The organism is Lacinutrix undariae, assembly GCF_052934785.1.
This window is the reverse complement of sequence record NZ_CM128809.1, coordinates 1,797,227-1,912,569: the sequence shown is the minus strand read 5'-3', so window position 1 is coordinate 1,912,569 and position 115,343 is coordinate 1,797,227. Positions and strand designations below refer to the sequence as shown.

Here is a 115,343-nt window from a genome sequence, read left to right as displayed (position 1 = left end):
TTGATATCTGATAAGTCACTTTTAATAAATTTAAGAACATCTATTTGCTCTTTTACTATTGGAGCTTCCATTTGTAATACTTTAGATTGTATGTCGTCAAAATGCTTTAAAAACATCGTGGCTTGCGAATAAAAAGCATTTTCAGTTTCCTCTCTTAATATTTTCACATCTGCACAAACATTGTTTTGCATCCATTGAGAAACGAGAACCAAAAAATTAACGTGCCCCATATATTTCTCTAATAAGAAATCAAATTGAGTTTTTGATAAACGATGTCGCACATCAATCAACTTGAATATATTTTCAGCCAAAGTCATATCCTTAGAAAGGATTTTATAATTAGTCAACTGCTCTTTTAACTCGCTATCATAACCCTCACTATCAATAAAAATAATAAGATTAAAGTATGCCTCATCGTCTGTATCAGGAAACAATTGTTTTGGTATATAAAATATGAAAGGCTTATAAAGAGTTTTCCATAGTTTATCAAATAGTTTTTCTAACTCCATAGTTCTATTTTAATAATTCTGAATAATCCTCTGGAAGCTCCGCATCAATATCTCTAAGGTATTTTTGTAAAGCAGACATTGACGAATGACCTGTTATTAACATTAATTTACTTTTTGCTTCAAAAGGAGAAGATCCTTTTACTAACGCTCTGTAAAGTTTTGTTATATAAGTATGCCTAAAACTGTATAAACCATAATCTGTGCCTAGTTCAAAATGATCTTTAACAACCTTTTTAAAACGTTTTGAAAAATAATCTCGTTTATTATCTACACTCGTAGTCCACTCACCCCCTATTTTATCTGGTGTAAATAAAGAAAGAGAAGCATCCATTTCTGAAAGATCAGGTAAATCGTTTATTAATAAATCGGGTATGATTTTAGTTTTTAAAGGACTGTTCTTCGCTTTAAACTTAATCACTTTATTTTTTAAGTCTATATCACCTACTTTTAATCTACAAACCTCTATTGGTCTTAAAAAGTTGTAGGATATAAACTTAATATACAATAACAACAAAGCATCTTTAGATTCTAGGTATTCGTAAATCTCTTCCTGCTTTTCTTTGGTGTAAGTCTTATTTCTTTGTGGGATAGTTTTTAATACAGGAATTCGTTTTATAAAATTAGTAGGCACAATATCATTATCTTCTAAAACCTGTATAATACTACTTAAATCAACTCTAAAGTTATTTCTATTACGTGCACTTGTATTATCTAGAACATGATTTAAAAAACCTGTTACGAGCTTTCTGTTAAGTTGATCTATATTGGTAACCTCTGGATGAGATTCCTTAATCCATTTCAGAAAATTACTTATTCTATTTTCATAAGATCGTTTAGTCGTCTTACTTAATAATTTCTCTTTTAGCTTCAATCCAAAAGCAAAAGCATCTTTTATAGACATCGACGGTTCTTTTACTTCCGCTACTTCTTTTTCAAGCACCACAACATCTTTCTTAACTTCTAATGTATTTGTTTTTGAGCTTGCTGGTTTTACACTAGTCTCTTTATTTTGCTTTTCGAATAATACTGTATTATCTTCAAAAGGATTATACCCCTCTTTAAGTAACTTCAACAAAACTTTTCGGTAAACGGTTAAAACCTCTAATCGTGCTTCTTTTGTTTTATATGTATTTGCATCTCCATATATAGGAGTGACTCTTTTTAACTTTCCTGTTTTAGGATTTCGATAGGAAAAATAAACATACCAGCGTTTTTTTATATCACCTTTTGCTGTATATATTTTGGGGTCGGAAAAATTTCTTTTTTGTAACAAATCGTATGCACTTTCGTATTCACTATTGTATGCAAAGTTAATTAATTGCTTAAATGTAGGCATAAAAAAAACGGTTTAGTTACCTAAACCGCTTATTCACAAGCTTTAAACTTAGTAGCGGGAACTGGACTCGAACCAGTGACCTTCGGGTTATGAGCCCGACGAGCTACCTACTGCTCTATCCCGCGATGTTAATTTGAAACACAAACCTTAGCTTTTAACTTTCGATTCATAATGTCGATGTTGTTGTTTCGGACTGCAAATATACGACTCTTTTTAAGACTACCAACTATATTTCAAAAAAAAATCAACATTTTTTTGTTGATTTTTTTAAAGCTATATGTTTTTACAACTTAATCCTCTGAATCTAAAGTCACTATGGTTCCTCTAGAATTTGTATGGTCGATATCAAAATCTATAATATTTGGAAATTTTTCTTGTAATGATACTAAATCACCTTTAAAACCATTATTCCCTAGAAGTAAAACTTTCAAATTTGAAAGGTTTGCTAATTCATTTGGAAGGTTTCCGTAAAATGCATTGTTAGATAATACCAACTCTTCTAAATTAGCCAACTCTCCTATTGATGATGGTACAACACCTAATAAATTATTATCAAATACACTTAAAACTTTAAGTTCCTTTAATTTTGAGATGCTTCTAGGTAGTTTCCCTGTAAGTCTATTACTACTTATCATTAACTCGTTTAAGTTTGTTAAAGATGCAATTGAATCGGGAATACCTCCTGTAATATTATTATTGTATAACGACAGTGTTTTTAAGTTTGTTAAGTTTCCAATAGATACCGGAATAATTCCTTCAATTCTATTCATAAATAACTCTAACACTTCTAAAGATTCTAATTGACTAATTGCTTCAGGTAATTCTCCAGTAAGTTTATTGAAAGCAATATTAATTTCTTTTACAGCTTTTAAATTTGAGATTGTATTAGGAAGGTTTCCTGTAATGTTATTTCTGAAGAAATTAATTTTTTCAATATGAACTAGATCTCCTATTTGGATTGGTAAATTTCCCTGTAAGTTATTAAACTCTAAATTTAATTCTACAACGTGATCATTTTTAATAACAACTCCATACCAAGTAGATACTGGAGCATTCAAATCCCAAGCTGTAAACCAAGATTCACCTTCTGTTGCATTATGTAATGCTACTAAAGCTTCTTTTTCTTTTAAAGAAATATTCCCGAAAGAAAGCACTGTCATTAAACAGAATAATAAGGTGATTTTAAATAGTTTCATAATATGTAATATTTGTGAGGGATACATTTATATTACGAATATAGACACATATCGCTAAACTACCAACTTTTTTCGACGAACGGTAACCTTAAAATAAAAAACAAGAATTCAACTAGCTAAAAAACAGGTTTTTAAGATTTCGGTAAAAACAATTAATTGTCAAAAATAAGCAAAAAAATCTATTAGTAATCACCTAAAAACAAGACGAATACAAATTCATGTTTTAACTAAAAGCAGCTATAATTTAGTAATAAAATTAGAAGTTTACATTCAATAATTCACCACTTAATTGCAATACTTCAAGTTCAGATAACTTAGCATCATATTTAGCTTGATTTCTACTAACTTCAGTATTTAGTAGGTTTAACTGGGCTTGACGAAACTCAATAGAAGTAACTTGTCCTAATTTAAAATTCTCATTAGTACGTTCAAAATTATTTTTAGCTGTAACAATATTGCGTTCTTGCACTTGGTAAATGATTAATTTATTTTGATAATCGTCCCAAGCGTTATTAAAATTACGTTCAACATCAATTAAAATTTGTTCTTTTTGAAGTTGCTGACTTTCAAGATTAATCTTTGCGTTCTTTACGTTAGTGATTGTACTTCCGCCATCAAAAATATCCCAACTCAAGCTCAAACCTCCTGTTAAACCTGTATTTGTAGATACAGATACAAATGAAGCGCCATTGTTATTATTTTTATTCCAGCCATAAGATCCAATTAAATCCAAGGTTGGTAAATAAGATGATTTGTTAGATTTGATATCATACTCTCCAATTAAAATATTTTTATCTAACTGTAATAACGAAACATTATTACGTTTCATTTTCTCTAACATATCTGCCTTATCTAATCCAAAAGCAAAAGTAACAAGGGTATCAACCTTAAAGTTAGATTGCAGCACATTACCTAGAACAAAGTTTAAATCACGTTTAGAGTTCTTTAATTCTTGTCGTTCATTAATAATATTAATACTGTCGTTATTAATATCAACTTCAGCATTAAGAACTTCTAATTTTGAACTTTGTCCATATTCAAATTGATAATCGGCACGTGTTAATCTGTTTTTTGAAATCTCAAGAGTTTCCTGTAAGGCATTTGCATTTTCAGTAAGTTTTGCTACGGTATAATAAACAGATAACAACTCAATCATAGTACTTTCAATAGTTTCACGAGCTTCTAATTCAGACAACTGATATTCTTCTTTAAGTTGCTTGTAGTCGTAACGCCTACCTTGTCCATCAAAAAGGGTATAATTTAAATTTAAAGAAGCGTTATAGTTTGAACTTTCAGCTCCATTTAAAGTGGTAACATCACCAGATGAAAATTCAGATTCATTATTATCTAAATTATAATTTGCACCTGCATTTCCTGTTAGCGTTGGCAAATAGCCAGAATTTAAAATACTAGTATTATTTTCGGCAACTTCTACACTTTTGTTAGCAATTTTAATTCCGTAATTATTTTCTAAAGCTAATGAAACCGCTTTTGAAACGGGTAAAGATTCTTGTGCCGATACTGTAATTACAAAAAACAGCGTAAAGGTTTGTATGATGATTTTAATGTTCATTATCTTCTTCGTTTTGCTCTTTAATAGCGCGTTCAACTTCTTCTTTAGTTACTTTATTACCCGTAATTAACCATTTTGTTTTCTGCTTAATAGAATTACTGAATGATAAAAATAAAGGCAATACCAATAATGTTAAAACTGTAGCATAAGCAATTCCAAAAGAGATGGAAATCGCCATTGGTATTAAAAATTGCGCCTGACGACTTTCTTCTAATAATAAAGGAGCTAAACCAGCTATTGTGGTTAATGAGGTTAAAAAGATTGCTCTAAATCTAGATTTACCAGCTTCTTTTAAAGCGTCATCAAATTTTAATCCTTCTTTTAAATTGGTGTTGAATTTACCTATCAATACCAAACCATCATTTACCATAATACCTATTAAAGCAATAATACCTAATAACGACAATACGTTTACTGGAAAACCTAATAACCAATGTCCCCAAGCTACTGCTGTTAAACTGAATGGTATTAATAATAGTAATAATAAAGGCTGACTCAAACTACGGAAAGTAAAAGCAATCGTGATATAAATAAGCAGAATAATTATGGATCCCGCACTTTTTAATGAGCTATTTAGCTTGTCTTTCTCTCTGTTTTGACCTTCATAGGATGCAGAAAGTGTAGGGTATTTTGATTTTAAATCTACCATAACACGAGATTTTATATCATCAATAATATCTGTAGTACTTGTACTTGGATCTTTTAAATCTGCAAATACTTGTATTTCTCTACGTCCTTCAAGGTGATTTATAGCTACATCGCCACGTTCAATAACATAACTCGCAATATCTTTTAATGTAACACGCTCGCCTGATGGTGTTACAATTCGCATATCATCCAAGTCATTTATTGATGCTCTGTTTGCAATGTCGTAACGCACCCAAACTTTAATTTCATCTTGTCCTCTTTGAAAACGTTGTGCTTGTACTCCAAAAAATCCGCCTCTAATTTGACTCATCACATTTTGTAAGTCTAAACCTAATAAATAAGCACTTTCACGAAGTTCTAATCGTATTTCTTTAATTCCGGCAGGATCATTATCGGCAACATCTTTTAATAAAGGATTTGCTTCTAAAACAGATTTCAATTCTATTTTTGCGGCTTTTAATTCTTCAATATTATTACTTAATAGAGAAACAGACACTGGACTTCCACCAAAATTTCCTCCCGAACCAAAAATTAATCGTTCTGTTCCAACAACAGAACCAACTAAATCACTTAACCTGTTAGCCACCATGGCTGAACTAATTTCGTTAGGACGTTCTTCTCCTGGCAACATATTAATTTTTAATGCTGCGCTTGAAGCACTATTTAATGTTTTAATAGTGTTTACAAATAAAACTTTATCAGTACCTTCTAAGTATGTTTCTGTAAATTCTTCATTTACAATATATGCTTTTTCTTCAATCATATTAATAATTGAATCGGTCACTTTTACATTTGTTCCGTTAGGCATTTCCAATTGAATAGACACACTATCACTGGCAACACTAGGGAAAATAGTAACTCCAATAACACCACCACCAATTGCACCGATAGTTAAGATTAATGCACCTACAAAAATTCCCAAGGATAATATTTTAAATTCAAAAACGAAGTCTAAAATTGGCACATATAAACGTTCTCTTAAAAACGTCATTAAGCGATCACCATAAGCATTAATTCCTCGCATTTTGGCAAAAAACTGTTTCATTTTAGATTTTGGAGCATCGTCATTTTCTTTATCACGACGTAAAGCTTTTGAATGGGCTAAATGAGCTGGTAAAATGATGAGTGCTTCAACTAACGACACCACTAATGTTAGAATAACGATCACCGAAACTTCACTAAAAAACTCCCCTATCTTACTTTCTAAAAATAAAAATGTAGAGAATGCTAATAGTGTTGTAATGATTGCTGAAACTACAGGAGGAATAACCTCTAAAGTTCCATCAATAGCGGCATCAACAGGGCTTTTTCCTTTTTCATAATGCTGGTAGATGTTTTCGGCAATAACAATTCCGTCATCCACCAAAATACCAATAACTATAATCATCCCAAAAAGAGATAATACGTTTATGGTGACATCAAATTGACCGGCGAATATGAACATTCCTAAAAATGAAATTGGCAAACCAAAAGCTACCCAAAAGGCTAAACGTGTATTTAAAAATAACGATAAGAAAAGGAGTACCAATAGCATCCCTACAATAGCATTTTCTGTAAGTAATTGTGTACGTTGATTAAGAGTTACCGAGCGATCATCAATCACATCTAATCGCACATTATTATGAACTTGATTATAATTTTCTATATAATCTCTAACTTTTTCTGCGGAAGACACTAAATCCTCATTATCTGTACTAGTAACACTTACATTTACGGATAACTCTTTATTAAAATAGGCAACAGTTGGCGTTTCAGAAAAACGATCTCGTAAAATCGCTACATCTTTTAAGCGTACTGTTTTACCGTCGTTACTTGCACGAACTACAACATTAGATAAATCTTTACTGTAATACGATCTGTTATTGGCACGAATTAAATATTCTTCGGCATCAGTTTTAATATTCCCACCGGTTACCAAAATATTTGAAGCACTTACGGCATCTGCCACTTCATTAAAAGTAATATTATAAGCTAACAAACTATTTTCGTTAACGGCAATTTCAATCTCTTCTTCTGGATACCCAGAAACTTCTACTTGCGAAATCCCTTCAATAGCTCTTAAATCGTTCTCAACTTCTCGTCCAATTTGTTTTAAAGTGACCAACGGAATATTTGTTCCACTAATAGCGAATGAAATAGTTTCTCTTACATTTTCGGTTTTTGCAACCACTAAAGGTTCCATTCCGGTAGGGAAAGATGGCACACGATCAACCGCATTTTTAACTTCTAAAAGCATAAAATCTATGCTTTCGCCTTTTTCAATTTCAACAGTAATGGTTCCACTATTTTCTTTTGAAGTTGACGTAACACGATCTACACCGGTTAATCCTTTTAAATTATCTTCTACCTGAAGTACAATTCCTTCTTCAATTTCTTGAGGAGACGCACCAGGATAAGCTATTTGAATGGTAATTATTTTTGATTCTACTAATGGAAAAAACGAAGACTTTAACGAGTACAATCCAATAATACCGAATACTGTAAATGCTAATATAAAAACAGTAACAGCAACGTGATATTTTATAAAATACGAAATTATTTTTCTCATCTTAGTCGTTTGATTGGGTTGTTGCTGTATCTTCAAAAACTTTCACCAACATACCAGCATACGCTCCTGGAACAGGACTTGATAAAATAACACTTCCGTTTGGCACATCTTTAAGTACCACTTTGGTATCACTAAAATAGATAGGTTTTACAGGAATTACATCCAAAACACTATCTCTAACTACATATATATTTTGAGTTTCTAGAAGTAAGTTTCTATCTATTTCAATAGCATTTTCTTCTTGTTTTGCATTTAATTGTGCTTCTAGATACATTCCTTCTTTTAAGGTATCATCTTTAACTTCAATAAACACCGTTACCGTTTGGGTAGTAGCATCAATACTTCCGTTAACACGAGAAACAATTCCTTTAAATGTTTGCGTGCCTTCAAGATTATTCAGTACTACATTTTCGCCTACTTTTAAAAGTGACACGTAAGATTTACTAATAGAGACTTCCATTTCGTAAACTGCAGGATTAATATATTCTCCTAATTTTTGTCCGCCTCTAATTAAAGTTCCTTCGGTAACTAAAGCTTCGGTAAGAATCCCGTTAAAAGGTGCCGAAATAGTATATTTAGATAAACGTTGCTCTAAAGTTTTCACATTATAATATTGCGACACAATACCACGACCTGTAATAAAATAGTTTTCCTTATCGGAAGTCATCTGTGGAAGTTCTGGCGTGCTTTTGTTTAAATTGAAGCCTTTAAGATAGGTTTCCCATTTAGCAAATACTTCAGGAAAATCTAGTCTTAAATCTGCCATAACCGCAGTGATCGCATTATACAATTCACTTTTTGCAGATTGTACAGTTGCATAATATTCCGAAGCATTAATACGAATTAACGATTGCCCTTTTTTGTATTCTTGTCCTGGTTTAAATAAGGTTGACCCCGAAGAAAACACACCTTCTACTTCAGCATACAACTCTACACGTTGTTTTGCTGTAAGGTTTCCGTTTGCAGGAATTATAATAGGTATTGTTGCATTCTTTACCGTATCAACAAAAACAGTTTTTACTACTTTTTTTGGTACTGGTTTTACCTTATGTTTATTTTGAATTAAAAGGTATGCAATAAAAATTGACGCAACAATAAGCAATACGCCTAAAATTGTAAGTATAAGTTTTCTCATTATGGAGGTTGGTTATATATAACGTTAGACGTAAAAGGAAGCGTTCTGTTTAGTTTTAAGTTGTTAAAGTAAACTTAAATCTGAACTATTAAGATTCTATATTATCAATCTCTTCTTGTATAGCCTCCCAATCTTCCATTAATTGGGTTAAATCATCTTTTTTAGCTTGATACTTATCAAAAAATCCAGGTTTTGCGGCAACTACATCATAATTAGCGGCTAATTCCTGATCTAACTTTTTAATATCTTTTTCTACTTGATTAATTTTTGCTTCAGTATTACTCAATCTGTTACTTAAAGATTTAAGTTTTTTCTGCTCTTTGTACGTATGTTTATTACTTTCTTTAGGTTGTTCTTTAACCACATCGCGTTTTTCAACTTCACGTAAGTTATCTACATTACGTTGCTCTAAATAGTAGTCAATATCTCCTAAATATTCTTTTATTTTTTGATCTTTAAATTCATAAATCGTATCGGTTAATCCTTGTAAGAAATCTCTATCGTGAGATACTAATATTAAAGTTCCTTCAAATTTCCTTAGAGCTTCTTTTAATACGTTTTTAGATTTTATATCCAGGTGATTGGTAGGCTCATCCATTATCAACACATTAAGTGGTTGTAACATTAATTTAGCTAATGCCAAACGGTTACGTTCCCCTCCAGATAATACACGTACATATTTTTCTGCCTCTTCACCTCTAAATAAAAATGACCCTAAAATATCACGTACTTTACTTCGGTTGGTTTCATTGGCTGCATCAATCATGGTATCTAAAACCGTTTTGCTACCATCTAAATATTCGGCTTGATTTTGAGCAAAATATCCAATCTGTACATTATGACCAAGTTTTAAATGTCCGGTATGTTTTAAATCTCCAACAAGAATTTTTGCTAAAGTAGATTTCCCTTGTCCATTTTGACCAACAAAAGCAGTTTTTGTATTACGCTCAATACTTAAATCGATGTCTTTTAAAACTTGTAAGTCACCATATATTTTTGAAATTCCTTCAGCTTCAACAACCACTTTACCTGGTGTAATTGATACTGGAAAATTAAGTGTCATTACACTGTTATCATCTTCATCAACTTCAATACGGTCAATTTTATCTAATTTTTTAATCAGTGATTGCGCCATAGTTGCTTTAGAAGCTTTTGCTCTAAATTTCTCGATCAACTTTTCGGTTTGTTCAATCTGTTTTTGCTGATTTTTTTGAGAAGCTAATTGTTGTGCTTTTAGCTCGTTTCTAAGTACTAAAAACTGAGAGTATGCTTTTGGATAATCGTAAATTCTACCTAATGAAATTTCAATAGTACGATTGGTCACGTTATCTAAAAACATTTTATCGTGCGATACAATAGCTACAGCTCCTGAATATCCTTTTAAGAAATTCTCTAACCAAATGATAGACTCTATATCCAAGTGATTGGTAGGCTCATCCAGTAGTAAGATATCGTTATTTTGTAATAATAGTTTTGCTAATTCAATACGCATACGCCAACCTCCCGAAAAGGTATCGGTAAGTTTATTAAAATCTTCACGTTTAAAACCTAAACCTTGAAGAATTTTTTCGGTTTCACCTTGATAGTTATAACCTCCAATAATTTCGTATTTATGTTGTACATCATTAAGGTCGATCATTAATTGATTATACCCTTCACTTTCGTAATCTGTACGTTCAACCAACTGATGATTAATTTCATCTATTTTAAGTTCTAAAGCTTTAATTTCATGAAAAGCTTGGTATGATTCTTCTAAAACTGTACGTCCTAAAACAAAATCTATATCTTGTTTTAAGAACCCCATACTTAGATTTTTATCAGCAGCTATTTGTCCTGAATCTGGCTCAATTTCTTTAGAAAGAATTTTAAGCATTGTAGATTTTCCTGCTCCATTTTTTCCGATAAGACCAATACGGTCTCCAGGACTTAATTTGAACGTGATATCTTCAAATAGATAGGTCCCTTGAAAAGAAATAGAAAGATTATGAATATTCAGCATTTTGTTACAATTGTTACAATACAGGTTTAAATAAATAGCTACTTTTGTAATAGAATTACAAAGCGCAAAAGTAACTGTTTTATTATGATAAAAAAAGGCTCTAAATTATATAGTATTTTCACAGGAAGTTGTCCTAAATGTCAACACGAATCTATGTATGTAAAGAAAAACCCATACATATTGTCTCACGCTATAAAAATGCATAGTAATTGTTCTAATTGCGGTACGAAATATGAGATGGAACCGTCATTTTTTTACGGATCGATGTACGTGAGTTATGGTGTAGGTATTGCTTTTGCAGTAGCTGCTTTTGTAATTAGTTACTTATTTTTAGGTGGAGGCTTAGTCACTTCTTTCTTTGTTATTGTGGCAACCTTAATTGGCTTTGGGCCAATAATAATGCGTTTATCAAGAAATATATGGATTAACTTTTTTGTGCATTATGATAAGAAGTACTCTAAGAAGTAGTAAACCTATTAATATTTATTTCGGTATCTAAAGGTGTATTATTTTCAATAAAATGAAATAATTGTTCAGCAACATAAGGCGCAATCATTACACCACGTGTTCCTAATCCATTTAATACAAAATAGTTTTTATAAGTATTGTGTTGTCCAATTAAAGGGCGTCTGTCTTTTACTGTTGGTCTTACTCCTGCGACTTGATTGACAACTTCAAAATCACAATTAATGAATGTTTTTAGTTTACGAACAAGCTCATCTTTACCAGATTCTGTAATTTCATTAGTCGTATCTTTCCAATTATATGTTGCACCAACAGCATATAAATCATTTTCTAGAGGCACCACAAATACCGATGATTTTAAAATATAATCAATCTTTAAATCGGGTGCTTTAATAGTTAATATTTCACCTTTAGCAACATTAAGAGGCAGGTGATTAAAGAACGGGTTTTTAACCACGCCAAAACCTTCAGCAAACACAATTTGATTGGCTTCAATGGTTTTATAATTTACTGAGTTTTCATTTTGAATTAGCGCCTCGTAATCAAAACCAATTTCTTGCAAACAATCTTTAGATTTTAAATAATTCTTATATGCAGGAACTAGTGTACTTGTATCTATTCTACCTGTTTGTAATACTTTTCCGAAGCCAAAAGGTGCCTCAACAGAAAGATTATCATTCTTTACCAATTGCGTAGATAAATAAGGTTCTAACGAAGGTTTATCTGCAGCTGTAAACCATTCATTTTGTTCTTCAATAGAATAAAACTTACGATATACCGGTAACTTATAATCTAACTTAACATCTAGTAATTCTTCAAGTAATTTATATTTTGGTAAGGCTAATTGTAATTGCTCATCAGATTTCCAAACTTCTGTAAATCGTTTTAAAACTACAGGGTTATACAATCCTGCTGCAACAACAGACGAATGCTGAGAAGCATTATCAAACACTATAAATGTTTTGTTATTTGCTTTTAAAAGTTCACAAAAAGCAATACCTGCTAAACCACAACCTACAATAATATAATCTACTTTCATAGTGACAAAGATACTAAGGTTTGGGTTCAGTTTTAAACAAAAAAAGCCCACTTTTCAGTGGGCTTTTATATTTTATGGTTTTAACTTAGTAAGACCACATATCTTGTTCGAAATTTCTAATCTTTTCTTTGATTCTATCAGATTCCAACATTTGCATTAAAGCATTATCAGCAACATACTCTTTAACTTCTCTATCACCATATACATTTTCTTCTTTGTACATGTAAGCGTTAAATCGTCTAGCATTTAGCATGTGATCAAAAGATACAGGCATTGCACTATTTTTGTTATTGAATGCTTTAGCTTCATGTAACACTTCTCTTACTTCTGGAAAAAATAACCAGAATAAAGGATTTGGAACTTGATTTTCTGCATCTAAAAAGTTAACATCCGGAGCTGCTGGAGCAATACCAAGAATTCTGTATTTTAATTCACCTTGACGTTTATCAAAATACCATAATCCTTTTAACAAATAAGCACTTACGTGGTAAGCATCTATTGTAGTAGTGGTAATATACTCAGGATCTACATAACCATCTGCATTAAACTGGTCGTAACCAACATCTAATGTATCAATTTTAGTAGTAATATCCTTAATCTCTTTCTCTGTACGCTTAGTAGTAAAATAAGAATCGCTATAAACGTTTTTGATTTTACCTGCTTTAATAGCGTTTAATAACACGTAGTAAAGAGGTCTTCTATTTTTACCAATATTATTAGTATCTGTAGGATAGTATAATGGAAAGTTAACACGTTCATCAAGAACGATTTTTTCCCATGTCATTTTAGAGTATAAAATGTCTCTATCATCTACATAACCATATTCTAACGGCTTGTCATTATCCAAAGCTAACTGAGCTTCTGTTTTAACTCCTATCTCTTCTGCAGCATTTGCGTTTAAAACGTTTGCTTGAGAAAACATGCTAGAGCTAAGACCAACAGTTAGAGCTACTGATAATAAAAATTTATAATTCATCTTCATTCTTTTTTTTATTAATTACTACTAAAAACGTTTGTTGATTTAGTTAGATAATTCAATTACAATAGGTGCAGCTGGTTTAATAACTGGTCCATTACTTCTCGATTTAATTTCGAAAATCTGTACTGCATCACCACGTTTAGCTTGAGATAAAGCAGACTTTGCAGCTCCACTTAATCTATTACCTGAACATGTAATTGATGGTTTTCCTGGTACTTTAATTTTAAATCCTGTAACAGTTAAAGGTAAATCGAAATCAAAGTCTTCTAAAATTGCTTCAACTCTACCAATAGCAACATTGTTTCTTGGTAATTTGAAAGAACCTGTTTTACCAGCCATTCTTCCTGAAGGTTTAGGAATATCTTTAATTCTGAAAGTTGCTTTATCACTTACACGATCACCATTATCTAAAGTAGCAGTTACACTAATTGAAACTTCTCTACCTGATGTTGGCTTCATGTTGTATTTTCCTGATCCTGATGCTCTAGTTAATCCGTTTCCTGATGCAGAAACTTTATTATCTGGTACACCTGCAAAAGAAATTGTCATTGGGTTATTAACACCACGATATACAACGTTCATTTTATCTGCAGAAATAGTAGCAGAGTTTGGTTTTGGTACAACAACATAGTTTCCAATGATATCAATAGGAAGTTCTTTCCCATCTTCCATGAAAGTAAATTTACCTTCAATATCATGTTCTCCTACGTTACCTACGTTGAAATCTAATCTTGCAGCTCCTGTAGAATCAATAGCATTTGATAAATCAATTTCTTGACCTTGTACCATTAATTTTGTAGGTGTTACATTAGAGTATTTACCTAATACAACTTTACCTTGGAATTTCTCACCAGCAAAAAATGCTGATTTATCTGCGATAACAATTGCTTTGTAGTTTTTAAGAGATGTTGCAGAACTTACAAGATTACCTAAGAAACCATTATAAATGTTAGTTTCAGTAGATTTAATATCGTTTTGTAATGCAGTAATCTTAGTATAAGATGCGATAGAAGGGAATCCTTGAAAATGGTAATCTAACCATAATTTCTTAACACCATCTTTATCGGCAACTTTACCAGTATAAAAACGCTCTTCAAAACTTTTAATAACTGGAGCCCATTTAGCTTCGTTACCAACTATTTTTTTCACGTCTGCTTTATACTTGTTGATTGCTCCAACAACTTCTTCACCACGTTTAGTAAGTCCATCACCGTTAAACCAAAGTTCAGTTAACTTATCTCCCTTATCCATTTCTTCGTAAGGTAAACTTCCGTCTTCTTCTCTTTCGTATCCTCCTTTAGTAACAATATCATCTTGCTTTACGTTCTCTAAGAACTTAAATAAATCATCTGATACTTTACTGATTTGTTCAGCTTTTTTAGCAGATTCACCAAAATTTTCTGGTTGATCTTCAGCTTTACTTTTTAATTGATTTAAGATGCCTTCATTTGATGCTGCAGCTAATACGTTAGCTTTATCAAATTTTTCATCCATTAACCCAAATGCAGATAATACCTCTTTTGACATTGTCATTGCGATCATCGCGATGAATACCAAATACATTAAGTTAATCATTTTCTGTCTTGCGGACTGTTTTCCTCCTGCCATGCTAATTAGTTTTTTTAAATATTATTAATAGTAATAATTAGTTACTAATTAGTTTTTGTTCATTGCAGTTAACATTCCACCATATACACCGTTTAAAGATGATAAGTTTGATGCTAAAGATTGCATTTGTTCTTTTAATTTAGTTGCGTTTTCAACAGCTTCTTCATTAATAGATGCTTGACGGCTTGCGCTATCCATTTGTACTTTGTATAAGCTATTTAATGACTCTAATTGTGCAGCAGCTAATGTCATTTGCTCACCGTATTTTTTAGTTGAAGCGATAGAATCTACAGTTGGAGAAATTCCTTTTGCAGCACCTTCAAAGTTTTTAATACTTGTTCCTAAGCTTTCCATTAATGCACCATCAATTTTAGCTTCTTTTAATAAGTTGTCTAATTTTTTAGATAATAATCCATCTGCGTCAGTTGGAGCTTCTACTTTACCTCCTTTTTTAGGTGCAGATTGTCCTCCTGTTAATTCAGGGTAAACTAAAGACCAATCTAATTCATTTCCTTGTTTTTCAAAAGCAGAAATTGCGAATACAACAGCTTCAACAACCATTCCTAATGTTAAAATTTGAGAACCATAAGGCCAGTGTTGAATTTTAAATAGAGCTCCTACGATTACAATTGCAGCTCCTAGTCCATAGACCATGTTCATTGTTGAAAGTTTTCCTTTTTGTGCCATAATACTTTGTGTTTAGTTTTTTAAGTTAATTACTTAAGTTGTTAGTTTGGTTAATAATAGTTGTTAATGTTGTTAGTTAGTTTGTTGCTGCGTTTTTAGTTACTTCTGTTCCCATGTAATCTTGAACAGTTCTAAAACCGATATAACTTCTTGCTGAATCTGCGTACTCATAATCTCTTGAACTCACTTGTAAGAAATAAGCTACATCTTTCCATGATCCACCACGTACAACTTTACGTTGATTGTCTTGGTCATTTACAGAAGGATTAATTGTAGAAGAATATTCGTAAGATCCTGCATCGTAAGACCCATACACCCACTCTGAAACGTTACCTGCCATATTGTATAGGTTAAAATCGTTTGGTTCGTAAGCATCTGCTTCAACAGTATATAATGCTTGATCTGCTGCGTAATCTCCACGTAAAGGTTTAAAATTTGCCATAAAACAACCTCTATCGTTTTTCGCGTAAGGACCACCCCAAGGGTAAGTTGCTCCTTGAAGACCCCCTCTAGCTGCATATTCCCATTCAGCTTCAGATGGTAATCTAAATTTATTCACAAACGCTTTACCTCTTTCTTTTTGGTAACCGTTTTTATTTAATGTTCTCCATTGACAGAATGCATTAGCTTGTTTCCAAGACACACCAACTACAGGATATTCTCCGTAAGCATCGTGCCAGAAATAATCATTATGCATTGGTTCATTATAAGAGTAAGCGAAATCTCTAATCCAAGCAGTAGTATCTGGGTAAACAGTTACTTCTTCAGTAATTAAAACATCACTACGTCTTAAACTACGATCTTTTGCAGCTTTTTGAATGTCCATGTGTGTGTATTGAAATTTAAATTTCTCTACATCCCAAGTACGTTGTCCATTATAAGATTCTTCTAAAGGTAAGTACATTGTATCCATAACCTCAGCATAATACTCATCAGGATATTCATCTGTGTTAAAGATAAGCTCAACGTCATTGTTTAGTTTTCTACCTTCATAACCTGTAGGACCTAAGCCACTATAGTTATCCATCATGTATTTTTCATAAACACTCATGTTAGATGAATCGGCATCTTTAAATGCAAATTCTCCAACACCACCATCAGCTTGTGCAATTCCAAACTCATCTGCAATAATTGCAAGTCTGGTTCTGATAGTTGAGTCTCTTACCCAATTTACAAACTGACGGTACTCTCCGTTTGTAATTTCAGTTTCATCCATATAGAAAGCTCTAACAGTTGCTGTTCTAGTTGGTGCATCTTGTACTCCTGCTAAATCATCATCTGATTTCCCCATAATAAATGCTCCTCCAGGAACAAGTGTCATACCATAAGGCTTTTCTGGGTGCCATTTCTTTCCTTTAACTCCAACTAGTTCTCCTCTGTCTCCAGAGCCACAACTGACCATAAGAGCTAAAATAGCGGTTAATAATGCAAACTTCTTCATATTCATAGAAACTCGTGGTTAAAATTATTTTTAGTTGTTGATTTTTATATATATTCTGTTAAAAATATATGGTATTCAAAATTTAAGGTCGTAAACATATCTATATATTTTTAAAAAAACAATTTTTTTTTTACAATGATTGCATTTCGTCTATTAAAAATGCATTTCATCTATTATGACTGTGTTAAAATTTTAAAGAGCTAAATATACTAAAAACTATTCTTTTTATACGCTTTATACCATCTTTCTGGTATCTTTCCATGACTGGCTTCAACATAATCCTCATGGGTGCAAGGTAATAACGTATGTTTTTTTAATTTATTATTAACATTTGGTAAAAAAGGTATCTCTATCCACCAACGTCCAGTTTTTATACTCTTAAAAAATATAAGTTCTTCATCTTCAATAAGTACATTGTATTTCTGATACTGATCTGTGTCTTTAAAATCGTCATCTTGTACGCGACAATTGATTCCTTCAACAAAATACCAAATCATTTGCGCTATTAAAACAGCGGTCACATCATCGTCATAAGAAGGCTTGTATTCGTAAATCCCAAAGGAGGATACTTTATTACTTATTCCTGCATAACGTGAAATGGCACAAATTTCTTTTCCGTCTAATCCGTTAGGTGAATATTTTTGTCGAGAACCAACATCGGATGCTTTTACACTTTTTAAATCCACACTTACTATATGTGCATCTCTCATTACGGGCTCAACTAAACTAATATTATGAGAAACCTCTCCTAAACGGTAGGCTTCAAAATATAGTTTACCCATTAAATCTATTTGTTCTTGTGAATTAAAATAAGTTTGATAACCAATAGTTGAATAATTAAATAGATTAAAAGGTTCTTCAAGAATAATTTTCCCTAAGAAATCTGTACTATTTATAGAATTTATAGCACCTCCTAAATCAAAATTACTATCCACGTTCACTAAATTTACCATTGGCGAAATAGTGTCGTATGCGCGATAATTAGCATAGGTTAAATCTTGACTTCCTCCTAAAATTACAGGAATAACGTCTAGCTCTAATAATTTTGTAATTGTAATTTTTAGAGCATAATAAGTATCTTCAACACTTGCTCCGGGTTTTATATCACCCAAATCGGCTATGGTAGTGTGCCAATTTCCTGGAAACAGACTATATAACGACTTTCTAACGTCATCAAATTGAATAGCGTCTCCAATGTAATTGGCTTCATTTCTATTATCTAAAACACCTACAATTGCAACTGTTACACCCGTTAAGTCTGGAAACCCATCGTGTTCAGAATGCACTTTCAATTTTCGTCCTAATGCCTGATGAGATAACAACTCATTATGGTCTAAAACAAATTTTGAAACTGGTGAAAGAAAATTAAAATCCATGTATTAGCCTATTTCTTTTTTGCTGTTGTTGCTTTCTTTTTTACAGCTGCTTTTTTCTTCACTGGAGCTTTTTTCTTCGCCGGTGCTTTCTTTTTCGCAACTTTCTTTTTAGGTGACTTTTCTTCAATAAGTGCTTTTGCTTCTTCTAGAGTCATCACTGTTACATCAACAGTTTTAGCTAACTCTACTTTCACTTTCCCCTTAATTACATTATGTCGTCCCCAACGGGCTTTTTCAACACGAATACCTTCGTCTTCCCAATTATGGATTACTTTATCAATTTCTTTTTGAATTTTCTCATCAATAAGAGTTACAATATCTGTATCTGATAAATTATCCCAGTCATATTTTTTATTCACATTGATAAACATATTGTTCCATTTTATAAATGGTCCAAAACGTCCTTTACCTTTTTGTACAGGTAAATCTTTATACATATATATAGGTGCGTCTGCTTTTTGTTTTTCTTTAATTAAAACAATAGCATCATCTAACTCTACACTTAAAGGATCTGTTCCTTTTGGTAAAGACACATAAGCAGTACCAAACTTTACATAAGGTCCAAAACGACCATTATTAACTTCAACAGGTTCATCTTCAAAAACACCTAAAGCTTTTGGGAGTTGAAACAAGTCCATCGCTTCTTCGTAAGTAATTGTGTTTAATTGTTGTTCTGGAGACAAACTAGCAAACTGAGGTTTTTCTTCATCATCAACAGTACCTATTTGTACCATTGGCCCAAATTTACCTAAACGTACACTCACTTGTTTTCCAGATTCTGGATCTGTTCCTAAAATACGTTCTCCAGATTCTCTATCGGCGTTTTCTTGAACATCAACAACTACAGGATGAAAATCTTTATAAAAGGCTTTCATCATTTTTATCCAGTCTTCTTTACCTTCAGCAATTTCATCAAAATCTGCTTCTACTTTTGCGGTAAAGTTGTAATCTAAAATATTTTCAAAATGATTCACTAAAAAGTCAGTTACAATCATTCCAATATCAGTAGGTACTAATTTCCCTTTATCTGATCCTACTTTTTCACTTAATGTTTTATCAGCAATACTGTCGTCTTGCAAGGTGATTTGCGTGTAATTACGCTCTACACCATCTACCGCTCCTTTTTCAACATAATTTCTATTTTGAATTGTTGAAATGGTTGGCGCATAAGTTGACGGACGTCCAATACCAAGTTCCTCAAGTTTCTTCACTAAAGCAGCTTCAGTATATCTTGCTGGTGGTCTTGTGTAACGCTCGGTTGCGGTGATATAACTATTAAGTAATGTTTCATTGGTACGCATTGCAGGTAACATTCCATCTTGCTCGGCATCCTCATCATCTGTACCTTCTAAGTACACTTTTAAGAATCCTTCAAAAGTAATTACCTCACCATTTGCAGTAAATGTTTCTTTGTGCGTTGTTGCACTAATTTTCACGTTAGTACGTTCTAATTGCGCTTCACTCATTTGTGATGCAATGGCGCGTTTCCAGATTAAATCATATAATCTAGCTTGGTCGCGTTCTACATTCACTGTATGCTTTGAAAAATCTGTTGGTCTAATCGCTTCGTGAGCTTCCTGAGCACCTTTAGATTTTCCTTTATAATTTCTTGGCTTACTGTAATCATCACCGTAAGCGTTTTTAATTTCTGTTTCGGCACCTTTTTTAGCTTCGTCAGATAAGTTTACACTATCTGTTCTCATATAGGTAATTAAACCGGCTTCATATAAACGTTGTGCGTTTGACATTGTTCTACTTACAGAATACCCTAATTTTCTAGCGGCTTCTTGTTGTAATGTAGATGTTGTAAATGGAGCTGCTGGAGATTTTTTAGCTGGCTTTTTTTGTAAATCGGCAACTTTAAAGTCTGCTGATAAATTAGCTTCTAAAAATTTTTGTGCTTCGGCTTTTGAAGAGAAGTTTTTTGGAAGTTTCGCCTTAAAGGTTTGGCCATCTTCATTTGAAAATTCAGCATCAATACGATAAGATGCTTGTGCTGTAAATTCTTGTATATCACGTTCGCGTTCTACAATAAGTCTTACCGATACAGATTGTACTCTACCTGCTGATAATCCTCCTTTAACTTTACGCCATAATACTGGAGATAATTCATAACCTACAATTCTATCTAATACACGACGTGCTTGTTGTGCATCTACCAAATCATAATCTATACCTCTAGGGTTTTCAATCGCTTTTTGAATAGCTGTTTTAGTAATTTCATGAAATACAATACGTTTAGTTTTGTCTTTATCTAACTTTAAAGTCTCAGCTAAATGCCAAGCAATAGCTTCTCCCTCGCGATCCTCATCACTAGCTAGCCATACCATTTCTGCTTTCTTTGCTAAATCTTTCAGTTTTTTTACAACTGCTTTTTTATCTTTTGAAACTTCATATTTTGGTTTAAAATCACCTTCCACATCTACACCTAACTCCTTGGATGGTAAGTCGGAAATATGTCCAAAACTAGATTCTACCTTATAATCTTTTCCAAGAAATTTTTCGATAGTTTTTGCTTTAGCAGGTGACTCAACAATTACTAAATTCTTCGCCATATATCATTTTTTTAAGGCTACAAATGTATGTGAAAAAAAGTTTACGAGCCTAATTTTTCAAATTTTCAATTCAATTTTATCTAAATCGGACATAATATCCTCGTTTAAAATGAAGCATTTTCAACAAAACCTTAAGATATTCTTTGAAAATTTGATAATACCTTAATATATATTTAAACCGAAATCACGTTTACCTAACACTTCAACATATAAAAAGATAAAAAAATGAAACTGTCACTTTGTCACAATATCTAAAATAATAGTATCTTTGTATACTTATATAGACTGATTGTAATTTCAGTAAATGCTATGGAAAAAATTATTGACGAAAATAAACAGGGAAACGCTCTTATTGTAGAACAGAAGACCGAAAACACACGCAAACTTTTTATTGAAAGCTACGGCTGCTCAATGAATTTTAGTGATAGTGAGATTGTTGCTTCAATTTTATCTAAAGAAGGTTACAATACCACAACTGTTTTGGAAGATGCCGATTTAGTATTAGTAAACACCTGTTCAATTAGAGATAAAGCCGAACAAACTGTACGTAAACGCCTTCAAAAATACAATGCGGTAAAACGTATTAATCCAAAAATGAAAGTGGGGGTATTAGGTTGTATGGCCGAAAGACTAAAAAGTAAGTTTTTAGAAGAAGAAAAAATTGTAGATCTTGTTGTTGGTCCTGATGCGTATAAAGATTTACCAAATTTACTTGCTGAAGTTGAAGATGGTAGAGATGCTATAAATGTTATTTTATCTAAAGAAGAAACTTACGGTGATGTTTCTCCAGTACGTTTAAATACTAACGGCGTAAGTGCTTTTGTATCTATTACACGTGGTTGCGATAATATGTGTACATTTTGTGTAGTACCTTTTACTAGAGGACGCGAACGCAGTAGAGATCCACAAAGTATTATTGAAGAAATTAACGATTTATGGAGCAAAGGTTATAAAGAAATTACGCTACTTGGTCAAAATGTAGATAGTTACCTTTGGTATGGTGGTGGTATGAAGAAAGATTTTGTAAAAGCTACCGATATGCAAAAAGCAACGGCAGTAGATTTTTCTAGTCTTTTAGCATTATGCGCTAATACACAACCAAAAATGCGTGTGCGTTTCTCAACATCTAACCCACAAGATTTAACGTTAGATGTAATTGAAACTATGGCGAAACACCATAATATCTGTAACCATATTCACTTACCTGTGCAAAGTGGTAGCAACAGGATATTAAAAGAAATGAACCGTTTACATACGCGTGAGGAATATTTTACATTAATAGATAACATTCGTCGTATTATTCCTAATTGCGCAATTAGTCAAGATTTAATTGCAGGATTCCCAACAGAAACCGAGCAAGATCATCAAGACACTTTAAGTTTAATGGACTATGTAAAATACGATTTTGGATACATGTATTCATATTCGGAACGTCCAGGAACACTTGCAGAGCGAAAAATGGAGGATGATGTTCCTGAAGAAGTTAAAAAACGACGTCTTAACGAAATTGTAGCGTTACAGCGTACACATAACGAATTAAGAACTAAACAACACCTTAATACTGTAGTTGAAGTTCTTGTAGAGCGTCAATCTAAAAAATCAGATCAACAATGGTCTGGGCGAACTTCTGAAAATAAAGTGGCTGTATTCCCAAAAGGAAAATATGTAATTGGAGATTTAGTGAATGTAAAAATCACCGATTGTACAAGCTCAACACTTATTGGAGAAATTGTGGAATAAACAACACTAACTAAAATAAAAAAGAACAAAGTTGACCGATTAAAACAGAAGACCTATAAATAGGTATTTTAAAATCCAGATACTTTTATTTACTATATATGGAATCTATACAAGCTATTAAACAACGCTTCGGCATTATTGGTAACGACGACAAACTTAATCGTGCTATTGAAAAAGCGATACAAGTTGCACCAACAGATATTTCGGTTTTAGTTACCGGAGAATCTGGAGTTGGTAAAGAAAGTATTCCTAAAATTATCCATCAATTATCACACAGAAAACACGGTAAATATATTGCTGTAAACTGTGGAGCAATTCCGGAAGGAACTATAGACTCTGAACTTTTTGGTCACGAAAAAGGCGCATTTACAGGAGCTTCTGCAACCAGAAACGGATATTTTGAAGTTGCAGATGGTGGAACTATATTTTTGGATGAAGTTGGAGAATTACCATTAACGACACAAGTACGTTTATTACGTGTGTTAGAAAATGGTGAATTTATAAAAGTAGGATCTAGCAAAGTTCAAAAAACAAACGTACGTATTGTTGCCGCAACAAACGTAAACATGTTTGACGCCATTAAAAAAGAAAAATTCAGAGAAGATTTATACTACAGATTAAGCACTATTGACATCCCTTTACCACCATTACGTGAGCGAAAAGATGATGTGCATTTATTGTTCAGGAAATTTGCGAGCGATTTTGCTTTAAAATATAAAATGCCAACCATAAAACTTACCGACGAGGCTATTGTTTTACTTATAAAATACAGATGGTCTGGTAATATTAGACAATTACGTAATGTTGCTGAGCAAATTTCGGTATTAGAACAACACAGAATTATCAACGCTACAACATTACAAGGATACTTACCTAATATCAACAATAACTTACCCGCAGTTATAAACACCTCAAAATCTGAAAGTGATTTTAGTAGTGAACGAGAAATACTATACAAAGTATTATTTGACATGAAAAGCGATTTAAATGATTTAAAAAAGCTTACTATGGAACTCATGAAACATGATAACGTAAAAGATGTAAAGAAGGATAATGAAAGTTTAATTCAAAAAATTTACGGTGAAGATAATGATAATGAAACACATGATGATGTAACAATTGAAGATCTAAGCGTGTTATCTTTACCTGAAAAAGGTACAGAAACCAACACAATTATTAGCGATGATTTACAAGACAAATATCATTTTGCTGAAGAAATTGAAGAAGAAGAAACCCTTTCATTACACGATAAAGAATTAGAATTGATTAAAAAATCTTTAGAGCGTCATCAAGGAAAACGTAAATTGGCTGCCGCAGAATTAGGTATTAGCGAACGTACCTTATATAGAAAAATTAAACAATACGATTTATAATTTCACGTTAGTATTATTTAATTCCGTTGAAATAAAATAGAATAAATTAGCAACAAATTACACGCATGAAACATATTTTTAAATACACATTACTTATTGTTATCGCACTTACAACCTTTGGATGTAAAGTACAATACGGATTTACAGGAATCTCTATCGGGCCAGAAATAGAAACTTTTCAAGTCAATTATTTTCAAAATAACGCGGCATTAATTGAACCTGGATTAGACAGAGATTTCACACAAGCTTTGCAAGATCTTATACTAAACCAAACCAGTTTAAGTTTAGTTAATTCAAACGGAGATTTAACTTACGAAGGTGAAATAACAGAATATCGCATCTCCCCTACCACTGCAACTGCCGATAATACTGCAGCACAAAACAGACTAACCATTAGTGTGCAAGTACGTTATTATGATAAAACTAATTTTGAAGAAGAGTTTAATCAACGTTTTTCATTCTTTTACGATTATGATGGAGACGAACAACTTACCGGATCAGCAAAAACAACAGCACACGAAGAAATTTTTGACCGCTTAACACAAGATATCATTAACGCTACATTAGCAAAATGGTAATTTAAATTTATGCAGTTACAAGATTTTACAATATTAATACAAAACCCACAAGAGGTGAGCATCACACAAATAAGTGACCTCACAGCACTAATTGCGCGGTATCCGTATTTTCAACCTGCAAGAACGTTATACTTAAAAGGACTTAAAAATAACGGCAGTTTCAAATACAATCAAGAATTAAAAACAACAGCAGCACATACCACAGACCGTAGTGTTTTATTTGATTTTATTACTTCGGAAGCATTTAACCAAAATAAAATATCGCAACAAATAAAAGAGAATCTAGAGCATTTAAAAACATTAGACATTAATGATGCCGATGATCTTTCGGTAAATAAAAATGTAACACTAGATGACATTCTAAAAGAACAAATTGATGCTACCGAAGGTGTTTTAGATCCTAATTTATTTGAAGAAAAAACCGATACTGAATTAGCCCTAAAAATCAACACACCTGATGCTATAGAAAAGCAACTTCAAATTGGAGAACCTCTAGATTTCTCCAAAAATGAAACCCATTCTTTTTCCGAATGGTTAAACATTACACGCTTTAATCCTATTGAAAGAAACCCAGAAATTGAAGAAAAAAAGGCTAAAAAAATAAAAATAAAAGAGATTTCATCACAAAATAATTTCGATCTTATTGATAAATTTTTAATTGCAAATCCTAAAATAAAACCAACCAAAGAAAACAAGCCAACCCCCAATCTCGCTAAGTCTACTGAAGTTCAAAACGATGAACTCATGACCGAAACTTTGGCAAGAATTTACTTGGAACAGAAGAATTATAACAAGGCAATTCAATCTTATAAAATTTTAAGTTTGAAATATCCAGAAAAAAGTGGTTTCTTTGCAGACCAAATTAAGGCAGTAAAACAATTACAAGAAAAAAATAACACATAAATAATGAATACTTTTACAATCTTTTTAATCCTTATAGTGCTAGTTGCATTTTTATTAGTTGTAGTAATAATGGTTCAAAACCCTAAAGGTGGTGGATTATCTTCTTCATTTGGAGGAGGTGGATCTCAACAAATTGGTGGTGTTAAAAAAACCGGAGACTTTTTAGATAAAAGTACTTGGGCTTTAGCAACACTTCTTTTAGCTTTAATCCTTGTGTCTAGTGTGGCAATCAACGGAGGTAATGGCGCTACAGAATCTAAAGCTTTAGATGTAGATGCAGCAACAACTGCTCCTATTGAATTAGCTCCAACAACAGATACTGCAACACCTGCAGCAACAACAGAAAACGATAGCGCTAAATAAAAATTAGCCTTTAACATAAAAAAAAAGCCAACGAAATATCGTTGGCTTTTTTTTGTGACTGAAAGTTTGTCAGTCAGCTTTCATTGGCACATTTTTAGTACTATCACATAGTATAAAACAAAATTTAATTAAAAAAACATATAACAAATGGGCTTAAACATTAAACCACTAGCAGATAGAGTTCTTATTGAACCTGTAGAGGCTGAAACTAAAACAGCATCAGGAATTATAATTCCGGATAACGCAAAAGAAAAACCTCAAAAAGGAAATGTTGTTGCTGTTGGTAAAGGAACAAAAGATGAGCCAATGACTGTTAAAGTTGGTGACACTGTTCTTTACGGAAAATACGCTGGTACTGATCTTAAATTAGAAGGTAAAGACTATTTAATTATGCGTGAAGCAGATATTTTAGCAATTATCTAAAATAAATAACAGCTTGTTTAATTACAAGCAACGTATTATTACAATTAATAAATTATAAAACACAAACGTTTCTATACACAAGTGCTAAAAAACTTTAAATATTGAAACTTTAAATTCATACAAAAATGGCAAAAAACATAAAATTTGATATCGAAGCTCGCGACGGATTAAAACGTGGTGTAGATGCATTAGCAAATGCTGTAAAAGTAACTTTAGGACCAAAAGGTCGTAATGTAATTATAGGAAAAAGCTTTGGAGCTCCACAAGTTACCAAAGATGGTGTTTCTGTTGCAAAAGAAATAGAATTAGAAAACCCATTAGAAAACATGGGTGCTCAAATGGTAAAAGAAGTTGCTTCAAAAACCAATGATTTAGCAGGAGATGGTACAACTACCGCTACTGTTTTAGCTCAAGCAATTGTAAAAGAAGGATTAAAAAATGTTGCCGCTGGTGCAAATCCAATGGATTTAAAACGCGGTATTGATAAAGCGGTTTTAACTATTACTGCAGAACTTGAAAAACAAGCTCAAAAAGTAGGTAGTGATTCAGATAAAATAAAACAAGTAGCTGCTATTTCTGCTAACAATGATGATACTATTGGTGATTTAATTGCCAAAGCATTTGGAAAAGTTGGTAAAGAAGGTGTAATTACTGTTGAAGAAGCTAAAGGAATGGAAACTTATGTTGACGTTGTTGAAGGTATGCAATTTGACAGAGGTTACTTATCTCCATATTTTGTAACAGATGCAGATAAAATGATTGCTGATTTAGAAAATCCATACATTTTATTATTCGATAAAAAGATTTCTAACTTACAAGAAATTCTTCCAATCTTAGAACCAGTTGCACAATCTGGACGTCCGTTATTAATTATCGCTGAAGATGTTGATGGACAAGCTCTAGCAACATTAGTAGTAAACAAATTACGTGGTGGATTAAAAATTGCTGCTGTAAAAGCACCAGGATTTGGAGACCGTCGTAAAGCCATGCTTGAAGATATCGCTATCTTAACAGGTGGAGTTGTAATTTCTGAAGAAAGAGGATTCTCTTTAGAAAACGCTGATTTATCAATGTTAGGAACTGCAGAAACAGTAACTATAGATAAAGACAACACAACAATTGTTAACGGTGCTGGTGATGCTGAAATTATAAAAGGTAGAGTAAACCAAATTAAAGCTCAAATTGAAACTACAACTAGTGATTACGATAAAGAAAAACTACAAGAACGTTTAGCTAAGTTAGCTGGAGGTGTTGCAGTACTTTATGTTGGTGCAGCTAGTGAAGTTGAAATGAAAGAGAAAAAAGATAGAGTTGATGATGCTTTACATGCTACACGCGCAGCTGTTGAAGAAGGTATTGTTGCTGGTGGTGGTGTTGCTTTAGTGAGAGCTAAAAGCTTGCTTGAAAAACTAACTGGTGAAAATCTTGATGAAGTTACAGGAATTCAAATTGTAGCACGTGCTATTGAAGCACCTTTACGTACTATTGTTGAAAATGCAGGTGGTGAAGGTAGTGTTGTTGTATCAAAAGTATTAGAAGGTAAAAAAGACTTTGGTTACGATGCTAAAACAGATCAATATGTTGATATGCTTAAAGCTGGTATTATAGATCCTAAAAAAGTAACACGTATCGCATTAGAAAATGCGGCATCGGTTGCTGGTATGATTTTAACTACAGAATGTGCTTTAATTGATATTAAAGAAGATGCTCCGGCTATGCCTCCAATGGGTGGTGGTATGCCAGGAATGATGTAATCGAAATTATCGAGACACAGCTTCAGTTTATTATAACTAAAAAAAACGCTTCAATTAATTTTGAAGCGTTTTTTTATTCTAAATAAATCATTCTTTTATTCTGTCGACAGTGAACTTAAAACGGCTAGAGTTTTTGTTTCATCTTCAGTATTTACATAAATTTCAATTTCTCCTATAACACCTGCGTAGGAAGAATCCATTTTATTTATTTCAAAAAAAGAAATCCCTTCCTCATTCAATCTGTTTTTTATACCCAGAGCCTCCACCTGTGAAGTTCCTGAAAAAATAAGTGCTCTTGCCATAATTTCATATTATTAGTGATACAGTAATATACATATTTTTTGTGAGAAAAACAAGACAAAAAAAAAGCCTGAATAGATATTCAGGCCTTATAAGCATTTACTCTTTATGATCATCTTTCACAGCTTCATCTCTGTAATAACAACATGGGTGTAATGCGCTGTATGCGTCTTGTGTAGCTTTAACTTTTGGAGTATCATGCCCAACAGCTACTACTTTTTTTTCAATACTATCTAAGTTTGTTTTACGAGCATCAAAAATAACTTTCAGTTCGTGAGTTTTCACGCTCCAAATAGCGCTTTTTACACCTTTAGTTTTAATAGCTGCTTTTTCAATGCGTTCTTTACACATGCCACAAACACCATCAACTTGTAAAGATCCTTTTTCATTTTTGTTTTGTGCAAATGACACGCTCGCTACTAATAGCGTTAATAATACAATTAGTTTTTTCATAATTCTTTGTTTTATTTTTATAATATTTTAAATCTTAAACCTGCATAATACATACTTCCAAAAATTGGACCATATACAAAACTAGTATCAAAGTTAGCTCCAAAAGGATCGTCTGCTCCAATAATAGGATCGCTTTGTCTAACATTAGTTATATTCTCTCCTCCTAAATATACTTCAAATTTAGAAGAAAACACTTTAGTGACTTGCGCATTTAAAGTTCCTATAGTTGGTGTGTATTCATCTCTTTGATATTGAGACGGACTACTTGATGTGTTTGTAAAACGTTGTTGTCCTAACCAATTATATGTTACATCAAACTTCCATTTCTCAATCACACCATGTCCTGCTGTTTGATAAGATGCATTGGCGAAAAAACGGTGTTTTGGAGTTAATGCCTTCTCTAAGGTTTCGGTTTGATACGTTGTTTTTACATCGTATAATTTGTAGGCTAAACGCATATCAAAATTTGTAAAAGCATTGTAGCTTACTTCTGCCTGAAAACTATTAGCATAACTTTCGCCATCTAAATTGTAAAAATTCACTTCTTGAGGATTTTCCCAATCGGCAACAATTTGATTTTGAAAATCGGTACGGTAATAATCTAACGTTATATCTGCTTTTCTTCCTAAGAAGTTAAATCCTTGTAAGAAAGATACGCCATAATTCCAAGCAATTTCTGGATCTAACCCATAAATTTTACCACCTGAATTTAAAATATTAATCTGTCTTGATGTTGAAAATATATTTTGATTTTCAGCAAAAATATTAGCACTACGTTTTCCACGACCAAAAGAGGCTCTGAATGCTGCTTTTTCCCATGGCGTATATCTTGCATGTACACGTGGTGTTACAAAAAAACCTAGTCTATTATGCTGATCTGCTCTTAAACCTACGGTTAAATTTAAACGCTCCAAATTATCAAAAGCATATTCTACATAAGCGCCAACAGAATTATCTGTACGTTCAAAATCTGTTGTACTTAAAGTTTCATCATAATGATCGTAAGTAAAACTAACTCCTGTGTTAAATTTATGTCTAGAATCACTAATAATTGAACTATAATTAACACTAGAATATACGCTATTATGCTTAATATTATAAGTGTTTAATCCAAAATAAGACTCTTGTTTATGATGACTTGCTGCAAATTGTGCACTTAAATTTTGCCAAGGCACTTCTGGGTTTACGTATCCAAATTTACCTGAAAAATCAAAACGTTCAGTATTAATTTCGCTACCCCAAGCATTTGTAGTAAGCTTATCTGTATCTGGGTTAAAATCAATCTCACCTGTTTGTTTTTCGTCATTAAGATATCTCACATTAAGAAAACTGACCAAGCCTTTTTCGTTATTAGTATATTGCCAACGATTCATCACATTTATTTGATTATAGATTGGCATATCCATAAAACCATCATCATTAACATCGTGCTTTTTTTGATGCGAATTCCCATGAATATACAATCCTGTACTCCACTTATCACTTACTTTAGTATTAAAGTGTGTATTTAGCTCTAAACGCTCACTAGTAGCGCCATATAAATTTAAGAAGAAACGATTATCTTTTGATGGTTTTTGAAGTTCGGCATTAATTTGTCCTGCAATACTTTCGTATCCATTAACAACGCTACCTGCTCCTTTAGTAATTTGAATACTTTCAACCCAAGTTCCTGGTGTAAAACTCAACCCATAAGCCTGTGCTGCACCACGAACGGTTGGGATATTTTCCATAGCTATTAAAATATATGGACTCGTTAAACCTAACATACGTATTTGTCGTGTTCCCGAAATAGCATCGGCAAAATTAACATCAATAGACGGGTTGGTTTCAAAACTCTCAGAAAGGTTACAACACGCCGCTTTTAATAACTCATCGCTACTAACTGTCATAATATTTTGAGCAGCTAAATAAGATTTTGAGGTAGATTGTTTTCTTGAGGTAATGGTAATTTCATCTAAATCACTTGTAGGTTGAAGATTATGAGTAATCGATTTTGAATCTCTAACAGTTAAGGTATCGGTTTTGTATCCCACATAACTAATTACGAGTTTTTTATATTCGGGTTTATATGGAATTGAAAATTCACCATCTAACCCCGTCACTACACCAACGGTAGTATGTAACCAATACACATTTGCTCCTGCCAATGGGATTGTTTTTTGGTCTGAATTTGCTTCTAGAATCACACCATCTAGAGTGTTTTGTGCACTCAATATCATGGGGCAAAACAATAGGAAATATAATATTTTATACATTTATTTTTTGTTTTTCATTTTAAATAATTTCAGTAAACGGCTTAATGATTGCTTGATAAAACAATGATTTTATATCAATTACAATCAAAAAAGGGTATAGTCAGGCATATTTCTGCGGAAGCAAAAAAAAGCATAACTTCTAAAAATATCAAATGACAAACACTTGATCGAGCACTTGTATGTCTGCAACCAAGTTGGGTGGGGAATAATCTTTATGAGGTATTACTTGTTGTTGTAAACCTTCAAAAAGGTTAATAAAGGAATAAGCATAACTTGAAATAAATAATTGTTGAAAATCGGCTAAATCGTCAAAATCTCTAAATTTCAACCCGTCCTGACCTTTAACAATTTCAGTTTTATTTGTACAACAATGATCTTCTATATGCGCTTCTTCTACAAAATCATCAACAGCATCACCGCAGTTTTCTGCTTTAGAAAACACTGCAACAGCCATTAAGTTTTCGCCACAATAATGTTTATCTACGGTAAAATATACTGTAGATATAAGCACTAAAATAGCTAATGCGACTGAAAACGTTTTATGTAAAAGTGTTGTTATCACGTTGCAAAAATACATAAAAAGAAAATAGATACTAACACAACGATTAACATTTTATTTATTCAACTTATAATAATAAAATGCTGGTAATAGTAGTAATAGCAGTATAGGTTGAATTAAAAATCGTCTGAAATTAAAAAACAAATAATAAGCTTCTTGTTCTGGATTAATCACAAAATACAAGAAAATTAAAATTAGCACCACAAAAGCGACTACATATATAAGTGTAGAAAACTTTAAAATAGATTTGTCTTTAAAAAACAAATAAATAACACCCAATGAAACCACCGAATTCATCACATATCGCAACGAGGTAAATAGCGTTAGTTTTAAAATTTCTCGTCTTGGAAAATCCATATGGAGATAATCGTTTTTAAAAAACGATAAATATGGGTCATAAAATAATTGATCCTCAAAAGCACGAATAAGCACCAAAATTAGAAACAATAAAAAGATGCAGATATATTTGAGAAGTTTACTCATTTGTTTTTTTTAATTTCGAAAAACGATTAACCCAAAACATCCACAATAAAAATACAATACCGTAAATTATTAATGGAAATATAACGGTGTGTAAAATTTCTTTCCGCCAAGGATAATTGTATAATCCTATTGAGAGGATGGCAATACGTATAATATTTACAGCATAAATAAGCACACTTCCTGCTAGGAGATAAAAAATCGTGCTTTTGAGTTTTCCAGCAAAAGCGATAATAAACGAAATAAATAAAATAATTACGCTTATTGAGTTACATCCTTCCACTACACGCGCTACATATTTCCCATTTAAAATTAATTTAACAGAGGCTTCTTCTGTATGTTGCGACACCGTAGCATCGTAACCAAAAGTATGAATAAGTGATTGACTTTGTTTGGCTACTAAATTGGTTATATAATCTGTTTTAAATTCCCCACCAGTCGAATAACCTAAATACGTATTATACATTACTGTAAGCACTAGATATACCAACAAAAAAGTGATTATAAATTTCACTACAGATTTATATTTTACAAATAAGTGTTTCACTTTAAAAAATTACAGGCGTTAATGAGTGTTAAATTTATACAAATTGAAGTTTTTATGTCTCTGTTTTAAGATACTTTTACAAAAAAAATTAAAAATCATGAATTTCGAGCTCCTAAAAACCGAAATAAAGACTATCATATCTAACACAGAAACTGATACTAACAAAAAGTTAATGACTATTTGTGAAGTTTTAGAAAGCAATGTTTCATATTACAACTGGGTTGGATTTTACTTTAAAAATGGAGATAAAAATGAACTAAAAATTGGTCCATATGTTGGAGAACCTACAGATCATACTATTATCCCTTTTGGAAAAGGTATTTGCGGACAGGTTGCTGTGAGTAATGAGAATTTTGTAGTTGCAGATGTTGCTGCTCAAGACAATTATATTGCCTGTAGCATAACTGTAAAGGCTGAAATTGTAATTCCTATTTTTGTGAATGGTGAAAATTTAGGACAAATTGATATTGACTCAAACACTCCTGATCCTTTTACTGAAGCAGACGAACGTTTTCTAGAATTTGTATGTAGCGAAGTAGCTACAATTATTTAATATTTAGGTTAACCCGAAAATTTACATTCCCGTCCTAATCGCTTCAACAGGATCTAATCTAGATGCTGAAATTGCAGGAATCACTCCCGATATTAATCCAATTAATGTAGAGAGAGAAAATCCTAAAAACATATTTCCGAAAGATAAGATAAACTCAAAATCTCCGGTAAAACTTGAAGCGATTAAGGACACAATCCACACAAATACCAAGCCTATCAATCCGCCAATTACAGCTAAAATAACGGCTTCAAATAAAAACTGAAATAATATAAATCTGTTTTTAGCACCTAGTGATTTTTGTATTCCAATAAGGCTTGTACGTTCTTTAACACTTACAAACATAATATTGGCAATTCCAAAACCTCCAACTAATAATGAGAATCCACTAATAATCCACCCCATTCCATTCATGGTGGCAATAATACCATCAATAGCATCGGTCATTCCTGATAGTTTATTTACAAAAAAGTTATCGGGCTCATCAGCTTTTAAAGCTCTATAGTTTCTGTATTTTTGTTTTAAAACTTGCTCAAAAGCAGCAATATCTACACCTTTTTTAGGTTTTATAATTACAGCTCCCGCAATACCATCACTACCTCCATTTTGAAAACGTCTTACAAAATTAGCTGGTACAAATGCTTTTTCGTCGGGAGAATCTCCTAAACCAGAACCCATTTTTTTAAGCACTCCAATTACAGTTAACTTTCTACCGTAAACACGTATTGTTTTTCCGATAGGGTTAATAGTTTTAAATAAATTTTCGGCAATAGTGTTACCTAAAACAATTACTGGTGCACCAGATACAGATTCAGATTCTGTATAAAAACGGCCATTTTCAACCTTTAAACTTTCAATATCATATATTCCGTTTGAAACCGGCGTTACATTTACACCTGCAATAGTTTCACCTTCATATTTTATAGTTTCCGAACCACCAAAAATCACATAAGCTGAAGCTTCAATATTAGCAATATTACGTTGGATAAATTCAAAATCATCATGTTCAACTTGTTTAAAATTATCACGTTGCCAACGTGGCACATCGGTAGGACCAAAAGAATATTTGGTTAAATAAATAGTATTTTTATCTAAACCACTTAACTGATCTTTAATATTTCTATCTAAAGAATCAACGGCTGCAAGAACTGCAATAATTGAGAAAATCCCAATAGTTACACCCAATAACGACAAAAATGTTCGCAACTTATTATTACGAAGTGCATTGATGGCAAACGTAAAACTTTCTTTAAATAAGCGTAAGTAAACTAGCATGTTATTGAATGGATTATATCGAATTTAAAGATAGGACGTTTTTTAGTAAATTTTGTTACAAAAAACACAAATAAACTCTACGATGTAGTCATTATATATAGGTATAATGTTTATTTTTGCATTTTTAAACCACACAACAACACAATGAACAACAACAAAACTATTAAATCTGCATTAATCTCTGTATTTAGCAAGGATGGATTAGCACCAATTGTAAAAGCATTAGATGCACAAAATGTAACGATTTACTCTACTGGAGGTACTGAAAAATTTATAAAAGACTTAGGTATAAACGTCGTACCAGTTGAAGATGTCACCTCTTACCCTTCAATTTTAGGAGGTCGTGTAAAAACATTACACCCTAAAGTTTTTGGAGGAATTTTAAACCGTCAGAATAACGAAAGTGATGCTGCCGAGTTGGAAGAATTTAATATTCCACAAATTGACTTAGTTATTGTTGATTTATATCCTTTTGAAAACACTGTAGCTTCTGGAGCAAGTAACCAAGATATCATTGAAAAAATTGATATTGGAGGAATTTCTTTAATTAGAGCTGCTGCCAAAAATTATGCAGATGTAATTTGCGTATCTTCTGTTGAAGATTATAATGAGTTCTTAGAACTTTTAACTTCTAAAAACGGAGAAACTTCTGAAGCAGATAGAAAGCGTTTTGCTGCAAAATCTTTCAATGTATCTTCTCATTACGATTCGGCTATTTTCAATTATTTTAATACTGAAGAAGGAATTACATCTTTCAAAATCAGTAAGACTAACGGAAAAGCGTTACGTTACGGAGAGAATCCACACCAAAAAGGATTTTTCTACGGAAACTTTGATGAGATTTTCACAAAGCTTCATGGAAAAGAATTAAGCTACAATAATCTTTTAGATGTAGATGCTGCTGTAAATTTAATGAACGAATTTAAAAACGACGCACCAACATTTGCCATCTTAAAACATAATAACGCTTGTGGATTAGCACAACGCGATACTTTACACCGAGCCTATACCGATGCTTTAGCTGGAGATCCAGTATCTGCTTTTGGAGGGGTTTTAATTTCTAATACTGAAATTGACAAAGCAACAGCAGAAGACATTCACAAATTATTTTGTGAAGTTGTAATTGCACCTTCTTTTTCTGAAGATGCTTTAGAAATCTTAAAAGGAAAGAAAAACAGAATTTTATTAATTCTTAATGATATTGCTTTACCTCAAACTTCTGTTAGAACTTGTTTAAACGGAGTTTTAGTTCAGGATAAAGATAATATCACAGACACTTTAGAAGATTTATCTAATGCGACTAACAATAAACCAACAAATAACGAGTTAGAAGACTTAATATTTGCTTCTAAAATTTGCAAACACACAAAATCTAATACTATCGTATTAGCTAAAAACAAACAATTATGTGCAAGTGGTACAGGACAAACAAGTCGTGTAGATGCTTTAAACCAAGCTATTCATAAAGCACAATCTTTTAAATTTGATTTAGAAGGTGCAGTAATGGCGAGTGATGCATTTTTTCCGTTTCCTGATTGTGTAGAGATTGCAAAAATCGCAGGTATAAGCTCTGTAATTCAACCAGGAGGATCTATAAAAGATCAATTGAGTATTGATTACTGTAATGATAATAACGTTTCAATGGTATTTACGGGTACACGTCATTTTAAACATTAATTTTATTACTTTTACAATCCTCTAAATGAAATAAATAACAATCATACAACAAATAGCATATGGGATTTTTTGACTTCTTAACCGAAGAAATAGCCATAGATTTAGGAACAGCAAATACATTAATTATTCATAACGACAAAGTTGTTGTAGATAGTCCATCAATAGTTGCCAGAGACCGAATTTCAGGAAAAATAATAGCTGTTGGTAAAGAAGCCAACATGATGCAAGGTAAAACTCATGAAAACATTAAAACAATTAGGCCGCTTAAAGATGGTGTAATTGCAGATTTTGATGCTTCTGAGCAAATGATAAGTATGTTTATTAAAAACATACCCGCATTAAAAAAACGATTATTTCCTGCAGCATTACGTATGGTAGTTTGTATTCCATCAGGAATTACAGAAGTAGAAATGCGAGCTGTAAAAGAATCTTGTGAGCGTGTTAACGGTAAAGAAGTATATTTAATACACGAACCTATGGCTGCGGCAATTGGTATTGGTATTGATATTATGCAACCTAAAGGAAATATGATTGTAGATATAGGTGGTGGGACTACAGAAATTGCAGTAATAGCTTTAGGAGGTATTGTTTGTGACAAATCTGTAAAAGTTGCCGGTGATGTATTTACAAATGATATTATTTATTACATGCGTACACAACACAATTTATATATTGGTGAACGTACTGCTGAAAAGATAAAAATTCAAATTGGTGCAGCGACCGAAGATTTAGATTTACCACCAGAAGACATGAGTGTTCAAGGTAGAGATTTATTAACAGGAAAGCCTAAACAAGTTCAAATTTCATATAGAGAGATCGCGAAAGCTTTAGACAAATCTATTTTAAGAATTGAAGATTCTGTAATGGAAACCTTATCGCAAACACCACCAGAATTGGCAGCCGATATTTACAATACAGGAATTTATCTTGCCGGTGGAGGATCAATGCTAAGAGGGCTAGACAAACGTCTTTCTCAAAAAACAGATTTACCAGTTTATATTGCTGAAGACCCATTAAGAGCGGTAGTAAGAGGTACTGGAATTACCCTGAAAAACCTTCCTAAATTTAAAAGTGTATTGATAAAATAAGTAGTTACATATGCAACAAATCATCAACTTTGTTATAAGAAACAAAACATTTCTTTTGTTCTTAATGTTGTTTGGTGTATCACTTGCTTTAACAATTCAATCTAATTCATATCAAAAAAGTAAGTTTATAAATTCTGCCAATTTTTTTACTGGCGGAATTTATAAGCAAGCTAATGGTATTGGTCAGTATTTTGATTTAAAACAAGAAAACGACATCCTTCTCGAAGAAAACAATAGACTAAAATCTTTACTTTTCAACAAAAAATCAATACTAAAAAACACAGATACCCAAGACAGCACATTATACAGCGGTAATTATAATTTAACGCCAGCAAAAGTGTACAAAAACAGCTATTCGTTACCTAAAAATTATATTACTATAAACAAAGGAAGTAATGATAGTATTTTTGAAGACTACGGAGTAATTACCTCAAAAGGGATTGTTGGTATTATTGATAATACGTCTGGAAATTACGCCAGTGTTTTATCTATTTTAAATACTAAAAGCCGAATTAATGCGCAGTTAAAGAAATCAAACCACATAGGATCGTTAGTTTGGAATGCTGAATCATCTCAATTAGCACAACTTATTGATGTTTCTAAATTTGCACCTATTGCCATTGGTGATACAATTATTACAGGTGGGCAATCTACTATTTTCCCTAAAGGAGTTCCTATTGGAACAATAAACACTTTTAATGTGGATAATAATGGAGACACCTATACAATTGATGTGAAATTATTTAACGACATGACGAATATTGGTCATGTATATATCATAAAAAACAAGGATGCTAAAGAAATTAAAAAACTACAAAACGCAGTAGATGAATAATTCTGTAGCCACAAAAACCGCACAATTTATAGCACTTGTACTCATACAAGTTTTGCTACTTAACCATATTAATTTTTTAGGTTACGTTAATCCGTACCTTTATATTATATTTATTTTCTTATTCCCCATAAGAAGTAATAAGTCTATTATTATTGCTTTAAGTTTTTTATTAGGATTAACTATTGATATTTTTTCTGATTCAGGAGGAATTCATGCTGCCGCCTGTGTTACCATAGCATACGTACGTCCTTTTATCTTAAAATTTTCTTTTGGAATGCTTTACGAGCATCAATCTATAAAATTCAGTCAAACTGAATTAGGTAACCGATTGCTTTACTTTTCGCTATTAGCTTTAATTCATAATTTTGTTTTATCATCATTAGAAATATTTAACATATCAAAAATAATTTTAATACTTCAAAAAACGTTATTCTCTAGTATATTCACTATACTCTTATGTTTTTTAATTTCTATTTTATTTAGCAAAAAGCGTCGATGAGAAAACTCTTATTATTATTTACAGTTGTTGTTGTTGGACTAATTTTTATTGCACGATTATTTTATTTACAAGTTTACAATCAAAGTGCCTACAACCCACTTGAAGACAATGCCATTAGAAAAGTATACGATTACCCTAAAAGAGGTTATGTATACGATCGCAACGGTGTACTTTTAGTTGCCAATCAACCATCTTATGATGTGATGATAATTCCCCGTGAAGTAGAACCACTTGACACCATCGAATTTTGTAACTTATTAAAAATTACTAAAGAAAAATTTATAAGTACATATAAAAAAGCAAGACATTACTCGCCCCGGTTACCTTCTGTTTTTGTGCCACAACTCTCAAAAAAAGATTACGCTGTACTTCAAGAGAAAATGCGAAAATTTAAAGGCTTTTATATTCAAAAGAGAACCTTAAGAGATTATCAAACCTCGATTGGAGCTAATGTTTTAGGAGACATTGGAGAAGTTAACCAAGCTATCATCAATAAGAAACCCTATTATAAAATGGGAGATTTAATTGGTAAACAAGGTATTGAAGTTTCTTACGAGGAAACATTAAGAGGTATAAAAGGTATTAAATTTATACAAAAAGACCGCTTTAATAGAGATATTGGCCCATATAAAGATGGAATTTTTGACACCTTACCAGAACCAGGAAAAGATATTAATATCACTATTGACGCACAACTTCAAGCCTATGGCGAAATGCTAATGAAGCATAAACGCGGTGGAATTATAGCTATTGAACCTAGCTCTGGAGAAATTTTAGCAATGGTTTCTGGACCAAGCTACAATCCCAACTTATTAGTAGGTAGAGACCGCTCTAAAAATTACACAAAAATGCATTATGACACCATAGCAAAACCACTTTTTGATCGTAGTTTGATGGCACAATATGCCCCGGGATCACCATTTAAAGTAATCAATGCACTTATTGGATTACAGGAAGGTGTTGTAACAGCTCACGAAAGTTTTGCTTGTAGAATGGGATATTACTACGGAAGTAGAAAACTCACCGGTTGTCACCACCATAAAAGCCCTGTTGATATGAATGCAGGAATCGCACAATCATGTAACGCTTATTTTGTAAATGTATACAGACGTATTGTTGAAAAATATGATGATGCTGGTGAAGGTTTAAATGTGTGGGCAAACCACGCTAAGAGTTTTGGATTGGGCGACTTTTTACACAATGATTTATCGGTAGGAAGACCTGGTAGAATTCCAGATGGTGATTATTACGACAGACAATATGGTGATAACCGTTGGGGATCAACCTATAATGTATCAAATGCCATTGGCCAAGGAGAAGTTGAAGCAACACCAATACAGCTAGCAAATATGGTTGCTGCTATTGCAAATCGCGGCTATTATTACACACCTCACATCATTAAAAGTATTGAGAACGATACCATCCCTAAACAATTTCAAACTAAAAATCACACTACAATAGATAAAAAGAATTTTGATCCTGTAGTAGAAGGAATGTTTGATGTATTTAATAAAGGAACCGCACAATCACTACAAGTTCCAGGTATTGAAATTTGTGGAAAAACAGGAACTGCCGAGAACTTTATGAAAATTGACGGTAAAACTACACAACTTACAGATCACTCTATTTTTGTGGCATTTGCACCTAAAGATAATCCTAAAATTGCAATTGCTGTTTTTGTTGAAAACGGTTATTGGGGAAGTAGATTTGCAGGAAGAATGGCCAGTTTAATGATTGAAAAATTTATTAACGGTAATATTACCCGTACAGATTTAGAAGATTGGATTTTAACCCACAGTTTAGAGGACGAATATAAAAAACCATATTCAGGTGAGCCTTTTAATATCAATAGAGGTTCTCTTTTACAAGTTATTGACAACTATAAAAATGAAGATAATACAGATGACGTAACAATTAGCACGTCTCAAAAACCAAGTTTATAATACATGTTAAGAGAAAATCATAGAGGTTTTAAGTTTGATTGGGTGACTATTGTTTTATTTTTAGCACTAGTTGGCTTTGGGTGGTTAAATATATTATCGGCATCTCATGAAGGTGAAATCATCACGTATTTCAACACCAGTTTACCTTACGGGAAACAACTTTTGTTTATTATGCTAACCATCGTTTTAATAGGGATTATTCTCTCCATTGAAGCCAAGTTTTATGAACGGTTTGCAAGTGTAATTTATATCATTTCCATGCTCTCTCTTGTTGGCTTATTTATCTTCGGAAAAAACGTAAACGGTGCCACATCATGGTACGGAATTGGAGGTATGACCTTCCAACCCAGTGAGTTTGCTAAATTTGCAACATCATTAGCTGTTGCTAAATACATTAGTGATTTACAAACTAACATGAAATCACTAAGCGATCAATTAAAAACCATTGCAATAATTGTAATACCTGCAATACTTATTTTATTACAAAATGATGCCGGTAGTACTGTAGTCTACGCTTCTTTTTTCTTTGTATTTTACAGAGAAGGTTTACAGCAAATCTATCTAATTATTGGTGTAATTATTATGCTCCTTTCTGTAATTTCTTTAAAATTTGGTATTCTTATTTCTGCAGGTGTTTCCTTAATTATCATTGCAGCATTGTACTTTTTCATGAAGAAAAAACGCCCTTCAATAATACAACCTATGATTGTATTTGTGTTGTGTGTGGTGTTTTCTTTTGGAGTAAAAACCTTTTATGATAGTATTTTAAAACCACATCAAAAAGACAGAATTAGTTTGTGGTTACGTCTAGAAAAAGATCCTGTAAAATTACAACAGATGAAAAAAACGATTCTTTATAACTTAAACGAATCGGAAAAAGCAATTAGCTCTGGTGGCCTTAACGGAAAAGGATTTCTTGAAGGCACACGAACTACAGGAAAGTTTGTACCCGAACAACATACAGATTACATTTTTAGTACCGTTGGAGAAGAGTGGGGATTTTTAGGAAGTGCTATGGTAGTGATTTTATTTGTTAGTTTAATTATTAGAATACTTTACCTCGCCGAAGCGCAAAAAAATCAATTTAGTAGGGTTTATGGCTACTGTGTAGCCTCAATACTATTTGTCCATTTTACAATTAACACAGGAATGGTAATGGGCTTAATTCCAACAGTTGGTATTCCTCTACCCTTTTTTAGTTATGGTGGCTCTGGACTTTGGGGATTTGCTATTTTACTGTTTATTTTTGTAAAGTTAGATTCCAACAAAATAAACGAGTGGTAAACAAAAAAAAGAGAACCTTCATTAAGATTCTCTTTTATATATTTTATGTATAACTTCAAGTTAATGAAATTTATATCTTTCCCTAACGCTTCACAAATTTAAGCTTTGTTGTTACGCCATTATCTTGAGTAATTTCAGCAACATAAATACCCGTTTTTAAAACTGAAAGGTTGATTTCATTACTTTCAATAGCATTGAAATTTGCCATATTCTGCCCTAATATATTATTAATATTTAAGCTTTTAATAGCGCTTAAATTTTCTATTCCATCTAAAACTAAAGTATCACTATTCATATTATAAAATACTGAAATTTCATTAGTATTTACATCTTCAATAGATAAAGCTTCGGCATTTTGATATACAACTACAAAACGCGAATTGTAAACCCCTTCTGAAAGATTTAATGTTACACTATCTTGAGATATATCATAAAAAGAATTAGTCACATTATCTTTTAAATAAATAGTTTCACCTTCCGGAAAATTTAAGGTTTCACTAATTGTAAACGTATAATTTCCGGCATCTGTAACATGAACTCCTAGCGGAATTTCATCAGACACCTGAAAATCATGTAGTCCTTGAATACGTAATTCTTCATCAGGAATAGTCCAATATATTTCATTTGATTTCTCATTTAATACTCTAGAGTCATAACCATTATCAAAACCACTAGAAGCATTAATATCATAACCTAAAGCAATTTTATACTCATAGTCTTCACTACTCGTAAAACTTAACCAATATTTAATTCGGGTATCTGTTACCGCTTCTTGTGCTGTTCTATAAAATGTAGCTTCGTTTAAAGATTCTCTAGCAAATATACGCTGAGAGTTTTTAAATATAACATCACCACTAGCAATCACTCTAACAAAAAATCCTTGAGCAACAGAGATATTTCCTGTTGGAGCACCTTTAGAAAAAGCTGTAGATCCTGGTGCTTCAACTGAACTTACTAAATTTAAGGTTGCATAACCACCTTGATATTCTGATAACACGTGTGAATCATTTGTATCAAAATGTTCATAAAAATAAATAGTTCCATCAATTACGGAGGCGTTGTTATCTGAAATAAATTGATGAGCATCTAATGCCGATGGGTATGGATTTCCTACTAAAATTTCATCACCTGCAGATACACTTATAACTATATCTCCATCGTTTGCTGTTCCTTTAAAAACATATTCTTGTTCAGCATCCACTGTATTTCCAGACCCTTTCATTGTGTATCCTAAACCTGGAGCAATTTCAGTAGCAGGAGTAATATAATTCCAATCTGCATAAGCATTGGTAAGTCCGTTAAATGTATATAACCAACGGCTACTTAACATTGTTGAACCTCCTGAAGTGCTCGCATTATTACTTGATGTAAAACTTACTGAACCTGCAGCAGTTTCTAGGTAGTTTATTTTCCAGTTTCCATTTCTTTGTACAGGAGAACTCCAATAATTGTAATTATATAAGTTGCTAGAACCTTGTTGTACACCTGTTAAATTTCCACTTCCACTATTTAAAGAGGTTCCAGTATGATTCTGAATTAATTGTGCTTCGTTTAAAAGATTAATAGTTCCGTTATTAACAATACCATTTTCAACTTCTAATAATATGCCATCAGCAACTTGTAATACTCCTCCTGCTTCAATCTCAATTTCTCTTACATGTGCATCTACATTTAAAATTGCTGTACTTCCGGCTTTTACAGTTAATTTTAAACATTCATCAGTATCATTTGGAGCATTTGAAGCACCAGATCCGTTAAAGAAAGTAGTACCATCCCAAACAATTTGATCGGTGTTACGTACTGTAAAATAATCATTATCTGAAAAAACTACACCTGTAGCAGTTGCGATAGTTCCAGAAACAGTAAGATTATATGTGATTGGACTACTGAAGTCACTATCGTTGTCAACAATCATTTTAAATTGATCACAATGTATAGCTGTTGAAAAATCTGTAATATCAAAAGCGACAGTAACTGTTCCTAAATTTCCTATTTTACTTACTCTCCATTTAGAGTTTAATTGTTCGGTATAATTGGTTGTTTCAGTTACTAAAGCATAAGAAGGTGCTTTTGTTTCTTCTCCCCAAAATAAAAAATCATTATTTGATAAAGCAGAAGGTGTATGGATTCTCACAATACCTGTTCCTTGCGAATCAGTATGACTACTACCATCTGATGCTTGTCCTATTCCTGCAACATTATGATCAAAGTTTCCATTTGCTACATCATCTTGAATATAAAAATCATTAGCTGTTAATGCATTATTATATTTTGAAGACAAATAATTATCAATAATAATACGTTGAGCTGCATTTACTTTTTCTTTATATATAGCTAATTCAGTTATATTCCCTTCAAATCCATTAGTTCCTCCTGTAAAGCCACCAATATTAAATTGCTGAGAAGCGTATGAATTATAGGTTGAACTTCCTCCTCGTGACACTAACAAGTCTTCATTACGATATAATTGCTTTCCAGAAGCAGGATGAGCATCATATGACCAAATTGAATAATCTAACAAGCCTGTTAATCCACCTACTTGTAATCTTGAACTACTACTACAACATTGTCCTATATCGTAATACACAGTACCATTCCAAGGTATATGATTTGAAAAACGTGTAGAACTTTCTAAATTATCAGTAGTATATACACATGATGTTTGTGAGGTCTTATTTGCTTTTGCCATAAGAAACGAAGACGCTTCATTTACAATAAAATTAGTAGCAGTTAAGGTATAACCAGTCCGCATTCTATTACTTCCATTAAAAGCAACTTCTCCGTAACCATTTACAGTTCCAACGTTTAAAGTTGGTCTTAGTGTATTGGTTTCACTCATATTGAATTCGGGAATTCCTGCTGAATTAAGCCAACTATCAATTAATGTTCCTGTAGTAGATAATCCGTTATCTGGACGGTACCACATAATTAAACTAGACCCCCCATTATTAGCACCTACTCCACCAGGTCCTGTTTGTGCAAATACATAAGATGGTATTGCAAAAATGAATAGTATTACCGATAGGATGGTGAAAGTTGTGTGTTTTTTTGACATAAAAGTAAATATAAATAAAAATTTTGAGGAAAAATTTTTATATGAGAAAAATTGTGAGCGTTATTAAATTAACGCTTCACAAATTTAAGCTTCGTTGTTACGCCATTATCTTGAGTGATTTCAGCAACATAAATACCCGTTTTTAAAACTGAAAGGTTGATTTCATTACTTTCAATAGCATTAAAATTTGCCATATTCTGTCCTAATACATTATGAATATTTATACTTTTAATAGCGTTTAAATTCTCAATACCTTTTAACACCAATTCATCTTTATTAAGATTATAAAATACTGAAATATCACTTGTATTTACATCTCCTATAGATAAGCTTTCTTCTATTTGATATACAATAGAAAAACGAGAATCATCAACACCTTCTGTTAAGTTTAAAGTTACAGGATTATCTGTAATATTATAATAACTGTGAGTCTTAGCATCTTTCAAATAAATGGTTTCACTTTCAGGGAAGTTTAAAGTTTCACTAATTTCAAACGTATAATCTCCAGAATTTGTAATACGAAGTCCTAGAGGAATATCTTCTGAGACTTCAAAATTATGTAATCCTTGGATAGCTAATTCTTCATCAGTAATAGTCCAATATATTTCATTTGATAAATCGTTATATGTGCGACTATCATAACCGTAATCAAAATCATCACTAGCATTTGTATCATATCCTAAAGCGATGGTTGATTCGTTTTCATTAGCATCCTTAAACTGAAGCCAAAATTTAATTCGAGTATCGGTTACCGATTCTTGAGCGGTTCTAAAAAAAGTAGATTCACCTGAAGATTCTTTTACAAACACACGTTGGCTGTTAGTAAATGTAATATTACCATTAGTATATGCTCTTACAAAAAAGCCTTGTCCTACTGGAATATTCTTTTTCGGACCTCCTTTTAAAGATACTCCTCCATTTACAGGTGGTGCCGGCGATCCTACTCCTCCTAATAAATTGTATACCCCATAACCACCTTGATATTCAACTAAATTGTGAGTATCGTTAGTTTGAAATTGTTCGTAATAATAAATAGTCCCGTCAATAACACCTATATTATCATGAATAAATTGATCAGCATCTAATGCAGATGTGTATGGATTACCAATTAAAATTTCATCACCTGCAGATACACTTATAACTATATCTCCATCGTTTGCTGTTCCTTTAAAAACATATTCTTGTTCGGCATCCACCGTGTTTCCAGACCCTTTCATTGTGTATCCTAAACCTGGAGCAATTTCAGTAGCAGGAGTAATATAGTTCCAATCTGCATAAGCATTGGTAAGTCCGTTAAATGTATATAACCAACGGCTACTTAATACTGTTGAACCTCCTGAAGTGCTCGCATTATTACTTGATGTAAAACTTACTGAACCTGTAGCAGTTTCTAGGTAGTTTATTTTCCAGTTTCCATTTCTTTGTACAGGAGAACTCCAATAATTGTAGTTATATAAGTTGCTAGAACCTTGTTGTACGACTGTTAAATTTCCACTTCCACTATTTAAAGAGGTTCCTGTATGATTCTGAATTAACTGTGCTTCGTTTAAAAGATTAATAGTTCCGTTATTAACAATACCATTTTCAACTTCTAATAATATGCCATCAGCAACTTGTAATACTCCTCCTGCTTCAACCTCAATTTCTCTTACATGAACATCTGCAGTAACAACAGCTATATCGCCTGATTTTACAGTTAATTTTAAACACTCATCAGTATCATTTGGCGCATTTGAAGCACCAGATCCGTTAAAGAAAGTCGTACCATCCCAAACAATTTGATCCGTATATCTTAAGGTAAAATAATCTCCATCATCAAAACCTAATCCATTTGTATTATAAACAAACTCTGTTGCAGTCTCTGTTAACGGGTATACTCTTAATGATGCTCCAGTAAAACTGGAATTATCAGCAACTATCAATTCCAATTGAGTACAACCAGATATTACAGACAAGTTAAGATCACTCTTTTTAATATTAACCATTAACCTATCATTAATTCCAAAAGGCTCACTAACTCTCCACATAGTATCTATATGATCCTGATAATCTGATGTATTTAAAGAGAAACTATATGTTGCGTTTTTATTATTTTCCCCCCAAAATAAATACTTACCATTTCCCAATCCAGACTTACTAATTCTTATAATCCCTGTTCCTTGAGAATTTAAATGCTGATTTAGATTATCAACTCTTGAAATACCTGCAACATTGTGGTCAAAATCACCATTTGCAGGATTATCCTGTGTATAATAATCTTCAGCAATACTAATATTATACTTAGCTGATAAATAATTATTAACAATAATACGTTGTGCCGAATTTAAAACAGCATCATACATTACAATCTCACCTATTTCTCCTTTAAAAAAATAATTTGGAGTACTTTCATTTCTACCTGCTCCAATCCTAAAAGGTCTAGAAGTATTAGCCACCATATCATGGGTTGATGTCGCATTTAAAGCATTGTCGATAAACAACCTTTTACCATCTACTTCATTTTTATAATACAAATTTTGAACAGACCAATTATTTGTAGTTGATAATGCTCCCCCAGTAGTTTGCCATGAACTATTAGTTCCTGTCCAAAAAGACCAAGTATCTGAACTTGGACTCGCATACAATATAAAACCTTTAGTTACACTTCCTGCTGGATCATCTCTACTTGAAAGAACAGCCTTATAAGAAGATGAGTTAGACACATTACTTACAGAAAACACACTAAACTCCTCTGGATTTAATTTACTTTCGAAAGATTTTTGTAAATACTGATTAACGCCATTAAACCCATATGCATTGTAACCATTAACAGTATTAATATTTAATACTGAACCAGCACCATCAACGAAGCTGAAGTTATTTCCTGATTGATCTTCTAAAACACTAGCTGTATTAGCCCCTTTATCTGGATTAAGCCATAAAACTAACTCTGAAGTTCCATCGGTTGCACCTACCCCACCAGGTCCTGTTTGTGCAAATACATAAGATGGTATTGCAAAAATGAATAGTATTATCGATAGGATGGTGAAAGTTGTGTGTTTTTTTGACATAAAAGTAAATATAAATAAAAATTGTGAGCGTTATTAAATTAACGCTTCACAAATTTAAGCTTTGTTGTTACGCCATTATCTTGAGTGATTTCAGCAATATAAATACCCGTTTTTAAAACTGAAAGGTTGATTTCATTACTTTCAACAGTATTAAATGTCACTATATTCTGTCCTAATATATTATGAATATTTACACTTTTAATAGCATTTAAATTTTCTATTCCATCTAAAACTAGAGTTTCTTTATTCATATTATAGAATACTGAAACCTCATTAGTATTTATATCTCCTATAGATAAGCTTTCTTCTGTTTGATATACAATAGAAAAACGAGAATCATCAACACCTTCTATTAAGTATAACGTTACAGGATTATCTGTAATATTATAATAACTGTTAGTTTGAGCATCTTTTAAATATATAGTTTCACTTTCAGGAAAGTTTAAAGTTTCACTGATTTCAAACGTATAATCTCCAGAATTTGTAATACGAAGTCCTAAAGGAATATTATCTGAGACTTCAAAATTATGTAATCCTTGGATAGCTAATTCTTCATCAGTAATAGTCCAATATATTTCATTTGATAAATCGTTATATGTGCGACTATCATAACCGTAATCAAAATCATCACTAGCATTTGTATCATATCCTAAAGCGATGGTTGATTCGTTTTCATTAGCATCCTTAAACTGAAGCCAAAATTTAATTCGAGTATCGGTTACCGATTCTTGAGCGGTTCTAAAAAAAGTAGATTCACCTGAAGATTCTTTTACAAACACACGTTGGCTGTTAGTAAATGTAATATTACCATTAGTATATGCTCTTACAAAAAAGCCTTGTCCTACTGGAATATTCTTTTTCGGACCTCCTTTTAAAGATACTCCTCCATTTACAGGTGGTGCCGGCGATCCTACTCCTCCTAATAAATTGTATACCCCATAACCACCTTGATATTCAACTAAATTGTGAGTATCGTTAGTTTGAAATTGTTCGTAATAATAAATAGTCCCGTCAATAACACCTATATTATCATGAATAAATTGATCAGCATCTAATGCAGATGTGTATGGATTACCAATTAAAATTTCATCACCTGCAGATACACTTATAACTATATCTCCATCGTTTGCTGTTCCTTTAAAAACATATTCTTGTTCGGCATCCACCGTGTTTCCAGACCCTTTCATTGTGTATCCTAAACCTGGAGCAATTTCAGTAGCAGGAGTAATATAGTTCCAATCTGCATAAGCATTGGTAAGTCCGTTAAATGTATATAACCAACGGCTACTTAATACTGTTGAACCTCCTGAAGTGCTCGCATTATTACTTGATGTAAAACTTACTGAACCTGTAGCAGTTTCTAGGTAGTTTATTTTCCAGTTTCCATTTCTTTGTACAGGAGAACTCCAATAATTGTAGTTATATAAGTTGCTAGAACCTTGTTGTACGACTGTTAAATTTCCACTTCCACTATTTAAAGAGGTTCCTGTATGATTCTGAATTAACTGTGCTTCGTTTAAAAGATTAATAGTTCCGTTATTAACAATACCATTTTCAACTTCTAATAATATGCCATCAGCAACTTGTAATACTCCTCCTGCTTCAACCTCAATTTCTCTTACATGAACATCTGCAGTAACAACAGCTATATCGCCTGATTTTACAGTTAATTTTAAACACTCATCAGTATCATTTGGCGCATTTGAAGCACCAGATCCGTTAAAGAAAGTCGTACCATCCCAAACAATTTGTCCTGGAGTACGCACTGTAAAATAATCATTATCAGAAAAAACTACACCTGTAGCAGTAGCGGTAGTTCCAGAAACTACAAGTTCGTAAGATGTTGGACTTGTAAAGTCACTATCGTTATCCACAACTAATTTTAATTTATCACAATATACAGAAGTTAAAAAATCACTAATATCAAAAGTTACTGTTACTGTATTTATACTTCCTGTTTTACTTACTCTCCATTTTGTATTTAATTGATCACTATAAGTAATTGGATCACTAACTAAAGCGTAAGAAACAGCTTTGGTCTCTTCTCCCCAAAACAAGAAAGTTTCACCTGTTAAATTTGAAGGGTTATTAATTCTAACAATTCCTGAGCCTTGAGAATCTGTATGATTAGTTCCATCTGATGCTTGACCTATTCCTGCAACATTATGATCAAAGTTTCCATTTGCTACATCATCTTGAGTATATAGATCGTTTTCAGTTAAAGCGATATCATATTTTGCAGATAAATAATTATTTACAATAACACTTTCAGCTGCATTCAACTTATAATTAAAATGGATAAGCTCAGACATTTCACCTTTAGCGTATTTATGATAACCAACATTCATCGTCCCAATTGTTAAAGGTTCGTTTGAATTAATAATACTAGTGCTAGTTTCTCCTCCTGTTTTTATTAGCCCACCATTTCTATACATAGAACTTCTAGGACCAGATGGATTATCTCCATCAAAATCAAAACTTAAAATATAGTTTTCATCATTAGAAAAAGATGTAGAATTTGCGCTATAACGATTGTTTTGAGTTACAATATCTGTTGTAAGCTTATTATCATAGAAAAAAAAGTCATAAGCATACTGGTTTGAAGTTGAATAATTAGTTCTTTTACCAACTATCCCATGTACATCATTACTACCATATAGCCCTTTTGGTTTAAATATAGTGAAATAAGTAATTTCACTAGTTCCATCTAAAACATCAGCATCTTCAACTCTTAACCAATCTCTAACACCGTTAAAATCGATACTAGGATAATTATTAAAAGAAGAACTACTAATAAAAGATGGTTTTTCAGTAGCAATGGTTTGATTGGCATCATTATTATTACCAGAAACATCACGCCAAGTAGATACATCATCTCCATTTGAGAGACTTAAATCATCGGCTTTTAGCCATAATCCATTTGTTGTAGAGTTTCCAACACCACCGGGTCCGGTTTGTGCTAAAAGAGTGTAAACAGGTAAAAACAATGCTAAAAGCATTACATTGAAGGTTAATTTATTAATCATGCTATAGTATTAGGGGACAACGAAGATATAGAAAGAAATCTCCTACTTAAAACATTTTAACGAAGACATTTAGACATTTCGATGAACCGATATTTATAACCGATGACGGTAGTAAAAATTAATTTTTAGACGAAAAAATAAAATGAAAATTAATTTTTTGTTAACAAAAAAAAGCCTTTTCATAATTGAAAAGGCTTTTAAATTTAAGTTATTCTATTTTATTTCAAACTAGATAAACTTGCTTTTAGTGTCTCTATTTTAGCTAAAGCATCTGCTTCTTTTTTACGTTCATTTGCAATAACTTGTTCTGGAGCTCCGGCAACAAAACGTTCGTTAGACAACTTCTTTTGTACCGATTTTAAGAAACCTTCCGTATACTTTAATTCTTCAGTAAGTTTTTTAATTTCTGCTTCAATATCAATTGCGCCATCCATTGGAATAAAATACTCGTTAGATTTCACCCTAAAAGTCAAAGCACCTTCTACTGGCTCCGTAACATATTCTATAGTTTCTAGATTTCCTAATTTAGAAATAACCGCATCAAATGCTGTATTAGATTTTTCATTGTTTATTACAGAAAAACCTATAGCATCTTTAAACGCTATATTTTTTTCTTTTCTAACGGTTCTAATTCCAGAAATCACTTCCGAAGCAAATTCAAACTGAGAAATAATCTCCGTATTTATTGGTTTTACTTCTGGCCATTTTGCTACAATTAATGCTTCCTCTGGAGTACGTTCAGCAATATATTGCCAAATATCTTCGGTTAAGAAAGGCATAAATGGGTGTAATATCTTTAAGTTATCCTCAAAAGCAGACATTACTTTATTGTACGTTATAGCATCAATTGGCTGTTGGTATGCTGGTTTTACTATTTCTAATAACCATCCACAAAAATCATCGTAAATTAATTTATAGATAGACATTAAAGCATCACTTAAACGGTATTTACTAAAGTGGTCTTCAATTTCTACTAATACAGTACTAAATTTTGCTTCGTACCAATCTAAAGCTATTTTGCTTGAGTTAGGTTGCTCAATCGTATCGCTAACGTCCCATAAATTGGTTAAGTTAAAAGCATTCCATATTTTGTTTCCAAAACCTTTTCCTTGTTGGCAAAGTGCTTCGTCAAACATTAAATCGTTTCCTGCTGCGCTACTAAATAACATTCCAACACGTACACCATCGGCACTGTATTCTTCAATTAATTTTAGTGCATCTGGTGAGTTCCCTAAAGATTTACTCATTTTACGACGTTGCTTATCACGAACTAAACCTGTTAAATACACATTATTAAAAGGTTTTTCGTCTTTATACTCGTAACCCGCAATAATCATACGTGCTACCCAAAAGAATAAAATATCTGGTCCAGTAACTAAATCGTTAGTTGGGTAATAGTATTTAATTTCTTCGTTTTCAGGGTTTCTTATGCCATCAAAAACAGACATTGGCCATAACCAAGAAGAGAACCATGTATCTAATGCGTCTGTATCTTGTTTTAAGTCTTCGGCTTTTAAATCTGATTTACCTGTTACTTTCTGTGCTTTTTCAAGAGCAGCTTCCATAGTTTCAGCAACTACAAAATCTTCTTTTCCATCGCCATAGAAATAGGCCGGAATTTGTTGTCCCCATAATAACTGTCTAGAAATATTCCAATCGCGAATATTCTCTAACCAGTGACGGTATGTATTTTCAAATTTCTTTGGAAATAATTTTATCTCGGCATCTTCTCCTAAAACAGCTTCGATTGCTGGTTTTACCAACTCTTCCATTTTTAAGAACCATTGGTCGCTTAATCTTGGCTCAATAACTGCTTTGGTACGTTCAGACGTTCCTACTTTATTCATGTGTATTTCAGTTTTCACTAAAACACCTAATGTTTCTAATTCTTTTGCTACATTTTTTCTTGCTACAAACCGATCTTGACCTTCAAATTGTAACCCAAAGCTATTTAAACTAGCATCTTCATGAAAGATATCAATAACTTCTAATTTATGTTTATCTCCAAGATTTTTATCGTTTTCATCGTGTGCAGGTGTTACTTTTAAACAACCTGTACCAAACTCAACATCTACATATTCGTCTTCAATAATAGGAATTACTCGTCCACAAATTGGTACGATGGCTTTTTTTCCACGTAAGTGTGCAAAACGTTCATCTTCTGGATTGATACAAATTGCACTATCTCCAAAAATAGTTTCTGGTCTTGTGGTTGCAATGGTTAATGTATCGTCGCTTCCTTCAATTTTATAATTAATATAATAAAGGTTTCCTTGGCGTTCTTCGTGAATAACTTCTTCATCAGACAAGGTTGTTTTTGCTTCAGGATCCCAGTTTACCATACGGTAACCTCTGTAAATAAGTCCTTTTTCGTGTAAATCAACAAATACTTTTATTACTGCTTCAGACATATCGTCATCCATTGTAAATTTAGTACGTTCCCAATCACAAGAACATCCTAATTTTTTAAGTTGATCTAAAATTACACCACCATATTCTTCGGTCCATTCCCAAGCATGTTCTAAAAACTCTTCTCTTGTTAAGTCGTTTTTATCTATTCCTTGTTCTTTTAATTTCGCCACAACTTTTGCTTCGGTAGCAATAGATGCATGATCTGTACCGGGTACCCAACACGCATTTTTACCTTGCAAACGTGCACGACGAATTAAAACATCTTGAATGGTATTATTAAGCATATGTCCCATGTGCAATACTCCTGTGACGTTTGGTGGAGGAATTACAATAGTATATGGTTCTCTTTCATCTGGTGTAGAATGAAAATAATTATGTTTCATCCAGTAGTCGTACCACTTGCTTTCTACATTTGTTGCATCATATTTTGACGGAATGCTCATACTTTGGAATAGTTTTTGAATATTGAGTTACAAAAGTACTTATATTTCTTTTTTTGTGAAATTATAAAGACGATTAATGACCATTTTTATAATAACAATGTTAAGATTAGAGTCCATGCTCTTTTTTATTTTGCAAAACGGTAAAAAGTAAGTAATTTTGATAGTATCAATTTAAACCTTAAAATGATGAAAAACTTAATACTAATTTTATTTGTTAGCGTAATGAGTTTTGGTGCTTCTGCACAAAACAAAGTCGCTAAAATAGAATTCAAAACAGATGTTATTGATTACGGAACTATAGAAAAAGGATCAAACGGTGTACGTATTTTTGAATTTACAAACACAGGAGATGCCCCTTTAATTATTTCAAATGTAAAATCAACTTGTGGATGTACAGTACCAAAAAAACCAGACGGTCCTATTATGCCTGGTCAAACTGGAGAAATCTCAGTAAAATACGATACTAATAGAGTAAATCCTATTAGAAAAACAATTACTGTAACTTCTAATGCTGAAACACCTACAATAGCTTTAAAAATTAAAGGTCTTATTATAGACTCTAGCAAAACTAGTGTACTAAAAAAGAAAACAACAAGCGTGATGGAGCAATAATCTATGCGTTTAAATAGTATAAAAAAGCCTTCGTAATTGAAGGTTTTTTTTGTTTTAAATGGTGAGCCGTTTTTCGACATAAATAATGAATACTTTAAAATTATTGATGTTAACTAAAATATTTCAACATTAAGAAAACACGCACAAAAACAATCACAAACAACTAAAAAACAAACCTTTAAATTACAAAAAGTTTAACGGTTTTTTTAATACATTTTTATAAAAACTCTGAGATAATTTTCAGAACTTTGCCTTCTAAATTTAATCAAATGCCAGTAATTTCAACTAAAGGGCAATTAATGCCAGAATCTCCAATAAGAAAGTTAGTACCTTATGCTGAACAAGCTTACAAACAAGGGAAAACAGTTTACCATCTTAATATTGGGCAACCCGACATAAAGACACCTCAAGTAGCACTAGATGCAGTAAAAAATAACTCATTAGATATCTTAGCTTATACAAGATCTGAAGGTTCTGATAGTTACAGAACTAAGATTGCCGAGTATTACGCAAAGAATGATATTCATGTTACAAAAGAAGATATTATTGTAACTACTGGTGGTAGTGAAGCTTTATTATTTGCCTTTGGAAGTATTATGGATTCTGATGATGAAATTATTATTCCAGAACCATTTTACGCAAATTACAATGGATTCTCTACAGCATCTGATGTAAAAGTTGTGCCTGTAATTTCTAAAATTGAAAACAACTTTGCTTTACCAGCTGTTGCAGAGTTTGAAAAATTAATTACATCTAAAACTAAAGCTATTCTTATTTGTAACCCAGGAAACCCTACAGGTTACTTATATTCAAAAGAAGAAATCAAACAATTAGCAGCGTTAGTAAAAAAACATGATCTGTTTTTAATTGCCGATGAAGTATACAGAGAATTTGTATATGACGGAATTGATTTTTACTCAATTATGCAAGAAGAAGGCATTGAGGAAAATGCAATTATTATCGATTCGGTTTCTAAACGTTACAGCATGTGTGGTGCAAGAATTGGTTATTTAGTATCTAGAAATAAAACATTTATTAAAACGGCTTTAAAATTTGCACAAGCAAGATTAAGTCCGCCAACATTAGCTCAAATTGCTGGTGAAGCTGCATTAGCAACACCACAAAGTTATTTTGATGAAGTTATTGTTGAATACGTACAAAGACGAAATACTTTAATTACTGAACTTGAAAAAATAGACGGTATAAAAGTAGCAAAACCTAACGGTGCTTTTTATTGTATTGCTGAATTACCTATTAACAATGCCGATAAATTTGCGCAATGGTTATTAGAGGATTTTGATGTTAATGGTGAAACTGTAATGGTTGCTCCTGCTGCTGGTTTTTATTCAACTCCAGGTGTTGGACTTAACCAAATTAGAATTGCTTACGTACTTAATGAAGAAAGTTTAATTAAAGCAGTTAGCATCTTAAAAGCAGCATTAAAAGTGTACAAAGACTAAATGCATATTCAAGAAAACATATCTTTAAAACCGTACAACACTTTTGGTATAGACGCCAAAGCAAGTTATTTTGTAGTGGTAACTAATACGCAACAACTTCAAGACGTTTTAGCCCTTGAGGGATACCCAAAACCTTTTATTTTAGGAGGAGGAAGTAATATGTTACTCACAAAAGATCTTGATGCTTTAGTAATTCATGTAAATATTAAAGGGATTGAAATCATTTCGGAAACCGAAAATGAAGTTATTGTAAAAGCTAGTGCTGGTGAAAACTGGCACGAGTTTGTACAATGGTGTTTAGCTCATAATTTTGGTGGTGTTGAGAATCTTTCTTTAATACCAGGAAATGTTGGTACTGCTCCAATACAAAATATTGGTGCTTACGGCGTGGAATTAAAAGATGTATTTAAATCTTGTGACACTTTACATATTAAAAGTAAAACACTTAAAACGTTCACAAAAGCAGAATGCAATTTTGGATATAGAGAATCTGTTTTTAAACAAGCCGAAAAAGGCAACTATATTATTACCTCTGTTTCTTTTAAACTCACTAAAAACAAACATATCATTCGCACAGGTTACGGTGCTATTTTAGCTGAATTAAAAGATAAAAACATTGAAACACCAACAATTCAGGAGGTTTCAAAAGCTATTATAGCTATTAGAGAAAGTAAACTCCCCGATCCTAAAAAAATAGGAAATAGCGGAAGTTTCTTTAAAAATCCAATTATCAATAAAGCTAAATTTGATATACTTTTAAAGAGTTTTCCTGAAGCACCAAGTTATGTGATTTCAGAAAATGAAATAAAAGTTCCTGCCGGATGGCTTATTGAGACGTCAGGATTTAAAGGAAAAACTTTTAGTAATTATGGTGTACACAAAAAACAAGCTTTGGTACTTGTAAATTATAGTGATGCTAAAGGACAAGATATTTTAAACTTAGCACATTTAATACAAGATACTGTATTACGTCTTTTTGATATTCATATTGAAACTGAAGTTAATATCATATAAATTAGAAAGCCTCAAATGAAAAATGAGGCTTTTATTCTTTATACAAACAATCAAAAACACATTTAAAACTAAAATAACCTAAGTAGTATTTATTTAGTAATTTTACAACCACATTTAGATCCCTACAAAAAAGCCTTTTAAATAAAGTAAAACGTTTTTTTACTAACACTTAAATTTTAAATCTTTGAGCCAGTCAATTGAAGAAAAAATAGTAACGCTCCTTCAAAAAGGAGACAAAGCTGCTTTAAATATACTCTATGAAAATTACTCAAATAGTCTTTATGGTGTTATTTTAAAAATAACAATAAATAAAGAGCTAGCTAAAGATGCTTTACAAGAAACCTTTGTAAAAGTCTGGAAAAATGCTAAAAAATACGACTCAAAAAAAGCTAAGCTATTTACTTGGTTATTTCGTATTGCTCGAAACACAGCTATTGATAAATTAAGAAGTCATAATAATAGATTTGAGAAGGAAGTCCAAATCGATAAATCAAACGTATATATTTTACCAGCAACAAGTATAAATCAAGATACTATAGATTTAAAAAAACATGTTGCAACACTAGATAAAAAATATCAAATTGTACTAAAAGCATTGTTTTTTGAAGGCATGACGCAGCAAGAAGCAAGTGACGAATTAGATATTCCGTTAGGAACTATTAAATCTAGATTAAAAATTGGACTTAGAGAATTAAAAAAAATCTACGTCGATTAAACCTATATATTATGAAAAAAGAATTACAAACTTTCTTAAATGCAGGCCTACTGGATAAATATATTCTAGGAACTGCAACCCCTGAAGAAACACAGGAAACAGAACATTATATTGACACCTACCCTGAAGTTGAAGCTGAATATATTAAATTACAAAACAATTTAGAAACTCTAGCTAACGTACAAGCTGTAGAAGCGCCAGCATTTATATTAGACGCTATACATGAAGAGCTAGATGACACACCTGTAATTGCATTACAAACTGAGACGCCTGTAAGTAAAACACCTTGGTATAGTATTGCTGCGAGTATTGCTGCATTTATTTTTGCTGGTTATTCATTTATGTTATTTCAACAAAACAGATCTTTAACTAGAGAAAACCAAGTGGTAGTTGATGAAATTTTTGATATCAGAAACGACATCAATAGCAATAATGAAAAGTTAGATAATATGATGCGTCAGTTTATGAAACTGAACAATCCTGAAACCGAAAAATATGTATTACGTGGTAATGACAGAGCTAAAGATTTAAAAACTGTAGCATATATTAACGCGGTTGATAAAACCTCTTTAATTGATGTAGTTTCTCTACCTCAATTACCAGAAAATCAAACCTACCAAATTTGGGCAGAATTACAAGATCGTATGGTAAACTTAGGAATTTTAGACACTAAAGATAAGCGTTTTAAAAACATCCCTTATATGGAAGACGCACTTGGCCTAAGTATTACTATTGAACCTAAAGGCACTCCAAACACTAATAGTGCAGATAATGAAGTTGCCGAAATCACTTTAAAAAATATTAAGTAACACAAAATATACCGCATAAAAAAAGGGAGTACTTTAATTAGTATTCCCTTTTTTTTTAGTCTTTCTTAAGATTATTCAGCTTTATCTAAAACTAATTTATAAATAAATCCAGCTACAATTGCCCCAGCAATAGGTGCAACCCAGAACAGCCATAACTGAGGTAAGTACTCTCCTCCAGCAAATAATGCCTGACTTGTAGATCTTGCAGGATTTACAGATGTATTTGTAATAGGGATACTAATTAAATGAATAAGCGTTAAACCTAAACCAATAGCTATAGGTGCAAAACCTTTAGGCGCTCTTTCGCTTGTACTTCCTAAGATAATTAATAAGAAAAATAAGGTTAATAAAAATTCAGCAATAAAAGCCGAAGTCATTGAGTAACCTCCAGGAGATAAAGTATCGTACCCATTAGATGCAAAACCACCAACACCAGTAAAACCATGCTGACCAGAAACAATTACATATAATAATCCTGCTGCAGCAACACCTCCAATAAGTTGTGCTACAATATAACCTGGTAAATCTTTTGCCGAAAATTTCCCTCCAGCCCATAATCCTATAGATACTGCCGGATTAAAATGACCTCCCGAAATATGCCCCACAGCAAAAGCCATAGTTAATACGGTTAAACCAAAAGCTAATGCAACACCAGCAAATCCAATTCCTAACTCTGGGAAAGCTGCTGCAAAAACGGCACTTCCGCAACCTCCAAACACTAACCAAAACGTTCCAAAGAATTCTGCAAATAATTTTTTCATAATATATACATTTTAATAATTATAGTTCTCTCAGTAGTTAAGACCCTATATTTATTAAAAAGTCACAACTAGAGATACAAACACTTTTACATCTTAACAGATTGTTTAGAATTATTATCTGAAAAAACTATATCTTTGTATAAAATTTTACAATGAAACTTTTATTACTCACATTAGCACTTTTAGGTATAGGAGTAGCAGGTATTGCTATTAAACTATGGGCTAAAAAAGACGGGAAATTTGCAGGAACTTGTGCAAGTCAAAATCCAATGCTTAATAAAGACGGAGATGCTTGTGGTTTTTGCGGAAAAACTCCAGATCAATTTGAAAACTGTAACGATACTCAACATTCATAGTTTTTAATGCTTCTACTTACAATTGCATTCTACATTTTTATTGTAGTTATTGCTGTTCAAACTTTTTTTTACGTTGGTATATTTGCTAAATTCTCTAGTACTTCGGCAAAACAAAAAATTAACAGCCAGCAACCTATATCTGTAATTATTTGTGCTAAAAACGAAGAAGAAAACTTAAAAGAATTCCTCCCTTCAATTTTAACTCAAGATTACCCGAATTTTGAAATCATACTTATTAATGATAGCTCTAGTGATGACACCCTAGAAGTTATGGAAGCGTTTAAAGCTAAAGATGATCGCATAAAGATTGTTGACGTAAAAAGCATTGAAGTTTTTTGGGGAAATAAAAAATATGCACTTACACTTGGTATAAAAGCAGCTAAGCATGATACTTTATTATTTACGGATGCCGACTGTAAGCCTGTTTCTACACATTGGATTAGTCAAATGAGTAGCCATTTTTCAGACACTAAATCCTTAGTTATTGGGTATGGAGGTTATGAAAAAATCAAAAATTCGTTTTTAAACAAAGTCATTCGTTTTGAAACACTCTTAACAGCTACTCAATACTTTTCTTACGCAGCAATAGGCATGCCTTACATGGCTGTTGGACGAAACTTAGCATACAAAAGTGACCTGTTTTATGAGGCCAAAGGCTTTATGAGTCATATGGATATACTTTCGGGAGATGATGATTTATTTGTAAACCAAGTCGCTACCAAAAGTAATACAGCGCTTTGTTTTTCAGAAGATAGCTTTACCATTTCAAAACCTAAAACAACCTACCGTAATTGGATACTTCAAAAACGAAGACACGTTAACACAGCAACACGATACAAGTTAAAGCATCAAATTTTATTAGCCTTATTTTATTCTTCGCAAATCTTGTTTTGGGTCTTAGCAATCATACTATTAAGCTTACAATTCAACTGGATTATTGTCGCAGTACTTTCTGGTTTCAGGCTAATAATGCTATACGCTATATTTGGAATGACTGCTAAGAAATTTAATGAAAAAGATCTATTATTATTTCTACCTGTTTTCGAAATATTTTTAATTATAGCGCAATTCTTTATCTTTATAAAAAATATAAGCTCAAAACCAAATCATTGGAAATAAAAGACGCCATTGAAAAAGCAAAAAACAACGACCAAATAGCGTTTAATTTTTTATTAGACACTTATTGGAATGCAGTTTATGGCTTTCAACTTAAACGCACCGAAAACGAAAATGATGCGGAAGACATCACTATACAAACATTTTCAAAAGCTTTTGATAAAATTCAAACTTATAATGATAACTATGTTTTTAAAACATGGCTAATTACTATTTCTAAAAATATTCATATTGATTTAATTAGAAAGCAAAAAGCAACTATTCCTAGTACATCTACAGAAACTGTAAAAGGTAAATTTTACGATATTATTGATGAATCTCTTTCTCCAGAAGATAAATTAATTACTGAGCAAAATTTAGCGAAACTGCTACGTGATATTAAAAAACTTAAACCTAGTTACCAAAAAGTTATCAACTTAAGATACTTTCAGGAATTGAGTTACAAAGAAATTTCGGAAGAACTAAACGACCCTATAAGTAATGTAAAAGTAAAATTACTTAGAGCAAAAAAACTACTTGCCGAGATTATAAAAAAGAAGTAATTCGGCATTAAAAACAAAGTTAATCCCCTACAATTAAATCGTTTATTTTTTACATAAACGGTATTTATTATCTTAACATCTTTTTACAATTATACTTTGTATCTTTGCTACTGCAAATTACAATGTAAATGAATACAGAAATAGCTACAAAAACGCCGTCACAAAGACAACCTAAACCAAAATGGCTACGTGTAAAATTACCAACAGGTAAGAAATACACCGAGCTAAGAGGCTTAGTTGATAAGTATAAATTAAACACAATCTGTACCTCTGGAAGTTGCCCAAACATGGGTGAATGCTGGGGAGAAGGAACTGCTACATTTATGATTTTAGGAAATGTATGTACGCGTTCTTGTGGATTTTGCGGTGTAAAAACGGGGCGTCCAGAAACTTTAGATTGGGATGAACCTGAAAAAGTAGCACGTTCTATAAAAATAATGGACATTAAACACGCAGTATTAACTAGTGTGGATAGAGATGACATTAAAGATATGGGAAGTATTATGTGGGCTGAAACAGTGAAAGCTGTAAGACGAATGAACCCTAATACAACTATTGAAACCCTAATTCCGGATTTTCAAGGTATAGAACATCATATTGATAGAATTATTGAAGTTGCACCAGAAGTTGTATCTCACAATATTGAAACCGTAAGACGTTTAACACGTGATGTACGTATACAAGCTAAATACGATAGAAGTCTTGGTGTTTTAAAATACCTAAAATCTCAAGGACAACGCCGTACAAAATCTGGTATTATGCTAGGTCTTGGAGAAACTAGAGAAGAAGTTATTGCAACACTTCATGACCTTAAAGCTAATGATGTAGATGTGGTTACAATTGGGCAGTATTTACAGCCTAGTAAAAAACATTTACCTGTAAAACAGTTTATCCTTCCCGACCAATTTAAAGAATACGAAGAAATAGGTTTAGAGTTAGGTTTTAGACATGTAGAAAGTAGTGCTTTAGTGAGATCATCATACAAAGCTCAAAAACACATAAACTAATATGATTAGAGTTGCCATTAATGGCTTTGGGCGCATTGGAAGACGTGTGTTTAGACTTATTGAAGATCGCAATGACATAGAAATTGTTGCTATCAATGATTTAGCCGATGCAAGAACCTTATCACATCTTTTAAAATACGATAGTATTCATGGCGTTTTAAAACAAAACGTAACTCATGATGACACACATATTATTGTAAATGAAAGATTAGTGAAATTACTAAACCACAATCACCCTCAAGCAATTGATTGGTCACCTTACAATGTAGATTTTGTTATTGAAGCTACAGGTAAATTTAAAACTAAAACCGAATTACAACATCATATTAACAATGGTGCAAAACGTGTTATTTTATCTGTACCATCAACTCAAGACGATATAAAAACAGTTGTTTTAGGAGTTAATGATCATATTATAGATGGTTCTGAAAGCATAATTTCAAACGCGTCTTGTACCACAAATAATGCTGCACCAATGATTTCGGTTATTGATAAACTTTGCGGGGTAAAACAAGCCTACATTACAACGGTTCACTCCTACACTACAGACCAAAGTTTACACGATCAACCACATCGCGATTTACGAAGAGCTAGAGCTGCAGGACAATCTATTGTACCAACAACTACAGGAGCTGCAAAAGCATTAACAAAGATTTTTCCAAATTTATCTGAAGTTATTGGAGGTTGCGGAATTAGAGTTCCTGTCGCTAACGGATCACTAACAGATATTACTTTTAATGTTGAAAAAACCGTGAGTATTCAAGACATTAATAATGCTTTTAAAACAGCTTCAAAAAATGAACTAAAAGGGATTTTAGAATACACCCAAGACCCCATCGTTTCTATTGATATTGTAGGGAACACACATTCTTGCATTTTTGATTCTCAAATGACATCGGTGATTGGTAATATGATAAAGATTATTGGGTGGTATGACAATGAAACAGGATACTCCTCTCGTATTTTAGACTTAATTTATCATTTAAGTAATTAAGAATTAATTTTATTGACATTAATAAGTATATTTGTTTAAATAAAAATGGTCTAAAAAACATGTCTCAACTGAGGTTTTACATTATTATTTTACTTACATGCCTATCTGTACAGGTGTCTGCACAAGATAATATTACAGATTTAGATTTACTAGAAATGCGTGTAAAAAACTATATCACACAATCATCTTTTGATAGTGATAGAGGAGACTACTATAATGCCAAAGACAACCTAATAAAAGCTTTAGAAATTGCTATCGAAATTAACGATTTAAAAAGCGAAGGTATTATTCATACCAAAATAGCAAAACTTCAATTTATAATAGACGATCCAAAAGAAGCTTTTGTATCACTAACTAAAGCAGCTAAAATTCAACGAGATATTGAAGATTATAAAAATCTAGCAATCACGTTTAATACACGAGGAATTTTACACTATAACAATAAAGAATATCAAACGGCTTTAGATTATTTTAATTCGGCTAAAACTAAATTTGAAGAAGACGATTTAGAAGAATACACTTCTGAAGTTTGCCTTAATGAAGCTAAAGTTTATCTGAAATTAGAAGATTATAAATCTGCTAAATCACTTTTAGATAAATCGATACTGATAGCTAAAAAGTATTCTCAAAAAAACATTTTAAGTAACGCTTTAATAAACAGTGGTAAAGCTTTATATCATTTAGACAACCCTAAGTTAGGTTTAGCTAGAACTTATGAAGGATTAGAAATTGCTAAAGAAAATAGCTTTACCGAAAACATTAACGAAAGCTACCTCACTTTAAGTGACATTTATCAAAACAATAAAGATTACAAACTTGCAAATACGTTTTTAATAAAGCACATTCAGCTATCAGATTCTATATTAAATATTAAACGTGAAAATCTTTCGCCAGAAACAACAAACAACCAATATTTAAACGAATACCGTGAAGCCGAAAACTTGCACCTAAAGGCTCAAATGGAAGAGAAAAACGAAGAAAGTAATCTTACCAAAATCACAACCATTTTAAGTATTGCCTTAATTACAATCTTATCACTATTAACATTATCATTATATAAAAATAATAATATTAGGTTAAAAACTAACAACATGCTTCACAAGAAGAATGATGAGTTAATTAAAGCCAAAGAAAAAGCAGAATTAGCATCTAAAAGTAAAGCCAATTTTTTATCAACCGTTACTCATGAGTTAAGAACACCACTTTACGCTGTTACAGGTTTAACTAATATGCTTTTAGATGAAAGTCCTAAAGAAGAGCAAATTCCGCATTTAAAATCATTAAAATTCTCTGGAGATTACCTATTAACTTTTATAAATGACATCCTTCAGATTAATAAAATAGAAGCCAACAAAGTAGATATAGACCCCGAAGTATTCAACTTAAAGAAAAAGGTAGACAACGTTATTTCGGCACTAACAAATTCGGCTACAGATAATAATGTAAAAATGCATTATGAATATGATAGTAACCTTCCTGAATCCTTTGAAGCTGATCAACTAAAAATATCTCAAATATTAATTAATCTTATTGGTAACGCGATAAAATTCACCAAAGACGGAGATATTTGGGTGAAAATTAAAAACATAGGAGAAGACAATGGTATTTTTAATGTCCGCTTTGAAATTGAAGACAACGGAATAGGGATAACCAAAGAAAAACAAGAACATATGTTTGAAAGTTTTTCTCAAGGATCTATACAAATTAACCGTAAATATGGTGGTACAGGATTGGGATTATCTATTGTAAAAGGGTTAATTGAAATTTTAAAAGGAGATATCTATTTAAAAAGTGAATTAGGAAAAGGATCTTCATTCTTTTTTGAAATCCCATTAAAATATAGTAAAGAAATAGCAGTCGTTAAGAATAATATGTACTCAAAAAACATTAGTAATTTGGATCTAGATAAAATTAAAATCTTAGTTGTAGAAGACAACAAAATTAATCAAATGATTACCAAGAAGATTTTAAACAAAATGCAACTATATTGTGATGTTGTTGATAACGGAGAAGATGCAGTTGACATGGTTAAAGCAGAAACCTATGATGTTGTATTAATGGATATTCATATGCCAGGAATAAGTGGCCTTGAAGCAACTAAAATAATTAGAACCTTTGATAAAGATCTAACTATTTTTGCGCTTACAGCTGTTACTTTAGATGACAAAATGCATGAGTTTGATGAAGCAGGTTTTAATGATATTATCTCAAAACCATTTAAACAAGAGGATTTTGAGAAAAAACTATACACCGCTTTAGAAAGCAATCAAAATGCTAAAAAAAACAGCTAATTCTTAGTTACAAACTTTTTCACAAACGTATTAAATAATTCTGCCTCATCTATTTTCACTTCAATAGGTAAATAAAATAACGGTGTTTTAGCATCTACAAATTCAGTACACAAGCGCATAAAGTCTTTTTCAGTAGTTAAAATAAACGTTTTTTCCTTCAACGAGTTTATTTCTATTTCAGTAAAATCATGATGATCTTTAAAGTTAAGATGCTTAAATTTCAAGCCTTTTTCATTTAAAAAATCAACTAAAGGTTGTGCATTTGCAATTCCGGTTACCAAAGTAAATGGCCTATCTTTTAAATGAGCTAACGGTAATTCGTTTTCAACCGACATAATAGTATTAGCATATACAATTTCACTAAAAACTACTGTTTGATGATTGGCTACGTTCAGTAATTTTCTAATCTTATTTTTTTCGGCTTCCAATATGCCAACAGGACATTTTGTAACCACAATTACATTGGCACGATTAGCACCAGCTCTAGGTTCGCGTAAATCTCCAGTAGGCAATACAAAATCCTTAGCATACAATTTACTATACGCAGTAAGCAATATATAAAATCCTGCTTTTACTTTACGGTGTTGAAAAGCATCATCCAATAAAATAACTTCAGGGGCAGTTGGTAAAGCCTGTAAATTTTCAATTCCTTCCACTCTATTTGCATCAACACTTACAATAACATCTTTAAATTTATTATAAAACTGAAATGGCTCATCGCCAATATCGGCTACAGTTGTTTGATGATCTGCAACAATAAAACCTTCGGTTTTTCTTTTATACCCCCTACTTAAAGTCGCTAATTTATATTCCGAAGACAATAATCGGATCAAATACTCAATCATAGGCGTTTTTCCAGTACCGCCAACACTTAAATTCCCTACACAAATCACAGGAAAATTGTAAGAAGTAGACTTAAAAAGCCCTAAATCATAGCACTTATTTCGCAACCAAGTTACTAAATAGTAGAACGGCACAACCGGGAATAATATGTATCTTAATAATTTCATCGTAACGAATGTATAATATTTTATCTTTGAAGCAAACAAATATACTATGATTGTAAAAGACGTCATTAATTATTTAGAAGAATTAGCACCACTTAACTACGCCGAGGATTTTGATAATGTAGGACTTTTAGTAGGACAATATACACAAGAAGTTACAGGAGTACTCGTTACCTTAGATACGCTTGAAGCTGTGGTAGACGAAGCTATTGAAAAAAACTGCAATATGATTGTGAGTTTTCATCCCATTATTTTTAAAGGTTTAAAAAAACTAAACGGCAGCAATTATGTAGAGCGTGTGGTCATAAAAGCCATACAAAACAACATCGCCATCTATTCAATGCACACCGCATTAGACAATCACATAGAAGGTGTAAACGATATTATTTGCAATCAATTAAACCTTATTAACAAGCAAATATTAATTCCGCAGAAAGAAACCATAAGAAAACTTACCACTTACATTCCAAATGAAAACGTACAAGCAGTAAGAAATGCCTTATTTAATGTTGGCGCAGGAAGTTTAGGAAATTATGACAAGTGTAGTTTTAATATTGAAGGCGTAGGAACTTTTAAAGGAAATGAAAACTCAAATCCTAAAGTTGGTAAAAAAGAAGAAATGCGCTACGAAAATGAAACTATAGTCACCATGACTTTCGTTAAACATTTAGAATCTCAAGTTTTAAATACACTCTTTGAAAATCATCCATATGAAGAAGTCCCTTTTGAAATTATAACACTCAATAATAACAATCAAAACATAGGAATTGGTATGGTTGGAGAGCTTCAAAACGAAATGAACACCAAAGATTTCTTGCAATTTGTAAAAAACAAGATGAATGTCACCGCAATTAGACACTCAAAAATAACAAAAAACACTATAAAAAAAGTAGCAGTTCTTGGTGGTTCTGGTGCCTTTGCTATTAGCGCTGCAAAGTCCGTAAATGCTGACATCTTAATTACTTCCGATTTAAAATACCATGATTTTTTTGCTGCTGAAAACAAAATTATTTTAGCCGATATTGGACATTATGAAAGCGAACAACACACAAAAACGTTTTTAGTCAACTATCTCTCAAAAAAAATCACTAATTTTGCAATCATTTTATCGATGACAAATACCAATCCAGTAAAGTATTTATAATTATGGCAAAGAAAGTTGAAGCTTCTGTTGAAGACCGATTAAGAGCATTATACGATTTACAATTGATCGACTCTAGAGTAGACGAAATCAGAAACATTAGAGGAGAACTTCCTTTAGAAGTTAGAGATTTAGAAGATGAAGTTGAAGGTTTAAACACAAGACTTGAAAAATTAAATTCTAACCTAGCGCTTATTGATGATGATATCAAAAGCAAAAAGAATTTAATTGAAGAGGCAAAAACTTTAATTAAAAAATATAGTGAGCAACAAAAAAATGTTAGAAATAACAGAGAATTTAACTCACTAACTAAAGAAGTTGAATTTCAAGAATTAGAAATTCAATTAGCTGAAAAGCATATCAAAGAATTTAAAGTACAAATAGAGCAGAAAAAAGAAGTTATTTCTGAAACTAAAGGACGTCTTAAAGATCGTCAAGTACATTTAAAGCACAAAAAAGGGGAATTAGATGCTATTTTAGCTGAAACTGAAAAAGAAGAGCAAGCGTTACATCAGAAATCTGAAGACTACCAAAAGCAAATCGAAGAACGTTTAGTTAAAGCATACTTAAGAATCCGTGCTAATGTGAAAAATGGTTTAGCTGTTGTGCCAATCGAAAGAGGAGCATCAGGAGGATCTTTCTTTACAATTCCACCACAAATTCAAGTAGAAATTGCTTCTCGTAAGAAAGTAATTACAGATGAGCACAGTGGTCGTATTTTAGTTGACGCTGAGTTAGCTGAAGAACAAAAAGCTAAAATGGAAAAAATGTTTGCAAAACTATAATTCCATTTCAACATATTTTAAAAAGCCTTCATATTTTATGAAGGCTTTTTTATTTAAGATAACTTTCACACACTACAACTTAAGGTCTCTCCTTATTTTTCGACTATAATAAAAAACACCTTATGAAAACCATATTATCTACACTTGCACTTATGTTCTTATTTAGCTGTCAAAACAATGCACAAAACAATGCACAAACCAATAAAAAACAAAAATCATTAATGGATTTAGATCCTGTTGTAGTGCCATTACAAGATGGTAAAGCAAGAGCCTATTTTGCTAGTGGTTGTTTTTGGTGTGCCGAAGCTATTTTTGAAAGCGTAAAAGGTGTTGAAGAAGCTACTTCAGGATATTCTGGAGGACACTCAAAAAACCCAACTTACGAAGCTAGTAATACAGGACAAACAGGACATGCCGAAGCTATTGAAGTTGTTTACGATCCAAACATTGTAGATTACGCAACACTTATTGATGTGTTTTTCAATTCTCAAGACCCAACACAATTTAACGGTCAAGGCAACGATTATGGTTCACAATATCGCTCAATCATATTTTTTCAAGATGAAGCTCAAAAAGAAATAGCCATTGCAAAAAAAGCAGAATTAACAAAAAAATTAAGCACTAAAGTTGCAGCCGAAATCATGCCTTTTCAAAAATTTTGGGAAGCAGAAGCCTACCACCAGGATTTTGAAAAAAAAAACCCTAACAACCCGTACATTCAAAATGTATCAAAAAAACGTTTAGCAGCTTTCAAAAGAACTTGCCCGCTTTTAATTAAAGATGATCATTAAAACATCTTAAACATAAATCCTACCGCATATATTATATAATATTCCGCTATATGCGCCTATATATATTAAAAGCACTTCTTCCTATGGTTGAAGTGCTTTTTGTTTTTCATAAATTATAACAGGTAAAAATCACCTTTTTTACTAAATTTATAATCCTTATTTTTGTTGGAAACCGAAAAACTAAAGCCATTGTCTAACTACAAACTAGGTCTTGATTATGCCAAAGTGCAAGATCAAAATGACCCAATTTCACAATACAGAGATCAATTTCATATTCCAAAAGATAAAAACGGTAACAACTGGTTATATTTTACAGGAAACTCACTAGGCTTACAACCAAAAAGCACTCAAAAATATATTCAACAAGAATTAGATGATTGGGCTAACTTTGGTGTAGAAGGGCATTTTGAAGCTAAAAACCCTTGGATGCCATATCATGAATTCCTTACCGAATCTATGGCAAAAATTGTAGGTGCAAAACCTATTGAAGTAGTTACAATGAATACGCTTACCACAAATTTACATTTGCTAATGGTATCGTTTTATCAACCTACCAAAAAGAAATTTAAAATTGTAATTGAAAGTGATGCATTTCCTAGCGATAGATATGCAGTACAAACTCAGTTAGAATTTCATGGTTTTGATGCTTCTGAAGGTATTATTGAATGGAAGCCTCGTAAAGGTGAAGAATTACTCAATATTGAAGATCTTGAAACAATTCTTGAAGAACAAGGCGATGAAATAGCTTTATTACTTATTGGAGGTGTTAATTATTACACAGGTCAATATTTAGATATCAAAAAAATAGCACAACTTGGTCATGCACAAAACTGTATGGTTGGGATAGATTTAGCACATGGCGCAGGAAATATCAACCCAGAATTACACGATTCGGGAGTAGATTTTGCAGCTTGGTGTACCTACAAATACTTAAATTCTGGACCAGGAAGTCTAGGTGGACTTTTTGTACACGAAAAACACGCGCACAACAAAGATCTTAAACGTTTTTCGGGATGGTGGAGTCATAATAAATCAACACGATTTAATATGCGTCAACCATTAGACGTTATACCGGGAGCTGAAGGATGGCAACTTAGTAATCCTCCAATTTTATCTATGGCGGCAATAAAAGCATCTCTAGACATGTTTAACGAAGTTGGAATGGATGCTTTACGCGAAAAATCTGAAAAGCTAACAGGTTATTTTGAGTTTTTAATTAACGAATTAAATAACAACAAGATAAAAATTATCACACCTTCAAATCCAAAAGAACGTGGTTGCCAATTATCTATTCAAGTAAAAGATGCCGACAAAAACTTACACAAACAATTAACCGAAGCACATATTATTACAGACTGGAGAGAACCAGACGTTATACGCTGCGCTCCGATACCTCTATACAACACTTTTGAAGATGTATATAGAATGGTTGAAAAATTGAAAGAGATATTAGAATAAAAAGAATGTCACCTTGAGCAGAATCAAGAGGTTTAACAGATCTCGACTCCGCTAGACCAGACAACAACAAATATGAGCAAAAAAGAAAACATACTAATCATTGGAGCCGGACTTTGTGGCTCACTCCTAGCCTTACGTTTAGCACAACGTGGTTACACTGTTAACGTATACGAAAGCAGACCAGATTTACGAACTACAGATATTTCTGCAGGACGATCTATCAACTTAGCATTATCAGATAGAGGTTTAAAAGCCATGAGACTTGTAGGAGTTGAAGATAAAGTAAAACCGTTATGTATTCCAATGTACGGAAGATTGGTTCATGATACCGAAGGCAATACTTTTCCTTCAAATTACTCAGGAAGAGATAACGAATACATCAATTCAATTTCTAGAGGCGATTTAAACGGATTATTACTAACCGAAGCCGATTTATACGATAACCTAACCATTCATTTCAATAAAAAATGTAACGGAGTAGATATCGAAAACAATACAGCTAGTTTTTATGATTACCAAACTAAAGAAGAATTTACAGCCCAAGGTGATGTTGTTTTTGGTACCGATGGTGCGGGTTCTTCACTTAGAAAAAGCTATTATTTAGAACGTAAGTTTTTATTCAGTTACTCACAAAATTATTTAACTCACGGGTATAAGGAGTTAGAAATTTCTGCTTCCGCGGAAGGAAAGCATCTTATAAGTCAAGATTATCTTCATATTTGGCCAAGAGGTGATTATATGTTAATTGCACTTCCAAATTTAGATGGAAGTTTTACAGTAACACTATTTTTAAGTTATGAAGAAGGCGAATACAATTTTAATAATTTAACTACCCAAGCCACTATAAAAGAGTTCTTTGCTACACAATTCCCAGATGCGTTGGCGTTAATCCCAAATATAGCCCAAGAATTTGCTAACAATCCAACAGGTGCTTTAGGAACTGTAAAATGCTCACCTTGGCATTACAAAAATAAAAATGTGATTTTAGGAGATGCCTCACATGCTATTGTTCCGTTTTACGGACAAGGTATGAATGCTTCTTTTGAAGATGTAACCGTTTTTGATGCTATTATAAACCAACACGAAGGCGATTGGGAAACCATTTTTAAAGTCTACGAAAAAACAAGAAAAGCAGATACAGATGCTATCGCAGATTTGGCTATCGATAATTATTACGAAATGCGCGATCACGTTGCAAATCCTATTTTTAAAGAAAAACGCGCTATTGAAATGGCTTTAGAAAAAGAATTTCCAAACGATTATTTTTCAAAATATTCAATGGTAACTTTTAAAGAAGACATTCCGTATTACACAGCAATGACTAAAGGACGCGCACAAGACAAAGCGATTTTGAATTTATTAGTAGATAAAAAAATCACTATTACAGATGATTTAAATAGTACTTTAAAAAAAGTACAACAAGAAACCCAAGCAATTCTTCAAGACGATAAAATTGCAGGATTGAAGTAGTTGGCAATAAATAAAATAGAACAATGAACGAAGGCACAAAAGTAACACCAAGAGGTGCATATCCACATGTAAAACAAGTAGGCGATTTCATTTTCGTTTCCGGAACCAGTTCTCGTAGAGCAGACAACAGTATTGCTGGAGTTGATATTATTGATGAAATGGGCACAAAAAAACTAAACGCTTACACACAAACGCAAGAGGTTTTAAAAAATATAGACACCAATCTTAAAAAAGTAGGTGCAAGTTTAAAAGATGTTGTTGATGTGACTTCATTTTTAGTTAACATGAACGACTTTGCAGACTATAATAAAGCATACGGAGAGTTTTTTGAAAAAGAAACTGGACCAACCAGAACCACAGTAGCCGTACACCAATTACCACATCCAGATTTGGTAGTAGAAATTAAGGTTATGGCTTACAAGAAGCAACAATAACTTACCGACATAAAATAAAGATGAAGAAAATGGAAAACATCAAAAACTACATAAACGGAAAATTTAAATCTCCCATAAATAATGATTGGATAGAAAACTATAATCCAAGTAACGGAGAAGTTTATGGAAAAATTCCAAATTCATCTTCAGAAGATGTAGAAGAAGCATATAATGCTGCAAAATCTGCTTTTCCTAGTTGGTCACAAACTAGTTTAGAAAAGCGTAGCAGAATACTAATAAAGATTGCAGAATTACTAGAAGAACATTTAGATGCTTTTGCGCAAGCTGAAAGTAAAGATAACGGAAAACCAATTAACCTCGCAAAAACAGTAGATATCCCAAGAGCTGCAAGTAATTTTAGATTCTTTGGAAACGCCATTACTCAATTTGCTAGTGAAAGTCATGAAAGCGTAGGACAAGCCATAAATTATACACTACGCCAACCCATAGGTGTTGTTGGTTGTATTTCACCCTGGAACCTTCCACTCTATTTATTTACATGGAAAATTGCTCCTGCCATTGCCGCAGGAAACTGTGTGGTTGCAAAACCAAGTGAAGTCACACCAATGACCGCTTTTCTTTTAGGAGAAATATGTACCGAAGCAGGATTACCAAAAGGTGTACTGAATATTGTTCATGGTCTTGGAGGCTCAACAGGACAAGCCATTATTGAACACAAAAACATAAAAGCTATTTCTTTTACGGGAGGAACAGCAACAGGTGCACATATTGCACGAGTTGCTGCACCAATGTTTAAAAAACTATCCTTAGAATTAGGTGGAAAAAACCCAAATATCATTTTTGCAGATTGCGATTATGAAGATATGTTAAATACTACAGTGCGTTCATCATTTGCAAATCAAGGTCAGATTTGTCTTTGTGGAAGTCGCATTTTTGTAGAAGCTTCAATTTATGAGAAATTCAAAAAAGATTTTGTTGAAAAAGTAAACGCCTTAAAAGTTGGTCACCCATCGGAAAACACAACCAATATTGGCGCTTTAGTTTCTAAATCACATTTAGAAAAGGTCATAGATTTTATAGATATCGCTAAAGCGGAACAAGGCAACATACTTTGTGGCGGACAAAAAGTGACTGTTGAAGGCTTTGAAAATGGTTACTATTTAGAACCAACAGTTATTGAAGTTCCTACAGACGAATGCAGAGTGAATCAGGAAGAGATTTTTGGGCCCGTTGTAACTATCATGCCCTTTACTACAGAAGATGAAGTATTGGAGATGGCAAATAAAGTAAAATACGGACTTTCGGCAACACTTTGGACCAACAATCTAAAACGCACCATGAAAATGAGTAACGAACTACAAGCAGGAATTGTTTGGGTGAACACTTGGATGATGCGTGATTTACGAACGCCTTTTGGTGGTGTAAAAGCATCAGGTGTTGGACGTGAAGGAGGTTTTGAAGCCTTACGCTTTTTTACAGAAGCTAAAAATGTTTGCATAAAGTATTAATTAAATGTCTCCTCGAGCACAGTCTAGAGGTTTCAAAAAAAACATAAAAATGAACTTAGATTTAAATAATAAATACGCATTAGTTTGCGGAAGTACAGCAGGAATAGGTAAAGCAACAGCAATAGCTCTTGCAGAAGAAGGCGTACAAGTGACCTTAATTGCTAGAAATGAAGATAAACTAAAAGCGGTCTTAACTGAATTACCCCAACAAAGAGCACACGATTATATAGTAGCCGATTTTTCTAACCCTAAGGAATTAAAAGAAAAAGTAGCCGCTTATATTTCAAAAAATCATGGATTTCATGTATTAGTTAATAATACTGGAGGCCCAAAAGGAGGTCCTGTTTTTTCTGCTGAAGTTGATGAATTTGAAAGCGCTTTTACTCAACACTTAAAATGTAACCACGTGTTAGCACAAACGGTTGTACCTTTTATGAAAGCTGAAGGTTACGGACGTATTGTGAATGTTATTTCAACGTCTGTAAAACAACCTTTAGATGGACTTGGGGTAAGTAATACTATTCGTGGTGCAGTTGCTAGCTGGAGTAAAACGTTAGCTAATGAGTTGGGTCAATTTGGAATTACAGTAAATAACGTACTTCCTGGAGCTACAGGAACAGATAGATTAGCTGAAATTATTAAAAACAAATCGGCAAAATCAGGACAATCAGAAGAAGCAGCTGCAAATGCCATGAAAAGCGCTGTTCCGGCAAAACGTTTTGCAAAACCCGAAGAGTTAGCAGCAGCTATTACATTTTTAGCGAGTGAACGTGCTGCTTATATTAACGGAATTAATCTTCCTGTTGATGGTGGAAGAACAAAATCTTTATAGTAAGATATTTCGTTTTTTATTGTAATTTTATTGAATTGATGAATTTGCGTTAAGGATTGAAGCGACATCCTTTTTTAAACGTCAGTTTGAGTGTTTTGTGAAGTATGAACAAAATGTATTGAAAACACGTTTAAAAAAGATATAGCGAAAAGCCTGACCCTTTTTAGGGTAACGCCCAAAATAAAACAACATGAGTGATTTAGTTTCGCCTTTAAATTTTAAAGCTTGGATTGAAGAAAACAGACATCTTTTAAAGCCACCTGTTGGAAATAAAGTGGTTTGGAAAGACGGTGATTTTATAGTAATGGTTGTTGGTGGCCCCAATAATCGAAAGGATTATCATTACAATGAAACCCCTGAGTTTTTCTATCAAGTGGAAGGTGATATCGTATTAAAAGTGATTGATAAAGGGACGCCAAAAGACATACACATAAAGGAAGGTGACATCTTTTTATTACCTCCAAAAGTACCGCATTCTCCACAAAGAGGTGCAAATACAGTTGGTTTAGTAATTGAATATAAACGTCCTGAAGGAATGCGAGATGCTTTACTTTGGTTTTGTGAAAGTTGTGTAACCAAATTATATGAAGAGGATTTTACGGTGGAAAATATTGAAACAGATATGCCTAAAATTTTTGATAAATATTATGGAGATTTACACAAACGCTCTTGCCCAAAATGTGGTGAAGTGATGCAGCCTCCAAATAAAGTTAAAGCTTAATAGGCGACTTAAAACAACATTAAAACTGTCAATAAAGACAACCATGGAAAAAAGAAAACTTAGAATAAACGGTCATTCTCACCTATTACCTTACCCGGAAGATATTCCTCAATTCATGAAAGATAAGGGGATTTTTTGGGTGGATAAAGACAGGAAATTTATGCTTCAGAAGGATTGGAATCGCCCAATTACAGATTCTAGTTTTTTCTTAGATGAAAAGTTAGCATGGATGGAACGTTTTAATATTGATCATGCTGTAGTTTTAAATCTGTCGCAATTATACGGTAACGGTTTACGTGTTGAAGAAATGAAACAAGCGCTTCGTTTTCAGAATGATTTTAATGCGAAAGTACAGCGTGATAATCCTAGTAAATTTACGACCGGTTTTGTGGTTCACCCCGGTTTTGTAAGAGGTGCTTGTTGGGAAATTCAGCGTTGTGTTGAAGAACTTGGCATGCAATTATTATGTTTGCCAACGCATTATATGGACACGATTGGGACATGGCGTTGTATTTTTGATGAAGAAAATGAGCCGATTTTTGAATTGGCAAATAAATATAATTTGGCGGTTGAAATTCACCCTTATGATGGTGAAAAATTCATTAAGTTAGAAAACACATCTTGGCGTTTTCACTTGATATGGATGTTGGCGCAATGTGCCGATGCGTATCACTTTTTAACACTTAATGGGTACCAAGATAAATACCCAAATATGCGTACTTGTTTTGCGCACGGAGGACAATTGGCACAGATAAATTTAGGAAGACGTATTCAAGGTTTTGATGGAAGACCAGATTTATTTGAAGGTAAAAGTCACCCAAGGAAAGCGGTTGGTCATAAAAATATATTCTTTGACACCTTGGTACATGATACTGGTGGATTAGAACTTTTAATTAGAAATCAAGGTTCAAAACAGGTATTAATGGGACTTGACGATCCGTATCCTTTAGGGGAAATGGAAAGTGAAAAACAAGCGTCTTATCCTGGTAAAATTTTAGATTTAGCAATGGAACGAGATATTATAACCGAAAACCAACGTGATGCGATTTGGGAAGACAACGTGATACAATGGTTGTGTGGTGATGACCAAGCGGCGAAAGATAAATTAGTGAATAGAATATTAGGAAATTAAAAGAGCTCGACTCTGCTAGAACTGATAATTAAAAATTAAACAAATTACAATACATAGTCATGCATTTTTTACCTGAAAAACTAGACGATTATATTGTTGCACATTCTGAAAACGAACCAGAATTATTGCAACAACTCACACGAGAAACGTATCAAAAAATATTGCAACCTATTATGCTTAGCGGTCCTTACCAGGGTCGTGTATTGAGTATGATTTCAAAATTAACACGTCCGAAAACTATTTTAGAATTAGGAACTTTTACAGGTTATGCAACTTTATGTTTAGCGGAAGGTTTACATCCCGAAGGTGAAGTACACACAATTGATGTGAATGAAGAATTGGAGGATTTTCAGCGTAAATATTTCGATAAATCGGAATACGGACACCAAATTTATCAACATTTAGGAAGTGCTATTGATATTTTACCTCAGCTAGATAAAACTTTTGACTTGGTATTTATTGATGCAGATAAACCTAACTATGTTAATTACTTTCATTTAATTATTGATAAGTTAAATCCGGGTGGGATTATCATTTCGGATAATGTGTTATGGCACGGAAAAGTAATTGAACCACTAAAAGATAAAGACGTTTCTACAAAAGCTGTTTTAGAATTTAATACGCTTTTAAAAGAAGATGATAGAATTGAAACTGTTGTACTGCCTATTAGAGATGGGTTGACGATTAGTAGAAAAAAATAACAACTTATAAAACACAAAAATCCTCTTCAAAACTGAAGAGGATTTTTTATTTATAATAGTTTTCTGTTTTTTATTGAACCGCTTGTAACGCATCAATATTTCCGTAACCAAAACTACTATTTCTACTTGGGTAAAACTCTGAAGATTGTTTTAGCTTATTCAATACTTGTGTACGTGACCAACTTGGGTTTTTAGACCACACTAAAGCTGCAATTCCTGCAGTAGTAGCCGTTGCTGCCGATGAACCTCCTGTATAACGACGCTCGCCATTATTAAATCCTAAAACAGGTGGGGCTTTACTTGTATTATTGTCGCCTTCCATAATAATGGTAAAATCTATTTTACTTCCGCTATGGCATACATCGCAACGCTCATAAGAACTTCCATCATTAACACCTGTTACAGCTAAAGTTTCACTCATAGTTGCAGGAAAAATAACACCATATCCATTAGTAAAACTTGTTGATGTTCCTCCTGCTGCAAAAATTAATTTCTGTTTACTATACGCATACTTTACTGCGTCTTTAATATTTCCTATAGACCATAAATATCCTATAGACATTGAAATGATTTTTACATCACTCCTGTTTCCTAACTGAGTTAAGGCATCAGATACACCTTTACGTTCGTGATAATCGTTTAAAAGCACATCTTCGGTTGCGCGATAAGCTACTAAGTTGGCATTATATGCTACACCTACTGGCATTCCGTTATCATTTCTTGGCGATGCCATAGTTGATGCCATTGCTGTACCGTGTCCGCATAAATCATGTGGCCCATCATAATTACTAGACCACCACCAGTTTGAATCTATGAATGTTCCATATTTTTGAACGGTACGTCCTGTTGATGCACCATCATTAAACCCTGAAGAGTTTAATAAAGATTGAGAGGCAGAAACACCGGTATCAATTAAACCAATTGTTACACCAGATCCTGTACTATAATTCCAAGCTTGTGGAATATTATGTTCATCAAAATGCCAAGATACTTGTGCATTATTTGGAGATATTGTTGAATAATGCGCTGCGTTTATAGCATCTGCACTATTATCACAACCTGAACTTGATCTTGCGTTAGATGCTGTTACAGCAAACTGATTATAACCATTAGGCTCTAAATAACGTACATAAGGATTGTTTTTAAGTGCAATTATGGTTTCAATGTTTATAACTTCAACATCAATAACATTTATGATTTCATGCTCTACAACTTTCAATTTAGAAAGTTCTACACCTTCATTAACGGCAACAACATCAATTAAGTCATTCTTTTTGGCTTCAATTTCGGGAGTCATAATTTCGGTAAAACTCTCACCTGCATTACCATAACCTATGGTTAATACATTTTGACCATGCGTAACTGCACTCCATAAAAAATGAGCATTTTTACTATTCCAATCAAAATCTCCTGTGGTATTTAAGCCTTCGGTAATTACGGCGTTAATTTCTTGAACGGTTAGTGCGTTTTCTGGGAAAACTTCCTGTTCGGGGATTGCTGTTGTGGCATCTTCCTTAGAACAAGATACTGTTACAATAGCAATCAGCAAAAGCGATTTAATGTAATTTTTTTTCATTACTAATATATTTTAGAGGATTATTGTTCTCTAAATATATTAAATAATTACTAAAATGTAGATGTGTTTTTTACGTTTTAGACAAACAACAGGTAAGTTTCTTAATAAATATAAAACTAGAGTTTTCGTCTTACAGATCCTGTAAAGTCTTCAAGATCATCTTTTACTTTGGTTAATTCATTCTGAATATCTTTAGTTATGCTAGTGTCTAGTCCGCTTCTTTCGGCACTTTTAGTAACTTCAGTTTTGATGTCATTTGAGGCATCTTTTAGCATACGCATTCCTTTAGCTAACCCACGGGCTATTTCAGGAATTTTATCGGCACCAAAAACCATAACTACTATTAAAAGTATGAACATGACTTCTGGAGTTCCTATAAATAAAAATGTTGTTCTTAGTATCACGGTGCAAATATAATAACTTGTTTTTTCTTAGTATGAAATAAAGTACAAATTTAACTATTAATCTTCACCTTCGCTACGATTTTCATTATAAGCTAAAAGTTTTTTGGTTAAAAACTCAAACATTTTTAAATCGTTATTTGAATCACAATGAGTTATAAATTCGGGATCTTCGGCTACGTAATAAAAATAATCTTTAATAAGCTCTTCTTCAATGTTTAAACCTCCAAACATCAAGTTTGAAAAATCACCTCTAGCACGTAACATACAGTCATATTGATGATCTAAACTCACAATATACTTCAACTTTTTAGTACGTCCTGAAATTCTATTAAGAATTTTATTCACATTTATAGTTGCGAATAAGCCGTAAAATTTTGCAAACTCCCCGTGGTCTGCATCAAAAACGCGTCGCTCATTTTGCGTTTTAGGTTTCCCTGTATATCCAGGAATTCCTAAGTCGTAAAAATTCATTTCACGCTCAACCTCAGCATTATTGATATCTGAGCTTAAATTTCCTGTAAGCACTTTCCCTACAATAACCTCATCTAACGTATTTATTTGCTCTTCTAAGTGCACAATAATTTGTTTAGCATCAATATGTGTGTGATTTACTATAATTTCTTCTAGTTTATACTGCACACCGGAAACGAGGATAGTATCATTAATTTTTGCAGGAATCACAAAAGCACCGTTTATTAATGACGACGTATAACGCTCACTAGTTTTATTGATAATATGAATACCTTCAACCTCATCATTAGCTATAATTTGCCCTTTTAAATCTACTAATTGACAATAACTAGTAGCATAAAATAAACAACATATATAACATAAAAGATGTTTAATCTTCATTTAGAGCTTCTTTTAAAAACGCTATACTTTTTTGGTATATAAATTCTAAAAACTCCAACTCATTACCGCTAGCTAACATATTTTCTGCCAAACCATGAGTTTCAACATATATTAAAAACTCATCCATACGCTCAGTAGGAATGTTAAAATTTTGATGTAAGAAATCAGTACTATATTTATCTTTTAAAACCTCATAGCTTATACTTTCTTCTGCTTCTAAATTGTTTCCTTTTTTATTCGACTTAAAAATTTCTTTAAATAAAGGTTTCAATAATAGCGCAGCTACATTTACAAAATTCAATCCATTTTCCATGGCTTGACCTTGGGAATGCATCGCTATATTTTCGGTTTTAGATCTAATATCATCAGAAAACTCATATTCAGTAGCATTTGCAACTCCAAAATAAATAGCATCCATATTAGGATTAAAAGTCTGTACACTTTTTAAATCGGTTTCTAAATTTCCGCTAAGATCATAAGGTAAAATTAAAATTTCATCAAGCTTATTAACTTGTTCCACCAGAAACACGGTTAGTTTTTTAGATTCAATTACATTTTTATCAATAGTAATCTTAAAGTCTTTAAATTGAAGTGCGCCAAACTGAATTTCGTCATTAAGAGCCACCTCTATTTTAAACTCCCCTTTCTCGTTAGTTGTTGTACCTTTATTTGAAGACGAATTATAAACGGTAACCCCTTCAATATCGTTTTGCTCTACAACTATTTTACCCAAAACCTCAACACGTTCAACAACTTGAGCAGATATAGCATATGTAGCTAGTAGAAAAAATAAAGCTAGTAATTTTGTTTTCATAATTAAAAAATTTGATAGTTAAAGAAACGATTTGAAATTCAAATTAAATAGCAAACCCTTTATAAACTTTTGTTAAAAGGAATGTTTACTTAAATTTACGACAAATAATTCAATGATGAAACATATAATTATAGCAAGTACATCAACTGTTCATGGTAGTGGGTCTTTAGAATATTTACTAAGCGATCTTGCTGAGTTTTTTAAAGATACAGATGATATTTTATTTATTCCATATGCAAGACCAGGAGGAATTTCGCATGATGAATACACTGCAAAAGTGAGTATCCCGTTTAAGAGCATAGGAAAAAACGTAAAAGGAGTTCATGAATTTGAGAATCCTGTTGAAGCTGTAAAACAAGCTAAAGGTATTTTTGTGGGCGGAGGAAACACTTTTGTTCTGGTAAGTCAACTTTACAGAAATAATCTTATTGAAACCATAAAAGAAGCTGTAAAAAGTGGTACACCATATCTTGGCACAAGTGCTGGAAGTAATATTTGCGGACTTACCGTAAACACGACTAATGATATGCCAATTATGTACCCACCAAGTTTTAAAACCTTTGGATTTGTCCCTTTTAATATCAATCCGCATTATTTAGATCCAGATCCAGATAGTACACACATGGGAGAAACTAGAGAAACTAGAATTAGAGAATTTCATGCCTTTAACACGCAACCTGTTGTAGGAATTAGAGAAGGAAGTTGGCTACAAGTAGAAGGCGATTCTATTATTTTAAAAGGAACGCTTAAAGCGCGAATTTTTGAACACAATAAAGAACCTTTTGAAGTAGAAACTGGTACCGAATTGAATACTTTAAAGTAAATAGTACTTATTTTGAAATAGAATACATCGGGAATTGGTAGAAAAACTATTGATTCTCGATTTTTTTTGCATGAATATGGCTTCAGAAAAGTATAGACATAAAAAAAGCCTCATCAATAAAGATAAGGCTTTTAGAGCGAGAGACCAGGTTCGAACTGGCGACATTCAGCTTGGAAGGCTGACGCTCTACCAACTGAGCTACTCTCGCATAGCGGGTGCAAATATACGCTTACTTTTCGATTTACAAAGAATAATTTGAAATTATTTTTAAATTTGTTTTGCGTAAAATTATAACAAACTAAATATCAGACAAATTGACTTCAGAAAAAAAAATAAAAATTTTAGTAAAACCTATTTCTGCGGAAGAAACGCACACTATAAGACATCCTGTTTTAAGAAAAGGCAAACCAATTACCGATTGCATATTTCCTTTTGATGATGAGAAAAGCAGTATTCATCTTGGTCTTTTTATAAATAATGAACATATTGGTGTAGTTACATACATAAAACAACAAACACCTTTACTTACAAATGAAGGTTCTTATTATCAATTACGAGGTATGGCCATTTTAGAACACTATCAAGGTTTTGGCTACGGGAAAACTTTACTTGATTTTGGTGAAAATTTATTAAAAAAGAAGAACATCAATTATATTTGGTGTAATGCCAGAGAAATAGCGACACCTTTTTATATAAAAAACGGTTTTGAAATTATAGGCGAACCTTTTAACACCCCTAATATAGGAACACATTTTACAATGTATAAACAGATATTATAGTTATGAGAAGTAATAAATTTAAAATCCGATTAGTTATAGGTCTTGCCATTGTAGCATTTGCTTTTATTAAGCGCTGTAGTAGTAAAGAGATAAACCCTTATACACAAAGAGAGCAAACTATAAATATGTCTTCGGATCAAGAAATAGCTATTGGTCTTGAAAGTGCTCCTCAAATGACACAACAACATGGCGGACACCACCCAAACCAAGAATATCAAGCTTTTGTAGATCAGGTAGGAAAAAAATTAATTGATAATAGTATTGCAAGAGAAACGCCTTACAACTATGAGTTTCATTTATTAGCAGACCCTAATACTATTAATGCATTTGCTTTACCTGGAGGTCAGGTTTTTATTACTTATGCCCTATTTTCAAAATTAGATAATGAAGATCAACTAGCTGGAATTTTAGGTCATGAGATTGGGCATGTACTTGGACGGCATTCGGCAGAACGTATTGCAGAATCCGATTTTTGGAGTACGGTAACTACTGGAGCTTCTGTAGGAGCAGATATGGGACAAATGGTGAGTGGTATTGGGCAACAAACCTTATTAACCAATGGTAGAGATGATGAATTGGAAAGTGACGAATTAGGTGTGAAATTTATGATGAAAGCGGGTTACAATCCTGAAGCAATGATTGGCGTTATGGAAATACTTAAAGCTGCAGCTGGTCCAAATAGAGTACCAGAAATGCAAAGTACACATCCTGATCCCGAAAATAGAATTGAAAAAATTAGGGCAGCAATTGAAGCCTATAAAAAAGACGGCTTAACAGTTTAAGACGTCTTTTTTTACTAACCAATCTCAACTAAAAAAGCAATTACGCCTTTCTAGTTTTCTTTTTAGTTTCATAATCGCTAATTGTTTTTAAAACTGCTTTAGCATTAGATAACTCTGCATATTTTTGAGCTGTAAGTCCTTTAGCACTCTTTTTATCTAAATCTGCATCGTTTGCAATAAGTAGTTTTAAGATCTCTACTCTATTAAATTTAGCGGCGTACATTAATGGCGTCATTCCGTTAGATCGCTTATTAACATCCTCCCCTAATTTTATAAGTGTTTTTACGGTATCTATATCTCCTTTAGCAATAGATGCACAAAAAGGATTCACTACAAATTTAGAAACTACATGTGTCGTATTTTCTGAAGATACAATTTGATTTGTTGCTTGAGTAGTACCCATTGAAACTACTAATGCAACTGCGAAAATGATTACTGATTTTTTCATGATGAAAGATTTTAATTAAAATTATTGTTATTTGTTTCTACTATTAAGACTCCACATTTTTCAATCTGTTACACCCGGTTTTCAGTAATAACATAGTTTTAACTATTTACACCTGAATATGTTAAGATTCTATTAAAAACTAAAACCCTCTTTACATAAGCTTTAAATTTTATTTTTTTTGGCTTACATTATTTAATCTTACCCATTTAACTTTTATCTTTGGTATCCTAAAGCACTATTTATTATGAACAAAAAAGTTATTTTAATGATTCTTGATGGTTGGGGAACTTCTCCAGACCCTAAAGTTTCAGCAATAGACAATGCACAGACGCCTTTTATAGATTCTCTATACACAAAATATTCTAACGCAAGTTTAAGAACCGATGGGTTGCATGTTGGTTTACCCGAAGGACAAATGGGAAATAGTGAAGTTGGACACATGAATTTAGGTGCTGGACGTATTGTATATCAAGATTTAGTAAAAATAAATCTAGCTATAGAAAACAAAACTATTGGACAAGAAAAAACTTTAGTAAATGCTTTTAACTATGCAAAAACTAACAATAAGCCTATTCACTTTTTAGGATTAGTAAGTGATGGTGGTGTACATTCTCACATTAACCATTTACTGGGATTAATTGATGCTGCCGAAGATTATGGTGTACAAAACTCTTTTGTACATGCGTTTACAGATGGTAGAGATGTAGATCCAAAATCCGGATTTGGCTTTATTACCGAATTACAAGAATACATTGAAAATAAAAACACCAAACTAGCTACAATTACTGGTCGTTATTACGCCATGGATAGAGATAAACGTTGGGAACGTGTAAAAATAGCTTACGATGGAATGGTACATAATATTGGTGAACATACACAGACACCATTAAAAGCCTTAAATTCTAGCTATGAAAACAACGTTACCGATGAATTTATAAAACCTATTATTGCTGTTGATGAAAATAATCAACCCGTAGCCAAAATACAAGATGGAGATGTAGTAGTCTTTTTTAACTTCAGAACAGATAGAGGTCGAGAACTTACCGAAGCTTTAACACAAAAAGATTTCCATGAAGAAAACATGCATAAGCTAGACTTACATTATGTAACGATGACTAATTATGACGATTCTTTTACTGGAACTCACATTGTTTTTGACAAAGATAATCTTACCGAAACTCTAGGTGAAGTTTTATCAAAAAACAACAAAACACAAATACGAATTGCCGAAACAGAAAAGTATCCTCACGTAACATTTTTCTTTTCAGGAGGACAAGAAACACCTTTTAAAGGCGAACAACGTATTTTACGCAACTCTCCAAAAGTAGCTACTTACGATTTAAAACCAGAAATGAGTGCTTACGAATTAACAGATGCATTAGTACCCGAATTAGAAAAAGGAGAGGTAGATTTTGTATGTCTTAACTTTGCTAACGGAGATATGGTAGGACATACAGGAGATATGGATGCCGCTATAAAAGCTTGTGAAACTGTTGATGTTTGCGTAAAAAAAGTAATAGACGCCGCTTTAGCAAAAGATTATGTAACACTTTTAATTGCAGATCACGGAAATTGCGAAACGATGATTAATCCTGATGGTTCACCAAATACATCACATACCACAAACCCTGTTCCTGTAATTTTAATTGATAACAATCATACCAAAATTAAAGATGGTGTTTTAGGAGATATTGCGCCTACAATTTTAAAACTTATAGGTATTGAACAACCAGAGATAATGACTAGACATCCATTAATAGATTAATTACATCTGTTTTTTATTTCATATACTTGCAACCACAAAAAAAATGAAGAATGAATTTTCAAGATAGATTACTTATTGCAGTTGATTTTGACGGAACCATTGTTGAAGATGCTTACCCTAAAGTAGGGAAAACCAGAATTTTTGCTTTTGAAACTTTAAAAAGACTTCAAGATGATGGGCACCGTTTAATATTATGGACCTACCGCAGTGGTAAAAGATTAGATGAAGCTGTTGAATTCTGTAAAGAAAATGGTATTACATTTTATGCCGTTAACCAAAGTTTTCCTGAAGAACAATATGATGAAAATAAAAGTCGAAAAATTAATGCAGACTTATTTATAGATGATAGAAATATTGGTGGAATTTTAGGATGGGGAGAAGTTTACCAACTCATTACTAACGAAACTCCGCAAATACATCTTCCGAAGAAAAAAGGTTTGTTTTCATTTTTAAAGAAATAAGAATACCGCATTATAAAAATAATAACTATTGCTCATTCAAGATTTCACAACATCTAGATGAGCAATATTTTTTTGCTCTAAAACGACTTAAAAAATCTAATCAATATCTTGTTTCAACACAAAGTATAGGTGGTAATTTTTAAGTATCTTTGTAAATATATTATTACTTATGATTATTGTAAAAACAAGAGAAGAAATAGAATTAATGCGTGAAGCAGCATTAATCGTGTCAAAAACTTTAGGTGAAGTTGCCAAAGCAGTAAAACCAGGAGTAACGACTTTAGAGTTAGATAAAATAGCAGAAACATGTATTAGAGACCAAGGCGCTGTTCCTGGTTTTTTAGGTTTATATGATTTTCCAAATACACTTTGTATGAGTCCGAACTCGCAAGTTGTACACGGAATTCCAAATAACAAACCATTAGTAGAAGGCGATATTATATCTATAGATTGTGGTTCTATAAAAAACGGTTTTTATGGTGATCATGCTTACACATTTGCTGTAGGAGAAATTGATGCCGAAACTAAAAAACTACTAGACGTTACTAAAGCTTCACTATACGCAGGTATAAAAGAACTTAAAGTAGGAAATCGTGTAGGAGATGTTGGTTATGCTATTCAAAAACACTGTGAAGATCAAGGTTACGGAATGGTAAGAGAATTGGTAGGTCATGGATTAGGACGCAAAATGCACGAAGATCCAGAGATGCCAAACTACGGAAGACGTGGTCGTGGTAAGAAATTTATTGAAGGAATGGTTGTAGCCATTGAACCTATGACAAATATGGGTACTCATAAAATTAAACAACATAACGACGGTTGGACAATTACCACTTTAGATGGTAAACCTTCTGCACATTTTGAACATGATGTTGCTATTGTAGACGGAAAACCTGAATTACTTTCTACTTTCGCTTATATTTATGACGCTTTAGGAATTACTAGTAACGAAGAAGACGAATTTAGACAACAACCAATTATACTTTAATCCCTCATCCCGTAGTAACTTTGGATAACATTAAACACATTGAAAACGAGTTAAGCACATTAAGAGCAACACTCAACTCCCACAAATTATATAGTGCGCTATCATCGGTAACAGATATAAAAATCTTTATGGAACAGCATGTTTTTGCAGTTTGGGATTTTATGTCTTTACTAAAAGCGTTACAAAATCATTTAACAACAACATCTGTACCTTGGACACCTGTTGCAAATCCTGCAACGTCTCGTTTTATAAACGAAATTGTTCTTGGAGAAGAAAGTGATGTTAACGAATTAAACGAACCAAAAAGTCATTACGAAATGTATTTGGATGCCATGCACCAAGTAGATGCAAGTACTAAACAAATGGAACGTTTTGTTGATTTTATAAAAGAAGGAGCTACAATTGATGAGGCTGCAAATAAAGTGAGCTTAAATGCCCAAACCTTAAAATTTGTACAACATACATTTAGTGTCATTGCTACAAATGCACCTCATAAAATAGCATCTGCATTTACTTTTGGACGTGAAGATGTGATTCCAGATATGTTTTTCCAAATTATAAACCAATCTAAAACTAGCGACAATACCTATAGTAAATTAACCTACTATTTAAAACGTCATATAGAATTAGATGGTGATGAACACGGACCACTTTCTTTAAAAATGATTGAAGAATTATGTGGTGATGATGCTCAAAAATGGGACGACGTTCTTGAAGTAGCAAAAGAAGCGTTACAATACAGAATTGCTCTTTGGGACGGAATTTATAATTTAATTTCTTCGGAAGAAAACGCTTAAAAACAACCACCAATTATGAAAGTAAAATATCTATTAACATTTATCATTTTTGGATTTATTTTAACCATAATAGGTAGCTTATTTAAAATTCAGCATTGGGCTTTTGCAAGTGAAATTTATATTCTTGGAACATTCTTTAAAGTGATTTTTGGGATACTTTTAATCTATAAAATATTCACTACAGATAAATTTAAAGACTTTTTAAATTGGTAGATTACATTGAAAAAACTATTCAAAATCATATTAAACACCATACCTAGACCTTTATTGATAAGGTTGAGTTATGTGGCACGACCAATTTTAGCTTTCTTTTTAAAAGGGAACACCTTCACAGATCCTATTGATGGTAAAAGCTTTAAAACCTTTTTACCTTACGGATATGGTAACCCAAGAAACAACGTACTATCACCATCTACATTAAGTTTAGAACGTCATAGACTGTTGTGGTTGTATTTAAAAAATGAAACTCCTTTCTTTTCTGCGGAAAAAAAAGTGCTCCATTTTGCTCCCGAACAATGCTTTTTAAACCGTTTTAGACAGCTTAAAAATTTAGAATACACAACCACAGATTTACTATCACCAATTGCAGATGTAAAGGCTGATATTTGCAACCTTCCTTTTGATGATAATAGTTATGATATCATTTTATGTAATCATGTTTTAGAACATATCCCAGACGATACTAAAGCGATGCAAGAACTGTATCGTGTTATGAAACCTGGCGGATATGGTATTTTTCAAATTCCGCAAGAATTAGATCGTGAGATTACTTTTGAAGATGATAGTATTACCGATAAAGCTGAACGCGCAAAAATATTTGGACAATACGATCACGTACGTGTGTATGGTCGTGATTATTTTAATAAACTTCGCAGCATAGGTTTTAAGGTTGAAGAAATTGATTATACCGCTACACTTTCCGCGGAAGCGATAAAAAAATACTGTTTAGCCAAAGGGGAAATTATTCCTGTGGTTTACAAATAGAAAAAGATAACAATGACACAACATATTATAATTGCTACTGGTGCTTTTTTTGGCATGCTATCTGTAATTTTTGGTGCTTTTGGAGCCCATGCATTAAAAAAAATATTATCTACAGATCAATTACATAGTTTTGAAGTTGGCGTGAAATACCAAATGTACCATGCGATTGTTTTATTGGCTTTAGGTGTGAGTTCTTATACTATTACCTCAGCGACATACTGGTGTTTTACTGTAGGAATTGTATTATTTTCTTTTAGTATTTACGGTTTGGTACTTTCTGATGCTAAAGGAAAAAAACTGCGTTTTTTAGGACCTATTACTCCTATTGGCGGTTTATTTTTGGTTGCAGGTTGGTTACTCTTACTTATTAATGCGTTTTAAAAAAAATAGTTCTGTTAGAATATCTTCATTAAAATAAGTGCTAAAAAGCTGTAGAATAACGTTAAAAATAATTCTAATTTATAGTTTTTTAAATTTTTCATATCTAAGTAAATAAGAAAAAGCTGAGCTACATAAGTAACCCAACTTCTTCACCCAATTAATAGTGTTTTTAATATTTTACAAACTTTTGTTTGGGACTAAAAAAGTAATTGATTAAGTTTTTTATACTCTGTATTTATTTTACAGTTACACTACTTCCACAAGCGGTATTAGCGGTATAGCAAGAAACTCCTGCATCTGAACCTTTTTCACTAAAACTATAAACGTAATCTTCGTCACACTCCACTTTTGTTGAACCGTGATTCCAAACTTCGCTTGTCATAAACTTAGTATCTCCTTTTTGATATACATAAATAGTTCTACCAGTTTCATTATTAATAGTTACTTGTTCACCATCCCTACGTTTATGGAAAGCCATCGTTTTTTTATACTCTGGTGTTGCTTTAATAGAGTCGTTATATTTTTTTATATCTGCATCACCTCTTTCTCTGGCAGATATTATGTTTTTATCTCCTTTTAATTCAGCAGATGTTCTGGCATCTTGTTTTGCTTTCATAGCGACTAAGTAAGCAGTGATATTTTTGCGTAAATCTTTTATTTTAATTCCGCCATTACTATTAGCAACACCAGTTGCCTTAGTTTTTAATGCCATTATTCTTTCTTTAAACGACATTTTCTTCTTTTTGGGCGCTTCTACCTTTTCTGCTTCTTCTTCTTTTGCTGGTTTCGCTGCTCCTTTTTTTATGTATATTTTTTCAATTCCTTCAAAAGACGTACCATCTTCTGAGATACCAGAAAGCAAGAATACATAATCACCCATAGATACAAATCCATTTTTTAGATATTTATGTTTTAATATAGATTCGTATGGGTATCCAGAGGCCAAATAATAATTATCAGTGGCATCATACCTGTGTTGTACATTTCCTTTATTAACCCCCTCACTTTCAATAACAGCTTCTATTTTATACCCTTCTCCAGTGGCTAGATATTCTGTTTGAAATGTAACAAGAAAACGCTTTTTGGTTGCTGTATACTCCCCATCTCCATTTTCATCATAAACTGACCAATATTCTTGATATTGCTCTGTAGTAGAAATATTATTAAATAAACTGTTTTGTGCTTGTGAAATGGTTGCTACTAAAAGTAATACAACCGATACTATTATTTTTTTCATAATTGGTTATTTATATTTTTCTTCTGCAAATATCTTACAGAATTAGACCTAAAAACAGAGCTAGTTTCTGAAACCACTTTTTCAACTTCTAAAACAAAAAAAATCCCGTAAGCATAACACTTACGAGATTTCTTAACAACTAAGTCCCTAAAAAAACTTAACTAAATACTTATTGTTTTATAAAACGCTTTGTTGAGATACTTCCGTTTTCGTCTTCTATTTTAATTAAATACAATCCGGTTTTTAAGTTTGAAGTTTGAATAGTTTTTGATGTTGTTTCTAAAACTTTTCTACCTAAAACAGAATAGACAGTGGCTTGTTTTAAGCTACTAGTCATTTTAATATTTAAAACAGTTGTTGTTGGGTTTGGGTATAATTTCACTTCATTTTCTGCTATAGAAAAATCGTTTACTCCTAAAGACACAGTGTCGTACTCATAAGCTCCCATATCAACATTGGCACTATAAACTCTTTGGTTTCCTAATAAATCCATAGCTCCTAAAGTATAGCTATTACCACCTGTATTTACTGCTGGTGAATTTGCTGTTAAGCTATAGTCACCATTTGAAATATCTACAAATAAAGGACTTGTAGTTTCTGTAGCAATTGAGCTAGTGATGCTACCTTCTACAAAATTTAATGGATCTAAAGAATAATAAACCTTAAGTGATGCAATAGGGTTTTCCCAAAGATCTGAAATAGCTCTTGTAAGTCCTGATTCACCTGTATTATTCCAAAAAATACAGTTAGCAACAGAACCAACAATATTATTTGAAAATGTTCCGTTTTTAGCGATTGCTAAAGTTGATCTAAAACTATCATCAGTAGCATACTGAGTACCGTTATCTATATTATTCACATAGGTATTATTATAAATTCTAATGCTTGCATCTGAACCAGCACCTGCTGATCTTAACCACATTGAACTTCCTGAAACAGCTTTTAATGCGCTACTTAAATCACTCGTTATATTTTTATCAAACACACTATTAGTAATAATATAATCTACATATGTATTTCCTCTAATAATACTATACATACCTGAACCTCCACGAGACATATTGTTTACAAACTGACATCTATCTACAACTAAACTACCTCTTGTACTTATTGTATTAGCTAAATCAAATTCTGCAGAAATTCCTGCAGAAAAATTTCTACTTACATTATCTTTTATAATACAATTTACAAGTGTTAAGTTATTAACTGCATCATCTTTATAAATTGCACCTCCTATAGTTGTTCCATCAACATTAGTATGTGCATCACTAATTGTTAAGCCATCTAAAAGTAAATTTTCTCCTGCTGCTTGTATAGCTATAATTCTGTAACTATTATCACCATTTCTGGTTGTATTTCCATAATTATTTACAAAACCTGTAACATTTACATCATTACCTAGTAAATCACCAGATAGTTTTGTTTCATTGGCTCCTAAAACTCTATCTTCAATTGAAGTTTCTGTACCTGCAAAACCTCCATATATACTTAAATTAGGTTGTGTAATATGAAAATATGTAGAACGACTAGCAACTGCTGGTTTATAAGTACCTGAAGCTATCCAAATTTCATCATCACTACCTGCATTAACCAATGCTTGTTGCAAACCTACAAAGGCATTTGCCCAAGACGAACCATCACCAGAACCTGTTGCAGTATGATCTACGTAATAACGGCTAAGGTTACTTCCTGTATTTTCTGATTGATTATAAAGTGCAAAAACTTCGGAAGCAGAAAGTGCTCTACTAAAAATAGAAATATCATCTATAGAATCATAAAACTTAAGAGATGATATTGGTGTGATTTTAAACTGTGCACTAGAATTTATAAAATCCGGTCCTGAAGCTAAATTAAGAGAAGAAGTTGTACTAACCGCTGCACCATCTACATATAAATTAGAGTAATAATATCCATTTAATTGGACTGTTAAAGTAATATTATGCCATTCACCATCATATACATCTGATCTAACGTCTGTAGTTGTTAGCACTGTTGTTCCTATTTCTATATGAATTTTTAAACGGTCACCATTTACGTTTTCTATATAAACGCCACTACCAGAACTATCGATAAGCTGAAGAATTCTTTGAGATGTACCATCAGGACCTCCACCTTTCATCCAGAAGCTAATAGTAAGATTATTGGTTGCTGCTAAAGAACCACCCGAATACTCATCTCCATTTACTCTTATGGCATTATTGTTGGTTCCATAATGATCTGTTTGTGAAATTGTTCCGCTACCGCTTGTTCTTACAAGATTTGCACCTGAAGATCCTAAATTTTGTAGTGATCCTCCTGTAAAATCATATCGTAGTTGGTAATCCCCTGGTACTTGAGCATACGTGATGCTGCTAATAAATAAAATAAGTAATAGTAATTTTGTTTTCATAACTGACTGCTTTTTTAGATTAAAAGACAAATATCTAACATGAAATCGCTTTAAAACTAAGTCACTTTCTGAAATAGCTGTTTCAACTTCTAAAACAAAAAACCCCATAAGCATATAACTTACAAGGTTTTAAATCGATAAAAAAACGTAACTAAATAATTATTGTTTCATAAATCGTTTCGTTGAAACATTTCCGTTTTCGTCTTCTATTTTAATTAAATACAATCCTGTTTTTAAGTTTGAAGTTTCAATTGTTTTTGATGTTGTTTCTAAAACTTTTCTACCTAAAACAGAATAGATAGTGGCCTGTTTTAAATGATTAGTCATTTTAATATTTAAAACTGATGTTGTTGGGTTTGGGTATAATTTCACTTCATTTTCAACTAACCCAAAATTACCTGTGCTTAGTGTAGTAGAACCAAACTCATAAGCTCCCATATCTACGGTTGCATTAAAAATACGCTGGTTTCCAGCCAAATCTGCTGTAATTCCTGCGGGTATTTTAGTATTATCTCCCGTATTTATTGCTGGAGACCCAGCTTGTAAAGTATAATCTGTTGCGCTTGTAAATAATGGGTTTGCAGAAGATGTATCTACTTTATTTGTAATACTATCATCATTAAAATCGAGCTGATCTATAGAATTATTAACGGTTAATGAGTTTGCACTTGCTTTATCCAAGTCTGTAATAGAACGTGTAGTTACACCTCCTACAGTTGTATTGTTCCAAAAAATAGCATTACTAACTACAGCATTAAAAGTACTAGTTATTCCTACACCTTTACTTATTGCCACTGTTGCTCTTGTAAAATTGTTTAAAGAGTTATCTGTACCTAAATCTTTATTATTTACATACGTATTGTTCGTTAAATTTAGATTAACGTCTGAACCATTTGCGATAACTCTAAACCAAGATGCACTTCCACTAACTCCTATTGCCGAGGTTGTATTTAAATCGCTTGCAAGATTACCATCAAACAAGGTATTTGTCACATTTATATCTACCTTGGTATTTCCCCTTACAAAACTGTAAATACCAGACGCCCAGCGAGACATATTATTAATAAACTTACAGTTTTCTACAACTAGCTTACCTCTAGTTCCTGCAACATTATTTAATTCAAACTCAGCAATTAAACCCGCATTATCATTTCTAGATACGTTATCTTTTACAATACAGTTTTTTAATGATAAATGTGAAATTGTTTTCTCCTTAACAATAGCTCCACCTCTTTCCGTAGCACTTAAATTATTATGAGCATCACTTATTGTTAAACCATCTAACACTAAATTATTTCCTGTGGCTGTAATATTAATTATATGATAGCTATTATCACCATTTCGTGTTGTATTACCATAATTATTAATCAAGTCGGTAAAATTTGCATCGTTATTATTTAAATCTCCAGATAGAATAGTTTCATTACTACCCAAAACTCTTTGTGTAATTGCTGTTTCTGTACCTACAAAACCACCATAAATTTTAATATTTTCTTTGTCTACAGTGTAATATGCTGTTCTACTTGTTGGATTATAAACACCACTTGCAATCCAAATTTCATCACCTGGTAATGCATCTGCTAAAGCAGCATCTAAATTCGTAAAGGCATCTGTCCAACTTAAACCATCGGCCGCACCAGAAGCATTAATATCTACATATAATTTTGCTACACCATTAGATCTAGCTGTTCTTGTGGTTCTAGGAGTAGACCAAGGTGTTGTATTTACACATTGTTTTCTTAAATAAACAGCATAATTAGTGTTCGCATTTAAACCATTTAAAGTTACACCTCCAGTAGTATTACTAACATTACTTACTATAGTTGCGTTACTAAAAGCATCTGTACTTTCATGATAAGCAATATCATAAGTATCTGCATCTGGCAAATTAAACGCTATTGAAGTTGATGTAGTTGTAGTTGGATAAGTGACTAAACTACCAAATACTGGCCTTGTGCAATACCCGCCATCTCCAACAATTTGAGAAAGTTCTGCAGCTGTAAGTTCTCTATCATAAACTAACAAGTCATCTATATTATCTGTATAATAATTTGCTGTAGCTGCTGTTGGTTTATTACCAATATGAAAAGTTCCGGTACTATGAATACTATTATTAAAAATATTTGATGCCACTTGAAATGTTGAAGGGGTACTTTGAACAGCTGCTGTTTGACCGTCTATAGCTATTTTTAATACTAAATCAAGAAGATAACCTTGTGGTGATGGCTCAAAATCTTCCTTTATTGTTACAGATACATGGTGCCATTCGCCATCATTTACCAAAGTACTGTTATAGTGAAAAGTTCCTGGAAAATGATAATATTGCGTGGTACTTGCCTGTGCCTTTACCCTAATTAACCCATGTTGGATATAAATCATATAACCACTATCGGAATAATTACCCGAACTTAAATTTGCAAAATGACTAATACTATCATCATTTGTATCGTTAATAATAATTTGGCCATTAAGGCCTAAAGAAGTTGTTTTTATCCAGAAATTAATAGAAATATCTTCTGGTGTTGTTGGCATATCTGCTCTATGTAGTACATCTCCTTTTAGATCTAATGCACTATTTGCATTTCCAAACCTGTCTGTGCTAGTTGTAGCAGCTGTTCCTGTTTGCGTTAAATTACTACCCGCTACTTGATCTAACGTTGTATTAGAATTATTAAATTGATACCAAGCTACTAAGTCGGTTGTTGGTATTTGAGCGAATGATTTTAAGGCTATTACAAGCGTTAAGATTAAAAATATTCTTGTTTTCATTTTTGTTGTTTTTTATTGAATTACCTTGATTTTATAAAAGGGCGTTTCTGTTTAAAAAAATCTCGCAAGCAAAATAACTTGCGAGATTTTAGCAAAAACTAAAATTACTCTAACCTTATTTTTTTATAAATTTTTTGGTTGAAACACTTCCGTTTTCATCTTGAATTTCAATTAAATACATTCCCGTTTTTAGGTTTGATGTATTAATTACAGACGATTGCGTTTGTAACACTTTAGCTCCTAAAATAGAATAAATGGTCGCTTGTTTTAAGCCTGTATTCATTTTAATATTTAAAACAGAAGAGGTTGGGTTTGGATATAGTTTTATATCATTTTCAACTAACCCAAAATTATCTGTGCTTAAAGTAGAAACATATTCGTAAGCCCCCATGTCTACGGTTGAATTGAATATACGTTGATTTCCAGCTAGGTCTAATGTTCCTGTTACATAACTATTATCTCCGGTATTTACTGCTGGTGACGCAGCGGTTAGTGTAAAATCGCCATTTGTTGCATCATTAAATAATGGATTAGCGTCACTTGTATTTGTAGTTGAACTAAGTGATGAATCGTTAAAACTGGCTTCATCTATAGAGTTATATACATTCACAGAAGTTATTGGTAATTCGTAAAAATCTGTAATAGATCGTGTTGCTACATTTCCTGTTGTTTTGTTATCCCAAAATATTGTATTTGCAACTGTTGCATTCATAACTCTGTTAGAACCTGCAGTTTTACTAATACCAACTACACCTCTATTATTAGCTGTCATGCCTTGATCTGTTCCTATATCTATATTATTTACATAGGTGTTATTAAATAGATTCAAATTCATATCCGAGTTATCACCTACTACTTTATACCAAGAAGCACTTCCACTTGTACCCTTAACTGTTGATGTTAAATCTCCTGTTAAATTACCGTTAAATAAGGTGTTTGCTACACTAACATCTACATTAGTACTAGCTCTTACAAAAACATAAATACCTGTAGCCCAACGTGACATATTATTAATGAACTGGCAATTTTCTACAATTAAGCTTCCGCGATCTCCAGTTGTATTATTAAGTTCAAATTCGGCTAATAATGCGGCATTATCATTTCTCCCTACATTATCCTTTATAATACAGTTTCTTAACGTTAAATTTGAAACTGATTTTTCTTTATAAATAGCAGCTCCTCTTGAAGTTGAACCTGAATTGTTATGCGCATCGCTTATGGTTAATCCATCTAATAATAAATTATTTCCTGCTGTAGATACATTTATTATTCTATAAGTGTTATCTGTTTTTCTAGTTATATTATCGTAGTTAGAGTAAAAATCTGTTACATTAGCATCGTTACCTTGTACATCTCCGGAAAGAATGGTTTCATTAGTTCCTAAAACACGCTCACTTAATTGCCCTTCTGTACCAGCAAAACCACCATAAATTTTTAAATCTTCTTTATCTATAACATAATACGTATTTCTAGCTGAAGTACTTGGCTTGTAAACTCCTTTAGCTATCCAAATTTGGCCTCCTGTTACAGCATTTTGTAAGGCGTCTTGTAAATCTGTATAAGCATTTGCCCAATTAGCACCATCATTGTTTCCTGTTGCAGAACTGTTTACATAAATTGGTGATTCAAATGTAGCGGTTAGCACTTTATTACTGTCCATTAAAACTGAAATGGTAGCATTTGTAGATGTAACATCTCCAGACCAACCAACAAATGTTGCACCTAAATTTGATGTTGCAGTTATACTAACTGTAGCATTTGGAGCATAAGTACCTGAACTTTGATTTAAAGTTCCTTGACCTTCAATATTTAGTGTTAAACTTTTATTATTTGGACCAAAAGAAGATTCGTAAGCACCTTTGTCTACTGTACCGTTATAAATTCTATCGTTTTGAAAAATATCTTTTGTACTTGTAATATATGTATTATCTCCAGAATCTATTGCTGGCGAACCTAATTGCAAATTAAAATTAGTAGAGGCGTTAACAAATAAAGGATCTACATTAGTATTATTAGCTAGTACTGCACCTGAGCAAATAGTACTTAAATCGTCTGCAGTAATATTATTTTTAAATGCTATAGCATTCTGACAAGCCGAAAAACCAGTGCTATTATTATTTCTTGCAAAGGTTTTTGTTATAGAATTATTCCAAACAATAGTATTATACAATTTAAAATTTACATTTCCTCCACCAAAAATTAAAGCTGGATTAGTTAAAGCCGGATCTGTACCAGTATCTGAATTATTAGTAATGGTACTGTTAACTAAATAAGCATTTACAACTTTGTTTGCTAAAGATAAACCACTAAAAGCACCTGAACTTGATGAAACACCTTTATAACCATTAATATCTGTGGCGAAATTATTTTCTATAAGACAATCTGTTACATATGCGTTAAAACTACTTGGTGCTGCTGTAGAATAAGCCAAGCCAAGATTAAAAGCGGTTCTTCCTCTTGACAAATTATTTCTTATTGTACACTTATCAATTACTGCTATTTGACCAGACCCAACATCTGGAAATAAAGCAGAAATGGCACCATCTAAATGAGCCACATTGTTTATGATAACGTTGTTTCTAAGCTCCAAAGTATTTACTGAATTATCTTTAAAAACACCTGCACCTCTTGCATACCTGTTAGTGTCAAAATGACCACTAGTTATAGTAAATCCATCTACTAATGTAGCATCTCCAGTAATGGTTATCACATGATAAGAATTATCTAATCGCGAAGGTTCATTCAGACTTAAAGTAGTCGTATCGTTACCTAACAAATCTCCAGATAAAGTAGTAATATTATTTATAAAATCTCTACTTTGTAAATTTGTCTCATTACCAATAAAACCTCCATAAAGCTTTACATCTTCTGAAACAGTAAATGTTTTTCCTCTATCACTTATAGCTGGTGTATATATTCCTTGAGCCACCCAAATTTCTTGACCACTTGCAAGTGTTAATGCTTTATTTAAATCTGTAAATGCATTAGCCCAAGAATCTCCGTATCCAGAACCTGAAGCAGCTTTATTAACATAAAAACGATTTAAATTACCAAAATGTTCTTTATATAACTCATTAACTTCTGTTACAGATAAAACTCTGTTATAAATTCTAATATTATCTATACCATCTGTAAAAGTATCTGTACTATTAGATACTGTAATATAATGAGTATAAGCAGTATTTGTTGTATTAGGATTATTTAGTACTGTAATATAACCATTATTATAATCTACTCCAGTTGCTTCTTGTATACCATCTACATATAATCTATTTAAAAAACCAAACGCTATATAGCCAGGTTGTTGTTTATTTTCTGCTGTAAATGCAATATGGTGCCATGTGTTATCTGCTATTACAGAGGTTTCAATCACGACTTCTTTAAAGTCTGTACCTCCATTAGTAAATTTAGACCTTAATCTAATTTTACCATCTACCAATTGTACTTTCCAACCGTAAGGTCCAAAGTTAGTAATTCCTGATTGTTCTATTACTGATCTTACTGTAGCATCTACAGTCCCTGTTTTAATCCAGAAACTAACACTTAGGTTTTGTCCACTTCCACGAGGACTTCCAACAAATGTATCTGTATTTATATCTAACGCATTATTTGGTTGATTAATAGCATCGTTAATTAAAACCCTTGAGGTCCCTGTTGCTACTAAATCATTTGTACCAGGACTTATTCCATCTGCTAAACTTCCGTTTGTAAATAGATATTCTCTTACTAAATCTGTTGTTGGCACTTGCGCAAAAGCGAAACTACTTACTAGAAGCAGTATTAAAAATAATTTTGTTTTCATAATAGGTTACATTTTATTTATGAAAGCAAAGATCAAACCTAAACCTCCAAAAATATAGACTCACTTTCTGAAACCTATTTTTCAACTTCTAAACAAAAAAATCTCGTAAGCGCTACACTTACGAGATTTAGATATAATGAATTTACAACTTTTAATCTATAGTAAAAGGAATTATAATTTCTACTTGTGTACCGGTTGGTTTTTCACCATCAAACAAATCTATAATGGTAACACCTACCTGTTTTTCTTTTCCGTAGTTCAATAATGTTAAATGATCTTGTGTGGCTTTGGTGGCAAAAGACTCGTGCGTTTTAAGTTTTCTAGAATTTATTTTTTTTGCTTGTTCTCTACCAACACCATTATCTGTAATAATAGTTTTTATGGTTTTACTTTCTAAATTAATATTGAAATTAGCTTCTAAATTCCTATTTGTTTTCCGGTGTAACAAACCGTGTTTTAAAGCATTTTCTACATAAGGTTGAACTAACATTGTAGGGATATATACTTGATCGGCATTTAAATCGCCAGTAACATTTATGGTATAATTTAGTTTGTCTTCAAAACGTAGTTTCTCTAATTCTAGATACATTTCTAAACAATTTATTTCTTCTTGTAATGTGATCTTCCCTTTTGTACTATGGTTTAAATAGGTGCGTATTAAATCGGCAAATTTGCCTAAATACTCACTTGCTAATCTACTTTTATTTAAAACTATATAGTCTTGAATAGAGTTAAGTGCATTGAAAATAAAATGCGGATTCATTTGTGATCGTAAATTTTCAAGTTTTAAAACTATCAATTCGTTATCTAAAGAGAGTTGTTTTATTTCTAACTGTTTGGCCCTTTCTTTTCGTTTTAATTTGCTTTTATAATACAAAATAACAAAACCTATAAGTGATAATGTGCATAATAAAATAAACCACCATTCTTTCCAAAAAGGTAATTTCACATTCAGTTTAATACTTTTTATGGCAATACTATCTGTCTCACTAATTTCGGTTGGTTTTACTTGAAAATCGTAATATCCATCAGGCAAACTATTATATTTTACCGTATTTACATTTAAATCTGTAGTAATCCAATTATTATTATACCCTAATAAACGGTATTGATAAGTTTTGTTTTGATTGTATAAAACACCATTTACATTAAACTCAAACTGTACTGAATTTTGATTATAATTTAAATCGTAAGCGGTCTCTATTGGTACCGTTTTTTCATTAATTTTTATATCATTAAAATAAATTTCGGGACAGGATGTCGTTTTAAAAACTTTAGCCTTATCAAAAGAAAAAATTCCTTTATTTGAAGATAAAACAACTTTATTATTTAAAATTTCAATCCCCGATATTTTATAAGAAAGTATTCCGTCTGTTTTGGTTAAATTCTTAAATGTTTTAAAATCTGTATTAAACACCTGAACACCATTAGGCGTTGTAATCCAAACAGAATTCCCATCGCCTTTTAAGAAACTAACTTGGTTAGACAGCAAGCCTTTTTGGGTTGTATAATGTTCAATAATCTCGTGACCTTTAATAGCAAACATTCCGTTTTTAAAGGTTCCCACCCAAATTATACCATTAGTAGTTTCTGTAATAGAAATCGCTAAAATTTCTTTCCCTTGGTAATGTATTATTGTGGGGTTTAAATCTGAATCTAAAACGGCTAAATTATCAACATATCCTACATAAATGGCATCATTAGACATATTATAATGTGTAACATAAACGCGCTTATCATTAGAGAATATTTTGGATACTCCAGTAGTTTCATTTAAAAAAAACAATCGCAAATAAGTGCCATACAACGACGTATTTTTATCTAAACGGGAAAAACTTTTCACGCCTTTAAAATTTCCTCTTCGTGTTGTTTTCAAGGTCTTATTATCTACAAAATAAGACCCATCATCTGTACTTATATAACTATATGTTTTTTCAGGATTATACTGTATGGCAGATACTTTATTATTTAAAAATGAAGATAATTTATAGGTTGATGTATTTATATTAAGCAAACCTACTTGACCAATTTTAGATCCAAAGAAAACGACTGAATCGTTCACTTTATTAATAGCCATAACATCGTTACTCTTAGTTGGTAATGTATGTTTTACAACTTCTATATTAGGAATTAAATAAATACCATTAGTTAATGTTGTGACCCAATAATTATGATCTTTATCAATAATAACATCGGTAACTATCTCTTCTTTTAAAATTCGTTTTTTTATTTTGAATGCTTTATTTTGATATTCATAAACAAAAATCCCTTTATTAGATAACACCCATAAATTGTTATTAAGAATTTTTACAGCAACAATCCTAATATCTTTTAAAAGTTCTAGGCCTTTAACTAACGCTACTGAACCCCCATTAAGGTTTATACTTTTAAATGTATTTTGATACTTAAATTGTTGCGAAAAAAACAACGTCTCATGTAATTTAAAAACAAGAGTTTGACCTTGCATCGTACTAATTCCCTTAGCATCTCTATTATTTACATTAAATTGAAAACTGTGTTTCTCCTTTAAGTCTTTACCCAAGATTTTCATGGTTTTAAAATCCATAATGAGATACGAATCTTCTAACGAAAACAATCTTACGCCGCCTTCTTTACCTATTTGCTTTAAGAGAATTTTCTTTGAGTGTAAATCTATAACATACAAAGCTCTAGATGTGGTAATTAAAACCTTCCCGTCTTCTATATTAAAGTTTGCAAGTTGCCCTTTTAGTTCTGCTTTTAAATCTATAAAAGTGACTAACTTATTATTTTCAACATAAAAAAATTGTCCTGAAATATTGGTACACCAAACACGTCCTTGAGTATCTTCAAAAAGTTGAAAAACAGATAAACCGCGTTTTTCGGCATTGGTAAACTGTGTGTAAGTTTTACCATCATATCTATACAAACCACTATCTGAAGCCAGCCAAATAAAGCCTTTGCTGTCTTCTAAAATACTGTAAAATTCAATATCTGGTAATCCATCTTTCTCAGTTATATGAATACTCACTGATTCTTGAGCATGTAGTACACATGAAAAAAATAGAAATAATATAAAAAGTAGGGCTTTCTTCAACATCTAAAAATTGTAGCTAAAACTACAATAAAATACAGACTTTTAGCAGATTGTGTTTTAAAACTATCTATCTAATGATTAAAAACACATATTTATACTTTTAAAGCAGATATTTGAGCTAAAAATCTTATCCAATATTCTGAACAATGGTTAAAAATTCTTCTTTTTTATCATTAGAAATAGAAACTGTTTTATCATTTTCCATCACAATATAACCTCCGTCTTTTTTGATATATTCTTTAATATAAGAGAGGTTGATAAGGTGAGATCGATGCGGACGGTAAAATGTTTTTATATCTTGAAGAATATCTACAAAGAATTTTAATGGCTTACTTACTAAAATACTACCGTGTGTAACTGTTGATACGTTAGTGTACATCCCATCGGCCTCTAGGGTAATAATATCTGTAAAATCTACAAATTTAATTCCATCGGCATTTGGCAATCCTATTTTTTTAAAATTAGAATCTTGCAAACTCGCTTTTAGCTCTGTAAGACGTTTGTTAATTTGAGTATTCCCCATAAATGCCACCGCTTTATCTACGGCATCTTTTACCTGACTTGGTCTTACGGGTTTTAATAAATAATCTATTGCCGAAAGTTGAAACGCTTGTATAGCATACTCACTATAAGCTGTTGTGAAAATAATTTCGAAATTATGGACTTCTTTTTCAATAAAATTAAGAATTTCAAGACCCGAATGTTCTGGCATTTCTATGTCTAAAAACACAACACTAGGTTGCTCTTTTTTAATAAGTGCGACACCCGAAAGCAAATCTTCAGCTTCAAAAATCTCTGTGATTTTTGGGCAATTTTCTTCTACTAAAATATGAAGAACTTGTCTTGCTTTTTTTTCATCGTCAATTATAAGTGCCTTCATATTATTTTTTTAGTATTGGTATTTTTAAAACTACTTTAGTTCCTGATGCTTGGTTGTTTTCGTATAGATCAATAATATCTACACCTATCTTTTTTTCACGTCCATAATTTAGTAAATCTAAACGTTCTGTAGTCGCTTTTAATGCAAAAGATTTGTGTTGTGATTCTCTTTTTTTATTAATCTCTTTAGATTTCTCTCTACCAATTCCATTATCTTCAATACTACATTGTATAATTTTATCGGAAGTTTTACAGATACAAATTGTAAGTATTCTATTATCCTTTTTATGCAACAAGCCATGTTTTAACGCATTTTCCACATAAGGTTGAATTAACATTGTTGGGATATTAATCGCTTCTGAATTGGCATCTTCAGTTACCTGAAAAGTATATTCTAGTTGTTCTTCAAAACGTAATTTTTCAAGTTCTAAATAGAGGTTTAAATTATAAACTTCTTCTGGTATAGAAATAAACCCAGTGTCACTAAAATGAAGATAATTACGAATTAAATCGGCAAATTTCCCTAAATAATCACTAGCAAGATTTTTTTTATTCAACACAATATAATCTTGGATAGAATTTAAGGCATTAAATATAAAATGCGGATTCATTTGCGCTTTTAAAGCTTTTAATTCTGAATCTCTATATTGCTTTTCAATCGCTAAACGCTTTTGTGTTTCTTTAAGTTCTAAAGCTATTAATTCGGCTTTCTTTTTAGTCTTTAATCGGCCAAAATAAAATACTGCGACTAACAATAATAAACCTGCAATAATTAATGATCCTATAAATAAGTTGCGGTTTGTATCACTTTCTAATTTTGTAATTACAACCTGTTGTTCTGCTGTTTCTTTTTGGCGCTTTACTTTTTCGGTATCGTATTTTATTTCAATATCACTAATGGCATTTTGCTTATCTATACCTAAAACACTATCACGTACTACCTGTTCTTTTTTTGAATAATATAAGGCTTTTTTGTAGTCTGATGTGCTTTCATAAAGTTCTGATAGCACATTATAATTAACTTCTAAATTAGATAAATTAGGATGTGTTTGGGTAGATAAGATCTCTTCTACTTCTTTTAATTGTTGTTCTGCCAGATTATAATCGCCTTCAAGCATAGAGTTTTTACCAATATTTTGTTTGGTAGCAATCACTCTAATTTGGTCGCCCATACTTTCAAAAATAGGAAGTGATTTTGCTAAATATGCATTGGTTGTTTTATAATCTTCAGACTCAGCATAAATAGCTGCCAAAATATTATAAATCATTGCCTGTACATAAAGTCTGCTCTCAATAGACTCTGCATGTTTAGCATATTTTATGGCTAAATTAGGTTCATCTTGTTGGTATTTAATTGCAGCCATTTGCAAACAAACTTCAGATAAAAACTCAACATCTTCTTTAACTTTGTCATTATTATATAAAAATTCTACTAAACTAAAAGATTTTTCATATTCCTCAATATTATAATAAGCACCAGAAAGATTATACTTGGTAATGAGGTAATTTTTTTCACCTTCTTTACCTTGATCTTCGTGATCTTTAAGAATATCATTATTTATTTTTATAGCATTTGTATAATCTCCTTTAGATTGATAAATAGCTGAAAGAGATATTTTAGCATTAGTCGTTAAGTCAAAATCTTGTAGTTTTTGTGCAATATCCAACGCTTTATTACTATATACTAAAGATGAATCTAATTCGCCTTGAACTCTATAATAAAGTGCTTTTTCGTTAAACCATTCACTTTGAAGATTTTCATTCTTATCTTCAATACTTTTGTTTAATAACTGTGTTAAAAAATGTAAATGCACATCAGAATCACTGTAACGATAAGCGTTAATAAATTCTGCAGACTTTTTATTTTTTAAACTATCTATTTCTATTTTAGACAATACTTGCTCTAAGCTATCAATAACTTTTTGTTGAGAATAGCTAAATTGAAAAAGTAATAACGCTATAAGTAATGGTAGTATTTTTTTCATTGATTGATATATATATTGTGAAAATCGTTGAAATATCACAATATTCTACTTACCAACTGCTGAAATGCCTCTTTGAGTTTTTAATGCAGTAATTTTAGGCCTCAGGAAAATTATTTAAGCTTAAAGTTTCAAACTCTTGATTTTCATTTTCAAAAATTAAAAACACTTTTAATTCAGGATGAGATTTTAAAAATGTAGTTACTTTTTCAATTCCCATAGCTTGAAAAGCGGTAGCATAAGCATCGGCAGTCATGCAATTATCTGCAATTACAGATACGCTAAGAATGTTAGTCTTACTAGGATATCCTGTTTTTGTATTTATAATATGTGCAAATCGATTACCGTTATCATCAATTTTAAACTTGCGATATGTTCCTGAAGTTGCCATAGCTGAGGTTTGTAAAGGAACAGCTTTTAAAACCGATTGTGAGCCTTCAAAATTTGGTTTATCAATACCAACAGTCCACGGAGTTCCTTTATCTACATTAATGCCTTTTACGCGAATTTCTCCACCAATTTCAACCAAATAATTGGTGATATGTTTTGATTCTAAAAACTCAGCAATCACATCAACACCGTAACCTTTTGCAATGGCATTAAACTCCAAATAAGTTCCCGGTTGTTTGGCTACTTTTTTATTATACAATAACACTTTATTAAAGCCTACAAAACGCATTAAGCTATCTATAGTAGTACTATCGGTTAAAAACTTATGTTTATCTGCTCCAAAACTCCAAGCGTTTACAACATCACCTATTGTAGGATCAAAAGCACCGTTGGTATTGTTATATATTTCTTTTGAAGTCATAAATACGCTTTCAAAATAGGCATCTACTGTTACAGCCTCATTTCTATTTAGTTTTGAAATATCAGATGTTGGAATATAAGTTGATAATGAGTTGTTCATCGCTGTAAACAGACTATCAAATTGTGGTGTATAATCAACTTCAGATTCGTAAATTGAAGAATACGACGTTCCAAAAACAGGTCCTGAAAGTTTGATATTTTTTGAAGATTTATCAGCACAAGATGTACCCAAAAAAATGAGTAGTATAAAACTAAATACTGAATATCTTTTAATAGATTTTAATGGGTTTGTAAATCTTAAATTCATGAATTTTAGTTTAAATGATCGTCAAGTACTTGAATTCCGTTATACTCAATTAAGTAATCTTCGTTTAAATAAATAGGTAATTCTTCGCCATCAGGATTTCCTAAACCTACACCTGCAAACAATACTTTTGCGTTTTTTTCGCGCGCATGTTTTTTAAATGTTTCCATCCAAACTACATCATAATTATTAGCATTATCTGGTAAAATCACCGCTTTTACAATGACAAAAAAATACTGACTATTTTTATCAATACACACAAATTGCGGATGACGTTTTAGCGTACTGTTAATGGCCACAAACTCAAAGCCACGTTTCTCTAAATCCTTTCCCACATGATTCATGGCAAGGTTATGTAATTCTTGTTCGGATAATGCTTTACTCATACTGCAAAAATACGATAAAGCAGTTATTTATAAAAAGGTTGGACGTTATTTAAAACGGACAAATTTTGAAGACTGAAACGTATAATTAGACACTGGAATCACCACATCTTTCTCTAAAGTATACCAAGGAGATGTTGTATCGTTTTCAAGATTTTTAACCAAATGCACACTTTGCGCTGGTGTATTGCCCTGAATTAACACATACATATTCTCACCTTTATCATTTACAATTTGATCTGCAATCATTACAATATGTCCTGGACTGCCGCCTTTAATAAGCATATCTCCAATTTGTAATTTTGATGTATCGTTAATTTTTGGAAGTTCATGAAACAATGATAAAGTCCCAGAATAGGTGTAAATTAAATTGAGGTATTTATAAAAATTTTCTTTGGAATGATTAGCTGAAGCAGTTTTATGAAATGATACCTTATTACCATTAATTTTAGGTCGGTAACCAGCTGCATATTTAGACCATGAACAGTAATGACCAGAGGTGAAATTAAAACCTATTTCGGCTTTCCTATTACTATCCCATAAGTATTCGCTTCTAATTCTAATTAAAGCATCGGCACATTGCTGCAAACCATTTTTAGGTACCGGAATATCCAATATACCTACATGTCCTTTTTGCCAAAAATATTCGGTGGTATCATAATTAATTATTTTACTTCCATAAGCTTTCAATTTATAATTTTGAAGATATTCTTGAAACGATCCTTTTGGAGAAGTAACTCTTTTATAACCTTCTGGAACTTTTACTCTTGTAATAATACTGAGTTGTTCTTTATCAATTAAAGAAGTAGGCTTGAATGAATTGTATAAATTAGAACTGGTTTGCGCTACAGGTTGAAACTGAAAAGCAGTAATAATACCTGCTATAATTAATAATAAAAAAAGTAGTCGTGTCTTCATAGATTACGATAACGAAAAAACCCAATACTTTCGTATTGGGTTTTAAAATATATTAACATTTGAAGTCTATCCTCCAAAGTCATCAAAGCGAATGTTTTCGTCATCAAGACCAAAATCTTCTCCCATTTTCTGAACAGCTTTGTTCATTAATGGAGGTCCACAGAAATATAATTCTAAGTCTTCTGGAGCATCATGTTTAGATAAATACTGATCTATTACCACTTGGTGAATAAATCCTGTAAATCCGTCTCCTTCTGTATCTTCAACATCAGTTTTAACTTTCCAGTTATCTGCTTCAGTAGGATCTGATAATGCGATAAAGAATTTAAAGTTCGGAAAATCTTGCTCTAAAGCTCTAAAGTAATGGATGTAGAATAATTCTGCTTTAGAACGTCCTCCGTACCAATATGTTACTTTTCTTCCTGTTTTTAATGTTCTGAATAAGTGATAAATATGAGAACGCATTGGCGCCATACCTGCTCCACCACCAACGTAAAGCATTTCTGCTTCAGATTCGTTGATAAAGAATTCACCGTAAGGTCCTGAAATAGTTACTTTATCTCCAACTTTTTGATTAAAGATGTAAGATGAAGCTACTCCTGGATTTACATCCATCCAGCCACCTTTGGCACGATCAAAAGGGGGTGTTGCTACACGTACGTTAAGCATAATTTTACGTCCTTCCGCAGGGTAAGAAGCCATTGAATAAGCTCTCTCAACAAGTTCGTTATTTTTCATAACTAAAGGTCTTAAACCAAACTTGTCCCAATCTGCTTCAAATTTATTTGGTTCTCCTGGGTGATCTCCTGGGTGTGCAGTAACATCCATTTCTGAATATTTAATTTCACAGTTAGGGATTTCAATTTGAATATATCCACCAGCTTTGTAATTCATATCCTCAGGGATTTCAACTACAAACTCTTTAATAAATGTTGCAACGTTATAGTTTGAAACTACAGTTGCTTCCCATTTTTTAATTCCGAAGATTTCTTCTGGAATAGTGATTTCCATATCTTGTTTCACTTTCACTTGGCAAGATAAACGCGCTCCATGAGCTAATTCTTTTCTTGAGAAGTGAGGTGTTTCAGTAGGTAAAGCTTCACCTCCACCTGACATTACGTGACACTCACATTGAATACAAGTTCCACCTCCACCACAAGCTGACGGTAAAAATATTTTTTGTCCACCTAAAGTAGATAATAAACTACTACCTGAAGCGACTTCAATTTCACGTTCTCCATTGATCGTAATTTTTACTGGACCAGATGGAGATAATTTTTGTTTTACGAATAATAACAATGCAACTAACAACATCGTTACCACTAAAAAAGCGGCTACGGTTGCTACGATTGTTCCTAATGTTCCTGCTGCTAATAAAATCATGTTATTCTGCTGCTTTAGTATGGTTAGCTAACTCTTTCTCAGCATCCACTTTTTGAGTGTCTACTTTTACTGTTTGTTCTTCTTTTGCACCTTCGTCATCACCACCGGTTAACATTCCACCAAAGCTCATAAACCCGATAGCCATTAATCCTGTAATAATAAATGTAATACCTAATCCTCTTAAAGCTGGTGGTACATTTGAGTATCTAATTTTCTCACGAATAGCGGCAATAGCTAAAATAGCTAGAAACCATCCAATACCAGAACCAACACCATAAGTTGTTGCTAATCCTAAAGTAGGTATTTCACGTGATTGCATAAATAAAGACCCTCCTAAAATAGCACAGTTTACTGCGATAAGTGGTAAGAAAATACCTAATGAGTTATATAATGATGGAGAGAATTTCTCTACAACAATTTCAACTAATTGTACCATGGTTGCAATAGTTGCAATGAACATGATGAAAGAAAGGAAACTTAAATCGTAGTCTGCATATTCTGCTCCTAACCATTTTAAAGCTCCAGGTTGTAAAATATACTGATCTAGTAACCAGTTTAAAGGCACTGTAATAAGCATTACAAAAACAACGGCAGCTCCAAGACCAACAGCTGTTGATACTTTTTTAGATACTGCAAGGTAAGAACACATTCCTAAGAACGTTGCAAATACCATGTTGTCTATAAATATTGATTTGAAAAATAATTCTATATGTTCCATATTTCAATGTTTTGGGTTTTAGTTAAAGAAAACACTTTAACTATCTCCGTATATTAGTCTTCTATTAAGTCTTTATTTCTACTACGTTGTACCCAGATAATAATACCTACAACTATTAATGCCATTGGTGACAATAACATAAATCCGTTGTTTTCGTATCCTATAGCGTATAATCCTGTTTTTTCAATAGGATCTCCTAATACAGGAAAACCTAATAAAGTACCAGAACCTAATAGCTCTCTAAAGAATCCAACAATAATTAAGATTAAACCATATCCTGCAGCATTACCAATTCCGTCAAGGAAAGATGGCCAAGGTTTGTTTGCTAAAGCAAAAGCTTCAAAACGTCCCATAATGATACAGTTGGTAATAATTAATCCAATAAATACAGATAATGTTTTACTTAACTCATAAGAGAAAGCTTTTAATACCTGATCTACAATAATTACTAATGTTGCCACAACAATAAGTTGTACAATAATTCTTATTTTTGAAGGAATAATGTTACGCATTAAAGAGATAACAACGTTACCAATTGCTAATACGGCCATTACTGAAATTGCCATTACAATAGATGCTTTTAATTGCGCCGTAATTGCTAATGCTGAACATATCCCTAATACTTGAATAGTAATTGGGTTATTATCTGCTAATGGATCTGTGATTAACTTCGCGTCTTTTTTTGATAAAAGTCCCATAAATTAATTATTTTTTAAGTTATCGAAATAAGGTTTGTAAAGCTTTAAATCACTTTTCACCATAGCTGTTACACCATCTCCAGTGATTGTTGCTCCTGCAATAGCATCAACCTCATTATCTGTTTTGTCTTTGTTTGTTGGGTCACCGTTACTTTTAGAGACTGTAACACCTTTAAAGTTTCCGTTAGCATCCAATACATGTTCACCTATAAAGTCGTCCATAAAGAAACGTTCTTTAATGTTAGCTCCTAAACCTGGAGTTTCACCTTTGTGATCAAAGTAAGCACCTTGAATAACCATATCTTTATCTAAAGATACGTATCCCCAGATAGCATCCCATAATCCTTTTCCGTAGATAGGAACGATGTAATATGTTTTTCCGTCTTTTTCTCCAACAAATACTGGTAAACGTCTTTTTGAAGCATCACCATTAGCTAATGCTTTTTCTTTTTTAATATCTATTAAATAAGCTTCATCATTTTCAGTTTCAACACCATCTAAAACAACAATTTGTTTTTTTATGTTTTCTGAAAATAATTTTGGAGCTTCTTCTGTAGATACAAAAATAGCAGAGTTCCCTTCGTTAGCATTTACGCCCATAGCATACAAAATATTTTGTTGCTTTTCTATACGCTGATTTTCGGCGATTTGTGGTCGTAAAGATGCTGCTGTAAATGCTAGTAATGATCCTACAATCAATACCATTACAATAGCAAATATAATTGTATATGAATTTTTGTCTGTTCTATTTTCCATCGTTATGCAGTTTTCGCTTTTAGACGTTTCATTCTGTTTTTAACATTACCTTGTATAACGTAATGATCAATAGTTGGTGCAAACACATTCATTAATAAAATGGCAAGCATAACTCCTTCTGGGTATGCAGGATTAAATACACGTATCATAATAGAGATAAACCCTACCAAGAAACCGTAAATCCATTTTCCTTTATTTGTTTGTGATGCTGTAACGGGATCGGTTGCCATAAATACAGTACCAAAAGCAAAACCTCCAATTAGTAAGTGGTGCCAAAATTCTGTACTCATTAATCCGTAAAACTTGCTACTTTCAGTAATCCAACCTGAGCTTACAACTCCGTTAAAGATTAATCCCATAACTAAAGCTCCTGCTACAGATGATAACATAATTCTCCAGCTTCCAATTTTAGCAAATACTAAAAAGATAGCACCTATTAAAATTAATACGGTAGACGTTTCACCAACTGAACCTGGTATAAGACCTGTAAACATATCCCATGCAGAATACGCTACTTCTTTACCTTGAGCTAATGTTCCTAAAATAGTTTCTCCTGAGATAGCATCTGGAGTTGCTCCTGCTGCTAAATCTTGAACTCTTGGATCTGCTCCGTGAACCCATACTTTATCTCCAGACATCCAAGTTGGATATGCGAAGAATAAAAAGGCACGTATAGTTAATGCTGGATTAAGGATGTTCATCCCTGTTCCTCCAAAAACTTCTTTTCCTATAACTACACCAAAAATAACAGCCACAGATAACATCCATAATGGCGTATCAATTGGCACTATTAAAGGCACTAACATTCCTGTTACTAAATATCCTTCTTCAACTTCATGTCCTTTGATGATAGCGAATACAAATTCTACTGCTAAACCAACACCATAAGACACAATTACCAATGGTAATACTTTCCAAAGTCCGATAACTAAGTTATCCCAACTCCAAAATGTAGCATCAAAAAATCCAGTTGCACGACCAATATCACCTAAAGCAACGTGGTGTTGATAACCGGCATTAAACATACCAAAGATTAAACAAGGTACCAATGCCATAATTACGGTATTCATGGTACGTTTTAAATCATCGGCTACTTTAATATGAGTTCCGTTATGAGTGGTCTCATTTGGCAAGTATAAAAAGGTATGGATTGCATTAAATGCAGGGGCCATTTTAGTTCCTTTATACTTTTCTTTTAAGTTATGTAAATTACTTTTTAAACCCATTATCCTATTTCTTTAAGCATTAAGTCTAATCCTTTTCTTATAATATCCTGATGTGGTTGTTTAGACACACAAACAAATTCTGTTAAAGCAAAATCTTCAGGTGCAACTTCGTACATTCCTAAAGCTTCCATTTCATCTAAATCTTTATACATACAGGCTTTTAAAATCTGCATTGGATAAATATCTAAAGGAAATACTTCTTCATAAGTTCCTGTAGTTACAAAAGCACGGTGCTCACCGTTTGTATTTGTATTTAGGTCGAAAGATTTCTTTGGAAATAACCAAGAAAACGTTAATGCTCTTGATGTAGATATTTTATTAAAAACTGGTTTGTTCCATCCAAATAATTCATAATCGTCTCCTTCAGGAATCACAGAAATTGTGTTACTGTAGTAGTCTAATGAACCATCAGGTTGTACTTGTTTTCCAGATAAAACGTTTCCAGAGATAATACGATCATTACCATCTTTATCAACACCATTATCGTATATCATAGTAGCAATTTCGCTACCAATTTTAGTTTTAAAGTATCTTGGTTTTTTAACCGAAGATCCTACTAAAGCTACAACACGTTCAGCATTAAATTTACCTGTTAACAATAACTCACCAATAATTACAAGATCTTGTGGGTTTACTGTCCAAACAACTTCGCCTTTGTTTACAGGATCTACTTTATTGATTAAAGTTCCTACATTCCCTGAAGGATGCGGACCTGAAACCGTATGTAAAGTTGCTCCTGAAACTCCTGATAGCGGAGAGTTTGAATTAGCACCTACAGAAATGTGTACTTGTCCTTCTGTTAACATTCCAAGTGCAGTAACTGCTGCTTGTAATTCGGCCTCTTTACCTTGCAGCACGTAATCGCTATCTGCAGCTAATGGCGCTGATGCATATCCTGATACAAAAATCGCTTTTGGCGACTTTTCAGGGTTTGCAACAACATCGTAAGGGCGTTGTTTAACAAATGGCCAACATCCTGAAGCTAGTAAGTGTGCCTTAACGCTATCAGCAGATGCTGACGCTAAGTTAAACTTACCAAAATCTTGGTGTAATTGCTCTTTATCTGCTTTAATTTTGATAGCTAAAATTTTACGTTTCGCACCTCGTAAAACTTCCACAACTTCTCCAGATACTGGAGAGGCATACTTAACAGCTTCGTTAGCTTTATCGTAAAAAACAGTGTCTCCTGCCTTTACTTTAGCGCCTTCTTTTGCTACAAGCTTAGGGATTATGCTATGAAAATCGTCTGGTCTGATCGTACAAAAATTACTAATAATAGCATTTTCAGTTACTTTATCAGCTTCACCTTTAAGGTTTATGTTCAGACCTTTTTTAATCTTAATGTCTTTTGACATATCTTCTAAATTGAAATTAGTTGTCTAAAAAATCCGAGCAAATTTACGAATTTATACACTAAAAGTATTTTGAAATTCCGTTAACTTAATTATTTATAATTATTCTAAATAAAAGAATTTCACACCCTTTCATAGTACAAATGTAAATTCATCATTTACACCATGCTTTAATCAGTAAAAATTCAATTATTAATACTGTTTTTAGGAATACCATTATATATTAAAACTAGAAATACAGATGGTTTTAATCTTAAATTACTTCGCATAAGAGTACTTCTACAGATAACTTGTAATTTCTAAAGAAATAGGATATCGCAATTCTTCAAATTAATATTAGGCATAAAAATTGTGTATATTTACACTAACGAAATGACACATAAATGATTCTTAAAAAAATTAGCCTTTTCATCGTACTATTAATTTCTGGCAGTATATTCAGTCAGGTAGAAGAAGTAAATCCGCCAGATTATATTGGAGCGATTACCTTTAGAGGAAGCACAAACGAAAGCCAACTCCCTATTTTAAAACTAGGGCAAGCACTTCTTTTAGAATTTGACGTTTTAAACGGTGATGAAGATGATTTTTACTACATTATTGAACATTATAATTTTGATTGGACGCCTTCACAGCTTTCTAAATCTGAATATTTAAGTGGTTTCGATAATCAACGTATTAGAGATTATGAAAACTCGTTTAATACCTATCAAATTTATTCACATTATAATTTAGAAATTCCAAATACTCAAACAAGAGGACTTTTAAAAACAGGAAATTACCTCATCTCAATTTATGATGATTATGACGAATTAGTATTCACTAGAAAATTTATGATTTACGAAGACCAACTTAGTGTTGGTGTAGATATAAAACGCTCTAGAGATGTGAGTTTTATTGGAGATAAACAATCTGTAGATTTTACGATTTCTTCAAACAGCTTAAATCTCACAAACCCTTCGGAAACCGTAAAAACAATGGTCATCCAGAATAACAACCTCAACACGGCAATCACCACACTAAAACCACAATACACTTTAGGAAACGAATTAATTTACAGATATACTAGCGAAAGTAGTTTTTGGGCAGGAAATGAATATCTGTATTTTGAAAACAAAGATATTAGAGCTGCAAATGTTGGCGTTCAGTTTATAGATTTAAGAGATATTTATCACAATTTTCTTTTTGTAAATACCGAACGCGCAAGCAGACCATATACTTACAATCCCGATA

The 115,343-nt window shown here is 32.3% G+C and carries 96 protein-coding genes and 2 tRNA genes (2 of these 98 running past the window's edge); 48 read left to right on the top strand and 50 right to left on the bottom strand.

All coding sequences use genetic code 11. The features are described 5' to 3' along the window. The 8 genes from ACU4C5_RS08455 to ACU4C5_RS08420 form a co-directional block, all read right to left on the bottom strand. On the bottom strand, positions 1–509 hold the 5' portion of the coding sequence (locus tag ACU4C5_RS08455) for a hypothetical protein (RefSeq protein WP_446843764.1). The gene continues 163 nt to the left of window position 1, outside the view; 509 of the gene's 672 nt are visible here — the first part of the coding sequence; its start codon is at positions 507–509; the stop codon falls past the left edge of the window. A gap of 4 nt (positions 510–513) precedes the next feature. Then, positions 514–1,845 (bottom strand): tyrosine-type recombinase/integrase, encoded by a 1,332-nt coding sequence (locus ACU4C5_RS08450; protein ID WP_446843763.1) that lies wholly within the window; start codon positions 1,843–1,845, stop codon positions 514–516. 52 nt (positions 1,846–1,897) lie between these two features. Beyond that, positions 1,898–1,970 (bottom strand) — tRNA-Met (locus ACU4C5_RS08445). A 165-nt stretch (positions 1,971–2,135) separates the two neighbouring features. Beyond that, positions 2,136–3,041: a leucine-rich repeat domain-containing protein gene (locus ACU4C5_RS08440; RefSeq protein ID WP_446843762.1), complete on the bottom strand. Its 906-nt coding sequence runs from the start codon at positions 3,039–3,041 to the stop codon at positions 2,136–2,138. A gap of 256 nt (positions 3,042–3,297) precedes the next feature. Continuing rightward, positions 3,298–4,614, bottom strand: coding sequence for a TolC family protein (locus tag ACU4C5_RS08435; protein WP_446843761.1), 1,317 nt, complete (start codon positions 4,612–4,614; stop codon positions 3,298–3,300). Beyond that, the gene (locus ACU4C5_RS08430) at positions 4,604–7,810 is read right to left on the bottom strand and encodes an efflux RND transporter permease subunit (protein WP_446843759.1); all 3,207 of its coding nucleotides are present in this window, start codon (positions 7,808–7,810) and stop codon (positions 4,604–4,606) included. Before ACU4C5_RS08430 ends, ACU4C5_RS08435 begins: the two co-directional genes overlap by 11 nt. 1 nt (position 7,811) lies before the next feature. After that, complete coding sequence (locus tag ACU4C5_RS08425; RefSeq protein WP_446843758.1) at positions 7,812–8,945, bottom strand: efflux RND transporter periplasmic adaptor subunit; 1,134 nt, start codon at positions 8,943–8,945, stop codon at positions 7,812–7,814. Positions 8,946–9,033: 88 nt separating this feature from the next. Then, a complete protein-coding gene (locus tag ACU4C5_RS08420; RefSeq protein ID WP_446843757.1) occupies positions 9,034–10,944 on the bottom strand; it encodes an ABC-F family ATP-binding cassette domain-containing protein in 1,911 nt (636 codons plus the stop codon). A gap of 84 nt (positions 10,945–11,028) precedes the next feature. On the opposite strand from ACU4C5_RS08420, the gene ACU4C5_RS08415 reads away from it, so the two are divergent. Then, positions 11,029–11,412, top strand: a complete 384-nt coding sequence (locus tag ACU4C5_RS08415; protein WP_446843756.1) for a DUF983 domain-containing protein — start codon at positions 11,029–11,031, stop codon at positions 11,410–11,412. Here the strand turns inward: ACU4C5_RS08415 and ACU4C5_RS08410 are convergent. From ACU4C5_RS08410 to topA, 7 genes are all read right to left on the bottom strand, one after another. Further along, the gene (locus ACU4C5_RS08410; protein ID WP_446843755.1) at positions 11,402–12,448 is read right to left on the bottom strand and encodes an NAD(P)/FAD-dependent oxidoreductase; all 1,047 of its coding nucleotides are present in this window, start codon (positions 12,446–12,448) and stop codon (positions 11,402–11,404) included. The two genes, ACU4C5_RS08415 and ACU4C5_RS08410, sit on opposite strands and share 11 nt — an antisense overlap. 85 nt (positions 12,449–12,533) lie before the next feature. Then, positions 12,534–13,424 carry a type IX secretion system ring subunit PorN/GldN gene (gene porN / locus ACU4C5_RS08405; protein ID WP_446843754.1) on the bottom strand — a complete coding sequence of 297 codons (891 nt, stop codon included), beginning with the start codon at positions 13,422–13,424 and terminating at the stop codon, positions 12,534–12,536. A gap of 45 nt (positions 13,425–13,469) precedes the next feature. Further along, complete coding sequence (gene porM, locus ACU4C5_RS08400; protein WP_446843753.1) at positions 13,470–15,035, bottom strand: type IX secretion system motor protein PorM/GldM; 1,566 nt, start codon at positions 15,033–15,035, stop codon at positions 13,470–13,472. A gap of 48 nt (positions 15,036–15,083) precedes the next feature. After that, positions 15,084–15,722 (bottom strand): type IX secretion system motor protein PorL/GldL, encoded by a 639-nt coding sequence (gene porL, locus ACU4C5_RS08395; RefSeq protein ID WP_446843752.1) that lies wholly within the window; start codon positions 15,720–15,722, stop codon positions 15,084–15,086. Between the two features lie 76 nt (positions 15,723–15,798). Next, the gene (gene porK, locus ACU4C5_RS08390; protein WP_446843751.1) at positions 15,799–17,163 is read right to left on the bottom strand and encodes a T9SS ring complex lipoprotein PorK/GldK; all 1,365 of its coding nucleotides are present in this window, start codon (positions 17,161–17,163) and stop codon (positions 15,799–15,801) included. 209 nt (positions 17,164–17,372) lie between these two features. Next, positions 17,373–18,539: a formimidoylglutamase gene (locus ACU4C5_RS08385; protein ID WP_446843750.1), complete on the bottom strand. Its 1,167-nt coding sequence runs from the start codon at positions 18,537–18,539 to the stop codon at positions 17,373–17,375. A gap of 8 nt (positions 18,540–18,547) precedes the next feature. Further along, positions 18,548–21,094 (bottom strand): type I DNA topoisomerase, encoded by a 2,547-nt coding sequence (gene topA / locus ACU4C5_RS08380; protein WP_446843749.1) that lies wholly within the window; start codon positions 21,092–21,094, stop codon positions 18,548–18,550. 309 nt (positions 21,095–21,403) lie between these two features. Between topA and miaB the strand changes: the two genes are divergently transcribed. From miaB to groL, 7 genes are all read left to right on the top strand, one after another. After that, entirely contained in the window at positions 21,404–22,834 is a 1,431-nt protein-coding gene (miaB, locus tag ACU4C5_RS08375; protein ID WP_446843748.1) for a tRNA (N6-isopentenyl adenosine(37)-C2)-methylthiotransferase MiaB, read from the top strand. Positions 22,835–22,932: 98 nt separating this feature from the next. Next, complete coding sequence (locus tag ACU4C5_RS08370) at positions 22,933–24,207, top strand: sigma 54-interacting transcriptional regulator (protein WP_446843747.1); 1,275 nt, start codon at positions 22,933–22,935, stop codon at positions 24,205–24,207. A gap of 65 nt (positions 24,208–24,272) precedes the next feature. Continuing rightward, complete coding sequence (locus ACU4C5_RS08365) at positions 24,273–24,785, top strand: LptE family protein (protein ID WP_446843746.1); 513 nt, start codon at positions 24,273–24,275, stop codon at positions 24,783–24,785. 9 nt (positions 24,786–24,794) lie between these two features. Next, positions 24,795–25,688, top strand: coding sequence for a DUF8458 domain-containing protein (locus ACU4C5_RS08360; protein WP_446843745.1), 894 nt, complete (start codon positions 24,795–24,797; stop codon positions 25,686–25,688). A gap of 3 nt (positions 25,689–25,691) precedes the next feature. Further along, on the top strand, positions 25,692–26,051 hold the full coding sequence (secG, locus tag ACU4C5_RS08355; RefSeq protein ID WP_446843744.1) for a preprotein translocase subunit SecG: 360 nt from the start codon (positions 25,692–25,694) through the stop codon (positions 26,049–26,051). A 147-nt stretch (positions 26,052–26,198) separates the two neighbouring features. After that, positions 26,199–26,474: a co-chaperone GroES gene (gene groES, locus ACU4C5_RS08350; protein ID WP_446843742.1), complete on the top strand. Its 276-nt coding sequence runs from the start codon at positions 26,199–26,201 to the stop codon at positions 26,472–26,474. A 125-nt stretch (positions 26,475–26,599) separates the two neighbouring features. After that, positions 26,600–28,228: a chaperonin GroEL gene (gene groL, locus ACU4C5_RS08345; RefSeq protein WP_446843741.1), complete on the top strand. Its 1,629-nt coding sequence runs from the start codon at positions 26,600–26,602 to the stop codon at positions 28,226–28,228. A gap of 95 nt (positions 28,229–28,323) precedes the next feature. On the opposite strand, the gene ACU4C5_RS08340 is transcribed toward groL, so the two are convergent. From ACU4C5_RS08340 to xrtF, 6 genes are all read right to left on the bottom strand, one after another. After that, positions 28,324–28,530: a putative signal transducing protein gene (locus tag ACU4C5_RS08340; RefSeq protein WP_446843740.1), complete on the bottom strand. Its 207-nt coding sequence runs from the start codon at positions 28,528–28,530 to the stop codon at positions 28,324–28,326. 97 nt (positions 28,531–28,627) lie between these two features. Next, positions 28,628–28,981 (bottom strand): heavy-metal-associated domain-containing protein, encoded by a 354-nt coding sequence (locus ACU4C5_RS08335; protein WP_446843739.1) that lies wholly within the window; start codon positions 28,979–28,981, stop codon positions 28,628–28,630. A gap of 17 nt (positions 28,982–28,998) precedes the next feature. Further along, on the bottom strand, positions 28,999–31,236 hold the full coding sequence (locus ACU4C5_RS08330) for a TonB-dependent receptor (protein WP_446843738.1): 2,238 nt from the start codon (positions 31,234–31,236) through the stop codon (positions 28,999–29,001). Between the two features lie 148 nt (positions 31,237–31,384). Beyond that, complete coding sequence (locus ACU4C5_RS08325; RefSeq protein WP_446843737.1) at positions 31,385–31,798, bottom strand: HYC_CC_PP family protein; 414 nt, start codon at positions 31,796–31,798, stop codon at positions 31,385–31,387. Between the two features lie 51 nt (positions 31,799–31,849). Continuing rightward, positions 31,850–32,278 (bottom strand): exosortase F system-associated membrane protein, encoded by a 429-nt coding sequence (locus ACU4C5_RS08320; RefSeq protein ID WP_446843736.1) that lies wholly within the window; start codon positions 32,276–32,278, stop codon positions 31,850–31,852. Then, entirely contained in the window at positions 32,271–32,822 is a 552-nt protein-coding gene (gene xrtF / locus ACU4C5_RS08315; RefSeq protein WP_446843735.1) for an exosortase family protein XrtF, read from the bottom strand. Before xrtF ends, ACU4C5_RS08320 begins: the two co-directional genes overlap by 8 nt. Before the next feature lie 97 nt (positions 32,823–32,919). Here xrtF and ACU4C5_RS08310 point away from each other — a divergent pair, with 97 nt between their 5' ends. Next, positions 32,920–33,375 (top strand): XrtF-associated fRMsr-like GAF protein, encoded by a 456-nt coding sequence (locus tag ACU4C5_RS08310; protein ID WP_446843734.1) that lies wholly within the window; start codon positions 32,920–32,922, stop codon positions 33,373–33,375. Between the two features lie 21 nt (positions 33,376–33,396). On the opposite strand, the gene ACU4C5_RS08305 is transcribed toward ACU4C5_RS08310, so the two are convergent. Beyond that, on the bottom strand, positions 33,397–34,647 hold the full coding sequence (locus ACU4C5_RS08305) for an ABC transporter permease (RefSeq protein WP_446843733.1): 1,251 nt from the start codon (positions 34,645–34,647) through the stop codon (positions 33,397–33,399). 144 nt (positions 34,648–34,791) lie between these two features. Between ACU4C5_RS08305 and purH the strand changes: the two genes are divergently transcribed. The 6 genes from purH to rodA are packed head-to-tail and all read left to right on the top strand — an operon-like array spanning position 34,792 to position 41,973. Beyond that, positions 34,792–36,324 carry a bifunctional phosphoribosylaminoimidazolecarboxamide formyltransferase/IMP cyclohydrolase gene (purH, locus tag ACU4C5_RS08300; RefSeq protein WP_446843732.1) on the top strand — a complete coding sequence of 511 codons (1,533 nt, stop codon included), beginning with the start codon at positions 34,792–34,794 and terminating at the stop codon, positions 36,322–36,324. A 59-nt stretch (positions 36,325–36,383) separates the two neighbouring features. Next, positions 36,384–37,412 carry a rod shape-determining protein gene (locus ACU4C5_RS08295; protein ID WP_446843730.1) on the top strand — a complete coding sequence of 343 codons (1,029 nt, stop codon included), beginning with the start codon at positions 36,384–36,386 and terminating at the stop codon, positions 37,410–37,412. A 10-nt stretch (positions 37,413–37,422) separates the two neighbouring features. Further along, the gene (gene mreC, locus ACU4C5_RS08290) at positions 37,423–38,247 is read left to right on the top strand and encodes a rod shape-determining protein MreC (RefSeq protein ID WP_446843729.1); all 825 of its coding nucleotides are present in this window, start codon (positions 37,423–37,425) and stop codon (positions 38,245–38,247) included. Continuing rightward, a complete protein-coding gene (mreD, locus tag ACU4C5_RS08285; protein WP_446843727.1) occupies positions 38,240–38,746 on the top strand; it encodes a rod shape-determining protein MreD in 507 nt (168 codons plus the stop codon). The genes mreC and mreD overlap by 8 nt, the downstream gene beginning before the upstream one ends. Beyond that, positions 38,743–40,689 (top strand): penicillin-binding protein 2, encoded by a 1,947-nt coding sequence (gene mrdA, locus ACU4C5_RS08280; RefSeq protein ID WP_446843726.1) that lies wholly within the window; start codon positions 38,743–38,745, stop codon positions 40,687–40,689. Before mreD ends, mrdA begins: the two co-directional genes overlap by 4 nt. Positions 40,690–40,692: 3 nt before the next feature. Continuing rightward, on the top strand, positions 40,693–41,973 hold the full coding sequence (gene rodA, locus ACU4C5_RS08275; RefSeq protein ID WP_446843725.1) for a rod shape-determining protein RodA: 1,281 nt from the start codon (positions 40,693–40,695) through the stop codon (positions 41,971–41,973). Positions 41,974–42,055: 82 nt separating this feature from the next. On the opposite strand, the gene ACU4C5_RS08270 is transcribed toward rodA, so the two are convergent. The 4 genes from ACU4C5_RS08270 to ACU4C5_RS08255 form a co-directional block, all read right to left on the bottom strand. Next, complete coding sequence (locus ACU4C5_RS08270) at positions 42,056–45,028, bottom strand: T9SS type A sorting domain-containing protein (protein ID WP_446843724.1); 2,973 nt, start codon at positions 45,026–45,028, stop codon at positions 42,056–42,058. A 68-nt stretch (positions 45,029–45,096) separates the two neighbouring features. After that, positions 45,097–48,078: a RemA C-terminal-like gliding motility protein gene (locus ACU4C5_RS08265; RefSeq protein WP_446843723.1), complete on the bottom strand. Its 2,982-nt coding sequence runs from the start codon at positions 48,076–48,078 to the stop codon at positions 45,097–45,099. Between the two features lie 38 nt (positions 48,079–48,116). Continuing rightward, the gene (locus ACU4C5_RS08260; RefSeq protein WP_446843722.1) at positions 48,117–51,104 is read right to left on the bottom strand and encodes a T9SS type A sorting domain-containing protein; all 2,988 of its coding nucleotides are present in this window, start codon (positions 51,102–51,104) and stop codon (positions 48,117–48,119) included. A 218-nt stretch (positions 51,105–51,322) separates the two neighbouring features. Then, positions 51,323–53,959 (bottom strand): valine--tRNA ligase, encoded by a 2,637-nt coding sequence (locus ACU4C5_RS08255; protein ID WP_446843721.1) that lies wholly within the window; start codon positions 53,957–53,959, stop codon positions 51,323–51,325. Between the two features lie 186 nt (positions 53,960–54,145). On the opposite strand from ACU4C5_RS08255, the gene ACU4C5_RS08250 reads away from it, so the two are divergent. The 5 genes from ACU4C5_RS08250 (at position 54,146) to ACU4C5_RS08230 (ending at position 58,569) form a co-directional block, all read left to right on the top strand. Then, positions 54,146–54,571, top strand: a complete 426-nt coding sequence (locus tag ACU4C5_RS08250) for a DUF1573 domain-containing protein (RefSeq protein WP_446846442.1) — start codon at positions 54,146–54,148, stop codon at positions 54,569–54,571. Between the two features lie 269 nt (positions 54,572–54,840). After that, positions 54,841–56,031 (top strand): pyridoxal phosphate-dependent aminotransferase, encoded by a 1,191-nt coding sequence (locus tag ACU4C5_RS08245; protein ID WP_446843720.1) that lies wholly within the window; start codon positions 54,841–54,843, stop codon positions 56,029–56,031. Further along, on the top strand, positions 56,032–57,045 hold the full coding sequence (murB, locus tag ACU4C5_RS08240) for a UDP-N-acetylmuramate dehydrogenase (protein WP_446843719.1): 1,014 nt from the start codon (positions 56,032–56,034) through the stop codon (positions 57,043–57,045). It abuts the gene before it with no gap. 184 nt (positions 57,046–57,229) lie between these two features. Then, entirely contained in the window at positions 57,230–57,760 is a 531-nt protein-coding gene (locus ACU4C5_RS08235; RefSeq protein ID WP_446843718.1) for an RNA polymerase sigma factor, read from the top strand. Positions 57,761–57,771: 11 nt separating this feature from the next. After that, positions 57,772–58,569 (top strand): anti-sigma factor domain-containing protein, encoded by a 798-nt coding sequence (locus ACU4C5_RS08230; protein ID WP_446843717.1) that lies wholly within the window; start codon positions 57,772–57,774, stop codon positions 58,567–58,569. Positions 58,570–58,640: 71 nt separating this feature from the next. Here the strand turns inward: ACU4C5_RS08230 and aqpZ are convergent, their stop codons facing one another. Then, positions 58,641–59,330, bottom strand: coding sequence for an aquaporin Z (gene aqpZ, locus ACU4C5_RS08225; RefSeq protein ID WP_446843716.1), 690 nt, complete (start codon positions 59,328–59,330; stop codon positions 58,641–58,643). 152 nt (positions 59,331–59,482) lie between these two features. Between aqpZ and ACU4C5_RS08220 the strand changes: the two genes are divergently transcribed. The 6 genes from ACU4C5_RS08220 (at position 59,483) to ACU4C5_RS08195 (ending at position 65,636) form a co-directional block, all read left to right on the top strand. Then, positions 59,483–59,686, top strand: a complete 204-nt coding sequence (locus tag ACU4C5_RS08220) for a membrane or secreted protein (protein WP_446843715.1) — start codon at positions 59,483–59,485, stop codon at positions 59,684–59,686. Between the two features lie 6 nt (positions 59,687–59,692). After that, a complete protein-coding gene (locus ACU4C5_RS08215) occupies positions 59,693–60,805 on the top strand; it encodes a glycosyltransferase (RefSeq protein WP_446843714.1) in 1,113 nt (370 codons plus the stop codon). Further along, positions 60,796–61,344 (top strand): RNA polymerase sigma factor, encoded by a 549-nt coding sequence (locus ACU4C5_RS08210; RefSeq protein WP_446843713.1) that lies wholly within the window; start codon positions 60,796–60,798, stop codon positions 61,342–61,344. Before ACU4C5_RS08215 ends, ACU4C5_RS08210 begins: the two co-directional genes overlap by 10 nt. 128 nt (positions 61,345–61,472) lie before the next feature. After that, on the top strand, positions 61,473–62,351 hold the full coding sequence (gene lipA, locus ACU4C5_RS08205) for a lipoyl synthase (protein WP_446843711.1): 879 nt from the start codon (positions 61,473–61,475) through the stop codon (positions 62,349–62,351). A gap of 1 nt (position 62,352) precedes the next feature. Further along, entirely contained in the window at positions 62,353–63,345 is a 993-nt protein-coding gene (gap, locus tag ACU4C5_RS08200; RefSeq protein WP_446843710.1) for a type I glyceraldehyde-3-phosphate dehydrogenase, read from the top strand. A 59-nt stretch (positions 63,346–63,404) separates the two neighbouring features. Further along, positions 63,405–65,636, top strand: coding sequence for an ATP-binding protein (locus ACU4C5_RS08195; RefSeq protein WP_446843709.1), 2,232 nt, complete (start codon positions 63,405–63,407; stop codon positions 65,634–65,636). Here the strand turns inward: ACU4C5_RS08195 and lpxK are convergent. Continuing rightward, entirely contained in the window at positions 65,633–66,646 is a 1,014-nt protein-coding gene (gene lpxK / locus ACU4C5_RS08190; protein WP_446843708.1) for a tetraacyldisaccharide 4'-kinase, read from the bottom strand. The genes ACU4C5_RS08195 and lpxK overlap by 4 nt on opposite strands. Before the next feature lie 46 nt (positions 66,647–66,692). Between lpxK and ACU4C5_RS08185 the strand changes: the two genes are divergently transcribed. The 11 genes from ACU4C5_RS08185 to ACU4C5_RS08135 all read left to right on the top strand — a co-directional run bounded on the left by ACU4C5_RS08185 (position 66,693) and on the right by ACU4C5_RS08135 (position 77,577). Further along, complete coding sequence (locus tag ACU4C5_RS08185) at positions 66,693–67,787, top strand: Nif3-like dinuclear metal center hexameric protein (protein WP_446843707.1); 1,095 nt, start codon at positions 66,693–66,695, stop codon at positions 67,785–67,787. A 2-nt stretch (positions 67,788–67,789) separates the two neighbouring features. Beyond that, a complete protein-coding gene (locus tag ACU4C5_RS08180; protein WP_446843706.1) occupies positions 67,790–68,569 on the top strand; it encodes a zinc ribbon domain-containing protein in 780 nt (259 codons plus the stop codon). Positions 68,570–68,691: 122 nt separating this feature from the next. Further along, complete coding sequence (gene msrA / locus ACU4C5_RS08175) at positions 68,692–69,360, top strand: peptide-methionine (S)-S-oxide reductase MsrA (protein ID WP_446843705.1); 669 nt, start codon at positions 68,692–68,694, stop codon at positions 69,358–69,360. A 189-nt stretch (positions 69,361–69,549) separates the two neighbouring features. Continuing rightward, the gene (gene kynU / locus ACU4C5_RS08170) at positions 69,550–70,818 is read left to right on the top strand and encodes a kynureninase (RefSeq protein ID WP_446843704.1); all 1,269 of its coding nucleotides are present in this window, start codon (positions 69,550–69,552) and stop codon (positions 70,816–70,818) included. Between the two features lie 72 nt (positions 70,819–70,890). Then, a complete protein-coding gene (locus tag ACU4C5_RS08165; protein ID WP_446843703.1) occupies positions 70,891–72,288 on the top strand; it encodes an FAD-dependent oxidoreductase in 1,398 nt (465 codons plus the stop codon). A gap of 23 nt (positions 72,289–72,311) precedes the next feature. Further along, positions 72,312–72,722, top strand: a complete 411-nt coding sequence (locus ACU4C5_RS08160) for a RidA family protein (RefSeq protein ID WP_446843702.1) — start codon at positions 72,312–72,314, stop codon at positions 72,720–72,722. A 29-nt stretch (positions 72,723–72,751) separates the two neighbouring features. Further along, entirely contained in the window at positions 72,752–74,191 is a 1,440-nt protein-coding gene (locus ACU4C5_RS08155) for an aldehyde dehydrogenase (RefSeq protein ID WP_446843701.1), read from the top strand. Between the two features lie 49 nt (positions 74,192–74,240). Next, entirely contained in the window at positions 74,241–75,023 is a 783-nt protein-coding gene (locus ACU4C5_RS08150) for an SDR family oxidoreductase (RefSeq protein WP_446843700.1), read from the top strand. A gap of 190 nt (positions 75,024–75,213) precedes the next feature. Continuing rightward, complete coding sequence (locus tag ACU4C5_RS08145) at positions 75,214–75,744, top strand: 3-hydroxyanthranilate 3,4-dioxygenase (RefSeq protein ID WP_446843699.1); 531 nt, start codon at positions 75,214–75,216, stop codon at positions 75,742–75,744. Between the two features lie 43 nt (positions 75,745–75,787). Beyond that, positions 75,788–76,876 carry an amidohydrolase family protein gene (locus ACU4C5_RS08140; RefSeq protein ID WP_446843698.1) on the top strand — a complete coding sequence of 363 codons (1,089 nt, stop codon included), beginning with the start codon at positions 75,788–75,790 and terminating at the stop codon, positions 76,874–76,876. Between the two features lie 59 nt (positions 76,877–76,935). After that, positions 76,936–77,577, top strand: coding sequence for an O-methyltransferase (locus ACU4C5_RS08135; protein ID WP_446843697.1), 642 nt, complete (start codon positions 76,936–76,938; stop codon positions 77,575–77,577). 70 nt (positions 77,578–77,647) lie between these two features. Here ACU4C5_RS08135 and ACU4C5_RS08130 read toward each other — a convergent pair whose 3' ends face one another. From ACU4C5_RS08130 to ACU4C5_RS08115, 4 genes are all read right to left on the bottom strand, one after another. Then, a complete protein-coding gene (locus ACU4C5_RS08130) occupies positions 77,648–79,153 on the bottom strand; it encodes a S8 family peptidase (RefSeq protein ID WP_446843696.1) in 1,506 nt (501 codons plus the stop codon). A 116-nt stretch (positions 79,154–79,269) separates the two neighbouring features. Beyond that, positions 79,270–79,557 (bottom strand): twin-arginine translocase TatA/TatE family subunit, encoded by a 288-nt coding sequence (locus ACU4C5_RS08125; RefSeq protein WP_446843695.1) that lies wholly within the window; start codon positions 79,555–79,557, stop codon positions 79,270–79,272. 57 nt (positions 79,558–79,614) lie between these two features. Then, a complete protein-coding gene (locus ACU4C5_RS08120) occupies positions 79,615–80,409 on the bottom strand; it encodes a hypothetical protein (protein ID WP_446843694.1) in 795 nt (264 codons plus the stop codon). After that, entirely contained in the window at positions 80,399–81,223 is an 825-nt protein-coding gene (locus ACU4C5_RS08115) for a BamP family beta-assembly machinery protein (RefSeq protein WP_446843693.1), read from the bottom strand. Before ACU4C5_RS08115 ends, ACU4C5_RS08120 begins: the two co-directional genes overlap by 11 nt. Before the next feature lie 115 nt (positions 81,224–81,338). Between ACU4C5_RS08115 and pepE the strand changes: the two genes are divergently transcribed. Then, positions 81,339–82,046, top strand: coding sequence for a dipeptidase PepE (gene pepE, locus ACU4C5_RS08110; protein WP_446846441.1), 708 nt, complete (start codon positions 81,339–81,341; stop codon positions 82,044–82,046). 135 nt (positions 82,047–82,181) lie between these two features. Here pepE and ACU4C5_RS08105 read toward each other — a convergent pair. Next, positions 82,182–82,254: transfer RNA gene (locus ACU4C5_RS08105), tRNA-Gly, on the bottom strand. Between the two features lie 106 nt (positions 82,255–82,360). Between ACU4C5_RS08105 and ACU4C5_RS08100 the strand changes: the two genes are divergently transcribed. Both ACU4C5_RS08100 and ACU4C5_RS08095 read left to right on the top strand, forming a co-directional pair. Beyond that, a complete protein-coding gene (locus ACU4C5_RS08100; RefSeq protein ID WP_446843692.1) occupies positions 82,361–82,825 on the top strand; it encodes a GNAT family N-acetyltransferase in 465 nt (154 codons plus the stop codon). 2 nt (positions 82,826–82,827) lie between these two features. Next, positions 82,828–83,607, top strand: coding sequence for a M48 family metalloprotease (locus ACU4C5_RS08095; RefSeq protein WP_446843691.1), 780 nt, complete (start codon positions 82,828–82,830; stop codon positions 83,605–83,607). 40 nt (positions 83,608–83,647) lie between these two features. Here the strand turns inward: ACU4C5_RS08095 and ACU4C5_RS08090 are convergent, their stop codons facing one another. Further along, positions 83,648–84,055, bottom strand: coding sequence for an ankyrin repeat domain-containing protein (locus ACU4C5_RS08090; protein WP_446843690.1), 408 nt, complete (start codon positions 84,053–84,055; stop codon positions 83,648–83,650). Positions 84,056–84,299: 244 nt separating this feature from the next. Here ACU4C5_RS08090 and gpmI point away from each other — a divergent pair, with 244 nt between their 5' ends. The 7 genes from gpmI to ACU4C5_RS08055 all read left to right on the top strand — a co-directional run bounded on the left by gpmI (position 84,300) and on the right by ACU4C5_RS08055 (position 89,431). Beyond that, entirely contained in the window at positions 84,300–85,820 is a 1,521-nt protein-coding gene (gpmI, locus tag ACU4C5_RS08085; protein ID WP_446843689.1) for a 2,3-bisphosphoglycerate-independent phosphoglycerate mutase, read from the top strand. A 50-nt stretch (positions 85,821–85,870) separates the two neighbouring features. Next, positions 85,871–86,281: a BT0820 family HAD-type phosphatase gene (locus ACU4C5_RS08080; RefSeq protein WP_446843688.1), complete on the top strand. Its 411-nt coding sequence runs from the start codon at positions 85,871–85,873 to the stop codon at positions 86,279–86,281. A 169-nt stretch (positions 86,282–86,450) separates the two neighbouring features. Continuing rightward, on the top strand, positions 86,451–87,269 hold the full coding sequence (map, locus tag ACU4C5_RS08075; RefSeq protein ID WP_446843687.1) for a type I methionyl aminopeptidase: 819 nt from the start codon (positions 86,451–86,453) through the stop codon (positions 87,267–87,269). 20 nt (positions 87,270–87,289) lie between these two features. Continuing rightward, positions 87,290–88,066 (top strand): DUF3050 domain-containing protein, encoded by a 777-nt coding sequence (locus tag ACU4C5_RS08070; RefSeq protein ID WP_514132395.1) that lies wholly within the window; start codon positions 87,290–87,292, stop codon positions 88,064–88,066. Between the two features lie 15 nt (positions 88,067–88,081). Continuing rightward, positions 88,082–88,279 (top strand): gliding motility protein GldL, encoded by a 198-nt coding sequence (locus tag ACU4C5_RS08065; protein ID WP_446843685.1) that lies wholly within the window; start codon positions 88,082–88,084, stop codon positions 88,277–88,279. Between the two features lie 6 nt (positions 88,280–88,285). Continuing rightward, positions 88,286–89,050, top strand: a complete 765-nt coding sequence (locus tag ACU4C5_RS08060; RefSeq protein ID WP_446843684.1) for a class I SAM-dependent methyltransferase — start codon at positions 88,286–88,288, stop codon at positions 89,048–89,050. Positions 89,051–89,062: 12 nt separating this feature from the next. After that, entirely contained in the window at positions 89,063–89,431 is a 369-nt protein-coding gene (locus ACU4C5_RS08055) for a DUF423 domain-containing protein (RefSeq protein WP_446843683.1), read from the top strand. A gap of 235 nt (positions 89,432–89,666) precedes the next feature. Here the strand turns inward: ACU4C5_RS08055 and ACU4C5_RS08050 are convergent, their stop codons facing one another. The 16 genes from ACU4C5_RS08050 to ACU4C5_RS07975 form a co-directional block, all read right to left on the bottom strand. Next, the gene (locus ACU4C5_RS08050) at positions 89,667–90,668 is read right to left on the bottom strand and encodes a hypothetical protein (protein WP_446843682.1); all 1,002 of its coding nucleotides are present in this window, start codon (positions 90,666–90,668) and stop codon (positions 89,667–89,669) included. A gap of 169 nt (positions 90,669–90,837) precedes the next feature. Next, complete coding sequence (locus tag ACU4C5_RS08045; RefSeq protein WP_446843681.1) at positions 90,838–93,057, bottom strand: T9SS type A sorting domain-containing protein; 2,220 nt, start codon at positions 93,055–93,057, stop codon at positions 90,838–90,840. A 159-nt stretch (positions 93,058–93,216) separates the two neighbouring features. Further along, entirely contained in the window at positions 93,217–95,826 is a 2,610-nt protein-coding gene (locus tag ACU4C5_RS08040; RefSeq protein ID WP_446843680.1) for a T9SS type A sorting domain-containing protein, read from the bottom strand. 115 nt (positions 95,827–95,941) lie between these two features. After that, positions 95,942–99,628: a choice-of-anchor Q domain-containing protein gene (locus ACU4C5_RS08035; RefSeq protein WP_446843679.1), complete on the bottom strand. Its 3,687-nt coding sequence runs from the start codon at positions 99,626–99,628 to the stop codon at positions 95,942–95,944. A gap of 151 nt (positions 99,629–99,779) precedes the next feature. Beyond that, complete coding sequence (locus ACU4C5_RS08030) at positions 99,780–102,638, bottom strand: sensor histidine kinase (RefSeq protein ID WP_446843678.1); 2,859 nt, start codon at positions 102,636–102,638, stop codon at positions 99,780–99,782. A 193-nt stretch (positions 102,639–102,831) separates the two neighbouring features. After that, on the bottom strand, positions 102,832–103,584 hold the full coding sequence (locus tag ACU4C5_RS08025) for a LytR/AlgR family response regulator transcription factor (RefSeq protein WP_446843677.1): 753 nt from the start codon (positions 103,582–103,584) through the stop codon (positions 102,832–102,834). Position 103,585: 1 nt separating this feature from the next. Next, positions 103,586–105,568, bottom strand: a complete 1,983-nt coding sequence (locus tag ACU4C5_RS08020; RefSeq protein ID WP_446843676.1) for a histidine kinase — start codon at positions 105,566–105,568, stop codon at positions 103,586–103,588. 94 nt (positions 105,569–105,662) lie between these two features. Further along, complete coding sequence (locus ACU4C5_RS08015; protein ID WP_446843675.1) at positions 105,663–106,682, bottom strand: FAD:protein FMN transferase; 1,020 nt, start codon at positions 106,680–106,682, stop codon at positions 105,663–105,665. 5 nt (positions 106,683–106,687) lie between these two features. Next, a complete protein-coding gene (locus ACU4C5_RS08010; RefSeq protein WP_446843674.1) occupies positions 106,688–107,065 on the bottom strand; it encodes a DUF8840 domain-containing protein in 378 nt (125 codons plus the stop codon). 45 nt (positions 107,066–107,110) lie between these two features. Further along, positions 107,111–107,980, bottom strand: a complete 870-nt coding sequence (locus ACU4C5_RS08005) for a DUF4846 domain-containing protein (protein WP_446843673.1) — start codon at positions 107,978–107,980, stop codon at positions 107,111–107,113. 66 nt (positions 107,981–108,046) lie between these two features. Then, on the bottom strand, positions 108,047–109,360 hold the full coding sequence (gene nqrF / locus ACU4C5_RS08000; RefSeq protein WP_446846440.1) for an NADH:ubiquinone reductase (Na(+)-transporting) subunit F: 1,314 nt from the start codon (positions 109,358–109,360) through the stop codon (positions 108,047–108,049). A 4-nt stretch (positions 109,361–109,364) separates the two neighbouring features. Further along, positions 109,365–110,081: an NADH:ubiquinone reductase (Na(+)-transporting) subunit E gene (gene nqrE, locus ACU4C5_RS07995; RefSeq protein ID WP_446843672.1), complete on the bottom strand. Its 717-nt coding sequence runs from the start codon at positions 110,079–110,081 to the stop codon at positions 109,365–109,367. Between the two features lie 53 nt (positions 110,082–110,134). After that, on the bottom strand, positions 110,135–110,779 hold the full coding sequence (locus tag ACU4C5_RS07990) for an NADH:ubiquinone reductase (Na(+)-transporting) subunit D (protein ID WP_446843671.1): 645 nt from the start codon (positions 110,777–110,779) through the stop codon (positions 110,135–110,137). 3 nt (positions 110,780–110,782) lie between these two features. Next, the gene (locus tag ACU4C5_RS07985) at positions 110,783–111,535 is read right to left on the bottom strand and encodes a Na(+)-translocating NADH-quinone reductase subunit C (protein ID WP_446843670.1); all 753 of its coding nucleotides are present in this window, start codon (positions 111,533–111,535) and stop codon (positions 110,783–110,785) included. A gap of 2 nt (positions 111,536–111,537) precedes the next feature. Then, positions 111,538–112,761, bottom strand: a complete 1,224-nt coding sequence (locus ACU4C5_RS07980) for an NADH:ubiquinone reductase (Na(+)-transporting) subunit B (RefSeq protein WP_446843669.1) — start codon at positions 112,759–112,761, stop codon at positions 111,538–111,540. Continuing rightward, positions 112,761–114,116 carry a Na(+)-translocating NADH-quinone reductase subunit A gene (locus ACU4C5_RS07975; protein ID WP_446843668.1) on the bottom strand — a complete coding sequence of 452 codons (1,356 nt, stop codon included), beginning with the start codon at positions 114,114–114,116 and terminating at the stop codon, positions 112,761–112,763. Before ACU4C5_RS07975 ends, ACU4C5_RS07980 begins: the two co-directional genes overlap by 1 nt. 380 nt (positions 114,117–114,496) lie before the next feature. Here ACU4C5_RS07975 and ACU4C5_RS07970 point away from each other — a divergent pair, with 380 nt between their 5' ends. Further along, on the top strand, positions 114,497–115,343 hold the 5' portion of the coding sequence (locus ACU4C5_RS07970) for a type IX secretion system plug protein (protein WP_446843667.1). It continues 404 nt past the right edge of the window; only the first 847 of its 1,251 coding nucleotides appear in the window; its start codon is at positions 114,497–114,499; its stop codon lies beyond the right edge, outside the window.

What these genes read in the sequence shown, in the direction of transcription:
- ACU4C5_RS08450 (WP_446843763.1), bottom strand. Translation starts at nt 1,845, where the DNA reads ATGCCTACATTTAAGCAATTAATTAACTTTGCATACAATAGTGAATAC.
- ACU4C5_RS08440 (WP_446843762.1), bottom strand. Translation starts at nt 3,041, where the DNA reads ATGAAACTATTTAAAATCACCTTATTATTCTGTTTAATGACAGTGCTT.
- ACU4C5_RS08435 (WP_446843761.1), bottom strand. Translation starts at nt 4,614, where the DNA reads ATGAACATTAAAATCATCATACAAACCTTTACGCTGTTTTTTGTAATT.
- ACU4C5_RS08430 (WP_446843759.1), bottom strand. Translation starts at nt 7,810, where the DNA reads ATGAGAAAAATAATTTCGTATTTTATAAAATATCACGTTGCTGTTACT.
- ACU4C5_RS08425 (WP_446843758.1), bottom strand. Translation starts at nt 8,945, where the DNA reads ATGAGAAAACTTATACTTACAATTTTAGGCGTATTGCTTATTGTTGCG.
- ACU4C5_RS08420 (WP_446843757.1), bottom strand. Translation starts at nt 10,944, where the DNA reads ATGCTGAATATTCATAATCTTTCTATTTCTTTTCAAGGGACCTATCTA.
- ACU4C5_RS08415 (WP_446843756.1), top strand. Translation starts at nt 11,029, where the DNA reads ATGATAAAAAAAGGCTCTAAATTATATAGTATTTTCACAGGAAGTTGT.
- ACU4C5_RS08410 (WP_446843755.1), bottom strand. Translation starts at nt 12,448, where the DNA reads ATGAAAGTAGATTATATTATTGTAGGTTGTGGTTTAGCAGGTATTGCT.
- porN (WP_446843754.1), bottom strand. Translation starts at nt 13,424, where the DNA reads ATGAATTATAAATTTTTATTATCAGTAGCTCTAACTGTTGGTCTTAGC.
- porM (WP_446843753.1), bottom strand. Translation starts at nt 15,035, where the DNA reads ATGGCAGGAGGAAAACAGTCCGCAAGACAGAAAATGATTAACTTAATG.
- porL (WP_446843752.1), bottom strand. Translation starts at nt 15,722, where the DNA reads ATGGCACAAAAAGGAAAACTTTCAACAATGAACATGGTCTATGGACTA.
- porK (WP_446843751.1), bottom strand. Translation starts at nt 17,163, where the DNA reads ATGAAGAAGTTTGCATTATTAACCGCTATTTTAGCTCTTATGGTCAGT.
- ACU4C5_RS08385 (WP_446843750.1), bottom strand. Translation starts at nt 18,539, where the DNA reads ATGGATTTTAATTTTCTTTCACCAGTTTCAAAATTTGTTTTAGACCAT.
- topA (WP_446843749.1), bottom strand. Translation starts at nt 21,094, where the DNA reads ATGGCGAAGAATTTAGTAATTGTTGAGTCACCTGCTAAAGCAAAAACT.
- miaB (WP_446843748.1), top strand. Translation starts at nt 21,404, where the DNA reads ATGGAAAAAATTATTGACGAAAATAAACAGGGAAACGCTCTTATTGTA.
- ACU4C5_RS08370 (WP_446843747.1), top strand. Translation starts at nt 22,933, where the DNA reads ATGGAATCTATACAAGCTATTAAACAACGCTTCGGCATTATTGGTAAC.
- ACU4C5_RS08365 (WP_446843746.1), top strand. Translation starts at nt 24,273, where the DNA reads ATGAAACATATTTTTAAATACACATTACTTATTGTTATCGCACTTACA.
- ACU4C5_RS08360 (WP_446843745.1), top strand. Translation starts at nt 24,795, where the DNA reads ATGCAGTTACAAGATTTTACAATATTAATACAAAACCCACAAGAGGTG.
- secG (WP_446843744.1), top strand. Translation starts at nt 25,692, where the DNA reads ATGAATACTTTTACAATCTTTTTAATCCTTATAGTGCTAGTTGCATTT.
- groES (WP_446843742.1), top strand. Translation starts at nt 26,199, where the DNA reads ATGGGCTTAAACATTAAACCACTAGCAGATAGAGTTCTTATTGAACCT.
- groL (WP_446843741.1), top strand. Translation starts at nt 26,600, where the DNA reads ATGGCAAAAAACATAAAATTTGATATCGAAGCTCGCGACGGATTAAAA.
- ACU4C5_RS08340 (WP_446843740.1), bottom strand. Translation starts at nt 28,530, where the DNA reads ATGGCAAGAGCACTTATTTTTTCAGGAACTTCACAGGTGGAGGCTCTG.
- ACU4C5_RS08335 (WP_446843739.1), bottom strand. Translation starts at nt 28,981, where the DNA reads ATGAAAAAACTAATTGTATTATTAACGCTATTAGTAGCGAGCGTGTCA.
- ACU4C5_RS08330 (WP_446843738.1), bottom strand. Translation starts at nt 31,236, where the DNA reads ATGTATAAAATATTATATTTCCTATTGTTTTGCCCCATGATATTGAGT.
- ACU4C5_RS08320 (WP_446843736.1), bottom strand. Translation starts at nt 32,278, where the DNA reads ATGAGTAAACTTCTCAAATATATCTGCATCTTTTTATTGTTTCTAATT.
- ACU4C5_RS08310 (WP_446843734.1), top strand. Translation starts at nt 32,920, where the DNA reads ATGAATTTCGAGCTCCTAAAAACCGAAATAAAGACTATCATATCTAAC.
- ACU4C5_RS08305 (WP_446843733.1), bottom strand. Translation starts at nt 34,647, where the DNA reads ATGCTAGTTTACTTACGCTTATTTAAAGAAAGTTTTACGTTTGCCATC.
- purH (WP_446843732.1), top strand. Translation starts at nt 34,792, where the DNA reads ATGAACAACAACAAAACTATTAAATCTGCATTAATCTCTGTATTTAGC.
- ACU4C5_RS08295 (WP_446843730.1), top strand. Translation starts at nt 36,384, where the DNA reads ATGGGATTTTTTGACTTCTTAACCGAAGAAATAGCCATAGATTTAGGA.
- mreC (WP_446843729.1), top strand. Translation starts at nt 37,423, where the DNA reads ATGCAACAAATCATCAACTTTGTTATAAGAAACAAAACATTTCTTTTG.
- mreD (WP_446843727.1), top strand. Translation starts at nt 38,240, where the DNA reads ATGAATAATTCTGTAGCCACAAAAACCGCACAATTTATAGCACTTGTA.
- mrdA (WP_446843726.1), top strand. Translation starts at nt 38,743, where the DNA reads ATGAGAAAACTCTTATTATTATTTACAGTTGTTGTTGTTGGACTAATT.
- rodA (WP_446843725.1), top strand. Translation starts at nt 40,693, where the DNA reads ATGTTAAGAGAAAATCATAGAGGTTTTAAGTTTGATTGGGTGACTATT.
- ACU4C5_RS08270 (WP_446843724.1), bottom strand. Translation starts at nt 45,028, where the DNA reads ATGTCAAAAAAACACACAACTTTCACCATCCTATCGGTAATACTATTC.
- ACU4C5_RS08265 (WP_446843723.1), bottom strand. Translation starts at nt 48,078, where the DNA reads ATGTCAAAAAAACACACAACTTTCACCATCCTATCGATAATACTATTC.
- ACU4C5_RS08260 (WP_446843722.1), bottom strand. Translation starts at nt 51,104, where the DNA reads ATGATTAATAAATTAACCTTCAATGTAATGCTTTTAGCATTGTTTTTA.
- ACU4C5_RS08255 (WP_446843721.1), bottom strand. Translation starts at nt 53,959, where the DNA reads ATGAGCATTCCGTCAAAATATGATGCAACAAATGTAGAAAGCAAGTGG.
- ACU4C5_RS08250 (WP_446846442.1), top strand. Translation starts at nt 54,146, where the DNA reads ATGAAAAACTTAATACTAATTTTATTTGTTAGCGTAATGAGTTTTGGT.
- ACU4C5_RS08245 (WP_446843720.1), top strand. Translation starts at nt 54,841, where the DNA reads ATGCCAGTAATTTCAACTAAAGGGCAATTAATGCCAGAATCTCCAATA.
- murB (WP_446843719.1), top strand. Translation starts at nt 56,032, where the DNA reads ATGCATATTCAAGAAAACATATCTTTAAAACCGTACAACACTTTTGGT.
- ACU4C5_RS08230 (WP_446843717.1), top strand. Translation starts at nt 57,772, where the DNA reads ATGAAAAAAGAATTACAAACTTTCTTAAATGCAGGCCTACTGGATAAA.
- aqpZ (WP_446843716.1), bottom strand. Translation starts at nt 59,330, where the DNA reads ATGAAAAAATTATTTGCAGAATTCTTTGGAACGTTTTGGTTAGTGTTT.
- ACU4C5_RS08220 (WP_446843715.1), top strand. Translation starts at nt 59,483, where the DNA reads ATGAAACTTTTATTACTCACATTAGCACTTTTAGGTATAGGAGTAGCA.
- ACU4C5_RS08215 (WP_446843714.1), top strand. Translation starts at nt 59,693, where the DNA reads ATGCTTCTACTTACAATTGCATTCTACATTTTTATTGTAGTTATTGCT.
- lipA (WP_446843711.1), top strand. Translation starts at nt 61,473, where the DNA reads ATGAATACAGAAATAGCTACAAAAACGCCGTCACAAAGACAACCTAAA.
- gap (WP_446843710.1), top strand. Translation starts at nt 62,353, where the DNA reads ATGATTAGAGTTGCCATTAATGGCTTTGGGCGCATTGGAAGACGTGTG.
- ACU4C5_RS08195 (WP_446843709.1), top strand. Translation starts at nt 63,405, where the DNA reads ATGTCTCAACTGAGGTTTTACATTATTATTTTACTTACATGCCTATCT.
- lpxK (WP_446843708.1), bottom strand. Translation starts at nt 66,646, where the DNA reads ATGAAATTATTAAGATACATATTATTCCCGGTTGTGCCGTTCTACTAT.
- ACU4C5_RS08185 (WP_446843707.1), top strand. Translation starts at nt 66,693, where the DNA reads ATGATTGTAAAAGACGTCATTAATTATTTAGAAGAATTAGCACCACTT.
- ACU4C5_RS08180 (WP_446843706.1), top strand. Translation starts at nt 67,790, where the DNA reads ATGGCAAAGAAAGTTGAAGCTTCTGTTGAAGACCGATTAAGAGCATTA.
- msrA (WP_446843705.1), top strand. Translation starts at nt 68,692, where the DNA reads ATGAAAACCATATTATCTACACTTGCACTTATGTTCTTATTTAGCTGT.
- ACU4C5_RS08165 (WP_446843703.1), top strand. Translation starts at nt 70,891, where the DNA reads ATGAGCAAAAAAGAAAACATACTAATCATTGGAGCCGGACTTTGTGGC.
- ACU4C5_RS08160 (WP_446843702.1), top strand. Translation starts at nt 72,312, where the DNA reads ATGAACGAAGGCACAAAAGTAACACCAAGAGGTGCATATCCACATGTA.
- ACU4C5_RS08155 (WP_446843701.1), top strand. Translation starts at nt 72,752, where the DNA reads ATGGAAAACATCAAAAACTACATAAACGGAAAATTTAAATCTCCCATA.
- ACU4C5_RS08150 (WP_446843700.1), top strand. Translation starts at nt 74,241, where the DNA reads ATGAACTTAGATTTAAATAATAAATACGCATTAGTTTGCGGAAGTACA.
- ACU4C5_RS08145 (WP_446843699.1), top strand. Translation starts at nt 75,214, where the DNA reads ATGAGTGATTTAGTTTCGCCTTTAAATTTTAAAGCTTGGATTGAAGAA.
- ACU4C5_RS08140 (WP_446843698.1), top strand. Translation starts at nt 75,788, where the DNA reads ATGGAAAAAAGAAAACTTAGAATAAACGGTCATTCTCACCTATTACCT.
- ACU4C5_RS08135 (WP_446843697.1), top strand. Translation starts at nt 76,936, where the DNA reads ATGCATTTTTTACCTGAAAAACTAGACGATTATATTGTTGCACATTCT.
- ACU4C5_RS08130 (WP_446843696.1), bottom strand. Translation starts at nt 79,153, where the DNA reads ATGAAAAAAAATTACATTAAATCGCTTTTGCTGATTGCTATTGTAACA.
- ACU4C5_RS08120 (WP_446843694.1), bottom strand. Translation starts at nt 80,409, where the DNA reads ATGAAGATTAAACATCTTTTATGTTATATATGTTGTTTATTTTATGCT.
- ACU4C5_RS08115 (WP_446843693.1), bottom strand. Translation starts at nt 81,223, where the DNA reads ATGAAAACAAAATTACTAGCTTTATTTTTTCTACTAGCTACATATGCT.
- pepE (WP_446846441.1), top strand. Translation starts at nt 81,339, where the DNA reads ATGAAACATATAATTATAGCAAGTACATCAACTGTTCATGGTAGTGGG.
- ACU4C5_RS08095 (WP_446843691.1), top strand. Translation starts at nt 82,828, where the DNA reads ATGAGAAGTAATAAATTTAAAATCCGATTAGTTATAGGTCTTGCCATT.
- ACU4C5_RS08090 (WP_446843690.1), bottom strand. Translation starts at nt 84,055, where the DNA reads ATGAAAAAATCAGTAATCATTTTCGCAGTTGCATTAGTAGTTTCAATG.
- gpmI (WP_446843689.1), top strand. Translation starts at nt 84,300, where the DNA reads ATGAACAAAAAAGTTATTTTAATGATTCTTGATGGTTGGGGAACTTCT.
- ACU4C5_RS08080 (WP_446843688.1), top strand. Translation starts at nt 85,871, where the DNA reads ATGAATTTTCAAGATAGATTACTTATTGCAGTTGATTTTGACGGAACC.
- map (WP_446843687.1), top strand. Translation starts at nt 86,451, where the DNA reads ATGATTATTGTAAAAACAAGAGAAGAAATAGAATTAATGCGTGAAGCA.
- ACU4C5_RS08065 (WP_446843685.1), top strand. Translation starts at nt 88,082, where the DNA reads ATGAAAGTAAAATATCTATTAACATTTATCATTTTTGGATTTATTTTA.
- ACU4C5_RS08055 (WP_446843683.1), top strand. Translation starts at nt 89,063, where the DNA reads ATGACACAACATATTATAATTGCTACTGGTGCTTTTTTTGGCATGCTA.
- ACU4C5_RS08050 (WP_446843682.1), bottom strand. Translation starts at nt 90,668, where the DNA reads ATGAAAAAAATAATAGTATCGGTTGTATTACTTTTAGTAGCAACCATT.
- ACU4C5_RS08045 (WP_446843681.1), bottom strand. Translation starts at nt 93,057, where the DNA reads ATGAAAACAAAATTACTATTACTTATTTTATTTATTAGCAGCATCACG.
- ACU4C5_RS08040 (WP_446843680.1), bottom strand. Translation starts at nt 95,826, where the DNA reads ATGAAAACAAGAATATTTTTAATCTTAACGCTTGTAATAGCCTTAAAA.
- ACU4C5_RS08035 (WP_446843679.1), bottom strand. Translation starts at nt 99,628, where the DNA reads ATGAAAACAAAATTATTTTTAATACTGCTTCTAGTAAGTAGTTTCGCT.
- ACU4C5_RS08025 (WP_446843677.1), bottom strand. Translation starts at nt 103,584, where the DNA reads ATGAAGGCACTTATAATTGACGATGAAAAAAAAGCAAGACAAGTTCTT.
- ACU4C5_RS08020 (WP_446843676.1), bottom strand. Translation starts at nt 105,568, where the DNA reads ATGAAAAAAATACTACCATTACTTATAGCGTTATTACTTTTTCAATTT.
- ACU4C5_RS08015 (WP_446843675.1), bottom strand. Translation starts at nt 106,682, where the DNA reads ATGAATTTAAGATTTACAAACCCATTAAAATCTATTAAAAGATATTCA.
- ACU4C5_RS08010 (WP_446843674.1), bottom strand. Translation starts at nt 107,065, where the DNA reads ATGAGTAAAGCATTATCCGAACAAGAATTACATAACCTTGCCATGAAT.
- ACU4C5_RS08005 (WP_446843673.1), bottom strand. Translation starts at nt 107,980, where the DNA reads ATGAAGACACGACTACTTTTTTTATTATTAATTATAGCAGGTATTATT.
- nqrE (WP_446843672.1), bottom strand. Translation starts at nt 110,081, where the DNA reads ATGGAACATATAGAATTATTTTTCAAATCAATATTTATAGACAACATG.
- ACU4C5_RS07990 (WP_446843671.1), bottom strand. Translation starts at nt 110,779, where the DNA reads ATGGGACTTTTATCAAAAAAAGACGCGAAGTTAATCACAGATCCATTA.
- ACU4C5_RS07985 (WP_446843670.1), bottom strand. Translation starts at nt 111,535, where the DNA reads ATGGAAAATAGAACAGACAAAAATTCATATACAATTATATTTGCTATT.
- ACU4C5_RS07980 (WP_446843669.1), bottom strand. Translation starts at nt 112,761, where the DNA reads ATGGGTTTAAAAAGTAATTTACATAACTTAAAAGAAAAGTATAAAGGA.
- ACU4C5_RS07975 (WP_446843668.1), bottom strand. Translation starts at nt 114,116, where the DNA reads ATGTCAAAAGACATTAAGATTAAAAAAGGTCTGAACATAAACCTTAAA.